Origin of the sequence: Streptomyces sp. NPDC058195 (assembly GCF_042883525.1) — a bacterium.
In the GTDB taxonomy this organism is placed as follows: domain Bacteria; phylum Actinomycetota; class Actinomycetes; order Streptomycetales; family Streptomycetaceae; genus Streptomyces.
In genome coordinates this window covers 1-112,527 of record NZ_JBHVVM010000017.1, presented here as the reverse complement: position 1 = coordinate 112,527, position 112,527 = coordinate 1, and the positions used below count along the sequence as shown (strand labels likewise).

The following is a 112,527-nucleotide window of genomic DNA, read 5'->3' as shown; positions in this document are numbered from 1 at the left end:
AGAACATGATGCGTTCGCGTCTCGCCGCCCGGTCCACCCGCCTCATCCTGGCCGCCGCGGCCGTGACGGCCCTCGCCGCCACCACCACCGCCTGCGACCCCGAGGACAACGCGGACGCCATCGGTTCCACGGCCCCCTCCGCCGTCTCCTCCGCCGACAAGGAAGGGAGCGGCGGTTCCTCCGGCGACAGCTCCTCGGCCCAGGGAACCGACTCCGGCGGCTCCGCCTCCAAGTCCGGTTCCGCCAACGGCGAGAAGAGCGGCTACGGACAGTCCTGCGGCACCAACGACCTTGATTTCACGGTCACATGGGAGGCCCAGCCCCTCAGCCACTACCTCGTCACCGCCAAGGCCAAGTCCGGCATCACCTGCTACCTCGACGTGAACACCCCCAGCGTCTCCTTCGGCTCCAACGCCGACGGTGTCGCCTCCCCCGTCGGGCAGGGCGGCGAAGACCCGATCAAGCTCTCCGGCTCCGCCGTCGCGTACGCCGGGATCAACCCCAAGACCACCGAGGGTGAGGGCGGCACGGAGTTCGACCGCGTCATCATCGCCACCACCGAGAACGACCCCGACCCGGCCGAGGTCGAGCTCCCCGACATGGCGACCGTGGACAAGCCCATCGTCACGAACTGGTCCACCAAGCGCGGCGAGACCATCCCGCGCGTCATCTGATCAACCAGCCGCCGGGGCCCGCGACAGGGAGGCCCGTACGCCCGTCGTCCGCCCGGCCTCTACTTCTCCTTTCCGTCCTGCCCGGTGAGGCGGATGCGTACCGTTCCCGCGTCCAGGTCCACGCGGACGGGCGGCTCCTCCGCCGGTCTGACGTTCTTGCGGACACGTTCCTGTTCCATGGCACGCTTCGCGGCCTGCGCACCGGGATCTATCCCCTGGAGGAAGTCGGCGCCGATGGACGACAGCCCCTTCCGCTTGCGCCAGTAGATCCACCCGCGCCGCTCCATCCATAACAGGACGCGGTCCGCGAGGAACAGGGCCACGGCCAGCCCGACGGCCACCCCGGAGATCTGCACCACCATGTTCGCCATGTCCGGCCAACTCACCAGGAACCCTCAGCGTTCCCGCGTGCGGCCGGCTTCGGCGCCAGCGGTGTGCACGGTGTGTCACGGTGCCGCTTCCGGGCCCCGTCAGTTTCCCTGGAGGAGGCGGCGGCCCAGTGGGGTCGCCGCGTGGCGGACCCGTTTGCCGTCGCGGCGGCTGACCACCAGGCCGCCCTCGCGGAGCACCGCGAGCTGCTGGCTGACGCTGGGCAGGGAGAAGCCGGTCGCCTCGGCGAGTTCGGAGGTGGAGGCGGAGGGACGCACCGCCGTCTCGTACAGGAGCGCGGCACGGGCCGGGCCCATCAGCCGGGTCAGGGAGGCCGCCGAGGCGGCGGACGTGGCGGCCGTGTGGTCGATCGGATGGATGAGCACCGGCAGCAGCCCCTCGTCCACCAGCGTGACCGGATCGCGCCAGCAGAAGTACGACGGGACCAGGAGCAGCCCTCTCCCCCCGAGGTGGAGATCCCGTTCGACCGGGTAGCGCGCGGTCAGCACGGGCGGCTCCCAGACCGCCATCGGCCGCAGGCTCTCCAGCAGCGCCCGCGTTCCGCCGTGAGCCAGGGCCCGGGTACGCAGGGCGGTGTCGGCGGCGATCGCGGCGCCCATGCGGTTCCAGGTCGGTGCGATGAACTCCCGGTGATACGCGTGCAGTTGCGTACCGAGGTCGGTCAGGTACCCGGTGTCTCCCCGGGCCAGCTCCGCGCCCGCCCACGGGCTTCCGCCGCTTGCCGACAGCAGGGTCAGTTCCTCGCGCAGCCGGCGCTTCGGTGTGGCGAGGACACGTTCGACACCGGAGTGCAGACCGTAGGTGCCGAGGTCGTCGGAGTCCTCCTCGACGGGTGGGGTGAGGAAGTCCGGGAAGTAGGCGGCGCGCGGCATGAGGGTGCGTAATTTCGTGGCCGCCTCGCGGGCCGTACCGCCCCGGCGGAGCAGACGGCCCGCCGACTGACGCCACTCGCCGAACGCGAGCGTGCCCTCACGGTGCTGGAGGCAGCAGATGCTGCAGACGATCTCCCAGAGCGGGTCCGGCCGGCGCGCGATGCGCACGTTCTCCAGGTCTCTGCCGGTGAAGTGGATACGCAGCACGGTTTCCCCCCGAGGTCACCAACGTTCGGCAAAGTTCGGTATCAAGCCTGGTATTCACCGCACCGCGGGCAAGTCGGCTCGACGAAAACGGTCCGCACACTGCCCGAAAGGGCAACGGAAGACCGCCTCCGGGGCAGATCCCCGAAGGCGGTCGGCGCGGCGGCGGATCCGCTCGTCAGCGGGCGACCGCCTTGGTGGCCGCGCTGGTGGCGCTGCCGTTGGCGTGGCCGGTGCGACGGGCCGTCACCTTGACCGTGATCTTCTTGCCGCGCTGGGCGGACTTGAGGGTCAGCGAGGACTTGGTGGCGCCGGAGATCGCCTTGCCGCTGGCGTACCACTGGTAGGCGTACGACGTCGGGGCGGGCGACCAGGTGCCGTGGGCGGCCTTGAGGACGCGGCCGACCTTCGCGGTGCCCGAGACGGTGGGCTTCTTGGTGGCCGTGGGCGCGCTGCCGGTGGCGACCTTCACCCCGGCCGTGTTCACCACTCCGTCCGCGTAGCCGTTGAGGCGGGCCGTGACCGTGAGGCTGAGCCGCTTGCCCAGCAGTGAGGCCGGGACGGTGTAGGTGGCGGAGGTCGCGCCGGAGACCGGCTTGCCGTCCACGTTCCACCGGTAGGCGACCGAGGTGGGCGGCAGGGCCCACGTGCCGTTCGCGGCGGTCAGCTTGGCGCCCACCTTCACGGTGCCCTTGATCGCCGGGGCGGCCACACAGCCGAGCGGATCGCCCTTGCCGACGGTGAGCGTCGCCGAGGAGGCCGCGACGTCCGCCGTGCCGGTGCGGTGGGCGGTGACGGTGACGCCGACCTTCTTCCCGTACAGGGTGACCGGGACCGCGTACGAGGAGCGGGTCGCGCCGCTGATCGGCTTTCCGTCCCCGTACCACTGGTAGCTGTAGGACGTCGGGGCGGGCGTCCAGGTGCCGGGGGCCGCGGTGAGGACCTGCTCGACGCGGGCGGCCGTTCCGATGCCGGGGGGTGCCGTGTTGCGGAGCGGGGGCGGGGCGACGGTGAAGGCGAGCGTGCCGTACTCGCCGCCGGAGGGGCTGAGGAGGGTCGCGGTCCAGGCGCCCTCGGGCGCGCCGGTCAGGTCCAGCTCGGCGGTGAGGGTACGGCGGTCGGGCGAGACGGCGAGGGTGGTGCCGGTGATCTCGCGGGTGCCGTTGCGCAGGACGACGCGGGAGTTCAGGTGCAGGGCGGTGCCGGTGAGCGTGACGGTGGTCTTCCCGCTGGTGACACCGGTGTTCGGGGAGATCCGGGTGAAGGTGATCCGCTCCATGCCGCAGAGCCCCGAGCAGACCGCCGCGGCCTTGTACGAGGTCGTCGGCGCCTTCTCCGGCAGGGAGAGCACCAGGATGCTCGGGGTCTGCTCGCGGGAGTAGCTCTCGATCACCCGGCACTCGTGGCCCTTGGTGACGGAGTACGAGCAGCCGTTGTCGAGGCTCGGGTCGTAGAGCGCGGGCACGGCCGTGTCGGCCGCTCCGGCCGTGTCGCTGATGTCCATCGTGAAGCGGTCGCTGTACACGGTGGGCAGCGCGGCGCACACCGTGCTGTGCTGTTCGTCGAGGGTGCCGGTGACCGGGCCGTAGCCGTACGCCACGCTCTGCGCCCGGTCGCACGCGGCGGCCGGGCCGTCCGCGCCCGCGATGCGCACGGCGTCGAAGCGGTAGGTGTCGGCGGTCTGCTTGGCGGGCGGGACGGAGACCACGGCCCGGTAGCTCGTGGAGCCGGTGACGGCGCACGCCTGGCCGGTCTCGCACCGGCCGCCGCCGGTCCCGTCGTCGCCGTACACCGCGACGTTCGCGGTGCCCAGGGCGTCACGGGCGTTGATGTGCAGGACGTCCCGGGCGTCGGCGGTGGTGACCTGGCGGCAGCGCAGCTCGCCGGGGGCGCCGAGGGTGCCCTCGGCGGAGGCACCGCCGGGCTCGGTGGCCGGGTTCGCGGCGCAGCCCTCGGCACTCGCGGTGATGTCGCGGCGGGTCACGACGTACTCGGCGGGGGTGTCGCGGCCGGTGACCAGGACGGTGTGGGCGACACCGGGGGTGAGCGCGCACGCGGTCCAGAAGGAGGTGGCGGGGGTGTAGCTGGAACAGCTCTCCTTGCCCTGGGTGTCCACGACGACGAACTGGGCGGAGGAAGCGGTGCCGGGGGCGGCCTGGAGCTGGACGATCTCGGTGGCGCTGTGGTCGGCGGCCGGGATGGTCAGGCAGTCGACGAAGGCGCCGTTGCCGGTGGTGGCGCGGGCGGTGCGCGACGTGGCGGTGAAGTCGCCCGCCGGGAGGACCTGGCAGCCGTCGGCCGTGTCGGTGCGGTGCAGCGACAGCGTGTACGGGCCGGTCGGCTTCGCGGTGCCGTCGTTGACGATCAGGGCGCGGAAGGGGCCCTTGCCGGTGAGTCCGCAGGTGCCGTTCCCGTAGCCGGACGGCTGGTAGCAGAGCTCGACGCTGTCCGCGTCGACCAGGGTCACGGCCGGGTGCGGGGCGCCGTTGTAGAGGGGCTCCAGCGCGGCGAACTGCGCACCGGCGGGGAGCGGCAGGGACAGGCAGTCGGTCTCACCGGCGGCGGCGAACGAGCCGCGGTACACGCCGAGTCCGGCCGGTTCGCAGCCGGTGGTGGCGGAGCGGTCGATGACCAGGCTCGCGGACTCGGTGCGCACGGTGTACTCGCCCGCGGCCGGGAGGGTGCAGGTGATCCAGTACTCGCAGACGGCCGTACCGGTCGCGTCCTCGACGCGGAGCGGGGTGCGGTAGCCGTCGTCCCGGACGGCGTACGCGTCGTAGCGCCCGGCGGCGGGAGCGGTGAAGGTACGGCAGTAGCTGGCCGGATCGGCCGCGGTCGGGGCCGCGTTGTACCCGTTCAGCGGCGGGTGGGCGCAGTCGGCTCCGGCTTCCTGCGCGGTGGCGGCCCCGGCTTCCTGGGCGGTGGCGGCTCCGGTGGGCACGAGCAGTGAGACCAGGACGGACAGTGCGAGCAGAAGCGCGGAGCGGGCGGCGTACCGCCCGGATCTCGCGCGCGTACGCAGGCGTGTGCGTGAGTGAGTGAGCATGTCCGTTCCCCCCGGAGCGGTGACACACCGGCGAGTTCAAGCCGTATGTGAGTCATGTGTGAAGACGAGCGCACATGATGATCGCACAGGTGTCACGGCTGGTCACCGGGGTTTCCGAGGCATCTTTCGCGCACGGACACGAAGGTGGGTTCAGGACTTTCAGGCCCTTCGGGTCCGCCGGGTCCGTCAGGCGGTGCCGGTCCGTCAGGCGGCGCGGTTCCGACCTCCTCCGTGCCGAGGCCGAGGCCGAGGGCGGCGAGGCCGCGGCCGGGCTCCGCCCACCGGCCCGAGCCGGGGCCGTTCCGGAGCCTGCCCGCCGTCCGCTCCTCGGCCATGCGGCCCGACGGCCGCGCGAGGACCGGGCGAGGACCGGGCGAGGAACCTCGCGGTCATGTCGTCGCACCGCCCTATCCTGACCGAATGGTCACTCCTCCCTCTCCCGAACTCGTCATATTCGACTGCGACGGCGTGCTCGTCGACAGCGAGCCGCTCGCCGTCCGTATCCAGGTCGAGGTGGGAGCCGAGCTGGGCTGGCCGCTGACGGCGCAGGAGGTCATCGAGAAGTTCGTCGGGCGGTCCGACAAGTCGGTCGGCGAACTGGTCGAGGCCCGCCTGCCGGGCAGGTCCGCCGCCTGGCAGCAGCGCTTCAAGGACCTCCACCGCGCCGCCGTCGACGCCGAGCTCGTCGCGGTGGACGGCATCCACGAGGCGCTGGCCGGCATCACGCTCCCCACCTGCGTGGCGTCGAGCGGCAGCCACGAGAAGATGCGCCACACCCTCGGCCGTACGGGGCTCCACGACCGCTTCGAGGGCCGCATCTTCTCCGCGACCGAGGTCGCCCACGGCAAACCGGCCCCCGACCTCTTCCTCCACGCGGCCGACCGGATGGGCGTCTCCCCGGCCGCCTGCGTCGTCGTCGAGGACAGCACGTACGGGGTCCAGGCGGCCCGTTCGGCGGGGATGCGCGCGTTCGGCTACGCGGGCGGCCTCACCCCGGCCCACTGGCTGGAGGGCCCGGACACCGTCGTCTTCGACGACATGCGCAAGCTCCCGTCCCTCCTCGCCGGACTGCGGCCGTGAGGATGCGAAGCGGACGGGGTCCTGGCTCCTCCGCCACGCGGTGCTCACCGCCTGGGCGGTCGTGCTCCTGCTCCTCGGGGGAGGCTGCCTCGCCGGGCTCGCCGAGCAGCGCGAGCGGATCGACCGCGCGGAGATTCCCGGCGTAGGGACCGGTGAGGGCGGCGCGCGGAGGGAACCACACGCCGACGGACCCTTCGAGGTGTCCAACATCCCCCGCCGCCTCTTCGCCTTCGGCCCGTCCGAACCGGTTCGAGCCCATAGAGCACGAACGGCCCCGCACGGTCTCCGGCCGGGGCCACGGCACGGACTCCAGATGCTTCAGCGAACCGGTCCGGTGACCCGCCCGGACGGATTCCGCACCGTGTGCCCCAGCCCGTACGGTGGCGCCATGAGCGATCAGCCGAAGGCACCCGTCACGCCCGTCCCCGCCCATGAACCTCCTTACTACGCAGCGGTCTTCACCACCGTGCGCACCCAGGAACAGGACGGCTACCGCGAGACCAACGCCCGCATGGAGGAGCTGGTGAAGGACATCCCCGGGTACCTGGGGATGGACCACGCGCAGACCCCCGGCGGGCTGGGCATCACCGTCGGCTACTTCCGTGACGCCGACGCCCTCGCGGAATGGCGTTCCCACACCGAACACCGCATGGCCCAGCGGCGCGGACGGGACGAGTGGTACCGGAACTACACCCTGCACGTGGCCAAGGTGGAACGGAGCCACACGTTCGTCCGGCCGCCCGAGAACTGACCCCGCGCAGGTCAGAGGTACTCCGCGTACGCGTCCAGGGTGCGCAGGACCTCCGGCTCCGCTGCCGGGGGAAGCTGGAGGACGACTTCCTCGATGCCCAGGTCCGCGTAGTGGGACAGCTTGCCGGGGGTCGGCAGGACGGCGTACGGGACGACCTGGAGGTGGTGCGGGTCGCGGCCAGCGGCCTCCCAGGCCGTGCGGAGCTTCGGGAGGGCGTCGGTCAGGCCCCCGCCGCCGATCGGGAGCCAGCCGTCGGTGAACTCCGCGATGTGCGCGAAGAGCTTCGGTCCCGCCGCACCGCCGAGCAGGGTGCGCGGGCCGTTGACCGGGCCGCGCGGCGGCTGAACGGGCTTGGGGTAGGCGTCACTTGCCCGTACGGAGCCGAACTCGCCCTCGTACGCGGTGGGCCGGTCCGCCCACAGGGCGCGCATCAGGGCGAGGCGGTCGCGGACCAGTTCACGGCGGGCGGGCCACTGGACGCCGTGGTCCGCGGCCTCCTCCACGTTCCAGCCGTAGCCGACGCCCAGCGTGAAGCGGCCGTCCGATACGTGGTCGAGGGTGGCGATCTGCTTGGCCAGGGCGATCGGGTCGTGCTGGGCGACGAGGGTGATGCCGGTGCCCAGCGTGAGGCGTTCTGTCACGGCGGCGGCCTGGGCCAGGGCGACGAAGGGGTCCAGCGTGCGGCCGTACTCGGCCGGGAGTTCGCCGCCCATCGGGTACGGGGAGTCCCTGCTCACCGGGATATGGGTGTGCTCGGGCAGGTAGAGGCCGCCGAAGCCGCGCTGTTCGAGCGCGCGGGCGAGCCGCAGCGGGGTGATCGTCCGGTCGGTGAGGAAGATGGTCGTGCCGATCCGCATGTGAGGACACCTCCGTCGTGAACCGGCGAACCGGTGTTGGTGAGCCGGTGAGCGCTGAGCGGTAAGCGGTGCGCGGTGAGCCGTTGGTCCAGTGGTCTGGTGGTCCGGTGTGTCCGAGGACCCCGTGGCCCCAACGTATGCCGTGCGCCGTGCAAAAGGGGAAGCTGTGAGAGGGTCGCCCGGTGGAATCTTCGCGAGGCGACGTACTGCGTGGGCAGTTCGACCTGACCTGGGCGCTCTTCGAGTACCACCTGGAGCGGCTGGTTCCCGACGACATGCTGTGGGAACCGGCCGCGCTGTGCTGGACCGTGCGTCGGCAGCCCGACGGGAGGTGGCTGCCGGACTGGGCGGACACCGAGCCCGAGCCCGTGCCCGTGCCGACGATCGGCTGGCTGAGCTGGCACATCGGCTGGTGGTGGGACGCGACGGTCGAGCACGCGCAGGGCCGTCTTCCCCGGGACCGTCGCGATGTGACGTGGCCCGGTGACGCCCGTGGTGCCGTCGCGTGGCTGCGGGAGCTGCGCGGGAAGTGGCTGGGCGTCCTGGACGGGCTCACCGACGCGGACCTCGACTCCCCCGCCCCGTTTCCCCGGCAGGACGACCCGGAGTACACCGTCGCCGACATGGCGGCCTGGGTGAACTCCGAGCTGATGAAGAACGTGGCCGAGATCGGGCAGCTCAGGCTCCTGCGTGCCGCCACCACGCGGTAGCGGCGGCGGCACGCGGGGCCCGGGCGGGATCAGCGCCTGAGCGTGAAGGTGAAGTCGCCGGAGAGCCTGCCGGTCAGACGGCCCGCCGAGACGAGCTTCCCCGCCTCGATCAGCCGCTCCGCCTCGGCCCGGGACAGACCGCAGCCCTCGGCGATCAGCCGGACCGGCCGGACGGGTATCCGTGCCGCGAACCGGACCGACACATCGATCGCCTCGCGCCGCGCACCGATCGGCCCGCCGGTGTCGAGGCGCCAGGCACCGCCCCAGTCGAGAGCGATGTGGTTACGGCGCAACAGGGCGGAGTCCTGGAGGAGTTCGGCCGCCAGGGTGGCGTCGTTGCCGTGCATCCGGTCCAGCAGTCCGGGCCGCACGGAGCGGACGTTCGTCCGCTCCAGGACCGTGAGCTTCGTGGTCTCCCCGCAGGAGGTGCAGAGCGCGAGGAGCCAGGCGTCGATGAGCTTGTGGTTCGCGTTGACCCGGAACTTGCCGTGCGTCCGGAATCGGCCGGACGCGCAGATGTGGCAACGGCGCAGGACGAGCGGCAGGCAGGTGGGCATGACCACCCAGTTTTCGAGCACAGGAATACACCGGTTTCAGTGAGAAATCCGTAGCAAAAAGGAGCGCGACGCCTCAGCGCGACGCGCGACAGATCAGCTCTCGGGGGGTCTCACACGGTGTACAACGGAACGCCCTTTGTCTCGACAACTGCTATGGGCAGCAGGGTAGTTACGAGCGCGGCGCCGTTCCATCGATTTTCGGGGCGGGCCCGCGTCCGGTGACGGGGACGGACCCGGCCCCGGTGACGGGGACGGACGCGGGAACACGGGCCCGCGCCCGGCGGGAGGGGGTGGTGAGTACGGCGAGGCAGGCGAGGACGAGGACGACGCCCGCCCAGCCGGGGGCGGGCAGCACCTCGCCCACGACCAGCACCGCGAGCACCGCCGCCACGGCGGGCTCCAGCAGGGACAGGGTCGTCGCCGTGCTGACCGGAATCCGGGCGAGGCCGTAGCCGAACAGGACGTAGCCGGTGAACATCGGGACCACGGCCATGTAGAGACCGACGCCCGCGTTGGTCCAGGAGGCCGTCAACGGCGCTCCGGTGGCCGCCAGGACCGGCAGGAGCATCAGCCCGCCGAGGCCGAACACCGCGCCCATGGCCGCGCGCGCGGGAACGTTCCGGGTGATCAGACGGTGCGCGGCCCAGGCGTACCCGGCGTAGGTGACGCCCGCGACCAGGCCGAGGGCCACGCCCAGGACGGTCCGCCCGGCAGAGCCCGTACCGGCGGGTCCGCCGTGGACCGCCTCGGCCGCGCAGAGCAGGGCCGTACCGGCCAGGCCCAGGGCGGCGCCCGCCAGCCAGCGCCGGGACAGCCGACGGCCGTCGGCCAGCCGCTCGATCAGCGCCGAGGCGGGCGGGGCCGAGCCGATGGACACAACCGTCCCTGCCGCGACCCCGGCCAGGTGCATCGAGGTGTAGAACGCCAGCGGGTACAGGGCCACCCCCACACCGCCGACGAGTACGGTCGGCCACCGCGCCGCCAGCCGGTGCCGGGACCGTACGATGCCGCGCCCCGCCATCGCCGCCTGGAGCAGTCCGCCCAGGCCCATCGCGGCGGCGCCGATCGCCAGCGGGCCCACCCCGGGCGCGAGGGTGGCCGCGGTGCCGGTGGTGCCCCAGAGCACGGAGGCCAGCAGCACGGCGAGGACGCCCGCCCCGGCCCCGGCGGTCCTTGCCGCCCCCACAGCACTCGCCCCTGCCCCGTACCCCCGGTCACAGGGCCGCCATCAGGGACGATGCCAGCTCCCGGGCATGCCGGACACGGGTGGAGTCACCCTCCAGGCCCGCGCGGACCACGGCACCCTCCAGCAGGAACGCCAGGTGCTCCGCCGTGCTCCGGGCCCGCTCCTCCTGTCCGGGCAGCAGCTCCCGCAGGTGCGCGGCGAGCAGTCCCTCGACCTCTTCCTTGTGCGCGCGGACGACCGCACGGCCCGGGTGCCCGGCGGGCAGTTCGGCGGCGGCGTTCAGCAGCCCGCAGCCCCGGAAGCCCTGCTCGTAGGCCAGTTCGGCGTGGTCGGCGTACGCGTCGAAGACGGCCAGCACCGCCGCCGGTCCGGGGGCGGCGGCGGTCAGCCGCCGCTCGTAGAGGCCCAGCCACTCCTCGTGCCGGGCCATGAGGTACGCGCGGACGAGATCGGCCTTGGAGCCGAAGTTGTTGTAGAGGCTCATCTTCGCGACCCCGGCCTCGGCCGTGATCGTGTCGATCCCCGTCGCCGTCACCCCGTCCGCGTAGAAGCGGCGTGCGGCGGCGTCGAGGATCCGGCCGCGCGCCGCTCCGCGCCGCCGCTTCACCGGCCGCTGCCCGTCCGTCGTCGGCTCGCCCACGCCGTCCGCCTCCCTGCCATCACTGATTAGGTAGACCAGTCTACCTAATCATCAGTGAGCGACGGCCTCCGTACGGGGCGGGCCGACGCCGAGGCGACGGGCGCAGATCCGGTTCTGCGCCACCGCCAGCCCCGCGACCGCCGCCCCGAGCACCAGCCACCCCACCGGACCGGCGGCCATCACCACCCCCGTGAGCAGGGGCGGCCCGGCGGACTTCTGGACGGACTGCGCCATTCCGGCCACGCCCAGATACGCGGCGCGGGCGTCCTCCGGCGCGAGCAGCACCGCCAGCTCCCAGGAACTCACCGAGCGCATCAGTTCCGCCAGCGTCACCAGCAGCGCCGCCGCGAGCAGCACCACCGCGGCCACCCACGCCCCGCCCCGGGTGGCCAGGGCCATGAACACGCAGCAGACCAGCATCAGCCCCCCGTACAGCAGCAGCGCCCGGGTCGCCCGGCGCGGGCCCTCGGCGCGCTTCGACACGCTCAGCTGGAGCACCACGACCAGCACGGTGTTGAGGACGAGGAAGACCGGGACCAGGGCGTGCGGCGCGGAGGTGCGGTTCACCAGCCACAGCGGCAGGCCGACGCCGAGGACCGAGTCGTCGAGGTTCATCGGGATGTCCAGCAGGACGAAGCGGAGGTAGCCCCGGTCCCGCCACGGACCCGGACGGCGCCCGGAGCCGGAGGCGGGCCCTCCCGCGGGACCGGCCGGGGCTCCGGGCACCGGACCCCGCGCCGGTTCGGCGGTACGCCACACCAGTGCGGCGGCGACGGCGAAGGAGAGCGCGTTGCCCAGGATCAGGGCACGGTACGCGTCGGTGGTGCCCACCGCGAGACCGAGGGCGGCGACCCCGGCGCCGACGCCGTAGCCCGCGTTGGCGGCACTGCGCGACAGCGCCTGGTAGGCCACGCGCCGCTCACCGGCCACCCGGGTGGCGAAGAGCATCTCCAGGGTCTTCGCGGCCCTGTCTCCCAGGTACGTCACCGCGACGACCGGCAGCAGCGCCCCGAAGCCCGCACAGGCCAGGACCAGGCCGAGGGTCACCAGCCGGAGCAGATGGCAGCCGATCAGCAGCATGCGCACGGGGAGGCGGCCGGCCAGCCATCCGGCCAGCGGCGATCCGACGATGCCCGCGACTCCGGCGGCGCCCAGCAGGACGCCGGTCTGCTGGGCGCTCAGATGCGTGACGAAGGTGAGGTAGAGGACCGAGGACGCGGCCCACAGCCCGGAGCCGGTCCGGTCCACCGCCAGGGCGAGCAGCATGATCCGGGCGTCACGGCCGCCCGGCGGATGACGCAGCTGGGCCAGCAGGCCCGGCCCGCCACCACTCCCGCGCACCGGCCTGCCGCCTTCGCCGCCCGCCTCGCTCCCGCCGCCTCGCCCCATGCCGCACCCCCGGAGATCTGGAACCCCGGGAAGCCTGCCCGGCAAACAGTCTCGATGTCAAGATAATCGATGCCGAGATACTTGATGGCGAGATACCTGCGCTGCGGTGCGGGGACGGGTGCGGCACAGTGGAAGGGACCACCGGCGGGGGCGGCCGGAGGAGGTGTCGGATGGACAGGACCGGCAACGGCGGACCGGCGGGCCCGGCCCCCTGCTTCGTCGTACAGATCCACCAGGCGCGGCGGATGCACTTCGACTTCCGGCTGGAGGTCGGGGGCGTACTGAAGTCCTGGGCCGTACCGCGCGGCCCCTCGGAGAACCCCCGGGTGCGGCGGCTGGCCGTGCCGACCCAGGACCACCCGTTGGAGTACCGCACCTTCGAGGGCGTGATCGCCCGGGGCGAGTACGGCGGCGGCACGGTCATCGTCTGGGACCAGGGCACCTACCGGCCGCTCAGCCACGACCGGTGGGGCGAGCCCGTGCCGTTCGAACAGTCCCTGGAGGACGGGCACGCGACCTTCTGGCTCGACGGGACCAAGCTGCACGGCGAATTCGCCCTCACCCGCTTCAAGGGCGGCGACGGGCCCTCCGTCCCCGGCGAGGAGGTATGGCTGCTGATCAAGGCCAAGGACGGCCGGGCCACCCACGCCGGACCGGACACCCCCGACCCCTACCGCGCCCGCTCGGCCCGTACGGGGCGGACCCTGGCCCAGGTCGCGGCCGAGGAGGGCGGCGGCGCGCCCTCCTGACCACGACCAGGACCACGACCGGGGCCGGGCTCAAGCCATCAGCTCACACCATCGGCTCGGATCATCGGCTCGGATCATCGGCTCGGATCATCGGCTCGGGTCATCGACATGAGTCATCGACTCGGGCCACCAGCCCATGCCGTCGGCCCACGCCATCAGCCCACGCCGTCAGTTCCGGTCAGCGGACCGGCCCAGCATCTCCTCGATCAGGTCGGCGGCCCGCTGCGTGCCGCCCTCCGCGCGGGCGTCGGCCTTCAGCCGCGCCGAGCGGCGGGCCACCTCCGGGTCGGCGTCGAGCTCCAGGAGGGCCGTACGCAGGGCCTCGGCGGTGGCCTCCTCGGTGTCGATGCGGCGGGCCACGCCCAGCTCGACCAGCCGGTCGGCGTTGGTGGGCTGGTCGGCGGACTGGGGCACCGCGATCATCGGCACACCGGTGAACAGCCCCTCACTGCTGCCGCCCATCCCCGCGTGGGTGACGAAGGCGTCGGCCTGCTCCAGGATCGCGAGCTGCGGCACCCAGGAGTGCACCTCGACATTGGCCGGAATCTCACCAAGATCCGCCGGGTCGGTGTACTTCCCGATCTGGAGCACCACGTGCCAGCCCGGAAGGCCGCCGAACGCGGCCAGACACCGGCGGTAGAACGCGGGCAGCCGGGTGTACGCCGAGCCCATCGAGACCAGCAGGACCTTCTCCGCACCGGCCGGACGCGTCCAGGTACCGTCCTGCACCCGCGTGCCGAAGCAGGGGCCGACGAAGGTGACCGTGCTGGTGTCGACCCGGTCCCCGTGGGGCTGCATCGCCTTCGGGATGGTCGCCAGGGTGTTCTCGGGCCGGCCGCAGAAGACCTCCATCCGGGTGGTCGCCGCCCCGCACTCGGCCAGCCATCGGTCGAACCTCGCCCGGTACGCGTCGGCGCCCGGCAGCGCCCAGATGTGCGCCGCGACCTCCTCCTCGTAGCCGTGCCAGGCCACGTAGGTGGGGGACAGCTGCATGAAGGGGCGGTTCTGCCGCTCGGCGAGGGCGCGGGCGGCGAAGGCGCCGATGTCGTACAGGTACAGGTCGGCGGGGTCGGGGTCGTAGGCGGCCCGCAACCGCGGGAGGGCCTGGACCGAGTCGTCGAGGAAGAGGCCCATCGCCCCGATGGGGTCCTCGGGCCAGTCGTTGTCGGCGACCGGGAGGACGGAGTCGCAGGGGACGAACTCCGCGCCGGTGGCCTCGATCAGCCCGGCGACCGCCGGGGAGTTGGCGTACGTCACCCGGTGGCCCCGGGCGACCAGCTCGCGGATGACTTCGAGGCTCGGCAGGACATGGCTGACGGCCGGGATGCCGATCATCGCGATATGGGCACGGCGACGGGACGTGCGTGACATGAGGATCACTCATTTCAGATCTGTGGTGGAGGACGGCATGACAGCCCGGTGCGTCGGCCGCGCGGGTCGAAAACACCGCGGGCGCGCACTCGGGCCGGGCGGGGGACGTGCCCCGCCTGGTGTCAGCCGTAGATCTGATACATGAAGAACATGCCGGAACCGTAACCCGGTCCCGGGGCGTGCGCACCGGATTAATTCCGGCCACGCGCGCCCCGTCTCCGCAGGGGGCCGCTCAGTCCTCGACGACCAGCGAGGGCGTCTCGCGGGTCAGGACCTCGCCGCGGAAGAACGCCGGGCTGCGGCGCTGCATCACCAGCATCAGCACCACCCCGAGCAGCAGCAGCCCGACACCGATGACGAAGACCGAGCCGACCCCGAAGACCGAGGAGCCGGAGCCGTAGGCCGGGTTCCACATGTCGTAGAGGGTCTTGCCGAAGACCGCGGTGAGCAGGAGGCCGCCGACCCCCGGGAACAGGCCCTTGAAGATCAGGTCGCGGAAGGAGCGGGTCAGGTCGGCACGGAAGAACCAGACGCAGCCGAAGGCGGTCAGCGCGTAGTAGAAGCAGATCATGAGGCCGAGCGCGTAGATCGTGTCGACCAGGACGTGCTCGCTGACCAGGGTCATGACCGTGTAGAAGGCGCCGGTCGCGACGCCCGCCGTGATGGTGGCCTTGCCGGGGGTGCGGAACCTCGGGTGGACGCGGGCGTACGAGGCGGGCAGGGCCTCGTACGTGGACATCGCGAGCACCGTACGGGCCACCGGGATGAAGGTGGTCTGCAGGCTCGCGGCGGCCGAGGCGAGCACCGCGACGAACAGCAGGACGCCCAGGCCAGGGCCCATGATCGGGCCCGCGAGCGCGGCGAAGACGTTGTCCGAGGTGGCGGAGTTGGCCAGGCCCAGGCCGGAGGTGCCGGAGCCGACGGCCATCTGCGCGGCGACCGCGGTCGCCAGGTAGGAGCCGACGAGCACGACCATCGCGATCAGCGCGGCCCGCCCGGGGGTCTTCTCGCTGCCGGTGGTCTCCTCGTTGGCGGTCAGACAGGCGTCCCAGCCCCAGAACATGAAGATCGACAGGGACAGTCCGGCGGTGAACGTGGCGAAGGACTTCACGGCGAACGGGTTCAGCCAGGACCAGGAGAAGTCCATCGAGGTGGCGAACGCGCCGCTGTTCGCCTTCTGCAGCGCCATCACCACGAACAGCGCGAGCACCACGAGCTGGAGCGCCACCAGGGCGTACTGAAGACCCTTGGTGGCCGTCATCCCCCGGTAGCTGACCGCCGTGGCGACCGCGATCAGGGCCAGGCAGGTCACGATGTGGACGGCCTTGTTGTCGTCCAGGGCGGCGATCGCGTCACTGTTGGTGACCTCGCCCGCGAGCAGCCAGAAGAACGAGGTGGCGACGCCCGCCAGGTTCGACAGGACGATGATCGTCGCGATCACCAGACCCCAGCCGCACATCCAGCCGAGCTTCGGCCCGAACGCCTTCACCGTCCAGGTGAAGGAGGTGCCGCAGTCCGGCATGGCCTTGTTCAGCTCGCGGTACGCGAAGGCGACGAGCAGCATCGGCAGGAAGCCCGCGAGGAAGACGGCGGGCATCTGCAGGCCGACCTCGCCCGCGGTGGAACCGAGGGTGGAGGTGAGGCAGTAGACGGGAGCGACGGTGGAGATGCCGATCACCGCACTGCCCATCAGCCCGACGGAGTTGCCGCCGAGCCCCTTGCCCCGCACGCCCCCATCGGCCGGAGCGTCGCCGCCCCGCGCCGTGTCTCCGGCCCGTGGCCGCACGTCCAGCTCAGTCATGAAAAGGACGGTAAACCCTGCGATTTCCACATTTTGTGGGTGAGACTCCGCCGTCTCATCCTTGAATATAAGGCAACAACTCAGGGCCCCAGGATTTAATTGAAGGGTACACGCGACGCTTGCCTTCTGATGCAAGGTCAAGTGGAGATCGCGACGCCGTACGATTACCGCAGCAGTGTCCGATTTGCCCTGTTCCAAAATTTCCCGTGACGTCCGGCACGCCCCCCGGCCTTCCGCCCGGCCGGGGGGGGCGCCCCGCCTCAGCCCGGCCAGACGATCGACTGAAGTTCGCTGTACGCGTGCAGGGCGTACGAGCCGACGTCGCGGCCCACACCGCTCCGCTTGAAGCCGCCGAACGGGGCCTCCATGTTGCGTCCGATGGTGTTCACGCCGACCCCTCCGGCGCGCAGGCGCCGGGCCACCCGGAAGGCGCGGGCCACGTCCGAGGACCAGACGTAGTCGATCAGCCCGTAGTCGCTGTCGTTGGCCAGCGCGACGGCCTCCTCCTCGTCGTCGAAGGGGACGACCACGACGACCGGGCCGAAGATCTCCTCGCGGACCACCCGCATGTCGTTGGTGCAGTCGGCGAGGAGGGTCGGGGCGACATGGAATCCGGGCCCGGCCGGGCGCTCGCCGCCGGTGACGACCCGCGCCCCTTCCTTCCGGCCCAGCTCGATGTACGACTCGACGCGGTCGCGGTGCGCCGCGGAGATCAACGGGCCGACGACCGTGCCGCGGGCCGCCGGGTCGCCCACCTTCAGGTGCCCGGCGTAGGCGGCGAGCTTCGCGAGCAGGGCGTCGTGGACGCCGCGCTGCACGAGCACCCGGGTCGGGGCGGTGCAGATCTGGCCGCTGTAGAAGGAGAACGTGGTGCCGATGCCGGCCGCCGCCGCGTCCAGGTCCGCGTCCTCCAGCACGACCGCGGCACCCTTGCCGCCCAGCTCCATCAGCTGCCGCTTCATGGACCGCCCGCACACCTCGGCGATCCGCTGCCCGACGGCGGTGGAGCCGGTGAAGCTCACCATGTCGACGTCCGGGGAGTCGACCGCGGCCTCGCCCGCCTCGGGGCCGGAGGCGGTCACGACGTTGACGACCCCGGGCGGGGCGCCCGCCGCCTCCAGCGCCTCGGCCATCCGGTAGACGGAGAGCGGGTCCTGCGGGGCGGGCTTCACCACCACCGTGTTGCCCATGGCCAGCGCGGGCGCCACCTTGCCCGCCGGGTTGGCCCAGGGGTTGTTGTACGAGGTGATGCAGGAGACGACGCCGACCGGCTGGCGTACCGCGATCGCCCCGAAGACGCCCGCCCGGCCCATCGGCCCGGCCTCGTTGATCTGCGGGGCCACCGCCTCCTCGACCGGCTCCAGCGCCCCCTTCGCGTACCGGCGGAACCGGGCGGCGCCCACCGCGACCTGCATGCCCCGGGCGGTCCCGGTGGTGGCGCCGCTCTCCGCGCGGGCGAGGGCGGCGTTGCCGTCCAGGTCGCGCAGGATCAGACCGGCCGCCCGGTCCAGGATCTCGGCCCGCTCCTCGGGGCGGGTGCGCGACCAGGTGGCGAAGGCCTCCCGGGCGGCGGCGGCAGCCGCGTGCACCTGGGCGCGGCTCGCCTCGGGGGCGAGGCCGACGACCTGCTCGGTGGCCGGGTCGATCACCTCGTAGTGGCCGTGCTCGGGCTCTGTCCACCGCCCGCCGATGAAGAGCCGCCTCTTCCCGTCGTCCGTACCGCTCATGCGGTGCTCACCGTCCGGGTGTCGCGGCCGGAGCGGAGCACCGTACCGGGGACCGCGCCGGTCACCTTGTCGTCGCGCAGCGTCTCCACCCCGTTGACCCGCACCGAGACGATGCCGATCGCCCTGGAGTCCAGGCGCGGGGAGTCCCCGGGCAGGTCGTGGACGAGGGTGGCGGGCCCGGCGTCGATGCGTTCCGGGTCGAAGAGGACGAGGTCGGCGTGGAAGCCCTCCTCGATCCGGCCGCGCTCACGGAGCCCGAACAGCCGGGCGGGGTCGTCGGTGAGCATCCGCACGGCCCGCTCCAGCGGGACCAGCTTCCGCCCGCGCAGACAGTCGCCGAGGAAACGGGTGGTGTACGGGGCGCCGCACATCCGGTCCAGGTGCGCGCCCGCGTCGGAGCCCCCGAGCATGACGTCCTCGTGCTCCCAGGTCTCGCGGCGCAGCGCCCAGGAGGCCGGGTCGTTGTCGGTGGGCATCGGCCACAGCACCGTACGCAGCTCGTCGGCGGCGCAGATCTCGACGAGGCAGTGGAAGGGGTCCTGGCCGCGTTCGGCGGCGATGTCGCGTACGACGCGGCCGGTCAGGCCCTCGTTGGCGGCGCTGTAGGTGTCGCCGATGACGTACCGGGCGAAGTCGGCGAGGCGGCGGAAGACCCCGGCCTCCTTGCTCCCGGCGCGGCGCAGCATCTCGGCCCGGGTCTCCGGGTCACGCAGCCGCTCGATGCGCTCGGGGACGGGCAGGGCCAGGATCTCGCCCCAGCCGGGTATCAGGTTCAGGGCGCAGAAGGTGCCGAGCGACATGTTCATCGGGGTGAGGATCGGCATGGTGAGCGCGACGATCCGGCCACCGGCCCGGCGGGCCCGTTCGCTGGGCACCAGCTGGCGCGGCACGCGCTCGGGGACGGCGGCGTCGATGGTGAGGACGTTCCAGTTCAGCGGGCGTCCGGCGGTGGCGGTCATGTCGACCAGCAGCTCGATCTCCTCGTCGGAGAACTGGTCGAGGCAGCCCGCCACGATCGCTTCGAGCTGGGTGCCCTCGTGCTCGCCGACCGCCCGGGAGAGGGCGAGGAGCTCCTCGGGCCCGGCGTGCCGGGAGGCGACGGGCTGGCCGTCGCCGTCGGAGTGGGTGGAGGACTGGGTGGTGGACAGGCCCCAGGCGCCCGCGTCCATCGCGTCGTGGAAGAGCGCGAGCATGGTGTGGAGCTGGGCGGGAGTGGGCTGCCCGCCGACCGCGTCGGCGCCCATGACGTGGCGGCGCAGGGCGCAGTGCCCGACCATGAATCCGGCGTTGACCGCGATCCGTCCTTCAAGCGCGTCGAGGTACTCGCGGAAGCTGGACCAGCTCCATTCGACGCCTTCCTCCAGCGCCTTGAGGGCCATGCCCTCCACCCGGGCCATCATCCGGCGGGTGTAGTCGGCGTCCTCGGGGCGGTCCGGGTGGAGCGGGGCGAGGGTGAAGCCGCAGTTGCCCCCGGCGACGGTGGTGACGCCGTGGTTCATCGACGGGGTGGCGTACGGATCCCAGAAGAGCTGGGCGTCGTAGTGGGTGTGCGGATCGACGAAACCGGGGGCGAGCACGAGTCCGGTGGCGTCCTCGCTGGTCACGGCCTCCTCGGTGAGTGTGCCCGGCTCGGCGATGACGGCGATACGGCCGTCCCGGATGCCGAGGTCGGCACGGTACGAGGGCCCGCCGGTGCCGTCCACGACGGTCGCTCCGCGGATGAGGTGGTCGAGCATGGACGGGCTTCCCTTCTGCTGCTGCGGGTCCTGCGGATTCCGGAACGGGCAGGAATGACGGGCGGGGCGGGGTAACGGGCGGGGCGGGGGTGTTGCGGCCGGGGTGCGCACGGCCGCGGTACGCACCCCGGCCCCACGGAGCGGCGGTCCGGGAAGACGCCGCTGGTCAAGGACGTACGGCTGTCGTGCGTCGCTACGCCGCGTCGCGGAACCGGGTCGTGCGGTGCACCGGGTCCGTGTCGATCTCCGGGATCACGTGCTCACCGATCAGCCGGATCGAGTTCAGGGTGTCCTCCCGGCTGATCCCGATCGGCAGCCCGAAGCTCAGCTGGTCCGCGCCCGCCTGCTCCCACCGCTTGCACTGCCGCAGCACCTCGTCCGGGTCGCCGCAGATCATCAGCTCCTCGGCGATCAGCAGCTCGATGATCTCCTCGGTGTACTCCGGGAGCAGTTCGGGCCACTCGGGGATGCCCTCGGGGCGGGGGAAGGTGTCGTGGTAGCGGAAGAGCAGCGACTGGAGGTAGTTCAGCCCGCCGCCCACCGCGATCTCGACGGCCTTGGCGTGCGTCTCGGCGCAGATCGCCGTGGAGGTGACCATGACGTTGTCGTTGACGAAGTCCCCGACGGGTTCGGCCTCCTTCACCGCGTTCTTGTAGGAGTCGACGACCCACTCCATGTCGGAGACCTTCTGCACGCTGAAGCCCAGCACGCCGAGCCCCTTCTTCCCCGCCATCGCGTACGAGGAGGGCGAGCCGGCCGCGTACCACATCGCCGGGTGCGACTTCCCGTACGGCTTGGGCAGGATCTTGCGCGGGGGCAGTGACCAGTGCTTGCCCTGGAAGCCCACGTACTCGTCCTGGAGCCACATCTTCGGGAACTCGGCGATGGTCTCCTCCCAGAGCTCCTTGGTGTGGTTCATGTCGGTGATGCCCGGCATGAACCCGAGGATCTCGTGGCTCCCGGCCCCGCGCCCGGAGCCGAACTCGAAGCGGCCCTCGGAGAGGTGGTCGAGCATGGCGACCTTCTCGGCCACCTTCACCGGGTGGTTGACCGGAGCGAGCGGGTTGAAGATGCCCGAGCCGAGGTGGATGCGCTCGGTGGCGTGGGCGAGGTACCCCAGGTACACGTCGTTGGCGGAGATGTGCGAGTACTCCTCCAGGAAGTGGTGCTCGGAGGCCCAGGCGTACTTGAAGCCGGACTTGTCCGCCTGGATGACGTACTCGGTCTCCTCGATCAGCGCCTTGTGCTCCGCCTCCGGGTCGACCTTGGCCCGCGCGGCAGGCACGTACCCCTGTACAAAGAGTCCGAATTCCAAGGGAGTTCACCGTCCTCAATTGTTTCTGACACTTCGTCAGATCGTGATGCGTCCGACTGTTCCACCGGCATCGGTACCCGTCAATACCTGACGCCCCGTCAGATCGAGCTCAGAACAGGCTGACTCCCGCCAGCCAGCCGCCGTCGATGACGAAGGGCTGTCCGGTGATGTACGAGGAGTCCTCCGAGGTCAGGAAGAGCGCCAGGGCCGCCACCTCCTCCGGCCGCCCGATCCGGCCCAGCGGCACGAGCTTGCGGTACAGCTCGGCCACCGCCTCCTTGGACTCCTCCGGGTCGGCGGACGGGTCCAGCGCGGCCGGATTGGTCATCGCGGTGTCCACCGCCCCGGGGCAGACGGCGTTGACCCGGATCCCCTTCGGCGCCAGCTCCATCGCCGCCACCCGGGTCAGCCCGAGCACGGCGTGCTTGGTGGCGGCGTACGCGCCCACGTAGGCCATCCCGGTCAGTCCGGTGTACGAGGCGGTGTTGACGATGGTCCCGCCGCCCGCCTCCGCGATCCGGGGGGCCACGTTCCTGATCCCGAGGAACGCCCCCACCTGGTTCACCTGCACCACCTGCTGGAACTCCGCCAGCGGCGTGTCCACCAGCTCGTTGAACCGCAGAATGCCCGCGTTGTTGACCAGCCCGTCGATCTTCCCGTACGCCTCCTGCGCGACGGCCACCGCGGCCTGCCAGTCCTCCTCCCGGCTCACGTCCAGGTGGACGAAGCGGGCGGCCTCCTTGCCCAGCTCGCCCCGCAGCTCCTCGGCCAGCGCCTCGCCCTGTTCGTCGAGCACATCGGCGATCACCACCCTGGCCCCCTCGGCGGCGAACAGCCGCGCCTCCTGCTCGCCCTGCCCGCGCGCCGCGCCGCTGATGACCACGACCCGCCCGTCCAGCTTGCCCATGACCAGCCCTCCTACCTTTCGATATGGGGTGCGACCTCGGCGGAGAACGCCGCCATCTGGTCGGTGAGTTCACTACGGCTCCGGCTGCGGAACCGCACCTGGATCTGGTGGACGCCCATCGCGGCGTAGGCCCGCAGCGACTCGGCGAGGACCTCCGGCTTCCCGGTGAGCGTGCGCCGCCCGACGGACCAGTCCGGCTCACCGATGTACAGCGGCTCGGTGATCGCGCCGATGACGATCGGCTCCTCGACCCCGGTGGCCTCCCGCAGCGCCTTCAGCCGGGCGATCTGGGCGGGCAGCTTCTCCCTCGGGTCGCCCTGCGGCAGCCAGCCGTCGCCCCGTACGGCCGCCCGGCGCACGGCGGCGGGCGAGGAGCCGCCCACCCAGACCGGGACCTGCCCCTGAGCCGGACGCGGCAGCTGCCCGAGTCCGGAGAAGGCGAACCGCTCCCCCGCGAACTCCGGGTACTCCTCGGGTCCGAGCGCCGCCTTCAGCGCGTCGACGGCCTCGTCGAGCACCCGGCCCCGCCCTGCGAAGTCCGCCCCGAGCGCCTCGAACTCCTCCTTCACGTGCCCGGCCCCGACCCCGAGGATCAGCCGCCCGCCGCTGAGGTGGTCGAGGGTGGCGTACTGCTTGGCGGTCGCCAGCGGGTGCCGCAGCCCGACCACCGCGACATGGCTCATCAGCAGGACCCGCTCGGTGACCCCGGCGAGGAAGGCGAGCGTGGCGACCGGGTCGTACCAGACGGTGCCCATGACTCCGGCGAGCCGTCGTGGGATCGCGACGTGGTCACAGCTCGCCACGTAGGCGAAGCCGGTACGGTCGGCGGTCCGGGCGATCTCGGCGAGATCGGCCGCCCCGGCCGCCGCCTCCCACCCCTCGGCGTAGATGGTGCTCTGCGACTGAATGGGCAGCTGCATCCCGTACGACAGCGGCCCGGCGGGCGATATCGGCACCGTACGGCCTCCTCCCGAGTGAATCTGACGCACCGTCATACGACGGGCGCGGGGCCATCGTCGTACCTGATGCCACATCAGACAAGAGGTGGGGCGGGGAAGCCCGACCACGCCGGGACGGGCCGCACCCCCTCCGGCCGGGCCGCGCCGCCGCGACCGCGCGAGGGGTGGCGAACGGGGTCTCGGGGGCGGCGTCACGGCCGGCTGGGTCCGGCCGGGCGGGCGACGTCGCGCCCGACGGGGCCCGCCGGGCGGACGGCGTCACGGCCGGAAGATCCCCCCGTCCGGACCACGTCACAGCCGACAGACCCCCGTCCGGACAACGCCGCACCAGGCAGGCCCACCCCTCCGGACCACGTCACGCCCGGCAGGCCCGCCCCTCCAGGCCGCGCCGCCCCGGCCCGGACCGGCTGTGCGGAGCGCCGCGCCCGCACGCGCGAGCCGCACCGCGAGCCGCACGCGCGAACCGTGCCACCCAGGCCGCGGCAGGATCCGCGACAAGCCGGGGCCGCTCCGGCGGCACGAACGCCGGAGGACACTTCCGGAGCACTTCCGGAGCACTTCCGGAGCACTTCCGGGCGCCTCCGGGGCGCCGCCGGGAGCGGCGGGCGAGCGTGGCGGCCCGTCCTCCCCGGACCACGCGCGGACGGGGCGCGGCGCGCACGACCCGGCCGCGGCCACCAGCGATCACCACACATTCCGCACGTATAGTCATCACGCGGCCACTCTGTGTTCGTCCTGGCGTGCGCGTGGCGGTGCCGGAGCCGCGCGGTCCCGGGCCGGAGGCGACGGCCACCCCCTGCACCACCCGCCCGCCCCCGACCCCCGCCGTACCCCGCCACGCTCCGCCGCAGGGGCCCGCACGCGTCCGTGCCCGGGGAACCGGGGTGCCCTCGCCCCGGCATCACAGGCCGCCGCTTTGTTGAGGAGGATCATGACCGACGACGAGGAAGCCCTTCCCCTGCACCGGCTGCCGGTCGAGCCCCCCGGCCCGCCCCGGCGCACGGCCCTGCCCGACTCCAGCCCCGCCTGGCACTTCACCCGCTACGACGACGTCCGCCAGGTGCTGGCCGACGCCCGGTTCGTCCGCGCCGTCCTGCCCGCCGCAGCCGCCTCGCCGCTCTCCGACACCACCGATGCCATGGCCAAGCAGGACGGCTCCGCGCACACCCGGCTGCGCCACACCGCCAAGGGCGTCTTCACCCCCCACGCGATCGACCACCTCGCACCGCAGATCGCCGAGGTCGCCGACCGGCTGGTCGACGGCCTCGCGCACCACGGCCCGCCCGCGGACCTCGTCGGCCACTACACCCGACCCCTCCCCATCGCCGTCATGAACAAGCTGCTGGGAATCCACGACCTCGACGACACCCGGCTGCTGCACTGGACCGAACGCGCCTTCCCCGACGCCTCGGTCACACGGGACGAAACGGCGCAGGCCGCCCGGGAGTTCACCGAGTTCACCACCCGCCTCATGGCCGACCGCCGACGCTCCCCCGGACCGGACCTGATCAGCACCCTTGTACAGGCCGCCGACCGCGAAGGCGGCATCCCCGAGCCCTCTCTCGTCAACCTCGTGACCACCCTCGTCGTGGCCGGTTACGACACCACCATGACCATGCTGGGCAACAGCCTCCTCTGCCTCCTGAGCGAACACCCTCAGGACTGGGCCCGCCTGGGCTCCGACGAGGCGGCAGCAGGACTGCTGGCCGAGCGCCTGGCCCACCTGATCCCGCTCAACGACCCCGGCAAGCGCACCAACCCGCTACGCGCCACCGAGGACCTGGAGATCGCCGGGACCACCGTCCGGGCGGGAGAGCTCGTCACCCTCGACCGCGGCGCGGCCAACCGCGACCCCGCGGCCTTCCCCGGCGACCCCTTCGCCGACCTGTTCGCCCCGCTGGAGCACCCCACCCTCGCCTTCGGCGGAGGACACCACTACTGCCTGGGCGTCTCCCTGGCCCGCGCGGAACTCCGCCTCGCCCTTCACCGGCTGGCCGCCCGGCTGCCCACCCTGCGCCTGGCCATGCCGGCCGACGCCGTCGAATGGCGCAGGAGCGCCCTCACCCGGAGCCCTCTGCGCCTTCCCGTGACCTGGTAGCCGCCGGGTCGCGCGAGTCGCGGTAGAGGAAGTCGCCCTCGACCTCGATCCGGGTCGGGGGCTTGCTCCCGTCGTAGAAGTTCACGTCGTCGCACTCCCCCGTCCAGCGCAGCCGGAGGCGGTCGCCGTCGCGCGAGACGACGGTGATCCGGTTGGCGCGCAGTGGTTCGTGCTCGAAGTAGTAGAGGAGGGACAGGGCCGAATCCTCGCCCTCGGGCACGCCGGGCATGAGGAACGTACGTCCCACCAGCCGGTCGATGTCCGCCTCGGCCTCCGCCATCCCGACACCCACTTCGGCGGACGGGACCATGCCCGCCTCCGCCGTGTCCGCGCAGCGCCGCGCGCCCTCCGGATCCGCCAGCGCCTCGAACCACACCGTCACGCCCCGGCCTGCGCCCTCGCCGCCAGCGCCGCCCTCGTCCGAACGGAGCACGCGCACCACGGCCTCCCCGAGGCGGTACACCTCATCGCCGTTGAACCGGTGCAGCACAAAACGCCCACCGGCCTCCGCGCCGTCGCCCCGGGACTCTCCCGTCACACCCACTCCTCGTCTCCGCCGCTCTGCCCGGCCGGGCTGCTTGACCGGCCGGAAGGCAAGATGCCCGGCCCAGGCCCGCAGGGTCTCCGCCGTTCCCCGCACCGCCCAGTCGCCCGCGGTCCGTCCCCCGTACCCCGTACCCCCGGAAGTCCGGCGCCGACCGGCGCCTGCCCGTCCAGCGGCTCGGCATCGGCCGCACCCCCGGGGACGTCCCTGACGGCCGTGGCCAGCGGGGCCGTGGCCACATGGCCGGTCTCACCATGGCACCCGGCACTGACATCGACGGCATGGGGCGGCCTGAGAACGGGCACGGCATCCGCCTCGGGCCGGTCCGCGTGCCCGGCCTCGAAGCTGTCCCCGCCGCCGACGCCGCGGTACGCCGCGCGACTCCCCGCACACCCTGGACGCGCTGCTGGACCTGGACGGCGGGGTGAAGCCGGAGATGACGGCCACCGGCAACGCCGCTTACTCCAGCGTCGCGTTGGTGGAGGAACAGCTCGGCTCACTCGGCCCGGTCCTGTGCGAGGGGACGCACCGTCACGTCCTACTCCTCCGGATCCCAGGCGCTGAGCTGGTCGAAGAGACGCCGGTCGCCGTCGAGCCTCAGGGAGTCGAACGGGATACGGCCGTGCAGGATGAGGACCAGCTCGTCAGCCGTGCCCCGGACGGAGGCACTGACCACGTCCGGGTCCTGGCCGGCAGCGGTGGCCGACAGGGTGCCGGGCGCGGGCAGAGGGGTGGTCCGTGCGCCGTCGGCGGAGAGCGAGAGGCGCCAGGAGCGTCCCTCGGAGGCGTGGAAGTCGATGGCAGCGGGCACGTGCGGCCAGGCACTCGTCGTCGCGACGCAGGTGGACAGGAACTCGTCGACACCGTCGAGTGCCACCTCGGCCGACAGCGGCTGCGGGGCCCCCACGGTGATCTGGGCGTCGTAGGTGTGCACCGCGATCTGCTGGAGCTGGTGCCGCGCTACGGCACCGGAGGTCTGCGGCGACTGCGACGTCTCCCACCACGTCCAGCAACCACGGTCCGGACCGGCCTCGCGCAGTGCGTCCAGCAGCTGCTCCATGGACTCCGCCAACCAGGCCAGCAGGGCCTCGCGCTCCCGAGGCGCAGCGGGGGCGCCCTCCGCTGCGGACTTGGCCGGAGCAGGCCCCGCGGCGACGGTGGCGGCCCAGGAGCGGCGCCCCTCGCCGATGTGCTGCGCCAGATCGAACAGCGTCCACTCGGGGCAGGTCGGCACCTGTGCGTCGAGGCTCGGCGCGGAGGCGACCGCGGCGCGGAAGGCGGTCGACCGTTCGTCGATCAGTCGCAGCAGAGCGGGGAACTCAAGTGTCGTTGTCACCGGGACTCTCTACCACCGCCTTCCCGCACGTGGACAGCGATTTTCACGGCCGCCGCAGGCGGACCCGCGCCCCCATGGAGAACGACGAGGGAAGCCCTCATCACTGACGCTGCGTCACCTCCCGTCAGCGCTCTCCGTGTTCAGCCGCAAGAGACCCCGGAGTGATCGCGTTTCGCAGGTCGCCGTCCGCGAAAGTCCTCTCGGAACCCGCACGTTGCGCGAGGCGCTTCCGAGGGAATTCCCGGCTGGACGTCACGCCCGATCAGGCCGCATGGGCGTCCTGCTGCCGTCGACGGGCCGCTCCGCGTCCGCCGCCCCCCGCGCATCCCGCTGCCGCCTACAGCGGCACGATGACGAGGGCGGTGTCGTCGGCGAGGCCCGTCGACGGCAGCAGATCCACCAGTACGGCATCGGCGAGAGTTTCGGCCCCGGCTCCGCGGTGGCGGGTCAGGGAGGCCGCGAGCCGGGCGAGACCGGTGTCGATGTCCTCGTCCCGGCGCTCGATCAGGCCATCGGTGTACAGCACGAGAAACGAGCGCTCGGTGAAGGGCACCGTGGCCTGCGACCAGGGGCCCTGGACGAGGCGGGCGCCGAGCGGCGGATCGGTGGCCCGGTCCAGGAACTCCACGGAGCCGTCGCTCCGCAGCAGGGCCGGTGGCAGGTGCCCGGCACTGCTGTAGGTGATCTGGTGGGTGCTCCAGTCGATGAGCGCGCTGGCCACCGTCGTGTTCTCGGCCCCTACGACGGAGTCGGCGTACAGCTCCAGGATCTCCAGGGCGCGGGCGGGACCGCCGCAGGAGCGCGAGGCGGCGCTGAGCGCGCTGCGCAGCTGCCCCATGACGGTGGCCGCGAACAGTCCGTGACCGACCACGTCGCCCACGGCGACCCCGAGGCGGTCGCCCGGCAGGTCCACCAGGTCGTACCAGTCGCCGCCCACCTCCAGGGCGCGGACGGCGGGCCGGTAGCGCACGGCCACCGGGTGATGCCCGATGGCGCGCGGTGCGGGCAGCATCGCTTCCTGCAGGCTCAGCGCGACCGCGCGGGCCCGGATCAGTTCGGTGACATCCGCCACCCGGTGCAGCAGCATCGCGACCCGCCCCTCCGCGTCGGGGACAGGGATGTTGGTGATGCTCCAGAAGCGCGCTTCCACCGTCCGGGGCCGGACCACGGTGTCCGTCGGGTCGAACCGCTGCAACTCCATGGTCTCGGTCCTGCCGGTCCTCGCGACCCGGCGCAGGGACTCCCCGATATTGCGCGCCACGACCGCGTTGGGATGGTTCGGTGTGTCGGCGTAGTCGTCGGGCATGTAGTGGCCGATCACGCGCTCGCGACTGCGGTCGACCACGCGCAGCCACTCCTCGTTGACGTCCGCGAAGAACAACTCCGGGGTCAGAAGAGCCACCGCCCCCGGAAGTGCCTGGAACACCGCCAGGTAATCGATCTCTGGTTGCTTCATGGCTGTCCCGCCCGGACGCAGTGAGGGGCCCCCTTACACCATGTCGGATTTACGCGGCATCCGCCTCTGAATGGCATGTAAACGGGCGGATCGGGCGGTCCGGCCGGAGAACAGCGGCGGCGCCCGCCTCCCGAGTGGCGGGGGCGGGCGCCGCTGTGGTTCTCCGCACGGAGCCCGGCGCAAGGCCCGGGGACCGCGTGGAGCGGGTCAGGCGCGGGAGACGCGCCAGTCGGCAACGTTGCCGGTGCGGTTGTAGTAGGCGTTGGTGCACACGTCGTACTTACCGCCAGCGGGGCCGAGGCCGTTGGTCTCCAGGAAGCCGCCGTTGCCCGCGTAGGTGTTCCACAGGTGGACGGTGTCACCGATGTGGACGGAGGTGTCCTGCGGGGTGGAGGTCTGGGCGAAGATCCGCCACTCGGCGGTGCCCGTGCCGCGGTCGTCGCTCTTGGCGGTGAGGACGTCGAACTTGGCACCGGCCTTCTTCTGGTCCGCGGAGGCGTGCCCGTTGGTGTCCAGATAGCTTCCGGCGCTATAGAGGTTACGCAGGGTGATCAGGTCGCCGCTGGCCACCATCGTGCCGGTGGCCTTGCCCTCGGCAGAGGCGATCTCCCACGTCCCGGTACCCGCGCCGCGGGTCGGGCTGTCCGCGGTGGAGACCCCGTAGACGGCGCCGTTCGCGGAGCTGCCGCCGTTGGTGTCGAGGTAGCCGCCGCCCCAGGTGTTGTACGCGTTCTGCAGGTGGATCTTGTCGCCGTACTTCAGTGCCTCAGCCATGAAATCTTCTCAGTCCGTGAGCGGTGGTCGTGGTGGAGCCGCCGTCCATGGAGCGGGCGGCGGCTCCACCAGGCTTCAGGGCGCCAGGCCGTGGCCGGGCCGGAACACCGGCCCGGCCACACGATCGAGTGGCGATCCCCTGTTTCACCCGTTACCGGAGCCCCGTAGCGGTCAGCATGTCCGCCCGCCCCAGATCCCGGCGGCCCCCTTCCTCTCGATTCCCGACTCCCGCCTCCCGCCGCCGCACGGCTCCGCAGGTCCACAGATCCGCAGATCCACAGATCCGCAGGTCACATACGATCGCCGAATGGATAACGCGCGCTTTCTGGACCTCCTGGAAAATCTGTGCCGCCGTCCTGCCATGTTCACCGGCGAGCGCACGGTGGAATCCGTCTCGGTCTTCCTGACCGGCTATTTCATCGGCGTTTCGCACGCCGCCCCCGAGGAACCGGGGCTCCCGATGGACTCGGGGTGGAGCCGGTGGATCGAGACGCGGTACGACGTCTTCCATCCCGCTTGGCCCTGGAGGCGGATTCTGCTGCACCACCATGCCGACGACCAGGGGGTGTTTGAGGTTCTTCCCTCCCTGTACGGGCAGTTCCTGGCCGAGCGGGACGCGTGCGGCACCGACGGAATCGAAGCGCGTCACCAGGACCGGTTCAAGGGCCGGTCTCCGGTACCCGCGCACACGCACACCGTGGATCCGCGCTGATCCAGGCCCGGTCGGCGCGCACGTAGGGCGCGATCAGGCGCCGGTGCCGTGGTCGGCGTCACCCTCCGGGTCGTCGCCGCCCGTTGCCGCGGATTCCGGGGGCGCGGACTCCGGGGGCGCCGACGCGGGGGGCACGGGCGCCGGGGGCACGGCGTCCTCGTCCTCGTCGTCCTCGTCGGCCTGTTCGTCGGGGGCCGCCTGGACGCCGACGGCCTGGGAGGACGAGACGTGCTGGTCGATCGCGCCTCCGCCGCCGTCGTGGTCGCTGCCCGCCGTGCCCTTGCTGAAGGGGCCCAGCACGTTCAGGGTCCGGTCCACCTCCAGCCAGGAGTCGGCGTTGGAGTTGTCGATGGTGATCAGGGAGGGCCCGTGGTGGGTCTCCATCCCTCCGTCCGGGGCGTCCGCCCAGGCGGTGCCGGTGGCGGCCTGGCAGAGGGCGGTGAGGGTGACCAGGAGAGCGGCGCGCGGCATGAAGGGAAGGGGCGTTCGTGGCATGGGGGGGGTGTCCTTCTCGTGCGGCCGTACGGTCCCCGCCCGATGCGCGGGGCGGGGACCGTACGGAGTCTGCGGGCGGGCGGCGTGGGGCTCAGACGGCCGCGGGAGCCGGGTGGTGGCGGCTGATGTTGCGTTCCAGCAGCTCCGTCGAGCGCCGCACCCCGATCCCCTCCGAGGGCACGAACTCCGGAAGACGCCCGTCGGCCACCTTCAGCTCCGTCAGCGCGGAGTCGATCGCGGCGTGCGCGGCGAACAGGCACGGGGTGCTGTAGATCGCCACCTGACAGCCCAGATCGGTCAGTTCGGAGAGCGAGAGCCGGGGCGACTTGCCGCCCGCGATCTGGTTGAACAGCAGCGGTTTGTCCCCGACCACCTCACGGATGCGCTTGATCCACTCGGCGCTGCGCACCCCGTCGACCAGCACCACATCGGCGTCCGTCGCCGCCAGCGCCTCGGCCCTGCGCAGGATGTCCGACTCCTCCGTGGCGTCCGTGCGGGCCACGACCACCAGATCGCGCCTGCTCCTCAGCACCAGGTCGAGCTTCTCCAGGTACTCCTCCAGCGGCAGCACCTGCTTGCCGTCCGCGTGGCCGCAGCGCCGCGGGCGCTTCTGGTCCTCCAGGATGATCCCGGAGGCGCCGATCCGCTCCAGGCGCTGCACCACATGGCAGGCGACCTCGGGATCGACGTAGCCGTCGTCGATGTCCACCAGCAGGTGGTGGGCCGGGAAGGCCAGCCGCAGCCGCTCCACGAAGGCCACCATGTCCGGCCAGGCGATGAACCCGATGTCCGGCAGCCCGTAGTGCGAGGCCGCGAAGCCGAATCCGGACACGAAGAACCCGTCGTAGTGGCGGGCCACCACCGAGGCCGAATACATGTCGTAGATACCGATGAGCGGGGTCGTTCCCGGGGCCCGGACTTCTTCCCGCAGCGCAGTTCCGTAACGCACGGCGTCTCCTTGCCGATGAGTCGTCGACACACCGGGCCGACGGCCCGGTGTATCCGTGGGGGGTGAAAAGGGGTTGAGAGGTTCTTTCGCCGCCCCGGATGCCGTTGACGTGGGCTCCTGCGGCGCGCGGACGCAGGGAAGGGGCGCGGCGGTGCGCCCGTGCCGTACGGGACGCCGCGCCGCCCTCCTGCGAAGGCCCGTATATCTATACCGACGTGACCGTCTCTTTACCTTGGGACACGCCGCGTTTGACCTTGCGTACGAAACCGCCGGGCGCACGCCGGGGCGCACGTAAATCCGTGCGCGGAACCCGTACGAGGCAAGGGAGTTCCGGGAAGGAATTTCTTCGGATCATCCGCAACAACGCCCCCTCGACGCGCACCGAATTCCTTATGAATGGGCGGTGTTGGGCCATCACGGGGATTCCGCACGGGGACGTCCCGGCCGGACACTCCGTGGTCGAACTGTTCGAGCGGACTCTTTACATAACCTTCCGGCCGCTCCGCGTACGGCCCGATGCGCACGGCCGCCCCGGGGACGACGGGCGCGCACCGACCCGGGGACGACGGGCGCGCACCGACCCGGGGCGACGGCCGCGCACCGTTCCACCGACCCGGGACGACGGGCGCGCACCGTTCCGCCGCCCCGGGGCGGCCGTGGTCAGCTCGCCGGACCCGGGGCACCGCTCACTTCCGGTACAGCGCCTCGATCTCCGCCTCGAAGTCGCGGGCGATCGCGGCACGCTTCATCTTCAGAGAGGGGGTCAGGTGGCCGCCCTCCTCGGTGAAGTCGACCGGCAGGACCGCGAATTTACGGATCGACTCCGCGCGCGAGACCAGCTGGTTGGCCTCGTCGACGGCGCGTTGCAGGGTGGTGCGCAGTTCGTCGTCGTCGACCAGTTCCCGGATCGGGACGTCCTGCTTCTTCGTCATCCGGCGCCAGTGCGCGAGCCCGTCCGGCTCCAGGGTGATCAGTGCGGTGACGAAGGAGCGGTTGTCGCCGACCACCATGCACTGGCTGATCAGGGGGTGGGCGCGCAGCCAGTCCTCCAGCGGGGCCGGAGTGACGTTCTTGCCGCCGGAGGTGATGATGATGTCCTTCTTGCGGCCGGTGATCGTGAGATAGCCGTCGTCGTCGAGGGCGCCCAGGTCTCCCGTGGCGAACCAGCCGCCCTCCCGCGCGGGCACGGACCGGCCCCGCTCCCCGTCCCAGTACCCCTGGAACACCTGGCCGCCGCTGAGCATCACCTCGCCGTCGTCCGCGATCCGTACGGCGGTACCGGGCAGCGGCCAGCCGACGGTGCCCAGGCGTGGCCTGAGCGGCGGGGTGACGGTGGCGGCGGCGGTGGTCTCGGTGAGGCCGTAGCCCTCGTAGATCTCGATGCCCGCGCCCGCGTAGAACGCCGCGAGGCGGTGGCCCAGCGGGGAGCCGCCGCAGATCGCGTACCGGACGTGGCCGCCGAGCGCGGCCCGGATGCGGCGGTAGACCAGCGGGTCGTACAGGGCGCGGGCGGCCCGCAGACCGATCCCCGGGCCGGGCCCGGTGCCGTGCTCGGCGGCCTCGACGGCCTCCCCGTACCGCCGGGCGATCCGGGCGGCCCGGTCGAAGGACGCGGCGCGGCCCATCTTCTCGGCGGTGGCCCGGCCGGTGTTGTACACCTTCTCCAGCACGTACGGGATGGCCAGCAGGAACGACGGCCGGAAGCCGGCCAGGTCGTCGAGCAGGTCCTCGGTCCTGATGGACGGGGCGTGGCCGAGGCGGACCCGGGCCCGCAGGCAGCCGATCGCGACCATGCGCCCGAAGACGTGCGAGAGCGGCAGGAAGAGCAGGGTGGAGGCGGGGTACTTGCTGACCGACTTGAACACCGGGTGGAGCAGTTCGATCGCGTTGTCCACCTCGGCGAAGAAGTTGCCGTGGCTGAGGACGCAGCCCTTGGGGCGGCCGGTGGTGCCGGAGGTGTAGATGAGCGTCGCGGGGGTCTCCGGAGCCAGCGCGGCGCGGCGGGCGGTGACTTCGGCGTCGGGGACGTCGCGGCCCGCCGTCCGCAGACGGCCGAGGGCGCCCGTGTCGAACTGCCAGAGGTGGGCGAGCCCGTCGAGCTGCTTGCGTTCCTGGCTGACCAGGCGGGCCTGCTCCGTGGTCTCGACGGCACACGCCGCGGCGCCGGAGTCCTGGAGGATCCAGCGGGCCTGGAGGGCGGAGGAGGTCGGGTAGATCGGCACGGTGACGAGCCCGGCCGCCCAGGCAGCGAAGTCCAGCAGCGTCCACTCGTACGTCGTGCGGGCCATGATCGCGATCCGGGCGCCGGGGCCGAGCCCTTCCGCGATCAGGCCCTTGGCGACGGCCTGGACCTCCTCGGCGAACTCCGCGCTCGTCACGTCCTGCCACGTGCCGTCCGGCTGCTTGCGGCTGAGTACGGCCTCGGCGGGGGCCTCGCGGGCGTTGTCGAACGGGATCTCGGCGAGCGAGCCGCGGCGGACCTGCGGGGCGGCGGGCGGTACGGAGGCCTGCCGGACCGCGCCGTCCGGGCCCCGGGTGAGCACGGGTTCGACGAGGACGGGTCCGGCGGCGGGCGTAACGCCCGCGGAGGCGGATGCGGAGGCGGATGCGGTGGGTGGCGTGGACACGTGCGGCTCCTCGGCGTGGTGGCGGGCGGTGGCGCCGGATGCCTCCGGCGGCCGGTGCTGTGCTGTACGTGCGATGCGTACGGCAGGTGTTCCGCGCGCGGTGGTGCGCTACGCGCTCCGCGCGCGGCGCCGTACACGCGATACGGGCTCTGCGTGTTCCGAGCGCGGCCGTTGCTCTGCGCGCTCCGGGGTCAGGGGTCAGGGGCGTTCGAGGATGGCCGTGACGCCCTGGCCGCCCGCCGCGCAGATCGAGATCAGGCCCCGCGACGGCGCGTCCCGCTCCGCCAGCAGCTTCGCCAGCGTGGCGACGATCCGGGCGCCGGTCGCGGCGAACGGGTGGCCGGTGGCGAGTGAGGAGCCGACGACGTTGAGCCGGGCCCGGTCGACCGGGGCCAGCCCCTGCTTCTCCCAGGCCGCCAGGGTGGCCAGCACCTGCGAGGCGAAGGCCTCGTGGATCTCGAACAGGTCGAAGTCCTCGATGGCCAGACCGGCGCGCTCCAGCAGGCGCGGCACGGCGTACGCCGGAGCCATCAACAACCCGTCCTCGCCGTGCACATGATCGACCGCGGCCGTCTCGTACAAGGAGAGGTAGGCGAGCGGTTCCAGGCCGTGCTCGTGGGCCCACTCCTCGCTCGCCAGCAGCACGGTCGCGGCCCCGTCGGTGAGTGGGGTCGAATTGCCCGCGGTCATCGTGGCGTCGGGGTGAGCGGTGCCGAACACCGGCTTCAGCGTGGCGAGTTTCTCCGCCGTGGAGCCGGGGCGCAGGTTCTGGTCGCGCTCCAGCCCTTGGAACGGCACCACCAGATCGTCCAGGAAGCCGCGCTCGTACGCCGCCGCGAGCCGCTGGTGGCTGGTGGCTGCGAGCAGGTCCTGGTCCTCCCTGCCGATCCCCCACCGGCGGGCGGTGATCGCCGCGTGCTCGCCCATCGAAAGACCCGTACGGGGCTCCGCGTTGCGCGGGATCTCCGGGACGAGGTGGCGGGGGCGCACCCCGGCGAGTGCCTTGATCCGGGCGCCTGCCGACGTCGCCCGGCGGGCGGCCAGCAGCAGCCGGCGCAGTTCGTCGTTGACGCCGAGGGGCGCGTCGCTGGCGGTGTCGGCGCCGCCCGCGACCGCCGAGTCGACCGCCCCCAGCATGATCTTGTTCGCGGCGGCGATCACCGCCTGGAGCCCGGTCCCGCACGCCTGCTGGACGTCGTACGCGGGGGTGCGCGGGTCGAGTGCCGAGCCGAGGACGGTCTCCCGGGCGAGGTTGAAGTCCCGGCTGTGCTTGAGCACCGCGCCCGCGACGAACTCGCCGACCCGCTGCCCCCGGAGCCCGAAGCGCTCGACCAGACCGTCCAGCGCGGCCGTGAGCAACTGCTGGTTGGAGACCTGCGCGTAGGGGCCGTCGGAGCGCGCGAACGGGACGCGGCTGCCGCCGATGACCGCGACCCTGCGGGGCTGCGGGAGTGCGAGGGGGATCATCTCGACCATCTCCTGACTCTTGAGTAACCTTACTCCAGAGTAAATCTACGACCGCGCAGGGAGTCTGGACAATGGCTGACCGCTATCTGCACTTCACCGGCACAGCACCCGGCCGGTTCCTGACCCGGCGGCTCGGGCTGCCGCGGCCCGCCGCGCTGCGCCGCTGGTCGCCCGGGACGCCGACGCTGGACGGCCCGCTGCTCCACCTCACCGCCGGGGACTCCGCGGTGACCGGACGGCTGGGCGCGCTCCTCGCGGCGACCGGTCTCGACGTGGCGGAACCCGGCGCCCCCGCCCCCGGCCCCGGCACCTCCGGACGCCCCGCCGGGATCGTGCTGGACGCGACGGGAGTCGTCACCCCGGACGGGCTCGCCCGGGTCCACGCGGCGCTGCATCCGGTGATCCGCTCCCTCGCCCCGGGCGGGCGCGTCGTGGTGCTGGGGGTGCGCCCGTCGGCCGACGACCACCACCAGGCCGCCGCCCAGCAGGCGCTGGAGGGCTTCGTACGCTCCCTGGGCAAGGAGATCGGCAGGGGCGCCACCGTACAGCTGCTCCGGATCGCCCCGGAAGGTGTCGACGCGGCCGAATCCACCCTGCGCTTCCTGCTCTCGCCCCGGTCCGCGTACGTCAGCGGCCAGGTGATCGAGCTGACCGCCGCCGTCCCCGGGCCCGTCGCCGACTGGGCGTCCCCGCTCGCCGGGCGCACCGCGCTGGTCACCGGCGCGGCGCGCGGCATCGGCGCCTCGGTCGCCTCGGTGCTGGCCCGGGACGGCGCCCAGGTGTTCTGCCTGGACGTCCCGGCCGCGCACGACGAGCTGGCCGCCACCGCCGAGCGGCTCGGCGCCACGGCGCTGCCGCTGGACATCACCGCCGACGATGCCGCGGAGCGGATCGCCGACGCGGTCCCCGGCGGCCTCGACGTACTCGTCCACAACGCGGGCATCACCCGCGACCGCCGCCTCGCGAACATGCCCGCCGACCGCTGGGCCCCGGTCATCGACGTGAACCTCGGCTCCGTGCTGCGCACCACGGACGCCCTGCTGGAGGCGGGCACCCTCCACCGCGGCGGCCGGATCGTCGCCACCGCGTCCATCGCCGGGATCGCGGGCAACAACGGCCAGACGAACTACGCGGCGAGCAAGGCGGGCGTCATCGGGCTGGTCCGCTCCCTGGCCCCGCGCGCCGCCGCCGACCACGGCATCACGGTCAACGCGGTGGCACCCGGTTTCATCGAGACGAAGATGACCGCGGCCGTGCCGCTCTTCATCCGGGAGGCGGGCCGCCGGATGAACTCCCTCGCCCAGGGCGGCCTCCCGGTCGACGTCGCCGAGACGACCGCCTGGTTCGCCCAGCCCGGCTCGGCGGCCGTCAACGGCCAGGTCGTGCGGGTCTGCGGCCAGAGCCTGCTGGGGGCGTGACCCCGTGCCGCAGCTGAACGCGACCCTCGCACGGGCGGCCGTCACCTCGTTGTTCAAGAAGGCCGGTGCCCCCGGCGCCGTGCTCCCCGCCGACCGGGCCGTCCGGGCGGCCTCGCCGGTCCCGCCCGGCCCGCTCGCCGCGTACCGCGAGGTCTGCGGCTTCACCGGCTCCGGCGCCCTGCCGCTCACCTATCCGCATGTGCTGGGCTTTCCGCTCACCCTGGGGCTGATGGCGGCCCGGCCCTTCCCCCTGCCGGTGCTCGGGCTCGTCCACACCTGGATCGAGATCACCCGCCACCACCCCGTGCACCCCGCCGACGCACTCGAACTCACCGTGTACGCGCAGGAGCTGACCCCGCACCGGCGCGGCACCGAGGTCACGATGGCCACCGAGGCGCGGCGGGCGGGCACGCTCGTCTGGGAGTCCCGCAGCGGCTACCTCTCCCGGCACGCCCGGAGCGCCCCGGCCCAGGACGCTCCCTTGGCCCCCTCCCCCGCCGCGGAGCTTCCCGCCGTCGCCGAATGGCGGCTCCCCGGCGATCTGGGACGGCGGTACGGTGCCGCCTCCGGCGACCGCAACCCCATCCACCTGTACCCGCTGACCGCCCGGCTCTTCGGCTTCCCCCGGCCCATCGCCCACGGCATGTGGACCGTCGCCCGCTGCCTGGCCCAGACCCCGTACCCGGAGCGGGTCCACCACGTACGGGCCGACTTCCGGGCCCCGGTCCTGCTGCCCGCCGCCGTCACCTACGCGGCCGACGACACCGGCTTCCAGCTGCGCGGCACCACCGGCCGCGTCCACCTCACCGGGCGGATGCGGCGCGCTCCCGGTCCGGGGACGCCGGAGGCTGCCAGGAACGGCCGTTCATAAGGTTCTCCAGGCCCGCCCAGGAGAAGTTCATCAGGGTGGCCGCGGCCTCCTTCGCCGAGACGCCCGGGGTCTCGTTGGCCCAGCCGGCGAGCGACTCCGCGGCCCCCACCAGCGCCTGCGCGAGCCCCGCCACATCGCGGTCGGGCAGCGCGGGGTCGCGGTGCGCCTCGCGGGCCGCGGCCCCGATCAGCTCCGTCACGAACGCGACGATCTCGTCGCGCATCGCCGCCACCTCGTCGGCGAACGGCTCCCCGTGGGTACGCGCCTGGCGGTGCAGCACCGCCCAGCCGTCCGGGTGCTCGGCCGTGTGCGTGAAGAACGCCCGCAGCCCGGACCAGAGCTGCCGATCCGCCGGAAGGCCCGGCTCCGCACCCGCCCGTACCGCGTCGACCAGCGCTTTCGCCTCGCGTCTGATGCAGGCGGTGAAGAGTTCCTCCTTGGAGTGGAGGTAGAGGTAGACGAGCGGCTTGGAGACCCCCGCCAGCTCGGCGATCTCGTCCATCGACGCGGCCCGGTACCCGCGCTGCCCGAACGTCCGCACAGCGGCGTCCATCATCTGCCGCTCGCGCACGGCCCGCGGCATCCGCTTGTTCTTCACCGCACCCACGTCGACTTCCTTCCGCCCCCGGCGTACCGCTCTCCCCCGGTAAGGGTACGAGGACGCCCCCGGTCCGTGCTCGCGGACCGGGGGCGCGCCCCGTGCTTCGTACGCGTGGTGTGTGCCGTACGCGTGAGGTGCGGACCGGCTACGCGGAGACCGGCACCCGCTCCGGTTCGGCGTCGCGGACCTCGGCGTCGCGGACCTCGGCGTCGCGCGCCTCGCCGTCGACCGGGGAGGAGGTGGCCGAGTTGTACGCGTCGTGGTCGAGGATCTTCTCGCGGGCCGCGACGATGACCGGGACCAGCGCCTGGCCCGCCACGTTGGTGGCCGTACGCATCATGTCGAGGATCGGGTCGATGGCCATCAGCAGGCCGACACCCTCCAGCGGGAGGCCCAGCGTCGACAGCGTGAGGGTCAGCATGACCGTCGCGCCGGTGAGACCGGCGGTGGCCGCCGAACCGATCACCGAGACGAAGGCGATCAGGATGTAGTCGCCGACCCCGAGCTGCACATCGAAGATCTGCGCGATGAAGATCGCCGCCAGCGCCGGGTAGATCGCGGCGCAGCCGTCCATCTTGGTGGTGGCGCCGAACGGGACCGAGAAGGAGGCGTACTCCTTCGGGACACCGAGGCGCTCGGTGACCTTCTGGGTGACCGGCATGGTGCCGACCGAGGAGCGGGAGACGAAGGCCAGCTGGATGGCCGGCCAGGCGCCCCTGAAGAACTGCACCGGACTGAGCTTGGCGACGGTCGCCAGGAGCAGCGGGTAGACGCCGAACATCACCAGGGCGCAGCCGATGTAGATGTCGGCGGTGAACGTGGCGTACTTGCCGATCAGGTCCCAGCCGTAGTCGGCGATCGCGTAGCCGATGAGGCCGACGGTGCCGATCGGGGCGAGGCGGATGACCCACCACAGGGCCTTCTGGAGCAGCTCCAGCACGGACTCGCTGAGGGAGAGGATCGGCTGGGCCTTCTCGCCGAGCTGAAGGGCGGCGATCCCGGCGACGGCGGCCATGAAGACGATCTGGAGCACGTTCAGCTCGGTGAACGGCGTGATCACGTTGTCCGGGATGATGCCGGTCAGGAAGTCGAGCCAGGAGCCCGCGTGCTCCGGCAGCTTGCCGTCCTTCGGCGTGAGGCCGGTGCCCGAGCCCGGGTTGGTGACCAGGCCGATCGCGAGGCCGATGGCGACCGCGATCAGCGAGGTGATCATGAACCAGAGGAGGGTGCGGGTGGCCAGCCGGGCGGCGTTGTTGACCTTGCGCAGGTTGGTGATCGACACCAGGATCGCGAAGAAGACCAGCGGCGCGACGGCCAGCTTCAGCAGCTGGACGAAGATGTGGCCGACCTTGTCGAGCGTGGTGTACAGCCAGCCGATGTCGTAGCTGCGGGCCAGCCAGCCCAGGACGACACCGAGGACGAGACCGGCGACTATCTGGGCCCAGAACGGGACCTTGGGAAGACGGAAACCGGAGCCGGACGGACGGTCGGCAGCGGTCGGCGCGGGATTCGCGGACACGGACATACTCCAGATGTGACGCATCGGGGCGCACGGAGGCAGGGAAGCGGGGACGGGGTGCGGCGCCCGCGTCAGGGGCGGCGCCGCTGCATGATGCCGTTCAGACAGCGCGGCAACAGACCGCGGACATACAGCGGCAGAGGTCGACGTGCAGGCGCTCCACGAGCGGGACGCTCGTGGCGTGTCGAGGGCGCACTGCTGTCTTCATGCCCAACACGTTAACACTTGAACTTTGGGAACCTCAAAGGTCTTCTTTGACTCTTCCCTCTTCGCGCCCGCCCCATGCCCGGCCCCGAACCCGTCCGAATCAGCCCGGAACGACACAAACCCCGGTACCGGAGCGGGTGCTCTGGTACCGGGGTTCCGTGGAAACCGCGGGGCGGGCCGTGGGGGTGTGAGGAAACTTACCCGTCCCTCACACCGCTCCCGCGGCCACCGGGAGGTCAGGAGGTGACGTGGTCCTCGCGGTTGCGGTTGGCCTCCAGGCGCCGCTTGGCGTGGTCGACCTTGGTGACGATCTGCTCGGACATCTCGTCGCGCTGCTTGCGCAGCAGTACGTAGCTGAGCGGCGCGGACAGGACCAGGGCGAGCAGAATCACCCAGACGATATTGGAGCCGTTCGTCCCGGCGGGCAGCAGACCGAAGTGGACGGCCACGGCCGCGACGACGAAGCAGCCGACGAAGATGCTGAGGCGCATCGCGGTGTACCGAATCGTCGCGCTCGGCTTGGCAGCGGACACAAGTGGCCCCTCTCTCGGCGGATGACGTCCTGGATCCTGCCCGACCAGTGAAGCATGCCCCGGAATCGATCAGTTCGGAGGGCTCCGCCAAAGGAGGTCCCGGCCGGGCCGGACGTCAGACCGTACCCAGCGGCAGCAGCATGATGATGTCGTCGCGGTCGTCCCCGTCCGCGACCCGGATCGCGTCGGGCACCCGCCCGACCTCCTTGTAGCCGCAGGAGCCGTAGAAGCGGTCGGCGCCGGTGCCGCCCCGGCAGGTGAGCCGGATCGCCTCGATGCCGTCGATGCCGCGGGCCGCGGCCGCCGCGGCGTCCATCAGCTCGCGCCCGTACCCCTTGCCCTGGTGGCGGGGGTGGACCATCACCGTGTACAGCCAGAGCCAGTGGGCCATCAGCCGGTGGGCGTTGAGGGCGAGGAAGGCGGTGGCGGCGACGGCCCCGTCCGCGTCGCGGCCGACCAGCAGACGGGTGCGGCCCGCGTCCATCGCGGCCAGGTGACGGGCGAGCTCGGGCCGGATGTCGTCGGCCGTGACGGGCGGCACGAAGCCCACCGCGCCGCCCGCGTTGGAGACATCCGCCCACAGCGCGACGATGCCCTCGCGCAGCGCGGTGTCGACCTTCGGATCCAGCTCGAACGTAAGAGTCATAGGTGGAGTTTAACTATTACATCCACAGAGCCCAAGCCCTGTCCGAAACGCGAGAAAGCCCTGGCCGGAAGGCGAATTCCAGAGGCCAGGGCTTCCCGCGCGGGATGCTTCGAGGTCAGACGCGCATCGGCTGCGGCGACTCGCGCCGCCCGGCGTCCGGGCCCGGGTACTCGCGGATGATCTCGTAGCGCGTGTTGCGCTCGACCGGCCGGAAGCCCGCGTCGCGGATCAGGTCCAGCAGATCGTCGCGGCCGAGCTTGTTCGGCGTACCGAAGTTGTCCGCGTCGTGGGTGATCTTGTACTCGACGACCGAGCCGTCCATGTCGTCCGCACCGTGCTGGAGCGCGAGCTGGGCGGTCTGCACGCCGTGCATCACCCAGAAGACCTTGACGTGCGGCACGTTGTCGAAGAGCAGCCGCGAGACCGCGAAGGTCTTCAGCGCCTCGGCGCCGGTCGCCATCGTCGTCCGCGCCTGGAGCTTGTTGCGGACCTTGCCGTCCTTCATGTCCACGAAGTCGTGCTGGTAGCGCAGCGGGATGAAGACCTGGAAGCCGCCGGTCTCGTCCTGGAGCTCACGCAGCCGCAGCACGTGGTCGACGCGGTGCCGGGGCTCCTCGATGTGCCCGTACAGCATGGTCGCCGGGGTCTTGAGCCCCTTCTCGTGCGCCAGGCGGTGGATGCGGGACCAGTCCTCCCAGTGGGTGTCGTGGTCCACGATGTGCTGGCGGACCTCCCAGTCGAAGATCTCCGCGCCACCGCCGGTCAGCGACTCCAGACCGGCCTCGATCAGCTCGTCGAGGATCTCGGAGGCGGAGAGCCCGGAGATCGTCTCGAAGTGGTGGATCTCGGTGGCCGTGAACGCCTTGAGGGAGACCTGCGGCAGGGCCTCCTTCAGCGCGCTGAGCGAACGCGGGTAGTACCGCCACGGCAGGGTGGGGTGCAGCCCGTTGACGATGTGCAGCTCGGTGAGGCTCTCGCCCTCCATCGCCTTCGCGAGACGGACGGCCTCCTCGATGCGCATGGTGTACGCGTCCTTCTCGCCCGGCTTGCGCTGGAACGAGCAGTAGGCGCACGACGCGGTGCACACATTGGTCATGTTGAGGTGCCGGTTGACGTTGAAGTGCACGACGTCACCGTTCAGCCGGGTACGCACCTGGTGCGCGAGGCCGCCGAGCCACGCCAGGTCATCCGACTCGTAGAGCGCGATGCCGTCCTCACGGGTCAGGCGCTCACCCGCGCGGACCTTCTCCTCCAGCTCGCGCTTGAGCCCGACGTCCATGCGGCTGCCTCCCAGTTGTCGACGTACTGTGCGTGGTCCCGGTGCTGGCCGATACCGGGTGAAACCCCCGGCCACCCGGGGGCTCCACCACGGTACGCCTACGACTGCTCGGGCAGTTCGCCGACCCGGTTCTCCCACTTGGTGGAGAGCACGATCGTGGTACGCGTGCGCGAGACGCCCCTCGTACCGCTGAGGCGGCGGATGGTGCGCTCCAGGCCGTCCACGTCCCCGACACGCACCTTGAGCATGTACGAGTCGTCGCCCGCGATGAACCAGGCGTCCTCGATCTCCGCGAGGTCCTTCAGCCGCCGCGCCACGTCCTCGTGGTCCGCCGCGTCGGAGAGCGAGATTCCGATCAGGGCCGTGACCCCGAGCCCCAGGGACGCGGCGTCGACGGTGGCGCGGTAGCCGGTGATGACACCGGCGGATTCCAGCCGGTTGATGCGGTCGGTGACGCTGGGCCCGGAGAGCCCGACGAGCCGCCCCAGCTCGGCGTACGAGGCCCTGCCGTTCTCCCGGAGTGCCTGGATGAGCTGCCTGTCCACCGCGTCCATATGACTGAAACCTTCCATTGTTCAGCAGTATCGCGAGTCTGTGTGTAGAATCTAAGGCATGCAGGCCCCACAGCCTGCAAATCTTCCCGATTTTCCGCAGAAACACTTTCGAATCTTCAGGAGTGAGTAGACCGTGTACACGATCGAGATGGCCTACGCCCGGATGCGCGAGCTTCAGGACCTGGCCAACCGCTCGCGTGCCCACCAGCCCGCCGCCGCGCACCGGGTCGACCGGACCCGCAAGCCGCGCGCCATGAAGAAGCGCTGATCACCGGCCCGGCTGGTACGGAATCAGGCTCAGCACCGAGCTCAGCCACGGGAGCCGCCACCGAGCTCCCCCTCCCACCGGCGGTACAGGCCGTGCGGCACTCCTGCCGCGTCCAGTACCCGCCCGGCGACGAAGTCCACCAGATCCTGGATGTGCGTCGCCCCCGCGTAGAACGCCGGAGAGGCGGGCAGCACCACGGCGCCCGCCTCGTCCAGGCTCACCAGATGCTTCAGCGTCTGCCCGTTCAGCGGTGTCTCGCGCACCGCGACCACCAGCTTCCGCCGCTCCTTGAGCGTCACGCTCGCCGCCCTCTGGAGCAGGTCCTTCGAGAGCCCGAGCGCCACTCCGGCCACACAGGCTGTCGAGGCCGGGACGATCAGCATCCCCTTCGCCGGGTACGAGCCCGAGGACGGCCCGGCCGCGAGATCACCGGCCGCCCAGTGCCGGACGCCCGCGACGTCCACGTCGAAGGTGTGCGGCTTCCCGTCGGCGCCGCGCGCCAGCCAGCTGCGCAGATCCTCCCGCCAGTGCCCGTCGCGGAACGCGATCCCGGTCTCGTCCAGCAGCGTCAGCCGGGAGGCCCGGCTCACCACCAGATCGACGCTCTCCCCCGCGGCCAGCAGACCGCGCAGCACCGCGGCGGCGAACGGGGTGCCCGAAGCTCCCGAAACCCCGACAATCCAAGGCCGTCGCTGCTGTTGGCTCACTGATGTCCCGGAATCCACACGCCTGAGCCTATCCGGCTGCCCGGAACCGGAACCGTGGACGGTGCCCCGGGCGTTCCCGGGGGTGGGGACGGGGACGCCCAGGACCGGCGGGAACGCCCAGGCGACGGGAACGACCCGGCGACGGGAACGACAGCGGAACGACAGGGGGCCACGATGACCGCACTCCCGGAGCACAGGGCGCCGGAGCGGCCCGTCGGCGAGCGGGCGAAGGCCGCGGCGCGGCTGATGGCGGCCTGGGTGGCGCTCCTCTGGCTGCTCGAAGCCGTCGACACGATGACCGGCCACGCGCTGGACGGCTTCGGGATCGAGCCGCGCCGGGCCACCGAGCTGCTGGACGTCGTCCCCGCGTCCTTCATCCACTTCGGCTTCGGCCATGTCGCGTCCAACAGCGTCCCGCTGCTGGTCTTCGGCTTCCTCGCCGCGCTCGGCGGCATCCGCCGGTTCACCGCCGTGGCCGCGACGATCATCGTGGTCGACGGCCTCGGGGTCTGGCTGGTCTCGCCGGAGCACTCCACCACAGCGGGCGCGTCCGGGCTGGTCTTCGGCCTCTTCGGCTATCTGCTCGTACGCGGTTTCGTGGACCGCAGAGTCCTCGACATGGCCGCCGGACTGGTCGTCGGCGCGGTCTGGGGCTCGTCGATCCTGCTGGGGCTCTCCCCCGCCAACACCGCGGTCAGCTGGCAGGGCCATCTGTTCGGCCTGATGGCGGGCACAGCGGCGGCGTTCGTCTTCCGCCGCCGCTGACCCCCTGCGGGCCGAAGGCTCCGCTCAGACCGCCAGGCCCCGCACCAGCAGGTCCAGCAGCGCGCAGGCGAAGAGCGCTATCCCGATGAAGCCGTTGACCGAGAAGAACGCCCGGTTCAGCCGGGACAGATCGTGCGGGCGCACCACCCGGTGCTCGTACACGAAGGCGACGGCCACGATCGCCATGCCGATCCAGTAGAACAGCCCCGCCCCGGTGGCCAGCCCGAACCAGACCAGCAGCCCGGTCGTGATCACATGGCAGACCCGGGCGCCCCACAGCGCGGCCGGAATGCCGAACCGGGCCGGAACCGAACGCACCCCGTGCGCCCGGTCCGCCTGGACGTCCTGGCAGGCGAAGATCAGGTCGAAGCCGCCGATCCAGACACCGACCGCGAGCCCGAGGATCACCGCGTCCCACGACCAGCTCCCGGTGACCGCCAGCCAGGCGCCGACCGGCCCTATCGCCTGGGCGAGCCCGAGGATCGCGTGCGGGTAGTGGGTGAACCGCTTCCCGTACGGATAGACCACCATCGGCACCACCGCGAGCGGCGCCAGCGCCAGGCAGAGCGGGTTCAGCAGCGCCGCCGCGCCCAGGAAGAAGACGACCGCGACGAGCGCCCCCGTCCACGCCGACCGCACCGAGACCGCACCGGTGACCAGTTCCCGGCCCGCGGTGCGCGGGTTACGGGCGTCGATCTCCCGGTCGATGATCCGGTTGGCGGCCATCGCGAACGTCCGCAGCCCCACCATCGCGACGGTGACCAGCAGCAGCGTGACCCAGTGGATCGACGCGTCGTCCAGGAACATCGCGGTCAGCGCGGCGATGTACGCGAAGGGCAGCGCGAAGACCGAGTGCTCGATCATCACCAGCCGCAGGAACGCCTTGACCTTGCTGTTCGGCCGTACGGGCCCGGAGCCCAGGGCTGCTTCGGCGGCGCTCACAGTCCGTATTCCTTCCACCGGCGGTCGACCTTCGCCGCCGTCTCGCGGTCGGACTCGACCATCTCCGGCCAGCCTCCGTCCCGGGTGTAGCCCTCCTCGGGCCACTTCCGCGTCGCGTCGATGCCCGCCTTGCCGCCCCAGAACTGCTGGTAGGAGGCGTGGTCGAGGTGATCGACGGGGCCCTCGGTGACCGTCAGGTCCCGCGCGTAGTCCGTGTTGCCGAGCGCCCGCCAGGCCACCTCGTGCAGATCATGGACGTCGCAGTCGGAGTCCACCACCACGATCAGCTTGGTCAGCGACATCATGTGCGCGCCCCAGATCGCGCTCATCACCTTCTGGGCGTGCTTCGGGTACTTCTTGTCGATCGAGACGATCGCGCAGTTGTGGAAGCCGCCCGCCTCCGGCAGGTGGTAGTCCACGATGTCCGGCACGATGATCTTGAGGAGCGGCAGGAAGAACCGCTCGGTGGCCCGCCCCAGCGGCCCGTCCTCGGTCGGCGGACGGCCCACCACGATCGACTGGAGCAGCGGACGCCGCCGCATGGTCACGCAGTCGATGGTCAGCGCGGGGAACGGTTCCTGCGGGGTGTAGAAACCGGTGTGGTCGCCGAACGGCCCCTCAGGCAGCGTCTTCCCGGGCTCCAGCCACCCCTCCAGGACGACCTCCGCCTGCGCGGGCACCTGGAGCGGCACGGTCTTGCAGTCGACCATCTCGATCCGCTTGCCCTGGATGAACCCGGCGAAGAGGTACTCGTCGATGTCCCCCGGCAGCGGCGCGGTCGAGGCGTACGTCACCGAGGGCGGTGCGCCGAACGCGATGGCGACCGGCAGCCGTTCCCCGCGCCGGGCGGCGACCTGGTAGTGGTTGCGGCTGTCCTTGTGGATCTGCCAGTGCATGCCGATGGTGCGGCGGTCGTGGCGCTGGAGCCGGTACAGCCCCAGGTTGCGGATGCCGCTCTCCGGGTCCTTGGTGTGGGTGAGCCCCAGGTTGAAGAAGGAGCCGCCGTCCTCGGGCCAGGTGAAGAGCGCGGGGAGCCGGTCCAGGTCCACGTCGTCGCCGGTGAGGACGACCTCCTGGACGGGCGCGCTCTCCTGCTTCACCTTCTTCGGCGGCACGTGCACCATCGAGCCGAGCTTCCCGAAGGCCTCCCGCACCCCGACGAATCCGTGCGGCAGCTCCGGCCGGAGCAGCCCGCCGATCTTGTCGCTGATGTCGGCGTACGACGTCAGCCCGAGCGCCTTGAGCAGCCGCCGGTCGGTCCCGAAGACGTTCATGGCCAGGGGCATCGAGGACCCCTTGACATTCTCGAAGAGCAGCGCGGGGCCACCCGCCTTGTTGACCCGGTCGACGATCTCGCCGACCTCCAGATACGGGTCGACCTCGGCCTTGATGCGCTTGAGATCGCCCTCACGCTCCAGGGCCCGGAGGAGGGAACGAAGATCGTCGTAAGCCATGCCGTCCAGTTTGTCATCACCGCCGACGATCACCCCGGGTACCCCACCGACACCGCCCCGGGAGCCCGCCCCGCGCTCCCGGGGCTCCCGGCCCGGCGGCGCACCGGACCCGGCCCCGGTGCGTCGCCGTACGGTTCCGCTCCGTTCGCCGCTGCATGTCAGGGGCACCGGCTACTCTGGCCCCACACCGGGGCGGGACATGCCCCGCCAACTCTCCGCAGGGGGACCTTTCACCATGTTCCGGGCCCTGATCTATCTCCTGCCGCTGGCGCTGACGATCTACGCCTTCATCGACTGCCTGAACACCCCTGAGGACGAGGCCAAGCACCTGCCGAAGATCGCCTGGGTCTTCATCATCCTGCTGTTCTGGATCGTCGGCCCGATCGTCTGGCTGGCCGCCGGCAAGATGCGCAACGCTCCCGCCGGGGGCCGCACGCCCTCCGAGTGGCACCGCAACCACCGCTCGCAGTGGGTCGCGCCGGACGACAACCCGGAGTTCCTCCAGGGGCTGCGCGAGGAGAACAAGAAGGACGAGTCGCTGCTCAAGGACTGGGAGGCGGATCTGCGCCGCCGCGAGGAGGAGTTGAAGCGCCGGGAGAACGGCGACAGCCCGAGCCCTTCCGGCGAGTAGCCCGCCACCCTTTCGCGATGACGGGACAGCCCTTGGCCCGCCGCCCTTCCCCGGCGCACAGCCGCTCGCCCCTCTGGTGAGCAGACCCCCGCTCCGTCCTCCAGGGGGCGTCCGCCCGATCAGGGCCGGACGCCCCCTTTCGCATGTCGCCCGAAATCTGCTACTCCTCGTCAACTCCTCACCTATACCCTCGGGTTGACGATGTGACAGATTCAGTGGGTCGTCGGCGCTGGGGGTGCTGTGGAGAGAGAGCTGTACGGGCGCGAGGCGGTCTTCGGTGACGACGGCCTCGCGGCACGACTGACCGGCCTCACCCCGTACCGTCTCGCCCGCGCCGACTACGAGCACCACGACGACCCGCCGGCCGTGGTGTTCACCGGCGGCCGGGGCATGGGCAAGACCGCCGTCCTCAAGCAGCTGCGCCATCTGTACCGCGAGGTCACCCCGGTCGCCCTGGTCGACTGCGAGGCGGTCACGGCCCCCGCGGACCCGGGCCCCGGCTGGTCCCCGGTCACCGGGGCGCTGCCCGAGCTGGCCGTCCAGCTGAGCACCCGGGTGCGCGCGGCGCGGCCGGTGCGGTTCCCCCGGCTGAGCCTCGGGCTGGTGGCCGTCGCCTCCATCTCCTGGACCCGCGAGGACGAGACCCGGGCCCGCCGCGACCTCCAGTCGCTCGGCCCGATGCTGGCGACCGTCGACGGACGCGGCGCCGCGGCGACCGGCTGGGTCACCAAGGTGCTGACCAAGCTGGCCGCCAGCGCCTTCGACACGGTGGCGCCGATGGCCGGAATGATCGCTGAGGCCACCGTCGAAACGGTCCTTGAAGTAACGTTCAGCCGCTTTCAGCGCCGCTCCGCCGACTGGTACGGCGGCTACCCGCACGCCGGGGGCAACGGCCGGGCCGGGCTGCGGCAGCTGGCCGTCGACTTCGAGCGCGGCGGCGACCTGCGCCGCCGGGCCGAGGACCACCTGGTGCTCGCCCTGGCCGAGGACCTGGTCGCGGCCTACGGCGGCCTGTCCGTGGGCGCCCGCCGGGGCCGCCCGGTCCTGCTCGTCGACAACGCGCACACCGCCCTGGGCCGACAGCTGCTGGAGCCCCTGCTGCGGCGGCGGGCCGCCGGAGGGCGCGACCGGATCGCGGTGTTCGCCTCCTCCCGGGCCCGGGAGCACGAAGGGCTGAGCCACGCGGCGCGGCGCAGGCTCCCCGAGGTGGCACACGGCTCGCACTGGACCCGGGGCACCGGAGTGACCTCCGGCATCCTGGCCGTGGAGCTGAACCCGCTCGACCCGGAGCAGGCACGCGCCGCCTTCGACCGGCACGACCCCCGGGGCCGCACCCCGGCCGGGCTGGCCCGCGGAGTGCACCGGCTGACCGGAGGGCGCCCCCTGGCCGTGGAACTGCTGGCCCTGGCGGCGGGCCAGGCCCCCGAGCCCGCCTCGCTGGTGCCCGGCTCGCTGCTGGACACCGTGGTGGAGGTACGCGAGGACCGGGCACCCGCCCGGGTCGCCGACGAGCTGCTCGCCCGGCTGCTGCCGGGCCCCGCGCCACGCCTGGACCAGCTCGCCGTACTGGCCGCCGCGCACGACGAGGACTCCGCCCGGCTGCTCGCGGAGAACCGGCTGGGCCGGGGCGCGCCGGACGGCGATGTGGCCCTGCGGATGCGCGACGCGCTGCGGGCCGACGGCTGGCCGGTCGGGACCGGCCACTTCGTCGCCGATCCGCTGCTGCGGGCCCTGCTCCTGCACCGGCTGCGCTTCCAGGACGACGACCACCCCTCTCACGGCGTGTGGCAGGCGGTGCACGTCACGCTGCGCGGGGCGTACGCCCCGAGCGGGCGCCGTCCGAACGTCCCGCGCCTGCTGCACCAGAAGCTGGTGCTGGGCGACGCGGAGGCGTGCGTGGCCCATCTGCGGCTGCGGTTCGACGAACCGGACGTACGGGGCTGGCTCGGCTCGCTGTGCTTCCTCGTCTCGGCGCCGTACCCGCGTCCCCGGGGGTTCACCGGCTCCGATCCCCGGCGCGCGGTCGCGCTCGGCCGGGCCGACAACGCACCGCCCCAGGGGCTCGAACCGTCGGCCGCGGAGCTGCACACCCGGCTGCGCCGACTGCTGCACGGCCTCTGGCTGCTGTCCGATCCGCTGGCTCTGCCGGACGACGAGGTGATCGACAAGATGGCACACGAATTACGGCAGCTCTCCGGCCGCCATCCGACCGGTAACAGCGTGCTGTGGGACGCGGCCACCCACTGGCCCCGCGACATCCGGGCCTGGCGCCCGCCGTCCATGCCGCCGGGAGGCCCGGATGCGTAACCCGCTGCGCTACCGCCTCTGGTACACCGCCCGGCAGAAGGTCGTCACCTCGGTGGTGGCCGGCGCCCTGGCCGTCACGGGCGGCTGGTACGGATTCGGCAGGATCACCGCCCCCGAGGACCGCTCCTGCGCGAAGGGCGTCGAGCGGCCCGCGGGCAGCGACGAGTGCGTCGGGGTCGCCGACGGCGGGACCTACGACTTCGGCCGGTCCCAGCTCACCGACGTCGTGGCGGCCATCGCCCGGGAGAACGCCACCCTGAAGCCCGGCCAGTACGCCACGGTCGCCCTGCTCCTCCCACTGACCTCGACGGACGGGGCGATGCGGACGAAGATGCAGCACGAGCTCCAGGGCGCGTTCGCCTCGCAGTACCGGGCCAACCGGCTCTCCAACGAGCAGGTCCCCAAGATCCGGCTGGTCCTCGCCAACAGCGGGAAGAACAACCTGCTGTGGCGCCCGGCCGTGGACCGGCTGAAGAGGATGACCGGCGCCCCGGACCACCTGCGGGCCGTGTCCGGCGTCGCCACCAGCAGTACGCAGATCAAGGCGGCGGTACGGGAGCTGACCGCCGCGCACATCGCGGTCGTCGGCACCACCATCACCGCCGACGACATCGCCAACGGACCGAAGAACGACCCCTTCCCCGGACTGGCCCGGGTCTCCCCCACCAACCGGGACGAGGCCGACGCCCTGGCCCACTTCGGCCGGGTCAAGGCGGAGAAGGCGCTGCTGGTCCAGGACACCCGGACCGGCGACCACTACACCGACACCCTGCGCACCGCCTTCACCCGGCTGGTCCGGGGAACCCGCTACCAGCCGCAGCTGTTCACCTCGCGCGGCGACCCCAACGACGAGGGCAACACGGCCAACACGTTCCGCGACATCACCCATCTGATCTGCGACACCAAGGACGCGGACACGGTGTTCTTCGCCGGACGCCACACCCAGCTGCGGCAGTTCATCAACGCGCTCGGCGGCCGCGGCTGCCAGGACCGCCCCTTCACGATCCTGACCGGCGACGAGGGCTCGTACCTGGGCAACGACAAGAAGCTCGACCGCAACGCGCTGCGTCAGAAGGTCACCGTCCGCTACGCCTCACTGGCCCATCCCGACGCCTGGGCCACGGCGCCCGGGAAGGGGAAGGCGACGAGAGGGGGCTCCCCGCAGGACTACCAGGAGTTCCTGGACCTGCTGGCCACCGTCGCGAAGGCCCCGGTCGGGCCGATCGGACCGACCGGGCACAAGGACCTCACCGACGGCCAGATCATCGTCGCCCACGACGCGATGACGCTGGTGGTGCAGGCCGTCCGGCGGGCGAGTCCGGGTGGCCGGCTGCCGGAGCTCGCGGACGTGGGCGAGCAGTGGTCGCGGGTGAACGGCTCGCTGAAGGTGTCGGGGGCCAGCGGCTGGATCTGCCTGGACAACCACGGCAACCCGCACAACAAGGCCGTCCCCGTGGTGGAGCTGGCGCCCGAGGACGCCCGGCAGCGCTTCGTGGCGCTCGCCTGGCCCCGGGGGGCGCCACCGGACGCCACGTGCCTGCCCCCCGCGTAGGGAGCCGGGCCCCGGCTCAGCGCTCGGCCGCGTACTCCTCGCGGAGTCCGGCCCAGCGCACCGGGGTCCACTTCGACCAGTCGGCCGGGTAGCCGTCGAGCGCGTCCGCCAGATAGCGGAAGTGGTCGTGCCAGCTCGCCAGCCGGTCCAGGCGGAGTGCGTCGTCACCGTGGAACTCATGGGTGAAGCGGAGCAGGACGTGGTCACCTCGCGGCGGCTCCAGATGGAAGCGGATGCGGCCGGAACGCCCCTCGAAGCTGTACTCGGCGACCCGCTCGACGTCCCAGGCGGTGACCGTGCCGGAGACGGCCGCGGCCTGGCCGGGGCGGTCGGGGGTGAGCCGGTGCAGCGTGATCGCGCCGCCGACCCGGGGTTCGAAGGGGGCGGCGGAGGCCAGCCAGCCCGGCAGGCCCCCGGAACTGGCAACGGCTGCCCACACCCGCGGAACGGGGTGGGGCAGCCGGAGCGTGAACCTCAGGACGTGCTGGTCGCCGTGGGTCTCGCTGGTGCCGGGCTCGATGACGGGGGTGGCATCGGTCATGGTTCCAGCGTGACCCGGCGGTGCGTGATCCGCACCCGTGCGGGGGCGGGTCAGACCCCGGCGTAGGAGTGCTTGCCGGTGACGAAGATGTTCACGCCGTAGTAGTTGAAGAGCCAGCAGCCGAAGGCGATCAGCGCCAGGTAGGCGGCCTTGCGGCCCTTCCAGCCGGCCGTGGCACGGGCGTGCAGGTAGCAGGCGTACGCGACCCAGGTGATGAAGGACCAGACCTCCTTGGGATCCCAGCCCCAGTAGCGGCCCCAGGCGTCACCGGCCCAGATGGCGCCCGCGATGATCGTGAACGTCCACAGCGGGAAGACGGCCGCGTTGATCCGGTACGAGAACTTGTCGAGCGAGGCGGCGGCAGGCAGCCGCGACAGCACCGAGTGGGCGAACGAACCGGGCTCCCCGCCGCGCGCGAGCTTGCTCTCGTAGCTGTCGCGGAACAGGTAGAGCAGGGTGCCGACCGCGCCGATGTAGAAGACGGCACCGCAGAGGATGGCGGTGGAGACGTGGATCCACAGCCAGTACGAGTGCAGCGCGGGCACCAGCTGGTCACTGTCGGTGTAGAGCCAGGTCGTCGCGATGCCGAGGTCCAGCAGGACGGTGGTGACCAGCGCCAGCCCCATCCAGCGGACGTTCTTCTTCAGCGCGAGCAGGACCAGGTACGTACCGACCGCCGCCGTGGAGAACGTGATCGAGAACTCGTACATGTTGCCCCAGGGGGCACGCTGCACGGAGAGCGCGCGGGTGAGCACCCCGGCGGCCTGCACCAGGAAGGCGAGCACGGTCATGGAGACCGCCATCCGCCCGTACAGGTCGCCCTTGAACGTGCCACCGGCCGCGCCGGGCCCGTCCGGCACGTCGCGGGAGCCGGCCGCCGCGCGCGTCACGATCTTCGGACGGTCCAGTACGGCGGTCCCGCCGCCCTTCTGCCCGGCCTTCACCCGCACCTGGACGGCCGCGGTCTTCGCCTCGGCCCCGGTCAGCGCGGCGGCGGTGCGGCCCACCTTGCTGCGGCTGCCGAACACCCACTCCGCGATGTGCGCGAAGAAGGCCAGGGTGTAGACGGCCATCGACGAATAGATCAGCACATTGCTGGTGTGCGCCAGGTTCTCGTTGGTAGCGGCGGCGAGATTCACTTCTCAGCCCCTTCGGCAGGTTCTACGGAGGATTCTTCAGACTCTTCGGAGCCGGAATCGGAATCGGGGGATGGGTCGGGTACGGCGGGTGCCGAGTCGAGGAGCGCGACCGCGAGGTCGGCCAGTTCCTCGGGAAGTCTGGCGGACTCGCTGCGGCCGAGCCCCGCCATCTCCACAACCGTGACACCGTCCGCGCCGGTCACCGCCCGCACCCAGACCCGGCGCCGCTGGATGAACAGCGAACCCGCGAGCCCGGCGATCGCGGCGACGGCCCCGGCGAGCGCCCAGCCACTGGCCGGCTGCTCCGAGATCTGGAAGCTGGCCCACTCGTCGACGCCTTCGAAGGTGATGGAGCCCGCGCCGCCGGGGAGCTTCATCGTCTCGCCGACCAGCAGCCGCTGCTTGAGCTGCTTGCCGTCGGCGTCCTTGAACTCCGTCATCTTGGACTTGTCGAGCTGGTACACGTTCTGCGCCAGCCCGGAGTCCACGCCGAGGCTGCCGTGGAAGCCGTTGAGGGCGAGCACGGGGAAGTCCGCGGCCGGGAACTGCGAGAACATCGTGCCCTTGCCGTTGCCCGCGAAGGTCGGCACGAAGAACGCCTGGAAGCCCAGCTGGGTCTTCTTGCCGTTCTTGTCGCGGTACCCGTCCATCACCTTGATCGCGCCGGACGAGGTGACGTTGCTGTCCATGGGCAGCAACGGCACCGCGTTGCGGTAGACCTCCTTGCCGGAGGCGTCCTTGACCGAGACGACGGGGGCGTAGCCGTGCGCGTTCAGGTAGACCTTGGTGCCGTCGATCTCCAGCGGCTCGTTGACCCGGATGACGGTCTTCTTCGGCTTGCCGTACGCGCCCTCCTCGTACGTCACATGGGCCTCGTAGGTCCTGGGCGTACCACGCTGGGGGCCGTTGCGCTCGTAGGTGCCGACGAACTTGTCGAGCGTGAAGCTGAACGGGACGAGGGAGTCCTCGTCGAAGAGCGAGCCGGACTTGAAGTCGTCGTACTGGGGCTTCGTGTTGGCGAAGCCGTCGCCCTGCACGATCAGTTTGGCGCCCTCGGACTTGAAGAGCTGCCCGTACGCGAAGGCCACCAGCATCACGATCAGGGCGATGTGGAAGACCAGGTTCCCGGCCTCGCGCAGATAACCCTTCTCCGCGGCGACCGCCTCGCCCACGGTGTGCGCCCGGTAGCGCCGCTTCCGCATCATCCCGAGGGCGGCCTCGCGCACCTCCTCGGGCCCGGCCGCGGTGCGCCAGGTGGTGTACGCGGGCAGCCGGGTCAGCCGCTTGGGGGCGCCCGGCGGGCGTCCGCGCAGCTGGCCGATGAACTGGCCGGTGCGCGGAACGATGCAGCCGATGAGCGAGATGAACAGCAGGATGTAGATCGCGGAGAACCACACCGAGCTGTAGACGTCGAAGAACTGGAGCTTCTCGTAGAGCGGCGAGACGGTGGTGTGGAGCTTCTTGAAGTTCTCCACCTTCAGCTGGTCCACGCTGTTCTGCGGGATCAGAGATCCGGGGATGGCGCCGAGCGACAGCAGGAAGAGCAGGATCAGCGCCACCCGCATCGAGGTGAGCTGCCGCCAGAACCAGCGGACCCAGCCGATGACGCCCATCGCGGGCAGGGCGGCCGGGCTCTCCTCGCTGGGGGCCGTGGAGAGCTGGGAGCCGGCGGCGGCGAGCTCGGGAGCGTCCTCCTCGTTGTTCCGCTGCTCGCGCCCGGGGGCGGAGGGGTTGGACGTGGTGTTGCTCATGGAACTCAGATCCCCACCGTGAAGCCACTGGACCAGCTCTGTACCTGCTGCATCATCGTGTCCCATACACCGGTGAGCAGCAGCAGACCGGTCACGATCATCATGCCTCCGCCGATCCGCATGACCCAGGCGTAGTGCTTCTTGACCCACCCGAACGCGCCGAGCGCCCGGCGGAAGGCGACGGCGGCGAGGACGAAGGGGATACCGAGACCGAGGCAGTACGCGACGGTCAGTATCGCCCCGCGCCCGGCGGTGCCCTGGTCCATCGCGAGGATGCTCACCGAGCTGAGTGTCGGCCCCAGGCACGGGGTCCAGCCGATCCCGAAGAGGGCGCCCAGCAACGGGGCGCCCGCCAGGCCGGTCACCGGCCGTTTGTGGATGCGGAACTCACGCTGGGTCATCCAGGGCATCAGCCCCATGAAGAACACGCCCATCAGGATCATCAGCGCGCCGAGGATCTTGGTGAGGATGTCGCCGTGTTCCAGGAGGGTCTGGCCGAAGAAGCCGAAGAGCGCGCCGCCGGAGACGAACACGGCGGTGAAGCCGAGCACGAAGAGCGAGGCGCCCGCGACCATCCGCCCGCGCCGGGCCTGCGCCAGGTCGGTGCCGCTGACGCCGGTGACGTAGCTGAGGTAGCCGGGTACGAGCGGCAGCACGCACGGCGAGAAGAACGAGACCAGTCCGCCGAGCACGGCGACGGGCAGGGCGACGAGCAGCGCCCCGTTCAGGACGGTCTGGTTCTCGCCCGTGAGCGCGGCAAGGGTGTGCACGGGATCACTTCTCCGCGATCAGCGGGTCGATCATCTTGTGCAGCCCGTCGGCGTCGAGCGCGACCAGCGAGCGCGCGGCGATCTTCCCGTCGCGGTCCAGGACCACGGTCGAGGGGATGGCCTGCGGCCGGAGCGTGCCCTTGGGGAAGCGGAGCAGGAGCTTGCCGACCGGGTCGTAGATGCTCGGGTAGGTGACGCCGTAGTCCTTCTCGAAGCTGATCGCGGGGCCCTTCTGGGGGTCGCGCGTGTTGATCCCGACGAACTGGACGTCCTTGTCGGCGGTCTCCTTGGCGACCCGGGAGAAGTACTGCGCCTCCAGGCGGCAGGGCCCGCACCAGGAGCCCCACATGTTCAGCACGACGACCTTGCCCTTGTAGTCGGCCACGTCGAGCTGCTTGCCGTCGAGGGTCTCGCCGTCGAGCTTCGGGGCGTCCTTGCGGTCAGCCTTGGCCACGGTCGAGACGCCGCCGGTTCCGGTGACGAAGTTCGTGTTCCCGCCGCCTCCGGCCTTCGCGCCGTCCCCGCCGCACGCCGTCAGCGTGAGGGCGAGGGCGGCGACCGCTGCGGGGGCGGCGAGCAGGGTGAAGCGGCGTCGGGGTGCGCGGCCATGGCTCATGTGAAAAGTTTCGCATGGCGCTTTCGATGATCTCGGGCACCCCCCTCAGTGCCCGTAAAGCCCGTTGTCAGGCTTTTTTAAAGAAGGTGTTCCAGCCGCCCGCGGGCCCCTGACCGACCTCCAGCGTACGGAGCTTGTCGAGCACCTGGGGAGTCTGCACGTCGAGCCAGTCGACGAACTGACGGAAGGAGACCAGGCGCACATCCGGCTTCCCGGCGATTTTCTTCAGCACTTCTTCCACGGCGTCCATATAGATACCGCCGTTCCACTCCTCGAAGTGGTTTCCGATGAAGAAGGGAGCGCGATTCGACTGGTACGCGCGATTGAATCCGGCGAGATAGGACTGGGCGGCCTGTTCGCGCCAGCCGGGGTAGCGCGACGGCATTCCCTTGGTCGTGTTCCGCGACTGGTTGGCGAGGATGTTGTAGTCCATCGACAGGACCTCGAAGCTGTGCCCCGGGAACGGCATGCCCTGGAGCGGCAGGTCCCAGACGCCGTCCCGCTTCCTGGGCCAGACCTGGGTGCCGCCCGGTGAGCTGGCGTCGTAGCGCCAGCCGAGGCGGCGTGCGGTGGGCAGCAGATTCTCCTGCCCGAGCAGGCAGGGGGCCCGGCCGCCGATCAGTTCCTTGCGGTAGTCGAAGGGCAGCGGTTCAAGATCGGTCCAGCCGGTATTCGTGCGCCACTCGGTGACGAAGGAGACCGCCTGGTCGATTTCGCTCTGCCACTGGGCGGAGGACCAGTTCGCCACCGATCCTGAACCGCCGCAGAAATGCCCGTTGAAATGGGTGCCGATCTCGTGTCCGTCGAGCCAGGCCTGGCGGACGTTCTTCAGCGTCGCCTTGATGTGTTCATCAGTGAGATATCCGATGTCGGAAGCGCCGACGGGGTTGTTCGGCGGCCGGTACATGGACTTCTTCGACTCGGGCAGCAGATAGAGCCCGGACAGGAAGAAGGTCATCGCCGCCTCGTGCTGCCGGGCGAGTTCCAGAAAACGCGGGAAGAGCCCGTTGCCGACCTCGCCCGCCCCGTCCCAGGAGAAGACCACGAACTGCGGGGGTGTCTGGCCGGGTTCGAGCGGGACCGGCTTCGCGGGCTGGTGCGGCTGCTTCCCGGTGTCGGCGGTGGAACCGTCGCCGATCTTCCGTACGTCCTTCTTCGCGGGGCCGGTGCCCCGCGTGGCCCCGTCCGCGCTCTTCTCCCCCGTGCCCCCCGAACGGTCGGCGCCCGAGGAACCGAAGGTGCCGCACCCCGCCACCCCGACGGCTGCGGCGGCCCCGAGACCCGCCCCGAGCAGCCCCCTTCGGCTGATGTCACGCATAACTACCCCATTTGCGGTCGTTTTTCCTCAAGTCCATACAAACTGGCAAAGTATGAGATGAGGAAAGCGACGCAGGGGTTCCGTGAGCTAGCACATGATTCTCACCAGGGCCAGACTCCAGACGCGCTCGAACGTACGACCCCGTAGGGGATGAGAGGTGGTGGCGGCACGTCAACCGCCGCACGGGCAGCCGGAAAAAGGCGATCGCCGGGCGGAGGGAGGAACCCCGTCCGTCCGGCGATCGCCGACTGCGTGCCCAAAGGCCACCCGTGCCGGGCCCATGCCGGGCCCATGCCGGGCCCGTACCGGGATTACGCGCCGAAGGCCTTCGACTTGCCCTTCACCGGCTTCGCCCCGGCCAGCAGATGGACCGGGACCAGATCGCGCGCCGGCTCCGTGTACCCGACCGACACGATCTTGTCGCCCCGGTAGGTGAAGCTGGTCAGCGAGGCCAGGGTGCACTGCCGCTTGCGCGGGTCGTGCCAGAGCCGCCGCCGCTCGACGAAGCTCCGTACGATCCAGATCGGCAGCTGGTGGCTGACGCAGACCGCCTCGTGGCCGCGAGCGGCGTCGCGCGCCGTGTCCAGCGCGCCCATCATCCGCACGACCTGCTCGACGTACGGCTCGCCCCAGGACGGCCGGAACGGGTTGGTCAGGTGCTTCCAGTTGTCCGGCTTGCGCAGCGCGCCGTCGCCGACGCCGAAGGACTTGCCCTCGAAGACGTTGGCCGCCTCGATCAGCCGCTCGTCGGTGGCCAGCTCCAGGTCGTGCGTCCTGGCGATCGGCGTGGCCGTCTCCTGGGCGCGCTCCAGCGGGGAGGCGACGACATGGGTGATGTCGCGGCCCGCCAGGTGCTCGGCGACCCGGTCGGCCATCTGGCGGCCGAGCTCGGAGAGGTGGTAGCCGGGGCGGCGCCCGTAGAGCACGCCCTCCGGATTGTGCACCTCGCCGTGGCGCATCAGATGGACGACGGTGATGTCCGCGCCGTCCTTGTCCTTGCGGCCCGCGCCCTCGGCGGGACCGGCGTTCTCGCTCATGCGGTGGCCTCCGATGCGGCGCGGGCGGCGGCGGGCAGGGCTGCGGCGATCCGCTCCACGGCCCGCGTGTCGTGGGCGGTGGAGACGAACCAGGACTCGAAGGCGGAGGGCGGCAGGTAGACGCCCTGCGCGAGCATCGAGTGGAAGAAGGCGGTGAAGCGGAAAGCTTCCTGCTGCTTCGCGTCGTCGTAGTCGCGCACCGGGCGGTCGGTGAAGAAGACGGAGAACATGTTGCTCGCCGCCTGCACGGTGTGCGCCACGCCCTCCTTGGTCAGCGCCTCGCCGACCAGTGCGCGGATCTCCGCGGAGACCGCGTCGACCTTGGCGTACGCCGCGTCGTCGAGCAGTCGCAGCTGGGCGAGACCGGCGGCGGTGGCGACCGGGTTCCCGGAGAGGGTGCCCGCCTGGTAGACGGGACCGGCCGGGGCGAGGTGCGCCATCACGTCCGCGCGCCCGCCGAACGCCGCGGCCGGGAAGCCGCCGCCCATGACCTTGCCGAAGGTCATCAGGTCGGGCCGGACCCCGTCGACGCCGAACCAGCCGGCCTTCGAGGTACGGAAGCCGGTCATGACCTCGTCCGAGATGTACAGCGCGCCGTTGGCCGCGCACAGCTCCTTGAGCCCGACGTTGAACCCGTCCAGCGGCGGCACGACGCCCATGTTGCCCGGCGAGGCCTCGGTGATCACACAGGCGATCTCGCCGGGGTGCGCGGCGAACGCCTCACGGACCGCTTCCAGGTCGTTGTACGGCAGCACGATCGTGTCACCGGCCTGGGCACCGGTGACCCCCGGCGTGTCCGGGAGGCCGAAGGTGGCGACCCCGGACCCGGCGGCGGCCAGCAGCGCGTCCACATGGCCGTGGTAGCACCCGGCGAACTTCACCACCTTGGCCCGGCCGGTGAAACCGCGGGCGAGACGGATCGCCGACATGGTCGCCTCGGTGCCGGACGACACCAGCCGCACCTGCTCCACCGGCTCGATCCGGGCCACGATCTCCTCGGCGAGCGCGACCTCGCCCTCACCGGGCGTACCGAACGAGGTGCCGCGGGCCACGGCCTCCTGGACCGCGGCGATGACCTCCGGGTGGGAGTGGCCGAGGATCATCGGCCCCCACGAGCACACGAGGTCGACGTACTCACGTCCGTCGGCGTCGGTGAGGTACGGACCGCTGCCGGACACCATGAAGCGGGGCGTACCGCCCACGGCCCGGAAGGCACGTACGGGAGAGTTCACGCCGCCGGGCGTCACGAGGGACGCGCGGTCGAAAAGCGTCTGCGAAACTGGGGCGTCATAGGGAAAGCTCACACAAGCCATGGTGTCAGAGCCACGGACGGACTCGCGGACAGGTGTTTCACCGCACGTCCGTGGGGGAGGTCACTGACACGATGATCGGGTTGCGCGGCGGGGGCTTGGCTCCTAAGTAGTAGTCGGGTGGATGAGATATGCATCGCGGTGGCGGAGTGGGCGAGGGGACCGGCGACCCGGGGTCCGAGCCTGCCCGGCGGGGTCGGCACCGGCGTGAGGCGGGGCGCGAGAAGGGCGTACGGGCCGGGGGTACGCAGGGTGGCGAGTCCGGGATCGGGAGTGGTGGCCGGATGGGGGTGACCTACAAGTACTTCGGCGCGCCGGACGGGGCGACCGCGGCGCGCGTGCCCATTTCGATGCGGCCCGAGGAGCTGGGCGGCGACGAGCTGGGCATGGGCGGCATGTTCACCAAGATCAAGCCGGAGACGGTCGCGGCCATGGTCCTGACCGGCATACAGGGCATACCGCTCCACAAGGTGCCCCCGCTCGAACTGGTCGTGCTGCACCCCGACTACGCGGTGGTCAAGCTTCCGATGACGGTGGTCGACCCGCTGCGCGGCGTCGGCGAGGAGTCGGTGGGCGCGGCGGCCTTCATCTGGTCCACGGTCCCGGACCGCGGCGGCCCGCGCGACGCGTTCAACGTCTACCGGCTGCTCCACGAGTGGCAGGACTTCTCCCACCGCCTGCACGACGCGGGCCATCAGGCGTACTGCCTGGTGTGGCCGTGATCCGGCCCCGCCCGGCGCGGCGGGACCGGGGCTTCCGGGCATGACGAAGGCGGCGCGGGCCATGTGTGCCCGCGCCGCCTTCGTGCGTACGTCAGTGGTGCGTACGCCAGTCGCGCGTATGTCAGTGGTGCGTATGTCAGTGGTGCGTACGCCGGTGACATGCGCGCCAGTGGCGCGTACGGCCGTGGCGCGTACGGCCGTGGCGCGTACGGCCGTGGATCAGGCGGCCGTGGATCAGGCGGCGGTACCGGCGGCCTCGGCCACCTTGGCGATGACCTCGGCGATCGCCGTGGTGACCTCGGCGTCGTCGGCGGGGTGGGTCTCGGCGAAGCGGGTCACGGAGCCGGGGATGGACAGCTTGACCTCCTCCAGGACCACGGCACCGGCGATGCCGGCCGACTTGCGGGCGTCGTCCTGCGCCCAGACGCCGCCGTACTGGCCGAAGGCGGTGCCGACCACGGCGACCGGCTTGCCGGAGAGCGCACCGGCACCGAACGGGCGGGACAGCCAGTCGATGGCGTTCTTCAGGACGGCGGGCATGGTGCCGTTGTACTCGGGCGAGAACAGCAGGAAGGCGTCGACGCCCGCCGCCACCTCACGCAGCCGCGCCGCGGCGGCCGGAACGCTGCCCTCGACGTCAATGTCCTCGTTGTAGAAGGGCACGTCGGCCAGGCCCTCGAAGATCGAGATCTCGGCGCCCGAGGGGGCGTGCTTGGCAGCGGCCTCAGCCAGCTGACGGTTGTGCGAACCGGCGCGAAGGCTGCCGACGAGCGCGAGGATGCGTACGGACATGAGGAACTCCCGGGGCGGAGTAGTAGCTACCATTCGATGAACTCAATCAAGCGGACCGAGGTCCGTTTAAAGTTGTACCACCCAAACGGACCGTGGTCCACTTACCCCCGTCTGGCGTTACGCTGACCCCATGACCGGCCCCGTTGAGCCTCTGCCGCAGCTGCCCGACCCCGCCCGACCGGACGGACCGGGCGAAACCCGGAAGAACCTCCTGCTCGCTCCGACCGAGGAGCCCCCGCTGCGGGCCGACGCGGCACGCAACCGCACCCTCCTGCTCGACGCCGCCTCCCGGCTGCTGTCCGGCTGCGGAGCGGCGGAACTGACCATGGATTCGGTGGCCGCCGAGGCGGGCGTGGGCAAGGGGACGGTCTTCCGGCGCTTCGGCGACCGGGCCGGCCTCCTGATCGCCCTTCTGGACCACCGGGAGAAGCAGTTCCAGGCCGCCTTCCTCTCCGGCCCGCCCCCGCTGGGCCCCGGCGCCCCCGCGACTCAGCGGCTGCACGCCTTCGGCCCCGCCGTACTGCGCCACGAGTGCGACCACCACCCGCTGATCCTGGCCAGCCGGACCGACCCGCTGCGCACCTACGCCGTCCCGGCGTACCTCCTGCGCGTCAACCACGTCGCGATACTGCTGCGGCAGGCGCAGGCGCCCGGCAGTCCGGAGCTGCTCGCCCACACCCTGCTCGGCTCCATCGAGACGGCGCTCGTCCACCACTTCACGGTCGAGCGGGGCATGCCGCTGGAGCGCCTGGAGGACGGCTGGCACCACCTGGTCGACCGGCTCACGGCGCCGGCGTAGCCGGAGACCGCGGGGCGGCGGCACAGGAGTTACGGGGCGGAGCCACGGAAGTCCCACCTTCAAGAACGGGGGCGCGGAAGCCTCACCTTCGGGACGAAAGCCCGATACCGCCCTGGTCCGACTTGATACATGCTGGAGGGACATCGACAGTTCCCGACCCCCGGGGGTCCGATGCCCGCCCAGACGCCCACCGACGCGATGGTGACCGACCTGGTCGCCGACGCCACCGCCGCGCCGTCCATGCACAACGCCCAGCCCTGGCGGTTCCGCTACGGGCGCGGCAGCGGCACGCTCGACCTGCGTGCCGACTTCGAGCGGCGGCTGCCGCAGGCCGATCCCGCCAACCGCGCCCTGCACGTGGGCTGCGGCGCCGCGCTGCTGAACCTGCGGGTTTCCGCCGCCCACCACGGCCTGACCGCGGCCACCACCCTGCTGCCGGAACCCGCGGACCCGGTGCTGCTCGCCTCCGTACGCCTGTCCGCGCGCCCGGCGGACGACGGCGCCCTGGGTGGTGATTCCGGCGGTGGTTCCGACGCTGTTTCCGCCGGTGATTCCGGCGCTGTTTCCGGCGCTGTTTCCGGCGCTGTTTCCGGCGGGCCAGGGGGTACGGGGCTCCAGGCGCTGTACCCGGCGATCGCGAAGCGGCACACCAGCCGCTACCCCTTCGACGAGCAGCCGGTGCCCGACGACGTCCGTGCCCGCCTCGTCGCCGCGGCCCGCGCCGAGGGCGCGGAGCTCGTCTTCCTCGCCGAGCCCCATCTGGAGACCGTGCTCGACCTGATCCGGGACGCCGAGGGCTACGACCGGGGCGACCCCGCGCGGGAGGCCGAGCAGGAGCACTGGGCCCGGTTCTCGAAGACCGACGCGCCGGTCGACGGCATCCCCGACTACGCCTTCGGCCCCCGCGACGCCACCGAGCGGGCGACCAACCGCGACTTCGCGGGTGGCAGACCCATGCCCGGACGCGCCCGCGTCCGGTTCGAACGCAACCCCCAGCTGGCCCTGCTGACCACGGCGGACGACCGTCCTGCGGACTGGCTCCGGGCCGGTCAGGCACTGGAACGGGTCCTGCTCGCCGCCACGCTGGAAGAGGTGTCCACCTCCTTCGCCAACCAGCCCATGGAATGGCCGGATCTGCGCTGGGTCCTGCGCGACCCCGTCCACGGCTCGGGAAACCCCCAGATGATCATCCGCCTGGGGTACGGGCCCACCGGCCCGCGCACCCCGCGCCGCGCTCTGGAACAGGTGCTGACGTTCGAGCCGTAGACCGGTGCCGGGCCGTGCCCCCGGGCCTTGTCCCGGACCGGTCCCGGGTCCTGGGGCCGTGCCGCGTGACCGCCGCCTAGGATCGCCGCCATGGCAGCTCCCCGACGCGACACCCGGGGCATCGTCGACGCCCCCGAGCTCTTCACCCAGGTGCGCTTCCGCCGCCGCGAACCCGCCGCCGAGCTGCGGCCGTACTTGGAGCACTACTGGCTGATGGACTGGGACCTGTCCGAGCCGTACGCCTCCCATCTGGTGCCGCACCCGTCCGTGAACCTGGTCTTCCAGCGGTACGCCGACGGCCCGGCCGCCACCGACGGGGCGGGGGACGCGGGGACCGCGGGACACACGGGGTTCGCGGAGGTCTCGGGCATCGGGCTGGGGCTCTTCACCCAGAAGCTGGCGGGCCGGGGGCGGGTCTGCGGGGTCCAGTTCCGGCCCGGCGGGTTCCGGCCGTTCGCGCCGGGACGACCGGTCGCGGAGTGGACGGGGCGTCGGCTCCCCGTCCACGACGTGTTCGCCCCGCCCGCCCCCGCGTCGGCGGTCCTGGACCCGGCGGAGGAGGACGCGCGGGTGGCGGCACTCGACCGGTACCTGCTGGCGCTCGGCCCGCGGCCGGACCCGCAGGCCGAACGGGCGATGGCCCTGGTGGAACTGGTCCGTACGGACCGGACGGTGCGCCGCGTCGACGAGCTGGCCCGCGCCGAGGGACTCTCGCCCCGCTCACTCCAGCGGCTCTTCGCCGCGTACGTGGGCGTCGGCCCCAAGTGGGTGATCCTCCGCTACCGCATCCACGAAGCGCTGGAGCGCGCCGAATCGGAGCGGCGGGTCGACTGGGCGGCGCTCGCAGCCGAGCTGGGTTACAGCGACCAGGCGCATCTGATCAGGGACTTCACGTCCACGGTGGGCGCACCGCCGACCGCCTTCGCCGCACGCTGACCGCGCCCTCTCCCGACACCGCTCGTGTCCGTCGCTCCTCAAACGGGTTGACGGCCGCGTACCGCCTGCAGAATATTTCTCTGCGTCACACAGCTTATTCACTGAAGAAGACACATGCGTACCGCAGAAGGAGTTCGTCCCATGCACACCCTGGTCACCGGATGCCGCGGCCGTATCGGCTCCGCCCTCGTCCCGCTGCTGCGCCGCGACGGTCACACCGTGCGCGCGGCCTCCCGCACCCCCGAGGGCCTCTCCGCGACGGCCGCCGCCCTGCCCGCGGACATCCCGGTCGTCGCCTGCGACCTCTCCGACCCGGCCACCTTCGAGGCCGCTCTCGACGGTGTCGACTCCGTGTTCCTGTACGCCGAGCCGTCCGGCATCGACGCCTTCCTCGCCGCGGCCGGGGCCGCCGGGGTCGGCCACATCGCGCTGCTCTCCTCCAGCTCCGTCCTCGCGCCCGACCCGGCGCGAAATCCGATCGCCGCCTCCCACCACGCGGTGGAGCAGGCCCTGACCGCCTCGCCGGTCACCACGACCCTGCTCCGCCCCGGCGCCTTCGCCAGCAACGCGTACCAGTGGGCGGAGTCGGTACGGGCCCACGGCTCCGTCGACCTCCCGTACCCCGGCAGCCACAGCAGCCCCATCGACAGCAGGGACATCGCCGAGGCCGCCCTCGCCGTCCTCACCGAGCCGCGGCTGCGCGGCGTGGCGTACCACCTGACCGGCCCCGCGTCGCTCACCGCCACCGAGCAGGTCGGCCTGCTGGCGGCGGCGGCCGGGCGCCCCATAGCCGTCAACGCCGTGACCCCCGAGGACTGGAAGAAGGCCGTGTCCGCGTTCCTGCCCGAGGCGTTCGCCGACGCGCTCCTCGCGTACACGGCCGCCACGGACGGCATCCCGGCCGAGGTGACCGACGACATCGAGAGGCTGACCGGCCACCCCGCCCGCACCTTCGCCGCCTGGGCCGAGGAGCACGCCGCCGCCTTCCGGCCCTGAGCGCAAACCCCTGGCCCGCCCGGACCGGCCGATGACATCCTGGCCGGGTGAACGGACCGGAGATCCACCTCGAAGTCGCCCCTGAGCTGCGGCTCTTCGTCGCACACGAACGCCGCCGAGGGCGCACGGCCGTGACGACCGACGGCTGCTCCACCCTCGGCCATGTCGTGGAGTCGCTCGGCATCCCGCTCACCGAGGCCGGGCAGATCCTGGTCGACGGCAGGCCCACACCCGTCTCGCACATCCCGGCTGCGGGCGAGCTGGTCGAGGTGCGGGCCGTGGAGCGCCCCCAGCGCGTCCCGGGCGCCCCGCTGCGCTTCCTGCTCGACGTCCATCTCGGCACGCTGGCCCGGCGGCTGCGGCTGCTGGGCATCGACGCGGCGTACGAGAGCGAGGACATCGGCGATCCGGCGCTGGCCGTCCGGTCGGCGCAGGAGCGGCGGGTGCTGCTCTCGCGGGACCGCGGACTGCTGCACCGGCGGGAGATCTGGGCCGGGGCGTATGTCTACAGCGACCGGCCAGATGAGCAACTGCGCGACGTGCTCGGACGGTTCGCGCCGCACCTCGCCCCGTGGACCAGGTGCACCGCCTGCAACGGCGCGCTGAAGTCGGCCGACAAGGACTCGGTCAGCGGCCACCTGGAGCACGGCACGCGGAGCTCGTACGACGTCTTCGCGCAGTGCACGGAGTGCGAGCGGGTGTACTGGCGGGGCGCCCACCACTCCCGCCTGGAGGCGATCGTCACGCAGGCGCTCGCCGAATTCGGCCCCGGCCCGTCCTGAGGCAAAGAGGTGTGAGCGCCGGGGCGCTTGTGGACCGAACGACCTCGGGACAGGCGGCGGGGCCGGGCGGCGGCGTCAGGCCGGGCCCGGGTCACCCTTCGCTCCGCCGCCCTCACGGAGGGCCTCGACCTGGCGTGCGCTCAGCTCGACCGTCCGCCGCATGTGGGTGATGAGCAGGGCCAGTTCCTCGTCGTCGTACGCGTCGAACATGGCCGCCCACGCGCCGTTCAGCCGCCCCCACACCGCGCCGATCTCCGCCATCCGCTCCGGTACGAGTGTGACGAGCACCCGGCGGCGGTCGACGGTGTCCCGCGCGCGCGTGACGTAACCGCCCCGCTCCAGGCGGTCGACCAGCCGGGTCGCCGACCCCGTGGTCAGCCCGGTCAGCTCCGCGATCCGGCCCGTGGTGACCGGCACCGCCTCCAGGCCGAGCAGGTTGAGGCACTGGAGGTCGGTCGGATGGAGCCGCAGGTAGTCCGCGACGGCCTGGTTGAAGAGCGCGTACGCGGCCATGTAGCGGCGCGACTCGACGGTCAGCTCGGCCATCAGCGCACCGCGTCCGGTCTGGGGCTTCTGCGGCATGCCCGAATTCTACGAAGGGGAAGAGGGGAAGGCCGCCGCCCGTGGCGCCCGGCCACGGTGTCGCGGCATCACAGCACCCGCCACAGCACCCCGTCACGGCGCCCCGCCGCCACGTCGCACCGCCCCGTCGCGACCTCACGACATCGAACGACATCGAACGGCATCACGGCTCGCGGCATGACCGCGCACGGCTCACGGCACCTACCGCCCACGGCACTACCGCCCACGGCGCCTCGGCTCACGGCGCCTCGGCTCACGGCGCCTCGGCGGTGAGGTAGCGCTGGATCGTGGGCGCGAGCCAGGCGATCACCTCCTCGCGCGACATCTCGACGGCGGGAGCGAGGCGCAGCACGTACCGCGTGAGCGCCATCCCCAGTATTTGCGAGGCGACGAGCGCCGCGCGGTGGTCCGCCTCGGCCGGAACGGGGCAGACCCCGGTCGTGACCGCACCGATCTGCTCGGCGAAGATCGCTCTCATCCGCTCCGCGCCCGCCTCGTTGGTGGCCCCGACGCGGAGCATGGCCGTGAGCACGTCGTCCCCCTCCCAGCGGTCCAGGAAATGGCCGACAAGGACGGCGCCGACGTGCTTGGCGGGCAGTGACCCCAGCGGAGGCAGCCGCAGCTCGATCGCGGAGGCCGCGACGAACAGCGCCTCCTTGTTCCCGAAGTAGCGCATGACCATCGACGGGTCGATGTTCGCGTCCCGGGCGATGGCCCGGATGGTGGCGCGCTCGTATCCGTCCGCGGCGAACCGCTCGCGCGCGGCCCGAAGGATCGCGGCCTTGGTGGCGTCCGAGCGCCGGGGCGCGGTGGCGGGTTTCGTCATGCCAACAAATGTAGGCCAACAACCGTTGACACGCCAGCGGCCACAGCTCTACCGTTGATGCCAACAGGTGTTGACCAACACATGTTGGCACGCGGCTCCGGCCGACACCCGGAGCTGGCACCCGCAGCCGATGTACGGGCCCAGGAGGCAGTCATGACCACCACCCCGAGCACCGCACCCGACACCACCGGCGTGATCGTCGTGGGCGCAGGCCCCACCGGCCTGCTGCTCGCGGGGGATCTCGCCGCCCAGGGCATCTCCGTCACGCTCCTGGAGCGCCGCCCGCGCCGGACGGACAACCTGACGCGCGCCTTCGGCGTACACGCCCGCACGCTCGAACTGCTCGACAGCCGGGGCCTGGCCGACGAGCTGATCGGCACGGGCACCACGCGCGCCTCCCTCCGCTTCTTCGGCGCGCTCTCGCTCGACCTCGGGCGGCTGCGCACCCGTTTCCCCTACGTGCTGATCACCCCGCAGTACGAGGTGGAGCATGTGCTGGAGCGCCGGGCCCGCGAGGCGGGCGTCCACTTCCGGTACGGGACGGAGCTGACCGGCCTCCGGCAGCACCCGTCCCAGGATTCCGTCACGGCCGAGCTGCGTGAGGCCGATGGCGGCCGACCGTCCCTCACCGCGCGCTATCTCGTCGGCACCGACGGAATGCGCAGTGCCGTGCGCCGGGAGCTCGGGCTTCCTTTCCCCGGCAAATCCGTGATCCGGTCGATGGCCCTCGCCGATGTCCGGCTCACCGAGGAACCGCCCGACCTCCTCACGGTCAACGGCGCGGGGGACGCCTTCGCCCTCGTCGCCCCCTTCGGCGACGGCTGGTACCGCGTGATGGCGTGGAGCCGCACCCACCAGGCCGCCGACAGCGAGCCGATCGACCTCGAAGAGGTGCGCGCGATCACCCGACGCGCCATCGGTACGGACTACGGCATGCACGACGCCCGCTGGGTCTCCCGCTTCCACAGCGACGAACGCCAGGTGCCGTCGTACCGGACCGGCCGGGTCTTCCTCGCCGGGGACGCCGCCCATGTCCACTCCCCCGCGGGTGGCCAGGGCATGAACACCGGCCTTCAGGACGCCGCCAACCTCTCCTGGAAGCTCGCCGCCGTGCTGCGGGGCCGGACCACCGACCCGGAGGCCCTCCTCGACAGCTATCACGCCGAACGGCACCCGGTCGGCACGACCGTGCTCCGCAGCAGCGGCGCGCTCGTCCGCCTCGCCATGGCCCGCACCCCGCTTCAGCGCGCCGTCAGAACCGTCGCCGCCAGGGCGCTGTCCCGGTGCCGGCCCGCCGCCGACAAGGCCATCGGCATGATCTCCGGCATCACGATCGCCTACCGGGCCCCGCTCGGAGCGCACCCCCTCACCGGGAAGCGCGCCCCGGACCTGAGCCTGCGGGAGGGCCGCCTGTACGAGCTGCTGCGCGAGGGTTCCTTCGTCCTGGTCGCCCCCGCCGGTACCGACGCCCCGGCAGCGTCACCGACCCCGCTGGTGCACGCCCACTGGCGCGACGGGCGCACCACCACCCTGCTCGTCCGCCCCGACGGTTACATCGGGTGGGCCAGCGACCGCCCCGACCCGGCGGGGCTGCGGGCCGCCATCACGCGATGAGCCCGCGCCGGGAACTGGTCGGCGGGGGCCGGAGCCCCGGGGGCGGAGCCAGAGGCCGGGGGCCGGGGGCAGAGGCCGGAGCCAGGGGCCGGGGGCACGGTGAGCCCCGGAGTCCGGGAAGCGCGCCGCTCCCGCGCACGGGACCGGACGGGCTCGCGCGACGGGGACCGAATCCGCCCGTACCGGGGCGGGGAGCGCCGCGCCGGGCCCGTGAAACGCTGACTCCATGACCGTGACCCGATCCGTCGCCCTCTTCGTCGTCGCCGCGCTCTTCGAGATCGGAGGCGCCTGGCTGGTCTGGCAAGGCGTGCGCGAACACCGGGGGTGGATCTGGATCGGGGCAGGAGTCCTGGCACTGGGCGCGTACGGCTTCGTCGCCACGCTCCAGCCGGACGGCGAGTTCGGCCGCATCCTGGCCGCGTACGGCGGTGTCTTCGTGGCCGGTTCGATCGCCTGGGGCATGGCCGCCGACGGCTACCGCCCCGACCGGTGGGACGTGACCGGCGCGCTGATCTGCCTGGCGGGCATGGCAGTGATCATGTACGCCCCGCGCAACCACTAGGGGGAGCGGGCACCTGCGTGCGCCGCGGGCAAGTGTCAGCCCCCGGCCCGGCCGAAAGAGGGTACGCCCCGAGGGGCCCGCGACCGGACCCTGCCTATCCTGGGCCCGTACCGACCAGCAGCCCGAGGAGTCCCGTCATGGCCGCCACCCCGATCGCCGTCGTCACCGGAGCGAGCAGCGGCATCGGTGCCGCGACCGCCCGGCAGCTGGCCGCGGCCGGATACCGCGTCGTGCTGACCGCGCGCCGCGAGGACCGCATCGAGGCGCTCGCCGCCGAGCTCAACGAAGCGGGGCACCAGGCGACGGCCTACGCGCTGGACGTGACGGACCGCGCCGCGGTGGACGAGTTCGCCACGGCGTTCCGTACGCTCGCGGTGCTCGTCAACAACGCGGGCGGCGCGCTCGGGGCCGACCCGGTGGCGACCGGCGACCCCGCCGACTGGCGTCAGATGTACGAGACCAATGTCATCGGCACGCTCAACGTCACCCAGGCCCTGCTGCCCGCCCTCACCGCGAGCGGCGACGGCACGGTCGTGATCCTCTCGTCCACCGCGGGCCTCGGCACGTACGAGGGCGGCGGCGGATACGTGGCGGCCAAGCACGGGGAGCACGTCCTGGCCGAGACGCTCCGCCTGGAGATCGTCGGCACCCCGGTCCGTGTCATCGAGGTCGCCCCCGGCATGGTCAGGACCGAGGAGTTCGCCACCACCCGCTTCCGCGGCGACACCGAGAAGGCCGCCAAGGTGTACGCGGGCGTCGACGCCCCGCTCACCGCCGACGACGTGGCCGACACCATCACCTGGGCCGTCACCCGGCCCAGCCACGTCAACATCGACCTCCTGGTGGTCCGCCCCCGCGCCCAGGCCTCCAACTCCAAGGTCCACCGATCCGCCTGACCGCAGCACGGGCAGCACGGGCAGCACAGGCAGCACAGGCAGCACAGGCAGCACAGGCAGCACAGGCAGCACAGGCAGCACGAACAACGCCAGCAGCGCAAGCAACGCGAACACCGCGGGCAACACCGGCGGAAACAGCGGGAAGGGCCCCGGACACACCACCCGTGGTCCGGAGCCCTTCCGTTCATCCGTGCGCGAAGAGGCTCCGCCTCAGCCCTTCACGCACACGATCTGCTTGAGCTTGGCGACGACCTCCACCAGGTCCCGCTGCTGCTCGATGACCTGCTCGATCGGCTTGTACGCCGCCGGGATCTCGTCCACGACGCCGGAGTCCTTGCGGCACTCCACGCCCCGCGTCTGGTCCTCCAGGTCCTGCGTGGAGAAGCGCCGCTTCGCCGCGTTCCGGCTCATCCGCCGCCCGGCGCCGTGCGAGGCCGAGTTGAACGACTTCGCGTTCCCGAGGCCCTTCACGATGTACGAACCGGTGCCCATCGAGCCCGGGATGATCCCGTAGTCCCCGGAACCGGCGCGGATCGCGCCCTTCCGCGTGACCAGCAGGTCCATGCCGTCGTACCGCTCCTCCGACACGTAGTTGTGGTGGCAGGAGATGACCGGCTCGAAGGTGACCTTCGCCTTCTTGAACTCCTTGCGGACGACGTTCTGGAAGAGCGCCATCATGATCGCCCGGTTGTGCTTCGCGTACTCCTGCGCCCAGAAAAGGTCGTTCCGGTACGCCTCCATCTGCGGGGTGTCCGCGATGAACACGGCGAGGTCGCGGTCGATCAGATCCTGGTTGTGCGGCAGCTTCTGCGCCTGGCCGATGTGGAAGTCGGCCAGTTCCTTGCCGATGTTCCGCGACCCGGAGTGCAGCATCAGCCAGACCGAACCCGACTCGTCGAGACAGAATTCGATGAAGTGGTTGCCCGATCCGAGCGTCCCCATCTGCTTCGTGGCACGTTCCTGACGGAACTGCACCGCTTCGGCGACACCGCTAAACCGTGTCCAGAAGTCGTCCCAGCCGGGCGCCCGGAAGCCGTACAGCTGGTCCGGCTCCACGGCGTCGGCGTGCATCCCGCGGCCCACCGGAATGGCCTGCTCGATCTTCGACCGGAGCCGGGACAGGTCGCCCGGCAGGTCGTTGGCCGTCAGCGAGGTCTTCACCGCGGACATTCCGCAGCCGATGTCCACCCCGACCGCCGCCGGGCAGACCGCACCGTGCATCGCGATCACCGAACCGACCGTCGCCCCCTTGCCGAAGTGGACGTCCGGCATGACCGCGAGGCCCTTGATCCACGGCAGCGTCGCCACATTGCGCAGCTGCTGCATCGCGGCGTCCTCGACCGTGGCCGGATCCGCCCACATACGGATCGGAACCTTCGCCCCCGGCATCTCTACATACGACATAGTTCCTCGATTCCCCCGAAAAGTCTGATAGCGCAAATCCGGTGCCAAGGTCGGCAAATGAGTCGGCCAACCGGCATCCACGGCGGCGCGTGCGATACACATTGTGTCCATCGGCCGCCATCGGGCGGCAACCGTTTTTCGCACGAAGGGAGCCCAGAACCGTGCGACGAATGGCCTACGCGACCGGCACCGCACTGCTGGCAGCGCTCGTCGTCGGCTGCAGCGCCGACACCGGAGCCGACGGTTCCGCGGCCGACGGCAAGTCCGGCGAGACCACCGTCGCCGCCGCGGCCCCCGGCAAGTACCGCACCCTCCCGGAGGCCTGCCGCGCCGTCACGACCTCCACGCTGAAGGACCTGCTCCCGGGCACCGACGAACTCCCCGAGGAACAGCAGAGGAAGGTGTACGAAGGCACCGCCGCCGTCACCTACAACACCGAACGCCGGGTCGGCTGCAACTGGAAGTCCGACGCCTCCGCCTCCTCGCACACCCTGTCCGTCGACTTCGAACGGGTCGTGTCCTACGACCTCACGGTGAGCGACGACGATCGCGCCCGCGAGGTGTACGCGGAGAAGGTGACCGCCGCTGGCCTGCCCTCCGCCTCCGCGAGCCCCGACAGCGCGGGCACCGGCGACACGGACGGCGACGCGAAGGGCGCGGACAAGTCGGCACATCCGGATGACCCGGACTCCGGATCGGGCCCCTCCTCGCACGCCCTGGCCACCTCCGCCTCGGCCTCCGCGACCGCCTCCGCGGACGAGACGGGCGAAACAGATGAGACGGGCGAGACCAGCGGGACCGGCGGGACCGCGGAAGAAGGGGACGGGAGCGACGAGGACCTCCAGCCCCGGCTCCTCGACGACCTCGGCGACAGCGCGTTCCTGAACGACCTGCTCACCCGCTCCGGCTCCACCGCCCAGCACCGCACGGTGAGCGTGGTATTTCGCACATCGAACGTCATCGTGACCGTCGAGTACACCGAGCAGCCGGGCGTCTCCACCGTCGTCCCCGACAGCAAGGAACTGCAGGAGAAGGCCCAGGCGCTGGCCCGGAACCTGGTCGAGAAGTTCAGCGAATGACCCCGCCCCCGGCGCCCCGGCATCCGCCGGACCCGGCCGCCGGGCCCCCGGCCGGGGCACCACCCGGCCCCCGTCCGTCGTACCGTGGCCCTTCGGACCACCCGCCCGGCCGTCCCGACGGCTGCCCGTCCCGAGGAACGGCCGTCCCGACGGCCGCCCGTCCTGATGGCCGCCCGGCGGCCCGCCCGCCGCGTCACCCCAGTGAAGGAACCATGCACCGTTCAGCTCCGCGACTCGCCCGCATACTCGCCTGCGCCGCCGTTCCGGTGATGCTCGTCGTCGCCGGCTGCTCGTCGGACTCCGACGACAAGGAGAAGGAGGGGACGGGTTCGTCCGCTTCCGCGTCGTCGGGCGCGAGCGAGAAGCCTGAGCCGACCGTCGCACCCGCCAAGTTCGCCTCGCTGCCCGACCCGTGCAAGTCGATCACCAAGAAGACGATCACTTCCCTGGTTCCCTCGGCGAAGACCAAGAACGGCACCGCCGCCGCCTCCAGCGACACCGCGTACCGCGCCGGATGCTCATGGAACGGCCTGGACGACAACGGCGTGAAGGGCTCCCAGTACCGCTGGCTCGACGTCGCCTTCACCCGCTTCGACTCCGATCAGGCCCTCGGCAGCGGCGCCGACCGGGCCCAGCAGGACTTCACCAAGCAGGTCACCAAGACCAAGGCGGCCGAGGGCGCCGAGAAGATCGTCGAGAAGGCCGTCAGCGGCATCGGCGAACAGGCCTCCCTGATCACCTACGACCTCACCAAGACGAAGGAAGACTTCGAGTACGCGACGGCCGTGACCCGGACCGGGAACGTCGTCATCACCCTCACCTACAACGGTGCCGGGTACGCGGGCGCGAAGACCCCCTCCGCCGCCGACATCGCGAAGGGCGCCGAGAAGGCCGCCAAGGAAGCGGTGGCCGCCGTCGCCCAGGGAACCGGTGCGGACAAGCCGAGCGGCAAGGCCACGGACAAGGCCGACGATCCCAAGAAGTCCGGCAGCGGCTCCTCGCTCGACAAGACCGACGACACGAAGTCGGACAGCAAGCCGACCGACAAGAAGACCTCCGCCCGCAAGACGACCGTCAAGACGACCAGCTAAAGCATTTCGCCCGCGTGGCGAAGCCCGGCACTCCCCCCGAGTGCCGGGCTTCGCCCCTCCCCGCGCAAGGCGCCGCACCCCCCGTGTGCCAGGCTGTGCCCGCCGGAAGTCGCAGCAGGACGCCGGAAACCGCAGCAGGACGCCGGAGCGGGCGTCGGGAGAGGGGAACGCGGGTGGCCGCGACGCAGCTGACACGCACCCACCGCATACTCATCGGTCTCGTGGTCGCCGGTGCGGTGCTGATCGCCGCGATCGGGTTCGCGGGATCGTACGCGGCGGTGCGTGAGCTCGCCGAGAAGAAGGGGTTCGGCGACTTCTCGCTCGTCTTCCCGATCGGCATCGACGCGGGTATCTGCGTCCTGCTCGCACTGGACCTGCTGCTGACCTGGATGCGCATCCCGTTCCCGCTGCTGCGCCAGACCGCCTGGATGCTGACCGCCGCGACCATCGCCTTCAACGGCGCCGCGGCCTGGCCCGACCCGCTCGGCGTCGGCATGCACGCCGTCATCCCGGTGCTCTTCGTGGTCTCCGTCGAAGCCGCCCGCCACGCGGTGGGCCGGATCGCCGACATCACCGCCGACAAGCACATGGAGGGCGTCCGCCTCACCCGCTGGCTGCTCTCCCCCCTACCGACCTTCCGGCTCTGGCGCCGGATGAAACTCTGGGAACTCCGTTCCTACGAACAGGTCATCAAGCTCGAACAGGACCGGCTGGTCTACCAGGCCCGCCTCCAGGCCCGCTTCGGCCGCAACTGGCGCCGCAAGGCCCCCGTCGAGTCCCTGATGCCGCTGCGCCTGGCGAAGTACGGGGTGCCCCTGGCCGACACCGCTGCGGCGGGCCTCGCCGCCGCGGGCGTCGAACCGGCCCTGCTCCCCCCGGCCCCGGTCCTGCCCCAAGCGGCCACACAGGCAGCGCAAGCCACCCCCATCGCACCCATCGCACCGGCCACACCCGTCGCACCAGCCGCACCCGTCGCACCGGCCGCCCCCCAGCCCGAGTTGCCGTACGTCCCCGAGCAGCACGAGCCCCAGCCCGGCCAAGCCCAGCCCCACGAACCCCAGCCCCACGAACTCCAGGAACCGCACGGGCCCCAGGACCCCCCGGCACCCCAGCAAGGCCCCGGTTCCCACGAGAGCCCCTGGTTCACGACGGCGCGCGTGCCGCACGAGGCGTACGCGGGCGGCTACGACCCGGCGCGCAGCGAGGGCCTGGACACGGCCCCGGTCCTGGTCCCCTCGGGCCCCGGCGGCCGGACCCGCCCCCTGGGCAACGTGGGCACCATCGGCTCCACACCCGGCCCCCGCGCGGAGGAGCACCAGCCCCAGGCCGGCCAGCAGCCCCAGAGCCCCCGGGAAAGCCCGCAGCAGGCCCAGCGTCCGCGAGACCTCCCGCACCCGCAGGAACCCCAGGCGGAGACTCACGACCAGGACCCCGCCGAGTGGGCCCAGGAAGACGCTGAGTTCGCCCGGATCGCGTACGAGGTGTTCGCCGCGTACGTGAAGCAGCACAACGACTACCCGAGCGTCGAGGCCCTGGACATACACGTCGCGGACAGCCACAACGTCCAGCACCCGCGCAGCACCGCGCTGATCCGCCGCCTGATGCCGGAGTTCAAGAACCGCCACCACTCCGAACTCGAAGCGGAGCACATCGCCTAGCCCCGGCCAGCCGGAGCACGACGGAGGGCCGTCACCCCGATCACCGGGTGACGGCCCTCCGTGCCGTACGTGGCGGAGTTACGCGCCCAGCAGCGTGCGCACCCGGTCCGCGCCCACTGCCAGCAGCAGCGTCGGCAGCCGCGGCCCGGTGTCACGGCCGACCAGCAGCCGGTACAGCAGCGCGAAGAACGACCGCTGCGCGGCCTTCAGCTCCGGCGTCGGCTTGGCGTCCGGCTCCAGGCCCTCCAGCACCTTCGGCACGCCGTAGACGAGCGTGGTGAGCCCGTCCAGCGACCAGTGCGTGTCCAGTCCCTCCAGCAGCAGCCGCAGCGACTGGCTGCCCTGCTCGTCCAGCGAACCGAGCAGATCCTTGTCCGGCTCGGCGCGCACGATCGTGCGGGCGTCGGCCGGAACCTGGGTGGTGATCCAGTTCTCCGCCCGGTCCAGCCGCGGCCGTGCCTCGTCCAGCGAGGTGAGGGGGTTCTCCGGGTCCAGCTCGCTCAGGATGCGCAGCGTCTGCTCGTCGTGCCCGCCCGTGATGTCCACGACCGAGGCGAGCGTGCGGTACGGCAGCGGGCGCGGCGTGCGCGGCAGCTCACCGGCGGCCGTGCCCACGGCACGCGCGTACGCGGCGGCGTCGGCGGGCAGCACCGAGCCGTCGGCGACCTTGCGGGTCAGCGAGTCCCACTCGTCGTAGAGCCGCTGGATCTCCTGGTCGAACGCGATCTTGAAGGACTGGTTCGGCCTGCGCCGGGCGTACAGCCAGCGCAGCAGCGGCGCCTCCATGATCTTCAGCGCGTCGGCCGGGGTCGGCACGCCGCCCTTGCTGGAGGACATCTTCGCCATGCCGGAGATCCCGACGAACGCGTACATCGGGCCGATCGGCTGCACGCCGTCGAACACCTCGCGGACGATCTGGCCGCCGACGACGAACGACGAGCCCGGCGACGAGTGGTCCACGCCGCTCGGCTCGAAGATCACGCCCTCGTACGCCCAGCGCATCGGCCAGTCGACCTTCCAGACCAGCTTGCCGCGGTTGAACTCGCTCAGCCGGACCGTCTCGGCGAAGCCGCAGGCCGTGCAGGTGTAGTTCAGCTCGGTGCTGTCGTCGTCGTACGACGTGACGGTGGTGAGGTCCTTCTCGCAGTTGCCGCAGTACGGCTTGTACGGGAAGTAACCGGCCGAACCGCCGCTGCCGTCGTCCTCGCTCGCCGCGCCGGAGCCCGCCTCGGCCTCCAGCTCGGCCTCGTCGACCTTCTTCTGCTGCTGCGGCTTCTTGCCGCCCTTGGCGCCCTTCGCGCCTTCCCCGGCCGGGTCCTTCTTCGTCCGGTACCGGTCGAGGACGGCGTCGATGTCGGCGCGGTGCCTCATCGCGTGCAGGATCTGCTCGCGGTAGACGCCGGCCGTGTACTGCTCCGTCTGGCTGATGCCCTCGCAGTCGACACCCAGCTCGTCCAGCGAGGCCGCCATGGCGGCCTTGAAGTGCTCGGCCCAGTTCGGATGCGGGGAACCGGCGGGGGCGGGCACCGAGGTCAGCGGCTTGCCGATGTGCTCGGCCCAGGACTCGTCGACCCCGGGTACGCCGTTCGGCACCTTGCGGTAGCGGTCGTAGTCGTCCCAGGAGATCAGGTGCCGGACCGTGTGGCCGCGGCGGCGGATCTCGTCGGCGACCAGGTGCGGGGTCATGACCTCGCGGAGGTTGCCCAGGTGGATCGGGCCCGACGGGGAGAGGCCGGACGCGACGACGACCGGTTTGCCAGGCGCACGACGCTCCGATTCGGCGATGACCTCGTCCGCGAAACGGGAGACCCAGTCGGTCTCGGTGCTGCTCTGACTCTGAGCCACGGTCTGCACGTCCTTCTCTCTTGTAGGGGCTCCGCCATTCTCCCAGGTCCGCCCGGGAGCGCGAAAACGGCTTTACCGCCCGTGGAATACTGGTTGTGATCCCTTGTACTCCTACGGAAACGGCAGCCCGTCCCATGCCTGAGCACGGCTCGGTCAATTCCCTCGCTTCCACGCTCCAGCAGCAGCTGGCGGACGCCCTCACGGCAGCACTGCCGGACGCGGGCACCGCGGACCCGCTGCTGCGACGAAGCGACCGGGCCGACTTCCAGGCCAACGGCATCCTGGCCCTCGCCAAGAAGCTCAAGGGCAACCCCCGCGAGCTGGCCTCCAAGGTCACGGCCGAGATCCCGTCCGACGGCCTGATCAAGGAGATCGAGGTCTCCGGCCCCGGCTTCCTGAACATCACGCTCAGTGACCGGGCGATCATCGAGACCCTCGCCGCGCGCGCCGCCGACGCGGACCGGCTCGGCGTGCCGCACAACAGCGCCGCGGGCACCACCGTCATCGACTACGCCCAGCCCAACGTGGCCAAGGAGATGCACGTCGGCCACCTGCGGTCCGCCGTGATCGGCGACGCGATGGCGCAGATCCTGGAGTTCACCGGCGAGTCCGTGGTCCGCAGGCACCACATCGGCGACTGGGGCACCCAGTTCGGCATGCTCATCCAGTACCTGATCGAGCACCCGGGCGAGCTGTCCCACCGGGGCACCGACGGCGAGGCGGACGGCGAGGCCGCCATGTCCTCGCTGAACCGGCTCTACAAGGCGTCCCGGGCGCTCTTCGACGCCGACGAGGCGTTCAAGGCCCGCTCCCGGGACCGGGTCGTCGCGCTCCAGGCCGGTGACGAGGAGACCCTCGCCCTGTGGCAGCGCTTCGTCGACGAGTCGAAAATCTACTTCTACTCGGTCTTCAACAAGCTCGACATGGAGATCAGCGACCCCGACATCGTCGGTGAGTCCGGCTACAACGACATGCTGGAGGAGACCACCCGCCTGCTGGAGGAGTCGGGCGTCGCCGTCCGCTCCGAGGGTGCGCTCTGCGTCTTCTTCGACGACGTGAAGGGCCCGGACGGCAACCCCGTGCCGCTGATCGTCAAGAAGTCGAACGGCGGCTACGGCTACGCGGCCACCGACCTCTCCGCGATCCGCGACCGGGTCCAGAACCTCAAGGCGACCACCCTGCTGTACGTGGTCGACGCCCGGCAGGCCCTGCACTTCAAGATGGTCTTCGAGACCGCCCGCCGGGCCGGCTGGCTGAACGACGACGTCACGGCCGTGCAGCTCGCCTTCGGCACCGTGCTCGGCAAGGACGGCAAGCCGTTCAAGACCCGTGAGGGCGAGACGGTCAAGCTGGAGGACCTGCTGGACGAGGCGATCGAGCGCGCCTCCACCGTCGTCCGCGAGAAGGCCAGGGACCTCACCGAGGACGAGATCACCGAGCGCGCCACGCAGGTCGGCATCGGCGCGGTCAAGTACGCGGACCTCTCCACCTCCGCCGCCCGCGACTACAAGTTCGACCTGGACCAGATGGTCTCGCTCACCGGCGACACCAGCGTGTACATCCAGTACGCGCACGCCCGGTCCCGCTCCATCAAGCGCAAGGCGGGCGAGCTGAGGTCCCAGCCCCACCCGGAGCTGGAGCTGGCCCCGGCCGAGCGCGCCCTGTCCCTGCACCTGGACCAGTTCGCCGAGGTCGTGGCCGAGGTCGCCGCCGCGTACGAGCCGCACAAGCTGGCCTCGTACCTCTACCAGCTGTCCTCGCTGTTCACGACGTTCTACGACCAGTGCCCGGTCCTCAAGGCCGAGGTCCCCGGCGATGTCGCCGAGAACCGTCTCTTCCTCTCGGACCTCACCGCCCGCACCCTCCACCAGGGCATGAAGCTGCTCGGCATCCGGACCCCCGAGCGCCTCTGACCGCACCCGCGTGCGCACCGGCCCGGTGGCGTGGACCGGGGAGGGACCTCAGTCCCACTCCTTGGCCACCCACTGGGCCGTGTCGTACCGGTACATGTACGTCGGCCGCGCCTGGATGCTGCTGGTACGGAACGGCTTCCCGCCGTCGTCGATGCGGAGCATCCCCGTCCGGCCGCCGCTGCTCCACTCCAGCTCCAGATACCAGCTGACGTCGTGCCCCTCCACGTGGGCCTGGAGGTCGAAGACCTCCACATCGGTGGAGGACACCCGGAACGGGAAGTGCTTCGGTGGCAGCCGCTCGTCCCCCCGCTGACCCGCGACCGGTCTGAGCACCGGCCCGTCGTCGTCGAGGTCGATGTCGAAGGACTGCGGGATGACGCCGCTCCCGCAGCCCTCGCCCATCGAGTACGCCGACCACGCCAGCGGCGCCTTCCGGGACAGTGTCCGCACATGGATGCCGTTCACCACGACGGCCTGCTTGGACCTTCCCTGCACGGTGATTTCGAGCTGCATGCTGCCGCCGTCCACTCCGCCCAGCGCCCTGGCCCAGCCCCGCGTGCTCTGCGGCGAGGGCGGCGGAGGCACGTCGTCCGGTTTCTGGTCCAGGACGTAGTGCTGTCCGCAGGGCTCCTCCCAGTTGTACGAGCTGATCGTGGCGGTCGGCGGTACGCCCACGGCCGCCGGACCGTTCCCCTTGCCGCGCCCGGCCGACGCGGACGGGGTACCGCCCGACGCCGGTGACGAGGCACCGGCCGCACCGGAGGGGGAGGCGCTGGACGACTTCTCCGGCCGGTGCGGCGGGGCGGTGACGCTCGCGGCGGTCTCCTCGGGCTCGTCCCCGTCCCTGGCGTCCACGGCGGCGGCGTTGGTGAGCTCGTCGGCGCTCCCGGAGGACAGCTTGCTGACCACGATCGAGGTGGGCACGGTCAGCGCGACGACAGCGGCGGCGGCGAGCAGCACCCGCGTCCGCCGGGACGCCGGGAACCTCGTGCGCGGCGGCTCCGAAACCGCGTCCCCGGTCACGTCCAACGGATCGGACGCGGACTCGGACGCGGACTCGGACGCGGACTTGGACTTGGACTTGGACACCGACTCGGATGCGGATGCGGACGCGGGGTCCGAGGCGGACGCGGGGCCCGGGGCGGGCTCTGACGCGGCCCCGGTCTCCGCTGCCGCGGACGCCGCCGCGACCGGGGCCACGACCGGCGCCGGGGTCACCTCCGCGACCGGCTCCGACGCGGCCGGACGCCGCCGCGCCGCGTCCGCCACGATCCACCGCCGGTGCAGCTCCACCAGCTCCTCCGGCGACGCCCCGCACAACCGGGCCAGCCGCTCCACCGGGGCGTAGTCGTTCGGCACCGCCTCCCCGTTGCAGTACCGGTGCAGGGTCGACGTACTGACGTGCAGTCTCCCGGCCAGAACCCCGTAGCTGCGCCCCGAACGGTCCTTCAGTTCCTTCAGCAGAGCCGCGAATTCCCCGGCCTCCGGCGTCGCCACTTCGGCGTTCCCCCTCCTGGTCCGTCCCAGAACACCGTTCCAGGGACGTGGAATCTGCCCAGGTCACAGTACGCGCAGCCGTTCCAGCGTCCCCAATGGTCCGTTCGGCGTTGCGGCCGGAATCCGCCGCCCCGCAATCTGATGACACACCGCAGCGACCACCGGGACAACGCAGTGCGCATCAACTTCCGCATCGAGCTCATCGATGCCGTGGCCATCGGCGTGGTGATCGTGTCCACCGCGATCGTCATGGTCCTGATCTGCCACAACTGACCGAACAGCAACCACACCTACACACGGGGAGCACCACCGCCATGCGCAAGCACCTCCGCACCACCACCCTCGCCGCGACCGCCCTCCTGGCCGCCCTCTCCCTCACCGCCTGCAACGCCGACGACACCGTGGACAACGGCAAGAAGGCAGGGGCGTCCGTCCCGGCGGCGGCCGACGGCGGCTCCACCGCGCCGGACACCGGCAAGGACACCGCCCAGGGCGCCGAGGACGGCAAGGACACCTCCAACACCCCCGCCGAGAAGACCTCTTCCAAGAGCAGCGCGGGCGGCAGCAGCGCCGGCAAGGGCAGCGGCAGCGGCAGCGGCAAGTCCGTCACCTGCACCGGCGCCAACACCAAGGTCACCGTCACCCAGGTGAGCCGCCCCATCAACCACCTGCTGCTCACCGCCACCAACACCGGCTCCACGCCCTGCTACGCGTACTACGCACCGGCCCTGCGCTTCGACGACGCCCAGTCCGCGTTCCCGGTGCTCCAGGACAGCAAGCCGCAGGCCGTGACGACGCTCGCGCCGGGCCAGTCCGCGTACGCCGCGATCGGCTTGGCCGGTGAGCCCGACGGCCAGGAGCAGCACCCGTCCGACCACCTCACGGTCTACTTCATGGGCAGGGACAACCAGGGCTCCGTCGGCTCGCCCGCCGAACTGACCCTCCCGGCGGGCACCACCTGGGCCGACAACGGCTTCGTCACCTACTGGCAGGCCGACATGGCCGACGCCCTCACCTACTGACCGCGGGAGAGCGGCGGCACGCGAGGCCCGGCGCCCGCCACACACGGGCGCTAGCATCGAGCCCATGGCCATGTTCGTGCACCTGACAGCCTCCGCGAACGCGGAACGCGTCCGCCGCTCCGGGGTACGGGCCGCCAGCCACGGCCGCGACACGGACCGGTCGCGGGGCGTCTACTGCTTCTCCGTGCTCCCGTCGTACACCCTCACCCACCAGTGGTTGCGCGAGCTGTCCCGGCGCAGCGGCCCGCGGGGGCTCGTCGCTGTGCACATCCGGCTGCCGGACGACGAACCCGTCACCGCGGGCCGCTACTACCAGGACCCCACGCACGTCACGGCCGCCGAGGCCGTACGCCGGATCGCCGCCCTGCGCGACCCGCGCGGCTGGGAGGTGTTCGTCCCCCGGGCGGTCACCAGGGGCGAGGTGCACCGCGTCCGCACGGTCAGGCAGGTCACCGGCTGGCGGTACGCCCCCGACGCGCACGGCACGGCCCCCTGCACCTGCTTCGGCTGCCGGGTGCGGGGCGAATACGGATCGCGGCGCCTGCGGCAGCGCCGCCCGCATCCCCTCGACGGCCCGCCGCCCGCCGCCGCGGTCCTCCTCCGGCAGATCGCCGCGGCGGGCGACCCCGGCGACCCGGAACAGCTCGTCCAGGCCCTCCACTGGTTCGGCCTGCGCCGACGCGGCCCGGTCGACCAGCTGGCCCGCCTCGCGGACCACCCGGACCCGGAGGTCCGCAGGGCCCTTGTCTGGGCCATCGCGAAGTGGAGGAGCCCGGCGGCCGTGGAGCTCCTCGGCCGCCTCGCCCAGGACCCGGACTGGACGGTCCGGGACGCCGCCGAGTACAACGCGCCCGAGCCCCGGTCCTGAGCGACGCCCGTGCGACCCGCACAGATCTCTTGTGGGTCCGCTCACCACCGCCCCCGGAGGCCGTCGGCCGACCCTGCGCGCGCCGCGCACTCGGCCCCGGCCGGGAGGACGGTGCGACGGCGCTGGACGAGGTCGCCGCCCCCGCGCCCCGGCCCGACGGCACCCCGGCCCGTACCGCGTTCGTCACCGCGTTCGTCACCGCCCGCGCCCGGCCGTAACGGGTCCGCCCCTCCCGGGCCGGGGCCTCCAGACCACCCGTCAGCCGCGCCGGACGGCGTCCGGGGTACGCGGCGCGCGGCGCATGACCCACACCGCCGGGCCGCCGCCCGGAAGCCGGGCCTCCCCGAGCACGGTGAAGCCGAAGTGCTCGTAGAACGGCAGGTTGGACTCCTTGGACGACTCCAGGTAGACGGGCAGGCCCGCCGCGTCCGCCCTGGCCAGCCCGGACCGCAGCAGGGCCGCACCGTGGCCCTGGCCCCGGGCGGCCGGGTCGGCGCCGAGCACCGCCAGGTACCAGTGCGGCTCCTTCGGCCCGTGCCCGGCCGCCACCGCGACGGCCTCGCGGAACAGTCCGGCCCGGTCGCCGAGGATGCCCTCCAGCTCTCCCAGGGTCTCCGCGTCCGGAACCGCCTTGTCCTGCCCCTCCGGTGACACCCAGAAGGACACACCCGCGTCAGTGCGCTCGCAGACCCCGTACGGGCCGTACTGGCGGGTGAAGATCGTGGCGAAGTACCGCGCCATGCCCTGGGCCCGGGACGCTTCGTCGGGGAAGAACCAGGTCATCATCGGGTCGTCGTCGAAGGCGCGTGCCAGGACATCGGCGATCTGCCCGGCGTCGTCGAGCCCGGCCGTCCGCAATGTGTTCTGTATCGACATACGGGCCATTCTGCACCGCCTCCTTCCGGGTGATCCGCCTCCTCCTCCCCATTGGTCTTGACCAATATTTCAATGTATGAAAAGCATGGGCAAAGCCGTCACGGACGGCTGTACGACCACCTTCGCGGGAGAACGAACCCCATGCGCATATCCGCAACCGCCGTAGCCGCCACGCTCGGTGGAGCCCTTGTCCTCGGCCTGACCGTGGCTCCGGCCGCCCAGGCCGCCCCGGCCGACTCGTCCTCGTGCACCACCGACGCCTTCTCGGTCGCCGGCAAGTACGGCGAGTTCGTCCTCGGCGACGACGCCCACACCCCCGACGCCGAGGGCGCGGTGGCCGTCGGCGGCAACGCCGACTTCCGGGGCGGCTTCAGCGTCGCCAACGAGCTCTCCGCCGCCGAGGTCGACGCCCTGCCGGGCCGCGCCTCCCTGGTCGTCCGCGGCGACCTGCGCAACGACAAGTCCGTCACCGCCGTGATGAAGGGCAACGCGGTCGTCGGCGGCGAGATCCGCGACCGCGCCCTCGAAATGCACGCGGGCAGCGTCAGCAAGAACGCCGGACTCATCGACTTCGACGCCGAGTTCGGCAAGCTCCGCGCCTACTCCACCGCCCTGGGCGCCGAGGCCGCCATCGACACGACCCGCGTGTCGGCCGACGGCAACCGCCTCACCCTGGAGGGCACCGACTCCTCCCGCAACATCTTCCAGGTGACCACCGCCCAGCTGGAGAAGGCCAAGGAGGTCTTCCTCAAGGTCCCCGCGGGCGCCACCAGCATCGTCAACGTCAGCGGACGCGACTACGACATGGCCCAGGCCGGAACCACCGGCTTCTTCCTCTCCGGCGGCCAGGACTTCGTCCTCGACGACAAGCTCCAGAGCGCCTCCGGCGGCAAGGTCCGCGCCCGCCTCCTGTGGAACTTCCCCGAGGCCCGCACCATCACCAAGCACAGCAGCGCCGCCTGGCCCGGCAGTGTCCTCGCCCCCAACGCCCACCTGGAGCTGGGCAGCGGCGCCCCGGTCAACGGCTCGGTCTGGGTCGCCTCGCTGCGCGGCACCGGCGGCGCCGAGACCCACCACTTCCCGTTCAGCGGCTGCCTCCCCGGGACCGGCGAACCCACGCCGCCCACCACCCCGAGCACCACCCCCTCGACCACGCCGCCGGGCACGTCGACGCCGTCCGCCCCGGCGACCCCGCCCGCGAGCGGCACCCCGTCCGCGGGCACGTCCAGCCCCGCGGTGCCGGGCACCCCGGCGCCCTCGGACAGCGCCCCGGGCGGCAAGGCGGAAGGCGACCTCGCCTCCACCGGCAGCAGCGGCACGATCCCGCTGGCCGTCGGCACCGTCGTCGTCCTGGCCGCGGGTGCGGGCCTGACCATCGCCGCCCGCCGCCGCTCGAAGCGCGCCTGATCCCGGGCCGTCCGGGGGCGTGGCGGGACGGGTGACCCGCCCCGCCACGCCCCGCCCCCGGGCGGCCGATCCGGTTGTCAGTGGGGCCCCGTACGCTCAGTGACATGGCGACCCTTCCCAACCCGCTCGCGTCCCCGGCCACTTCGGGACTCCGGCTCCCGCCCGGTTCGCTGGTCGACACCACGACCGACGGCACCTGGCACGAACCCCTGCTCTGGTACGCGGACCAGCCCGCGGCCCACGGCGCCTGGCGCGAACTGCGCGCGGCGGGGCGTCCCGTGGGCCTCCTCCCAGTCCTGATCGACGGCGGACGGCGCGAGGAATGGCCCGCCGACTGGGACCTGGCGCCGCAGGACACGTCGTATCCCGGTGACCACGACGCCGCGGAGGTCCTCGCCGAGTACTGGCAGAGCAACGCCCCCGAGGAGATCGACACCGCACAGAGCGACTGGCCCGGTCTCGCCCCCGTCCCCGCCGCCGAGGGGCCCGACGCCCCCGACGACCTGGCCGCGGCCATCGCCGAGGAGTGCGTCGGCCCGGACGGCTGGTACGCCGGATCGCGCGCCGCGCTCGTCCCGGCCCGCCGCAGCGCGGACATCCCGGCGGCCATCGGCTGGACCGGCCCGCTCAACTTCGAGGAGGACACGGCCCGGCTCAGCGCCGTGCTCCGCTCCTGGGAGGACCGCTTCGGCATCCGTGTCGTCGTGCTGGGCTTCGACACCTTGACGGTCTCGGTCTCCCGCCCGCCCACCACCCTCGACGAAGCACGGGCCGTCGCCGCCGAGCACTACGCCTTCTGCCCGGACAACATCGACCAGAACCCGCCGTACGACCTCGACGCCTACGCCCAGAAGTCCGTGCTCGGCCAGGAGATATGGGCGTTCTGGTGGGACTGAGTACGACGACTCATGCGACGTCCACGACCACCGGGTTGACTCGCACACATGCCCGAAGATGTCACTGACGCTTACGCCATCCGCCCGTCGCGCGCCTGGGTCGCACCGCTGATCTCCTCGTTCGCGACGCTCCCGCTCGCGCTGCTCGTCCTGTTCTTCGGCGGGCTCTCCCCCATGGCCTGCGACTCCTGCTCGGACGCCGCGTCCGACCGCTTCGACAGCAGCTTCGGACCCGCCTGGACCGTACTGTGCTGCGTTCTGGTGCTGGCCGTGGCCGTGCTGGTGGCGAGCTGGGTGTACGCCTTCCGCACACCGCCGGCGGGGGTGCTCCTCGCCGCGCTCGCCCCCTGCACGGTGTTCGTCGCCTGGGTCGCGTTCACGGCCATGGTCAACTGGCCCTGACCACCGCACGACACCTCACGACACCGCACGGCACTGACAACCGAGAGGCTCCGCCATGGCCCGGACGGCCGACGAACTCGCCCGCCTCCTCGCCCGGTTCCACGCCCTGCCCGCCGACGACGACCGCAGACAGGCGATCGTCGCCGAGCTGGACGGCGACCCGGGCGCGGAACCCTTCCTCATCACCGTCGTCGCCGACCCCCAGGAGTACGACCTCGCCCGCGTCGAGGCCGCCACCCTCCTGCGCCTGTGGCCCCCGGCCGACCCCGCGGCCCGCCACGCCGCGGGCCGGGCCCTGCTGGCGGCGCTGGACGACCCGGAGGAGGACCTCGTCCGCCAGTACGCCGCCATGGCCCTCGGCCCCTACGCCGACGATCCGGCGGTCCACCGGGCCCTGACCACCGCCGCCGACACGGACGACGACCCCCTCGTACGCGCTTCCGCCCGCGCCGCCCTCAAGGAGGCGGGCACCGGCAGGATCCCGTAGCGAAGGGCCCTGGCATCGCGGCGTGCTCGCGCACGACCGGCTCGGCACCGAACCACCGCCGCAGGGCGGTCACCGGCACGGACCAGCGGCACCCGAGGCCCGGCCGCCGCCCCGGGAAACAGAGGGCTGCCCATTCCCCGTCCCGCTCCCATATCGCCACGCCCTCATACCTGAGAGCCAGACGGGAAGACGGCTCCCAGGTGTGAGGCCGGCCAGCTGATGCGCCCCGTAACGTCACGTCCGGAGGAACACCGGGATGAACGCCGGGGTGGCTGACGCCCGGCCCGCCGGTCCGCACCGTCCCCCGTGACCGCGGTCACGGCCGCGGTCGCGGCGGGGCCACCCCCTGAATAAACCAGGACAATAATGACCACATGGTCAGGGCTGAGCAGGCGACGGTGCGCGGAGCGCTGAACACCGCACGAAAGGAACTGTGCACATCGGTCCCGCAGCCCATGCCGCCCATGGGCGGGCCGAGGCCGCTGAGGTGGCTGCCGCACCTCGCGGTCGCCGCGGTGGCGGTGTTCGCGTCCGTCTCCGCCACCGAGGACATGTCGATGAGGCCCGTCGGGATGGTCCACGCGGCACTGCTGGTGGTGGCGTTGCGCTGGCCGCTTCCGGCCTGGTGGCTGTCGCTGCTGATGCTGCCGGTGTTCTCGCTGTACCCGCCCTTCGGGCCGTACACGGGATGGGCATGGGCCGTGCACGGCGGGCTGTTGTTCCTGGTCGCGCTGCGCAACCGGCCGCGGGTGATGGTCGAGACCGTGGCACTGAGCGCCGCGCTGCTGCTGGGACTCCAGCTGGCGGACGGCGGGATCGGGCCCTGGAAGTTCACGGTGATTATGCTGGTGGTGCTGGCCCTCGTCATGGCGGCCGCCACCGGCGTACGCCGGACACGGGAGGTCCGCGCCCGGCTCGCGGAGCAGGAGGCGGCCCTCGCGCAGGAGCGGGCGCACCGCACCGTGCTGGAGGAACGCGCCCGCATCGCACGCGAGTTGCACGACGTGGTCGCCCACCACATGTCCGTCATCTCCATCCAGGCCGATGCCGCCCCGTACCGGGTCGCGAACCCGCCCGGGGAGCTGGTGGCAGCGCTGGCCGACATCCGCGCGGGAGCACTGGAGGGACTGGCCGAACTGCGCAGCCTCCTCGGAGTGCTGCGCTCCGAGGACCGTACCGACGGCAACGCCCCCAAGGCTCCGCAGCCCACCCTGGAACGGCTCGACGACCTGCTCGCGGGCGTGCGGGCGGCGGGGCTCGACGTGCGGGCGGTGACCTCCGGGACACGCCGCCCGCTGCCCGACGGCGTGGAACTGTCGGCCTACCGCATCGTGCAGGAGGCACTCAGCAACGCACTGCGCCACGCCCCCGGCGCCACGGCCCGTGTCGAACTGACCTACACCTCCACCGCGCTCGGCCTGCGGATCCTCAACGGCCCCGGACGCCGGGCCGCCCAGCCCTCACCAGGAGCCGGACACGGCATCCTGGGCATGCGTGAACGTGCCGCGATGCTCGGCGGAGAACTCTCCGCGGGCGCGACACCCGACGGTGGCTACGAGGTCACCGCGCTGCTGCCGGTGCCCGCGGCCCCGGCCGCCCGGACGGACAAGGAACAGACCGCATGACGATCCGCGTGTTGATCGCCGACGACCAGGCGATGGTCCGCGAGGCCTTCTCGGTGCTTCTCGACGCCCAGCCCGGCATCGAGGTGATCGCGACCGCTTCGGACGGCCTGGAAGCCGTGGCCAAGGCCGAGGAGCTCCGCCCCGACGTGATCGTCATGGACATCCGGATGCCCGGACTGAACGGCATCGACGCCACCCGCGAGATCACCCAGCAGACCGGCCTGTCCGCCAAGATCCTGGTCCTGACCACCTTCGACCTGGACGAGTACGTGTACGAGGCGCTGCGGGCAGGCGCCAGCGGTTTCCTCCTCAAGGACGCCTCGGGCGTCCAGCTGGCCGAAGCCGTACGCGTCGTGGCCGCCGGGGACGCCCTGCTGTCCCCCGAGATCACCAAGCGGCTCATCAAGGAGTTCTCCCTGCTGAGCGGCTCGCCGAAGCCACCCGCCCAGGTGCGGATCGACGTACTCACCAACCGCGAGACCGAGGTGCTGGCGCTGGTCGCCCAAGGACTGTCCAACGCGGAGATCGCCGGGGAACTCGTCGTCGCCGAGCAGACCGTCAAGACGCACATGGGCAGCATCCTGCAGAAGCTCCAGCTGCGGGACCGCACCCAGGCGGCGGTCTTCGCCTACGAGACGGGCCTGGCCGTTCCCGGGCGCACCAATCTGTGATCCCGCGGCGGTGGAAAGGGGCGGGCCCCGGCCTCTTCGGCGGACCCCCTACCTGAGAGCCATGCCGGGGAATGGCTCCGCGGTGTGAGGCCCGAGCGGGTATCCGATTTCTACGCTTTCCGTGTGAGTCGGTTCTCGTCGCCCCGTACGTGGTCCTGAGGACGTCGCGGCTCGCACCACGTCCCGCAGGCGGCACACCCCCGCCCCACGCGCCATCACAGGAGTGCGCCATGACCACACGCCGAAGCCCCGCCACACCGACCGGCCGGCCGATACCCGGCCCGCTGGTCCGGATCCTTCGGGGCGGCTGCGCCGTCCTGGCCTCGTTCCTCGGCTTCCTGGTTCTCGCCATCGTCCTCGGCGCGTACGTTCCGGCCATCCCCAAGGCAGGGGTGATCGGTCCGGTCCTGGGCGGGCAGTACCCCTTCCACATCGCCCTGACAGCCCTTGCCGCGGCCGCCCTCGCCGCACTGGCCTGGCGCGGCGGCCTGGTGCGCTGGGGACGCGCGGTCACCGTGATCACAACGGCTTGCACCGTGGGGGCGCTGGCCATCGGCGGACTCCAGTTCCGGGCCGCCCAGAACGCGGGGGCCGACGTCTCCCTGGGCCAGGCGTTCACCGAACTCACCTACCCGGCGGTGAAGCCGGACGCGACCGAGACGTACGCGAGCCCCGAAGGCAAGCCGCTGAAGGTGGACGCGTACCTCCCCGGGAAGACCCCGGGCGGGAAGGTCCCGGCCGTCGTGCTCGCCCACGCAGGCGGCTTCCACACCTTCGACAAGAGCGACCTGCGCGGCACCGGCCGCTGGCTCGCCGACCACGGCGTCGCCGTCTTCGCGGTCGACTACCGCCTCGCCAGCCCCGACCGCCCCACCTGGAACAAGGCCCCCCAGGACCTCGTCTCCGCCCTGGGCTGGGTACAGAAGAACGCCGGCAAGTACGGCGTCGACGACTCGCGGATCTCGCTCGGCGGCATGTCGGCGGGCGGCACCCTGGCGATGAACACGGCCTACCGGCTCCACAACGGCACCATCGAGGCCCCCGACGGCACCGCCGCCCCCAAGCCCCCGGCCTCCGTGATCGGCTTCTATCCCGGCACCGACGTCACTGAGATGTGGACGCAGGACGTGGCCGGAACCCGCGAGGCGGCGGAGATGTACACCGGCGGTACGCCGCAGCAGTACCCGGACCGCTACCGCGAGGTGTCCCCGACCTCCGACATCCGCGCCGGTCTGCCCCGCACCCTGCTCGTGGTCGGCGACCGCGACCGCAGCGCCCGCCCCGAAACCGTCACCGCCTTCGGGGACGCGCTCAAGGAGAGGGGCGTCCCCACCGAGGTCAGGGAGCTGCCCTTCGCCGAGCACGCCTTCGACGACGCGTACGGCAGCCTCACCTCCCAGACCAGCCGTCAGATCCTGCTCGACTTCCTCGTCGAGGACGCTCGCTGACCACGCCGTCGGCGACGGCGCCTGGTGCACCGGCGCCGTCGCCGGCCTCTCGCCCGGCACCCGTCCCCGTCCGCCGGGCCCCTCGTCGTTCAACGCCCTTCCCGGTCGAGGCCGGCGACCTCGCGTACGGACTCGGCGATGGCCCGGAACTCCTTCTTGAGGATCGCGCCGTGGTCGCTGGCGACCTTCGCGCCGATCCGGATGTTCGGGTTGCGGGCGGTCACCCCGCCGAGGCTGGCGCGTATCCGCTCCTGCTCGTCGCCCCGGCTCCCGAGAGACGTACCCGAGGCGACGACATACCGCACCGGGACGGTGATGCCGTCCAGCACGGGGCCCAGCTCGCGCTCGCGGGAGATTCTGCCGATCTCAATGTTGCTCTCCGCCTGCTGCCCGGCGGTCATCCGCGGGGCCAGGCCCGTCGGGCGCAACAGCGGCAGGAACCAGCCCATCCGACGGAACATCTTCCTGATGCGCCGCTCCATGGCCTCGTCGAGCCAGTCGTACGGGAACGCGCCGTCGACCAGGACCGCACCCAGCGCGCGCTCCGGATTGCGAGCCGTCCAGTGCGCCCCGACGAACGCGCCGTAGGACCAGCCCGCCACCAGCGCCCGGTCCACTCCCCGGGCCTCCAGAACGGCATCGACATCGCGGACGGCCGCCTCGAAGGAGTAGTCCGCCGAGCGCTTCGACCTCCTGCCGCGCGCCCGCTCGTCGTAGGTGATGTGCCGCCATTGCGTTCCCAGTTCGGCGAGGACCGGCCGCCAGTAGCCCTGGGTGGCGAACTGGCCGTTGAGGTAGATCACGGGGATTCCGGGGCCACCGGTGTCGGTGACGGCCAGGGCCGTGTCGTCGACCGGCACCATGCCGGTCCACCGCGTGCTGTTCGCGGGCGTGGCGTTGTGCGTCATGGGTCTCCCTGGTCATGGGGCGCGCGTCGTGTCGGCGGGTCTCGCCCGCCGCCCTTCCACGGCGTCAGCCCGTCTGCGGCGTACGGCCCTGTGTGGGGTGTGCGGCCCTTGCGCGGCGTCAGCTCATGTGCGGCGTGGGGCTCTGCGTGTGGTGTGCGGCGCCTTGCGCGGCGTCAGCTCGTCTGCGGCGTACGGCCCTTGGGGGCCGCATGGTCAGAGGCTGCGGGCGGTGATGTCGCCGCGCGAGGTGGTGGCACGGACGTCGAGTCCGATGGTGCCGTCGTTCCGCAGGGCGTTGTCGACGCGGCCGTGGTCCGTACCGGCGTCCAGGGCGGCCGAGACGCCCGCGGCGACGCCGACCGAGATGTCGCCGGACCGGGTGTGGAGCACGACCGTGCCGCGTACGGCCTCGGCGACCTTGATGCCGCCCCGCGCGGTTCTGATCTCCGCGGAGCCGCCCAGCCGGCCGACCTCGACGTCGCCGTCGGTCACGGTGAGGCGGAGGCTCGCCGCCTCGTCGATCTTGATCCGGCGGTACGCGCCCTCGAAGGCGACGTCCCCGAGGCGGCCGACGCCGCGGAGCTCGGCGCTGTCGGCCCGGCCCTCGACGCAGGACCCGGCGGGCAGCCGGACGGTGATCTCCACGGCCCCGGAGGGACCGGAGAGCCGGCCTGCGGGGACACCGGCCGCGATCCGCAGGACGCCGTCGGCGTACGAGACCTCGGTCCGCTCGGCGGCCTTGGTGTCGCGGCTCCTGGAGGCGTCGGCGGGCAGGACCTCGACGGTGGTGTCGGCGCGGTCCGCGGCGATGAACCGGACGCTCCCGGCGGGGATGTCCAGGACGGCGGAGACCGGGGCGGGAGTCTCGAACTTCTGCATCGTGCTCTCCTGTGCTCGATTCGTTTCCAACAACAGAAACGCTACGTTGCTTTCCACATCGCAACAACAACCTCGTTGCACAGAATGGCCATTAGCGCAGGTAGAAGCAGTGCAATCATTGCAACGAGCCTGGACGTCAACGCAACGAACACCACTCAGGCCGTTGCAATGAAGAGAGGGTGAACGCTATGGTCACGGAGTCAGGACCACCCCGAGGCCACCGAGGAGACCGTGATGCCGGGAGGCAGACTCACCCAGCAGGAACGCCAGCAGATCGCACGGGGACTGGCCGACAGCCTCCCCTACGCCGAGATCGCCCGCCGCCTCGACCGCCCGACCTCGACGGTCACGCGCGAGGTGATGCGCAACGGAGGCCCCGCCGCCTACCGCGCCGACCTGGCCCACCGCGCCACCGAGCACCGCGCGCACCGGCGCAGGACCAACGCCGCCCGGGGGCCGGGGTCCGCTCACCAGCCGGACGGCCGTGACACCGAGGCCGTGGCCGCGTACGAGGAGGCGTTCACCACCGTCCTCATGACCTCGGGCCTGAACAGGATGGCGGCCCGGGTGCTGACCTGCCTGTACACCACCGACGCGGGTAGTCTCACCGCGTCCGAGCTCGTCCAGCGCCTCCAGGTCAGTCCCGCGTCCGTCTCCAAGGCGATCACCTTCCTGGAAGCCCAGAGCCTCGTCCGGCGCGAGCGCGACGAACACCGCCGCCGCGACCGCTACGTCGTCGACGACGATCTCTTCTACCAGGCGACGATCGCCAGCGCGCGGGCCAACGACCAGCTCGTCGAGACCGCACGCCGGGGTGCGGCCGTCCTCGGCTCCGGCACTCCCGCCGCGGCCCGCCTGGAGAACATCGCCCGCTTCCTCGACTTCATCAGCGAGAGCATCACCCGCGCCGCCGAACAGGCCCGCGAGGTACTCCGCACCGCCCCCGCCCCGTCTCCGGCCGACGCCCCCGCCACGCGCCCGGACCAGCGGAACCAGACGGACTGATCCAGACCGCACGAGCACAAGCACAAGCACGAACAGCGGTACGAACACGGCCACAAGGCCGCCCCGGCACTCCCGCGCCGCTGCGGCCCGAGGAATTCGGCTCTCCCCGCGGCTTGCGCCGCCTCAGCCCCGGGCCGGCCGCCGCGCGACCGCCGCCGCCCGGCAAGTCCGTTCCCGGCCAGGAGATATGGACGTTCCGGCGGGACGGAACACGGCCCCACGCACCTCCTTCGTGTGCGGGTGGTGCGCGGCGTTCACGCCCTGCTCATAACGGAGTTCGGCGGATCGAAGCAAGGCGACCCGGGCATGCCTCCCATAAGTGGACACATCAATCCCGTCTCGATACCTTCGAATGAGAGACGTTATAGGCGCGCGATCGCAGCAGCGCGACACACGTCGGCGTCCGGAAGCCGGAACGCACCGGCCTTCTCCAGGTGTTCAGCACACACCACACAGCGCGGATACCGCTCCCTGGCTCAGAACGCGTTCGTCCGCGTCGGGTCGGGTCCGAGGCGTCATCCGCATCATCCGCACGTATTCCATCTCGAAGAAAGGGGATAGCTATGCGTGCACGGAACATCATCGCTCTGGCGAGCCCCCTCGTCGCAGCAGCCATGGTCCTCTCGCCCGTCGCGATGTCCACGGCATCGGCCGTCGCCGCGGACACTCCGGCGACGACAGCCTCCGCGACCACGCGTCTGCCCACGGACGACGCAGCCGACGGCAAGCTCAAGGGCGCGCGGGACGGCAAGCTCGACGGCCTCACCAACAAGTGCGACTACCGCCACTCGTACGCCCCGGCCCTGACGACCCCGGCGTACGCGGACGCGTACTCGCTCGCCTACCGGATCGGCTACGACAACTACTGCAGCGGTGACACCACCACCACCACGCCACCCGCGCCAGCAGCCACCGACGCCGCCGACGGCAAGCTCAAGGGCGCGCGGGACGGCAAGCTCGACGGTCTCACCAACAAGTGCGACTACCGCCACTCGTACGCCCCGGCCAAGACGACCCCGGAGTACACGGACGCGTACTCGCTCGCCTACCGGATCGGCTACGACAGCTACTGCTGACCGAGCGGAGGTACAGGTCGGCGACATATCCGCGGATCAGTGGCTACGGCCGACGCTGGCCGGTCACCGTCACTGGTCCGCTCACCCGTCCCCCGCGCCCGCGCGTTCCACCGGAGCGCACGGCGGACAGCCCACGGACCGGCGTGACGCGCGCCGGGCCCGGCCCCACGCGCGCCGACGCGGCGGCGACCAGGGCGGACGACGGCCACCCCACCCCACCGCACACCACGCGAAGAGCCGGACCGGCGACGGTTCAGCGTCCGGCGCTGAGCCGCTGCGCGGCCTCCGTCGCCCAGTACGTCAGGATCATCTGCGCGCCCGCGCGCCGGATGCCCAGCAGGCTCTCCATGATCGCCGCGTCGCGGTCGATCCAGCCCTTCTCGGCGGCGGCCTCGACCATCGCGTACTCACCGCTGATCTGGTACGCGGCGACCGGCACATCCACCGCGTCGGCGACCTTCGCGAGGATGTCGAGGTACGGACCGGCCGGCTTGACCATGACCATGTCCGCGCCCTCCTCCAGGTCGAGCGCCAGCTCCCGCAGCGACTCCCGGGAGTTCGCCGGGTCCTGCTGGTACGTCTTGCGGTCGCCCGTCAGCGAGGAGCCCACCGCCTCACGGAACGGCCCGTAGAACGCCGAGGCGTACTTCACCGTGTACGCGAGGATCGACACGTCCTCGTGGCCCGTCTGGTCCAGCGCGTCCCGGATGACACCGACCTGGCCGTCCATCATGCCGCTCGGCCCCACCACATGGGCACCCGCGTCGGCCTGGACCTGGGCCATCTCCGCGTACCGCTCCAGCGTCGCGTCGTTGTCGACGCGGCCGTCGCCGGTCAGCACACCGCAGTGCCCGTGGTCCGTGAACTCGTCCAGACACAGGTCGGACATCACGACGAGGTCGTCACCGACCTCCTCGCGCACCGCCCGCAGCGCCACCTGGAGAATGCCGTCCGGGTCGGTGCCCGCCGTGCCCCGGGCGTCCTTCTTCTCGTCCGCCGGAACGCCGAACAGCATGATCCCGGAGACCCCCGCCGACACCGCGTCCACCGCGGCCTTCCGCAAGGTGTCCAGCGTGTGCTGCTGCACGCCGGGCATGGTCGAGATCGCGACCGGGGCGTCGATGCCCTCACGCACGAACGCGGGCAGGATCAGATGCGCCGCGTCGAGCCGCGTCTCGGCGACCATCCGCCGCATCGTCGAGGTCGTCCGCAGCCGCCGGGGGCGGGAGCCGGGGAAGTTTCCATAGACCGTCATGCTTCGAGACTAGACCCGTACACATCACTGGTTTACCGACACCCCTGCCGGAAAAACCGCGCGAAAAGGGCGGAGGCCCGGCCGCCGAAGCAACCGGGCCTTCCTCACACCTCACCACGGCCTGTCCGTCGCACACCCTCAGGTCGTCGTGCGCCGCCGACGCGCCCCGGGGCGCCGCTCGCTCGGCCGCGTCACCGGGTCACCGGCCTCCTTCGCCGCCTCCCGGCGCCGCGCGCCGAACTCGGACAGCGCCTCGGCCAGCTTGTGCACCGAAGGCTCCGGCGAGAGGACGTCGACCCGCAGCCCGTGCTCCTCCGCGGTCTTCGCCGTCGCCGGACCGATACACGCGATCACCGTCACGTTGTGCGGCTTGCCCGCGATCCCGACCAGGTTGCGCACCGTCGACGAGGAGGTGAAGAGCACCGCGTCGAAACCGCCGCCCTTGATCGCCTCACGGGTGTCGGCCGGCGGCGGCGACGCGCGGACCGTGCGGTACGCGGTCACGTCGTCGACCTCCCAGCCCAGCTCGATCAGCCCGGCCACCAGCGTCTCGGTCGCGATGTCGGCACGCGGCAGGAAGACCCGGTCGATCGGGTCGAAGACCGGGTCGTACGGCGGCCAGTCCTCCAGCAGACCGGCGGCGGACTGCTCACCGGACGGCACCAGGTCCGGCTTCACACCGAAGTCGACGAGCGCGGCGGCGGTCTGCTCGCCGACGGCCGCGACCTTGATCCCGGCGAAGGCACGGGCGTCGAGCCCGTACTCCTCGAACTTCTCCCGGACGGCCTTCACCGCGTTGACGCTGGTGAAGGCGATCCACTCGTAGCGGCCCGTCACCAGTCCCTTGACCGCGCGCTCCATCTGCTGGGGCGTACGGGGAGGCTCCACGGCGATCGTCGGAACCTCGTGCGGCACGGCGCCGTACGAACGCAGCTGGTCGGAGAGCGACGCCGCCTGTTCCTTCGTCCGCGGCACCAGCACCTTCCAGCCGAACAGCGGCTTGGACTCGAACCACGAGAGCTGGTCACGCTGGGCGGCGGAGCTGCGCTCACCGACCACGGCTATGACGGGCCGGTGGCCCTCAGGCGACGGCAGCACCTTCGCCTGCTTCAGCACCTGCGCGATCGTCCCGAGCGTCGCCGTCCAGGTCCGCTGGCGGGTCGTCGTCCCCGCGACCGTCACGGTCAGCGGGGTGTCGGGCTTGCGGCCCGCCGACACCAGCTCACCGGCGGCCGCGGCCACCGAGTCGAGCGTCGTCGAGACGACGGCCGTGGCATCGCTCGCCCCGACCTCGGTCCAGCACCGGTCGGACGCCGTACGGGCGTCGACGAACCGGACGTCCGCGCCCTGCCCGTCCCGCAGCGGCACACCCGCGTACGCGGGCACACCCACCACGTTCGCGACCCCCGGCACCACCTCGAAGGGGATGCCCGCGGCGGCGCAGGCGAGCATCTCGGCACCCGCGTTCCCGTCGAGCCCCGGGTCGCCGACGACGGCACGGACGACCCGCCTGCCGCCCTTCACCGCCTCCATGACAAGATTGACCGCATCCCTGAGGACGGGGACGCCGGCGGCTGCTGACTGCGCGTCAACAACCGTCAGCTCGGGCGTGCTTACGCCTGCCCGCGCATGGCAGCGAACGACGCCGAGGACGTCCGGCTCGGCGACAAGGACGTCCGCGCTCGCAAGCGCCTCGACGGCGCGCAGCGTCAGCAGTCCCGGGTCGCCGGGACCGGCGCCGAGGAAGGTGACGTGCCCTTGTGCGGACAGGGCCGGAAAGTCGGATGCGGCGGGGCCGGTGGGGCTCAAAGTGCTCGCTCCCCCATAAGACCGGCCGCACCCTTGGCAAGCATCTCGGCCGCGAGCTCGCGACCGAGCGCCGCCGCGTCGTCCTGCGACGTGGGCACGGGACCGGTGGTGGACAGCTGCACCAGCGAGGAACCGTCGGTGGAACCGACGACTCCGCGCAGGCGCAGTTCGTTGACAGCCTGTCCGTCGACCTGGAGGTCGGCCAGCGCACCCACAGGTGCGGAGCAGCCGGCCTCCAGGGCGGCGAGCAGGGCACGCTCCGCGGTCACGGCGGCCCGGGTGTACGGGTCGTCGAGCTCGGCGAGCGCGGCGGCGAGGTCGGCGCTGCTCGCAGCGCACTCGATCGCCAGTGCTCCCTGGCCGGGAGCGGGCAGGACGGTGTCGACCGACAGGAAGTCGGTCGCCTCACCGATCCGGCCGAGGCGGCTGAGCCCGGCCGCGGCGAGTACCACCGCGTCCAGCTCACCGCTCCGGACAAATCCGATACGCGTATCGACGTTGCCCCGGATCGGCACGGTCTCGATACCGAGCCCATGACCGCGGGCGTACGCGTTGAGCTGCGCCATGCGGCGCGGCGAACCGGTGCCGATGCGGGCACCGGACGGCAGCTGCGCGAGGGTCAGCCCGTCCCGCGCCACCAGCACGTCGCGCGGGTCCTCGCGCACCGGCACCGCGGCCAGCAGCAGGCCCTCGGGCTGGGCGGTCGGCAGGTCCTTCAGCGAGTGGACGGCGAAGTCCACCTCACCGCGCAGCAGTGCCTCGCGCAGCGCGGCGACGAACACGCCAGTGCCGCCGATCTGCGCCAGGTGCTCACGCGAGATGTCGCCGTACGTGGTGATCTCGACGAGCTCGACGGCGCGGCCGGTCACCTCGCGAACCGCTTCCGCGACATGGCCGGACTGCGCCATGGCGAGCTTGCTGCGGCGGGTACCCAGCCTCAGCGGCTTGTCGGCCGCCGTGCCCAGGAGTGAGTTGTCGGTCATGACCGCCCTCGATTCGGGTCGTTCAGGTCTGCCCGGGAGACGGCGGCGACCGTCTGCGGGTCAAGGTCGAAGAGTTCCCTCAGCGCGTCGGCGTACCCGGCACCGCCGGGCTCGCTGGCGAGCTGCTTGACCCGCACGGTGGGCGCGTGCAGGAGCTTGTCGACGACACGGCGCACGGTCTGCGTGATCTCCGCGCGCTGCTTCTCGTCCAGGTCGGGGAGGCGTCCGTCGAGCCGCGCGATCTCGCCCGCGACCACTCCGGCGGCCATCGTGCGCAGCGCGACGACGGTCGGGGTGATGTGGGCGGCGCGCTGGGCGGCGCCGAAGGCGGCGACCTCGTCGGAGACGATGGTGCGCACCTGGTCCACGTCGGCGGCCATCGGGGCGTCCGCCGACGCCTCGGCGAGCGACTCGATGTCGACGAGGCGCACTCCGTCGAGCCGGGCCGCCTCGCCGTCGATGTCGCGCGGCATGGCGAGGTCCAGCAGGGCCAGGCGCACGGGGCCGGTGCCCTGGACGGGCACGGTGGCCCGGCGGACGGCCTGGCGGACCGTTCCGGCAGTGCCGTTCTCGACCCAGGCGGCGTGCCGGTCGATGTCGGCGGGGGCGGGCACCACAGGTGCGGCGGGGGTCTCGACGGCCTCCGCCTCCAGGCCGAGCGCCCCGGCGACGGCCCCGGCGGTCAGCACGAGGCCGGTCGCGCCGGTGCAGGACACCACGATGTCGGCACGTGTCAGTTCGCCGCAGACCTCGGCCATCTCCACGGCACGGGCGGCCACGCCGGTGCCCCCGGGCTGGGCCAGGATCTCGACGAGCCGGTCCGCGCGGGCCCGGGTCCGGTTGGCGACGACGATCTCCGCGACACCGGTACGGGCCAGGGTGGCGGCGGCGAGCGAGGACATCGAGCCCGCGCCGATCACCAGGGCGCGCTTGCCCCCGGCCCAGTCGGTGACCTCCGCACCGGCCGCGAGCTGTTCGAGGCCAAAGGTGACGAGCGACTGCCCGGCCCGGTCGATCCCGGTCTCGCTGTGCGCCCGCTTGCCGACCCGCAGCGCCTGCTGGAAGAGATCGTTCAGCAGCCGGCCCGCGGTGTGCAGCTCCTGCCCCACCGCCAGCGCGTCCTTGATCTGGCCGAGGATCTGGCCCTCGCCGACCACCATCGAGTCCAGCCCGCACGCCACCGAGAAGAGGTGGTGGACGGCCCGGTCCTCGTAGTGCACGTAGAGGTACGGCGTGAGCTCGTCCAGGCCGACGCCGCTGTGCCGGGCGAGCAGCGTGGACAGCTCGGCGACGCCCGCGTGGAACTTGTCCACGTCGGCGTAGAGCTCGATCCGGTTGCAGGTGGCGAGCACGGCGGCCTCGACCGCGGGCTCCGCGGCCAGGGTGTCCTGAAGGAGCTTGTCCCGGGTCTCAGCGGACAGCGAGGCACGCTCCAGCACGGAGACCGGGGCGCTGCGGTGACTCAGTCCTACGACGAGAAGACTCATGCCGGCATCACCGCAGGCATGTCCCCGTCAGGTCCCTTGCGGTCGGTGGCGGTGGCGCGCGCCGGGGGCGCGGCCGGGTCGGCGGCGCTGCCAGAGGTGTCCTCGACCGACTTGCGCTGCTCGTGGAAGGCGAGGATCTGGAGCTCGATGGAGAGGTCGACCTTGCGCACGTCCACACCGTCGGGCACGGACAGCACGGTCGGCGCGAAGTTCAGGATGGAGGTGACGCCCGCGGCGACGAGCCGGTCGCAGACCTGCTGCGCGGCACCGGCCGGGGTCGAGATGACACCGATCGACACACCGTTGTCGCCGACGATCTGCTCCAGGTCGTCGGCGTGCTGCACGGGGATACCGGCGACCGGCGTCCCGGCCATCGCGGGATCGGCGTCGATCAGCGCGGCGACCCGGAACCCGCGGGAGGCGAAACCGCCGTAGTTGGCGAGCGCGGCGCCGAGGTTACCGATGCCGACGATCACGACCGGCCAGTCCTGGGTGAGCCCGAGTTCGCGGGAGATCTGGTACACGAGATACTCGACGTCGTACCCGACACCGCGCGTCCCGTACGAACCGAGGTAGCTGAAGTCCTTGCGCAGCTTGGCGGAGTTGACCCCGGCCGCCGCGGCGAGTTCCTCGGACGAGACGGTGGGTACCGAGCGCTCGGAGAGCGCGGTCAACGCGCGAAGATACAGCGGAAGACGGGCGACGGTGGCCTCGGGAATTCCTCGGCTACGGGTCGCCGGTCGGTGAGTTCGGCCAGTTGCCACGGTGCTCCTGCGGGATGAGCGGGGCTGCAGGCGGCCGTATTTCCCATGACCGCCCCGTCGAATGCAGGCTATGTCTTTGTGAACACGTGCACAAAGATAGTGTCCGTTTTGTCCGGTCAAAGTGACCGGGGTCACGCACATTCGTCGCGCGATCCCGGAACCAGGGATCGCATCAGCCTGTTGCAGGCCCGAAGGGGGCAAAGCGGAACACACTCCTCATCACCACTCCCCCGAGAGCACTCAAAACGCCCATGATGGTAACCGGCTTCGCTCAGGAGCGCAGCGCCCCGCGCAACCGCGCCGCGTCCACCCGCCAGAACGTGTGCTGCTCACCGTCCACCAGTACCACCGGAATCTGCTCCCAGTACTCCCGGTACAGCCGCTCGTCCTGGGTGATGTCCTTCTCCTCCCAGGACGCCCCGGTCTCCTCGCACACCTCCCGCACCACCCGCCTCGCGTCGTCGCAGAGATGACACCCGGGCTTCCCCACCAGGGTCACCACCCGTTCCGCGGGCTTCTTCTTCGTACGTCGCAGCAGGGCACTCATACCCTCATTCTGCGCCGCGCCCCGGGGCGGTGCGGGCCCGCCCCGCCCGCTGCGGCCCGCCCCGGCCCGTACGCCCCGGATCACCCGTTCGACGAACCCGCGGTCAAGAGTTCACGCCGTGGCATACCGGCAGCTCGGGAAGGGCACGAACGACTGGCTATGCTCACCGCATGGCCGCTTTTGGATGGCTCACCCCCCGTAGGCGCCCCGCGACAGCACGGAGTGTGCTGGCCGGCGAGGCGGCAGCCGAGGCAGCGCGCAAGACCTCTCTCTCCGACGACCGGCCCGACAGCGCCGCGGAGGCCGAAGAGTCCGAGGAGACCCCGTTCCCCGTCGTCGGCGACGACCGGGCCGCCGCCTTCTTCGACCTGGACAACACCGTCATGCAGGGCGCGGCGATCTTCCACTTCGGCCGCGGCCTGTACAAGCGGAAGTTCTTCCAGCGCCGCGAGCTGGCCCGGTTCGCCTGGCAGCAGGCGTGGTTCCGGCTCGCCGGCGTCGAGGACCCCGGCCACATGCAGGACGCCCGTGACAGCGCCCTGTCCATCGTCAAGGGGCACCGCGTCTCCGAACTGATGTCCATCGGCGAGGAGATCTACGACGAGTACATGGCCGACCGCATCTGGCCCGGCACCCGCGCCCTCGCCCAGGCCCACCTCGACGCGGGCCAGCGCGTCTGGCTGGTCACCGCGGCCCCGGTCGAGACCGCCACGATCATCGCCCGCCGGCTCGGCCTGACCGGCGCGCTCGGCACCGTCGCCGAATCCGTCGGCGGCGTCTACACCGGCCGCCTCGTGGGCGAACCGCTGCACGGCCCCGCGAAGGCCGAGGCGGTCCGCGCCCTGGCCGCCGCCGAGGGCCTGGACCTCGACCGCTGTGCCGCGTACAGCGACTCGCACAACGACATCCCGATGCTCTCCCTGGTCGGACACCCGTACGCGATCAACCCCGACGCCAAGCTCCGCAAATACGCCCGCTCCCGCGACTGGCGGCTGCGCGACTACCGCACCGGCCGCAAGGCGGCCCGGGTCGGCATCCCGGCCGCCGCCGGGGTCGGCGCGATCGCGGGCGGCACCGCGGCCGCCGTCGCCCTGCACCGCCGCCGCCGCTGACCGGCCGCCGGCCCGCACAACCGCCCGGCACTCTTTACCCACCGGCCCCGCCGGCCAGTCGTCCTGCTCGCACACGGCCACAACCCGTCGCCCCGACAGGCAGATCTCGAAGTAATTCGATCAATAAGCGATCACGAACTGCTGCTCGATAGGTCGTTTAGTCGCCACAGAAGCGACGTAATCGATGATTTGAGCAACTGGGCGTAGCGCTGCCTGTACGAAGCGTTATTCTCCTCAGACGCATTCCGGAACCTCCCACTCACTACGACGAGTGACGGTTTCACACTGAACGTGATGGAAGCTCTGCCTCTGGGAGTCCCGTGTACCCACACGTCGGGGTTGACGCCTCGGGCCTGGCTACGCTGCGCGCAACGGTCGCCGACCGCTTGCGCGGCTTCGTCCCCACCGCGTACGCCGTACCCGCATTCGCCACCCCTGCACCTGCCGGCCCCTGCTACGCCCTGGCCGAACGGAGTGCGGCGGTCGGAAGACGCGGCAACCGCGGCTCGACGACCACCTCCACCGTCCGCCGGCCCACCGCCGACAGCGACAGCGCCCGCATGATGGACCTCGTCGAGCGCGCCCAGGCCGGCGAGGCCGACGCCTTCGGCCGCCTCTACGACCAGTACAGCGACACCGTCTACCGCTACATCTACTACCGCGTGGGCGGCAAGGCGACCGCGGAGGACCTCACCAGCGAGACCTTCCTGCGCGCCCTGCGCCGCATCTCCACCTTCACCTGGCAGGGCCGCGACTTCGGTGCCTGGCTCGTCACCATCGCCCGCAACCTGGTCGCCGACCACTTCAAGTCCAGCCGCTTCCGGCTGGAAGTGACCACCGGCGAAATGCTCGACGCCAACGAGGTCGAACGCAGCCCCGAGGACTCCGTCCTGGAGTCCCTCTCCAACGCCGCGCTCCTCCAGGCCGTACGACGGCTCAACCCCCAGCAGCAGGAATGCGTCACCCTGCGCTTCCTCCAGGGCCTCTCGGTCGCCGAGACAGCCCGGGTCATGGGCAAGAACGAAGGTGCGATCAAGACCCTCCAGTACCGCGCCGTACGCACCCTGGCCCGGCTCCTCCCGGACGATGCCCGCTGAACCGCCGCACCGACCGCCGCCCCGACCGCACCCGCGGCCCCGCCCTCAACTCCCGCCCGAAGCACGTTCCGCGACACTTCCGTCACACACTGGTCCGATCATCCTTAGTGCGTAACCCAAGTGCCGCGCCCATCGTTGTGCCAGTTGCAGGCCCCCTGTCGTCACCCCATGTCCGCCGACACTCACTCAATCGTGTGGAAGCGCTCAAGGTGTGCAACCTTCCGTACCCCCAGGGGAGTCGACCGTCATGACGAGAGGAGGTGCCGCCAGTGATCGCAAACGTTTCGGCACACCGGCGGGCGAACGCCTTCGCCCAGGCCCTGGAGGAGCAGTCGCTCCGCGGTGCGGCGGCCGAACAGCCCGAGGATCCGGCTGGGCAGGCCGACCACGGACCGCTGTTGGCCCTGGCGAACGGCCTCGGTGAGGTACCGCGGCCGGAGTTGGACCCCGAAGTCAAAGTGGCGCAGCGAGCCCAGCTCGTCGCCGCCATGGAAGCCATGCTCACCGAGGGCGGCGCATCCGCGGGCCCTACGGTGCCCGAGCAGCGTGCCAAGGGAGCGCACCGGGCCTCCCCGCTCCGGAAGTTGCGTCCGCGTTCACGCTGGACGAAGGGCCTCGCGGCCGGCGGCCTCACCGTCGGTGTGGCGGCGGGAGCCTTCGGCGGAGTAGCCGCCGCCAGTTCCGACGCCCTGCCGGGTGACTCGCTCTACGGGCTCAAGCGCGGCATGGAGGACATCCATCTCGGCATGGCCAGCGGTGACTCCGACCGCGGCGAGGTCTACCTCGACCAGGCATCGACCAGGCTCAGCGAAGCCCGACGTCTGCTGGAGCGCGCCCGCTCCGGCGCTCTGGACCACGAACAGCTCGGCGAAGTCCGGCGCACGCTCAACGGCATGACGCACGACGCCAGCGAGGGCCACCGCCTGCTCCACTCCGCCTATCAGCGGAACGGGGCCATCGGCCCCATCCAGACCCTGGACTCCTTCTCCCGCTCCCACCGGGAGACCTGGAGCAGCCTCCGCGACCGGCTCCCCGTACAGCTCACGGACGTCGGCGATCAGGTCAGCTCGGTCTTCGACGCCATAGACGAAGAGGTCGGTCCGCTCCAGTCGCTGTTCCCCCGCCCCCCGGACAGCGGTGGCGCCCGGCAGTCCGGCACCGCCGAGCGCGACACCGGGCCCACGCGCACCGCTCCCTCGCCACCCGCCGCTCCCGAAGCCCCGCAGGACCACCCCGGCGCCGATACCTCGCCCCGCCCCTCGGGGTCCGACAGCTCCCCGGCCGAGGGCGGCCTGATCGGCGGCACCACCGGCGGGCTCCTCGGCCATCCCCCGTCCCAGGGCGCCGCCCCCTCCGCCGAGGACCGGTCCGGCAACCCGCCCGCCCCGGACATCACCCTCCCGCCGCTCCTCCCCGGCCTCCTCCCCGGCCTGGGCCTCCACGGCGAGGAGGCGAGCGACTAGCCCGCCGGGCGGTACGTGCAGGGGGCGGGTTCCGGTGGAACCCGCCCCCTCCCCGTACCGGCACGAGTCCGCTCAGAAGAACACCGACCGCCGCCGCACCAGCAGCCGGTACAGCGTGTGCTGGATCTGCTCCCGCACCTGATCCGTCAGGTTGAACATCAGCATCGGGTCCTCCGCCGCCTCCACCGGATAGCCGCTGGTGGAGATCGGCTCTCCGAACTGGATCGTCCACTTCGTCGGCAGCGGCACCGCCCCGAGCGGCCCCAGCCAGGGAAACGTCGGCGTGATCGGGAAGTACGGAAAGCCCAGCAGCCGCGCCAGCGTCTTCGAGTTGCCGACCATCGGGTAGATCTCCTCCGCCCCCACGATCGAGCACGGCACGATCGGCACCCCGGCCCGCAACGCCGTGGACACGAAACCGCCCCGCCCGAAGCGCTGGAGCTTGTACCGCTCCCCGAACGGCTTGCCGATGCCCTTGAACCCCTCCGGCATCACCCCCACCACCTCGCCCCGCCGCAGCAGCCGCTCCGCGTCCTCCGCGCAGGCCAGCGTGTGCCCGGCCTTACGGGCCAGCTCGTTGACCACCGGCAGCATGAACACCAGGTCCGCGGCGAGCAGCCGCAGATGGCGCCCCGCCGGATGGTTGTCGTGCACGGCGACCTGGAGCATCAGCCCGTCCAGGGGCAGCGTCCCCGAATGGTTGGACACGATCAGCGCCCCGCCCTCCGCGGGAATGTTCTCGATGCCCTTCACCTCGACCCGGAAGTACTTCTCGTACACCGGCCGGAGCATCGACATCAGGACCTGGTCGGTGAGCTCCTCGTCGTAACCGAACTCGTCGACGTCGTACTCACCGGTGACGCGCCGCCGCAGGAACGCCAGCCCGCCGGCGATCCGCCGGTCCCAGCCGCCCCGCTCCCCGCCTTCCGGCTCGCCGGACCGCGCCTCCTGCTCCACCGGCTCCCGCCGGGGCTCGGGGGCGTCCTGCTGCCCCGGGAGGGCGCTCACGGGCGCCGTGCCCGCCGCGGGCCCCCGCCCGGCAGCGGAGGACCGGCGCCGGGCCGGACGCGCCGCACCACCCGCCCGCGAACGGTCGTCGTCGAACGGAATGACCTTGGCATCCGCCATCGTCGGTGCGCTCCTCTATCTGACGCCGGGGGACGGCGCGCTGTCGCCGGTCCCGATGATCCCCGAAACCTCGCCGGCCGCCCCCGCGAACGGCAGCGCGGCCAGCCGGTCGACCGCACCGCCCACCACCTCGGGCGGCAGCAGCCCCGGCCCCTGGCCACGGACGAACTCCGCGAACGTCTCCGCGGTACTGAACCGGGGGCGAAAGCCCAGCGTCTCGCGCATCTGAACCGTCGAGACCACCCGGCCGTGGGTGAGCAGCCGGATCTGCTCCGGCGAGAAGTCCGTCATCCCGACCCTGCGCAGCGCCTGACCGACCCAGGTCACCGCGGGCAGCAGCAACGGCGCCGTCGGCCGCCCCAGCCGCCGCGAGCACTGCGAGAGCAGCAGCACCCCGTCCCCGGCGATGTTGAACGTCCCGCTGTTCAGCGTCCCGCGCCCCGGCTCCCCCGCCGCCACACCCAGGACGTCGACGACATCGTCCTCGTGCACGAACTGGAGCCTCGGGTCGTACCCGAACACCGTCGGCAGCACCGGCAGCGACAGATAGTCCGCGAGCGGCGTATCGGCCCGCGGCCCCAGGATGTTCGCGAACCGGAGCACACACACGGCCACGTCCGGCCGCCGCCGCGCGAACCCCCGTACGTATCCCTCGACCTCCACCACGTCCTTGGCGAAGCCACCGCTGGGCAGGGACTTGGGCGGGGTGGTCTCCGTGAAGACCGCCGGATCGCGCGGCGCCGAGCCGTACACGTTCGTACTGGACTTGACCACCAGCCGCCGCACGCTCGGCGACTTCTGGCAGGCGCCGAGCAGCTGCATGGTGCCGATGACGTTGGTCTCCTTGACCGTCGTCCGGCCGCCCGTACCGACCACCTTGGCCGAGACGTCCAGATGCACCACCGTGTCCACCGCGTGCTCGGCGAGCACCCGCGCGATCGCGGGCTGCCGGATGTCCGCCCGTACGAACACCGCGTCGCCCAGCGGGTGCCCCGGCACGACCGCGTCCACCGCGACCACCCGGTCCACCCCCGGGTCGCGCTGGACGCGCCGCACGAAGCGGCCTCCCAGCTGCCGGGCCGCTCCCGTGACCAGCACGACCTTCCCCAAGATCAGCGCCTTCCGTCGAAAGGAATCCCTGGCCGTCACCGTAGCGGGTGAAACGCACCGCAGCCCTTCCACCGGACCGGTGGAAGGGCTGCGGGAAACACGAACTGCGTTCGCCTACTTCTTGTTGCGACGCTGAACGCGCGTGCGCTTGAGCAGCTTGCGGTGCTTCTTCTTGGCCATCCGCTTGCGCCGCTTCTTGATAACAGAGCCCACGACTACCCTCGCTCACTTCTCTTCACTGGTGCGGGGCGTCTGGGCCCACACGACCTACGTCGGCCTAGCCTACCCGCCAGCGCGTGAGGGGCGTAATCCGAGGGGAACCTCAGGCGGACTCCACCCCCACGAAGGACTCGCGGAGATACTCGTGAACCGCTTGCTCCGGCACCCGGAAGGACCTGCCCACCCGGATCGCCGGCAGATGCCCGCTGTGCACCAAGCGGTACACGGTCATCTTCGACACTCTCATGACCGAGGCGACTTCCGCCACAGTCAGGAACTTGACCTCGTTGAGAGGCCTCTCGCTGTCAGCAGCCATGACTCACCTGTACCTTCCGCACGAGACGCGCACCGGCTTCCCCTCCGGTGACTCTTCGTCGTTGTGCGCTCACTGCCCAGGTTAGGGGCGGGTGATGCGAGTGGGGAAGAGGGGAGACGATCGGCCGCCTACCGTGACAGAAACGCTCGATTGAGTACATACCGAGTGAGCGGCCGATAGAACGCCGACGGCACCGCGTCATCCACCGGAACGGCCACCGCCACCCGCCCCTCGGCCTCCCCGACGAACAGCGCGGGGTCGTCCGTGTCCGCCAGCCCGATCGCCTCAACGCCCAGCTGACCTGCCCCGCAGACCCAGCCGTGGTCCCCGACGACCAGCTCCGGAAGCAATCCGCGCTCCTCCGCGGCCGCCGCCAGGACGACCCGGACCGGCAAGGGTGAATGGGTGTGTGCGCCGGTGTCACCCTCGCCCTCCCGCGCGCCGGGCTCACGCACCATCGCGACTCCCCGTACGTAGTCGAGGCTGCACGTACGTACGCCGAACCGGGTCGTTATGTCGATACATCGGCCCTGCGCCGGTGTGAGGACGCGACATCCCGCCGCCGACATCGCGTCTGCCAGCGCTGCGTAGAAACCGAGCAGCCGATGCGGATGCCCCGTGCCGAACAGCACCGGCGCCCGCCGTTCCGCCGCGCACGACAGCCGGTCCGCGAAGGCGTCCAGACCCGCCAGCGTCCGCTCCGGGTCGATCACATCCGGCCCCACAACATGGCCCGGATCGTCCGAGACCCCGCATTTCTCGGCCATCAGCCGCAACAGATCGGCCTCCGCCCAGCCCTCTGCGGGAACCAGACCGAGCGTCACCCGCGGATCCCCGGCCGCGAAGAGCCGGTAGCTCCGCAGACTCGTCTCCCGCGCGGTGGCCACGGGCCCGGCCAGCCGGGCCGCCAGCAGATGCGCACGCAGCGCTCCGGTGCTCAACACCCCACGATGCTCCCCCACCCGCCCGGACGGGGGGCCGGAAGCCGATGACTCCCCACCGTTGGCGCAACCATTACGCGCCACCGCGCACGAGCCCCCGCGCACACGGCGGCCGCAGAAGCCGGGCCCAGGACCTCCGCGCTCCCGGCGCACGTCGTTCGCGCCCCCGGCTCAGGACTCCCGCGGCCCTCCGCGGCCCCGGCTCAGGTCAGTAGCCCCCGCAGGGGGAACGCCGCCCGCCGCGCCGCCAGCACCGCCTGGTCCAGCCGGTCCGCCGGGTCGTACCCCTCCTCCCACGGCTTCCAGGAGGGCGTCCGCCCGTCCGTCATCCGGGCAGGCCCCAACTGCCGGGTCCGCGCGTACACCTCGTCCCGCCACGACGACGGAATCATCGACTCCGGCTCCACCGGGGCGTGCGCGGCGATGCCCACCAGATGCGTCCAGGACCGCGGCACCACGTCGACCACCGCGTACCCGCCCCCGCCGAGCGCCAGCCATCGCCCGCCCTCCGCATGCGCGTGGGCCAGGTCGTGACAGGCCGCCATCACCGCGCGCTGCGCGTCCAGCGACACCGCGAGATGCGCGAGCGGGTCCTCGAAATGCGTATCGGCGCCGTGCTGGCTCACCAGCACCTGTGGCCGGAAATCCGCCAGCAGCTCCGGGACCACCGCGTGAAAGGCCCGCAGCCACCCCGCGTCCCCGGTACCGGCGGGCAGCGCCACGTTCACCGCGCCGCCCTCGCCCGCCCCGGAGCCGGTCTCCTCCGGCCAGCCGGTGTGCGGGAAGAGCGTCCGAGGGTGCTCGTGCAGCGAGACGGTCAGGACCCTCGGGTCCTCCCAGAACGCCGCCTGCACCCCGTCCCCGTGATGCACGTCCACATCGACGTACGCGATCCGCTCGGCGCCCAGCTCCAGCATCCGCGCGATGGCGAGTGCCGGGTCGTTGTAGATGCAGAACCCGGCCGCACCGCCCGGCATCGCGTGGTGCAGCCCGCCCGTGAAGTTCACCGCGTGCGCGGTGTCCCCCCGCCACACCGCTTCGGCCGCCGCCACCGACTGACCGGCGATCAGCGCCGAGACCTCGTGTATCCCGGCGAACGCCGGGTCGTCCACCGTCCCGAGCCCGTAGCGCTGGTCGGCCCGCTTCGGATCGGCCGAGGCGGCCCGCACCGCGGCCACGTAGTCCTCGCGGTGCACCAGCCGCAGCGTGGAGTCCCCTGCGGGCCTGCCCGCCACCACGTCCACCGCGCCGTCCAGCCCGTACGCCCGCACCAGCCCCATGGTCAGGGCCAGCCGGACGGGGTCCATCGGGTGACTCTCCCCGAAGTCGTATCCCGTAACTGCGTCATCCCACATCAGCTGTGCGCGGCCGCTCATGCCCGCCACCGTATCGGGCGGGCTGCGCACCGAACGACTTGGCGTACACCAGCGTCGCGAGCACCAGCACCATCGGTACGAGCATCGCGCCCCGGTAGCTCCAGGCGTCCCCGATCGCGCCGACCAGCGGCGATCCCACCAGGAAGCCCACGTAGTTGAAGACGTTCAGCCGGGCGATGGCGGTGTCGCTCGCCCCGGGGAACATCCGCCCACCGGCGGCGAAGGTCTGCGGAACGATCACGCACAGCCCGAGCCCCAGCAGGGTGAACCCGAACATCCCGGTCCACGCCCCACCGGCCGTCGCCACCACGACGAACCCGGCCGCCGCCAGCACGCTCCCGCTCCGCACCACGGTCACGGCCCCGAACCTCCGCACCCCCAGGTCCCCGACGGCCCGCCCCAGCAGCGTCGTCACCATGTAGACGTTGTACGGCAGGGTCGACAGCTGCTCCGAGCTCCCCAGGACGTCCTGGAGGTACTTCGCGCTCCAGTTGGAGACCGTGGAGTCCCCGATGTACGCGAAGCTCATCACGAGGCAGAGCGGCATGAGCAGTCTGAAGGAGACCGGCCCGGCCCCCTTGCCCTGGTCCTGCGGCCCCTTCTCCGAGGAAGCGCCGTCGGCGTACCAGCGGCTCCCGACGAACGCGGCGGGCAGCAGCACGACGACCGCGGGGAGGTAGGAGACCAGCAGCGAGAGATCCCAGTGCGCCCCGGCCCATGCCATGGACGCCCCGGCGATCCCGCCCAGGCTGTACGCGGCGTGGAAGCCGAGCATGATCGACCGGCCGTAGGCCCGCTGGAGGCTGACCCCCATCATGTTCATGGAGGCGTCGAGCGCACCGACGGCGAGCCCGAACGCCGCGAGCGCCAGCGCCGCTTCCCACAGCGTGTTCCCGGCCCCGGCCCCGAGCAGCGCGAGCATCACGACGGGCTGGGCCCATCGCAGAACGATCCTGGGCCGTACCCGTACGACGACCTTCTCGGTGACCACACTGCCCACCCCGGCCAGGATGGGCACCGCCGCCAGGAACACGGGCAGCAGCCCGTCGGATATCCCGTACCGGTCCTGAATGGCGGGGATCCGCGTCACCAGCAGAGCGAAGGTGACTCCCTGGACGAAGAAGCTCAACGTGAGGGAGGCCCTGCCGTGCCGCAAACCTGCGTTTGTCATGGCCGCGAGCGTAGGGCCAGTCTCTACCCGTGGGTAGATGGATCACGCGAGCAATTCGCGGAGTTGGCTCATGTCGGAGAAGTACCCGGTCACCCCGGCGAGCCGGTCCGCCGGCATCATCGACGTGAACCCGTACACGTCCATGCCCGCGGCCCTGGCCGCCTCCACTCCGAGCGGGCTGTCCTCGATGACGACGCACCGCTCGGGGGCGACGCCCATCCGCTCGGCGGCCAGCAGGAACAGGTCAGGCGCCGGCTTTCCCCGCCCGACGTCCTCCGAGCTGAAGATCCACTCTTCCTCGAACCACTGGTCGAGCCCGGTCCTGCGGTGTCCGGCCCGGATCCGCTGATGGCTCCCGGAAGAGGCGACACAGTACGGAACGCCGTCGGCGACCAGCTTCCCCAGTACGTCCTCGACGCCTTCGACCGGCTCCAGCTCCTGCTCGAACGCGGCGAAGAGCCGCTCGTGGAACGCGGCGTCGAAGTCCGGGGGCAGTTTCTCCCCGGTCCGCTCCTCGACGAGGTCGTGCACCCGGTGCATCGCGGCCCCCATGTAGTCCCGGAGGCACTCCTGGTACGACGTGGGGTGGCCGAGCTCCGTCAGGTACTGGGCCAGGATGGTGTTGGAGATCGGCTCGCTGTCCACGAGCACACCGTCGTTGTCGAAGATGACCAGTTCGTAGCGCATGGATCGAGCCTAGACGTTCGGGAACGCGAAAAAGCCCCGTGTCCTGACGGACACGGGGCTTTCCCGAAAAGGAGTTCGGCGGCGTCCTACTCTCCCACAGGGTCCCCCCTGCAGTAC

108 protein-coding genes are annotated in these 112,527 nt (G+C 71.7%); 44 read left to right on the top strand and 64 right to left on the bottom strand.

Going from position 1 to position 112,527, the window contains the following annotated elements; translation table 11 throughout:
* The first annotated feature begins 8 nt into the window (after positions 1-8).
* Entirely contained in the window at positions 9-674 is a 666-nt protein-coding gene (locus tag ACFVWY_RS21925) for a hypothetical protein (protein WP_389875060.1), read from the top strand.
* 59 nt (positions 675-733) lie between these two features.
* Here ACFVWY_RS21925 and ACFVWY_RS21920 read toward each other — a convergent pair whose 3' ends face one another.
* The 3 genes from ACFVWY_RS21920 to ACFVWY_RS21910 all read right to left on the bottom strand — a co-directional run bounded on the left by ACFVWY_RS21920 (position 734) and on the right by ACFVWY_RS21910 (position 5,186).
* The gene (locus ACFVWY_RS21920) at positions 734-1,060 is read right to left on the bottom strand and encodes a hypothetical protein (protein WP_389874944.1); all 327 of its coding nucleotides are present in this window, start codon (positions 1,058-1,060) and stop codon (positions 734-736) included.
* 84 nt (positions 1,061-1,144) lie between these two features.
* Entirely contained in the window at positions 1,145-2,143 is a 999-nt protein-coding gene (locus ACFVWY_RS21915; protein ID WP_389874942.1) for an ArsR/SmtB family transcription factor, read from the bottom strand.
* Positions 2,144-2,318: 175 nt separating this feature from the next.
* Positions 2,319-5,186 (bottom strand): hypothetical protein, encoded by a 2,868-nt coding sequence (locus ACFVWY_RS21910; RefSeq protein WP_389874940.1) that lies wholly within the window; start codon positions 5,184-5,186, stop codon positions 2,319-2,321.
* A 420-nt stretch (positions 5,187-5,606) separates the two neighbouring features.
* On the opposite strand from ACFVWY_RS21910, the gene ACFVWY_RS21905 reads away from it, so the two are divergent.
* Together ACFVWY_RS21905 and ACFVWY_RS21900 are read left to right on the top strand one after the other, a co-directional pair.
* On the top strand, positions 5,607-6,266 hold the full coding sequence (locus tag ACFVWY_RS21905) for an HAD family hydrolase (RefSeq protein ID WP_389874938.1): 660 nt from the start codon (positions 5,607-5,609) through the stop codon (positions 6,264-6,266).
* 388 nt (positions 6,267-6,654) lie between these two features.
* The gene (locus tag ACFVWY_RS21900; protein WP_389874936.1) at positions 6,655-7,017 is read left to right on the top strand and encodes an antibiotic biosynthesis monooxygenase family protein; all 363 of its coding nucleotides are present in this window, start codon (positions 6,655-6,657) and stop codon (positions 7,015-7,017) included.
* 11 nt (positions 7,018-7,028) lie between these two features.
* On the opposite strand, the gene ACFVWY_RS21895 is transcribed toward ACFVWY_RS21900, so the two are convergent.
* Positions 7,029-7,874, bottom strand: a complete 846-nt coding sequence (locus tag ACFVWY_RS21895) for an LLM class F420-dependent oxidoreductase (protein ID WP_389874933.1) — start codon at positions 7,872-7,874, stop codon at positions 7,029-7,031.
* Between the two features lie 182 nt (positions 7,875-8,056).
* Between ACFVWY_RS21895 and ACFVWY_RS21890 the strand changes: the two genes are divergently transcribed.
* Positions 8,057-8,584 carry a DinB family protein gene (locus ACFVWY_RS21890; RefSeq protein ID WP_389874931.1) on the top strand — a complete coding sequence of 176 codons (528 nt, stop codon included), beginning with the start codon at positions 8,057-8,059 and terminating at the stop codon, positions 8,582-8,584.
* A gap of 29 nt (positions 8,585-8,613) precedes the next feature.
* Here the strand turns inward: ACFVWY_RS21890 and ACFVWY_RS21885 are convergent, their stop codons facing one another.
* The 4 genes from ACFVWY_RS21885 to ACFVWY_RS21870 form a co-directional block, all read right to left on the bottom strand.
* Positions 8,614-9,141: a DUF1062 domain-containing protein gene (locus ACFVWY_RS21885; RefSeq protein ID WP_389874929.1), complete on the bottom strand. Its 528-nt coding sequence runs from the start codon at positions 9,139-9,141 to the stop codon at positions 8,614-8,616.
* A 169-nt stretch (positions 9,142-9,310) separates the two neighbouring features.
* Positions 9,311-10,327 carry a DMT family transporter gene (locus ACFVWY_RS21880; protein WP_389874926.1) on the bottom strand — a complete coding sequence of 339 codons (1,017 nt, stop codon included), beginning with the start codon at positions 10,325-10,327 and terminating at the stop codon, positions 9,311-9,313.
* 28 nt (positions 10,328-10,355) lie between these two features.
* Positions 10,356-10,967 carry a TetR/AcrR family transcriptional regulator gene (locus tag ACFVWY_RS21875; RefSeq protein WP_389874923.1) on the bottom strand — a complete coding sequence of 204 codons (612 nt, stop codon included), beginning with the start codon at positions 10,965-10,967 and terminating at the stop codon, positions 10,356-10,358.
* Between the two features lie 51 nt (positions 10,968-11,018).
* Positions 11,019-12,308, bottom strand: coding sequence for an MFS transporter (locus ACFVWY_RS21870; protein ID WP_389874920.1), 1,290 nt, complete (start codon positions 12,306-12,308; stop codon positions 11,019-11,021).
* 218 nt (positions 12,309-12,526) lie between these two features.
* On the opposite strand from ACFVWY_RS21870, the gene ACFVWY_RS21865 reads away from it, so the two are divergent.
* Positions 12,527-13,105, top strand: coding sequence for a DNA polymerase ligase N-terminal domain-containing protein (locus ACFVWY_RS21865; RefSeq protein ID WP_389874918.1), 579 nt, complete (start codon positions 12,527-12,529; stop codon positions 13,103-13,105).
* Positions 13,106-13,273: 168 nt separating this feature from the next.
* Here ACFVWY_RS21865 and ACFVWY_RS21860 read toward each other — a convergent pair whose 3' ends face one another.
* The 7 genes from ACFVWY_RS21860 to ACFVWY_RS21830 all read right to left on the bottom strand — a co-directional run bounded on the left by ACFVWY_RS21860 (position 13,274) and on the right by ACFVWY_RS21830 (position 22,918).
* A complete protein-coding gene (locus tag ACFVWY_RS21860; RefSeq protein ID WP_389874915.1) occupies positions 13,274-14,476 on the bottom strand; it encodes a macrolide family glycosyltransferase in 1,203 nt (400 codons plus the stop codon).
* A gap of 232 nt (positions 14,477-14,708) precedes the next feature.
* Positions 14,709-16,277, bottom strand: coding sequence for an APC family permease (locus ACFVWY_RS21855; RefSeq protein WP_389874912.1), 1,569 nt, complete (start codon positions 16,275-16,277; stop codon positions 14,709-14,711).
* Positions 16,278-16,537: 260 nt separating this feature from the next.
* Positions 16,538-18,004 (bottom strand): aldehyde dehydrogenase family protein, encoded by a 1,467-nt coding sequence (locus ACFVWY_RS21850; protein ID WP_389874909.1) that lies wholly within the window; start codon positions 18,002-18,004, stop codon positions 16,538-16,540.
* Positions 18,001-19,740: an amidohydrolase family protein gene (locus tag ACFVWY_RS21845; protein WP_389874906.1), complete on the bottom strand. Its 1,740-nt coding sequence runs from the start codon at positions 19,738-19,740 to the stop codon at positions 18,001-18,003. Before ACFVWY_RS21845 ends, ACFVWY_RS21850 begins: the two co-directional genes overlap by 4 nt.
* 193 nt (positions 19,741-19,933) lie before the next feature.
* A complete protein-coding gene (locus ACFVWY_RS21840) occupies positions 19,934-21,055 on the bottom strand; it encodes an LLM class flavin-dependent oxidoreductase (RefSeq protein WP_389874904.1) in 1,122 nt (373 codons plus the stop codon).
* Between the two features lie 109 nt (positions 21,056-21,164).
* Positions 21,165-21,962: an SDR family NAD(P)-dependent oxidoreductase gene (locus tag ACFVWY_RS21835; RefSeq protein ID WP_389874901.1), complete on the bottom strand. Its 798-nt coding sequence runs from the start codon at positions 21,960-21,962 to the stop codon at positions 21,165-21,167.
* A gap of 11 nt (positions 21,963-21,973) precedes the next feature.
* Positions 21,974-22,918 carry an LLM class F420-dependent oxidoreductase gene (locus ACFVWY_RS21830; RefSeq protein WP_389874898.1) on the bottom strand — a complete coding sequence of 315 codons (945 nt, stop codon included), beginning with the start codon at positions 22,916-22,918 and terminating at the stop codon, positions 21,974-21,976.
* 934 nt (positions 22,919-23,852) lie between these two features.
* Between ACFVWY_RS21830 and ACFVWY_RS21825 the strand changes: the two genes are divergently transcribed.
* Positions 23,853-25,019, top strand: a complete 1,167-nt coding sequence (locus tag ACFVWY_RS21825) for a cytochrome P450 (RefSeq protein WP_389874896.1) — start codon at positions 23,853-23,855, stop codon at positions 25,017-25,019.
* Here ACFVWY_RS21825 and ACFVWY_RS21820 read toward each other — a convergent pair.
* Positions 24,982-25,557 carry a hypothetical protein gene (locus ACFVWY_RS21820; protein ID WP_389874893.1) on the bottom strand — a complete coding sequence of 192 codons (576 nt, stop codon included), beginning with the start codon at positions 25,555-25,557 and terminating at the stop codon, positions 24,982-24,984. The genes ACFVWY_RS21825 and ACFVWY_RS21820 overlap by 38 nt on opposite strands.
* The gene (locus tag ACFVWY_RS21815; RefSeq protein ID WP_389874891.1) at positions 25,554-25,868 is read right to left on the bottom strand and encodes a DUF6368 family protein; all 315 of its coding nucleotides are present in this window, start codon (positions 25,866-25,868) and stop codon (positions 25,554-25,556) included. Before ACFVWY_RS21815 ends, ACFVWY_RS21820 begins: the two co-directional genes overlap by 4 nt.
* Between ACFVWY_RS21815 and ACFVWY_RS21810 the strand changes: the two genes are divergently transcribed.
* Positions 25,818-25,991, top strand: coding sequence for a hypothetical protein (locus ACFVWY_RS21810; RefSeq protein WP_389875069.1), 174 nt, complete (start codon positions 25,818-25,820; stop codon positions 25,989-25,991). The genes ACFVWY_RS21815 and ACFVWY_RS21810 overlap by 51 nt on opposite strands.
* A gap of 110 nt (positions 25,992-26,101) precedes the next feature.
* Here ACFVWY_RS21810 and ACFVWY_RS21805 read toward each other — a convergent pair whose 3' ends face one another.
* From ACFVWY_RS21805 to ACFVWY_RS21795, 3 genes are all read right to left on the bottom strand, one after another.
* Positions 26,102-26,899 carry a maleylpyruvate isomerase N-terminal domain-containing protein gene (locus ACFVWY_RS21805; RefSeq protein ID WP_389874888.1) on the bottom strand — a complete coding sequence of 266 codons (798 nt, stop codon included), beginning with the start codon at positions 26,897-26,899 and terminating at the stop codon, positions 26,102-26,104.
* A 337-nt stretch (positions 26,900-27,236) separates the two neighbouring features.
* Positions 27,237-28,355, bottom strand: coding sequence for a PP2C family protein-serine/threonine phosphatase (locus ACFVWY_RS21800; protein WP_389874885.1), 1,119 nt, complete (start codon positions 28,353-28,355; stop codon positions 27,237-27,239).
* Positions 28,356-28,562: 207 nt separating this feature from the next.
* Complete coding sequence (locus ACFVWY_RS21795) at positions 28,563-29,129, bottom strand: hypothetical protein (RefSeq protein ID WP_389874882.1); 567 nt, start codon at positions 29,127-29,129, stop codon at positions 28,563-28,565.
* Positions 29,130-29,436: 307 nt separating this feature from the next.
* Here ACFVWY_RS21795 and ACFVWY_RS21790 point away from each other — a divergent pair, with 307 nt between their 5' ends.
* Positions 29,437-29,841, top strand: a complete 405-nt coding sequence (locus tag ACFVWY_RS21790; protein WP_389874879.1) for a hypothetical protein — start codon at positions 29,437-29,439, stop codon at positions 29,839-29,841.
* A gap of 33 nt (positions 29,842-29,874) precedes the next feature.
* On the opposite strand, the gene ACFVWY_RS21785 is transcribed toward ACFVWY_RS21790, so the two are convergent.
* The 4 genes from ACFVWY_RS21785 to ACFVWY_RS21770 form a co-directional block, all read right to left on the bottom strand.
* Positions 29,875-30,336, bottom strand: coding sequence for a hypothetical protein (locus tag ACFVWY_RS21785; RefSeq protein ID WP_389874877.1), 462 nt, complete (start codon positions 30,334-30,336; stop codon positions 29,875-29,877).
* Between the two features lie 91 nt (positions 30,337-30,427).
* Positions 30,428-31,285 (bottom strand): oxaloacetate decarboxylase, encoded by an 858-nt coding sequence (locus ACFVWY_RS21780; RefSeq protein ID WP_389874874.1) that lies wholly within the window; start codon positions 31,283-31,285, stop codon positions 30,428-30,430.
* Positions 31,286-31,971: 686 nt separating this feature from the next.
* Positions 31,972-33,912, bottom strand: a complete 1,941-nt coding sequence (locus ACFVWY_RS21775) for an AMP-dependent synthetase/ligase (protein WP_389874872.1) — start codon at positions 33,910-33,912, stop codon at positions 31,972-31,974.
* Positions 33,913-34,110: 198 nt separating this feature from the next.
* Complete coding sequence (locus ACFVWY_RS21770; RefSeq protein ID WP_389874869.1) at positions 34,111-35,388, bottom strand: acetyl-CoA C-acetyltransferase; 1,278 nt, start codon at positions 35,386-35,388, stop codon at positions 34,111-34,113.
* 62 nt (positions 35,389-35,450) lie between these two features.
* Between ACFVWY_RS21770 and ACFVWY_RS21765 the strand changes: the two genes are divergently transcribed.
* Both ACFVWY_RS21765 and ACFVWY_RS21760 read left to right on the top strand, forming a co-directional pair.
* Positions 35,451-36,797, top strand: coding sequence for a 3-oxoacyl-ACP reductase (locus ACFVWY_RS21765; RefSeq protein ID WP_389874866.1), 1,347 nt, complete (start codon positions 35,451-35,453; stop codon positions 36,795-36,797).
* 4 nt (positions 36,798-36,801) lie between these two features.
* Positions 36,802-37,668: a MaoC/PaaZ C-terminal domain-containing protein gene (locus ACFVWY_RS21760; RefSeq protein ID WP_389874863.1), complete on the top strand. Its 867-nt coding sequence runs from the start codon at positions 36,802-36,804 to the stop codon at positions 37,666-37,668.
* On the opposite strand, the gene ACFVWY_RS21755 is transcribed toward ACFVWY_RS21760, so the two are convergent.
* From ACFVWY_RS21755 to ACFVWY_RS21730, 6 genes are all read right to left on the bottom strand, one after another.
* The gene (locus ACFVWY_RS21755; RefSeq protein ID WP_389875058.1) at positions 37,601-38,251 is read right to left on the bottom strand and encodes a TetR/AcrR family transcriptional regulator; all 651 of its coding nucleotides are present in this window, start codon (positions 38,249-38,251) and stop codon (positions 37,601-37,603) included. The two genes, ACFVWY_RS21760 and ACFVWY_RS21755, sit on opposite strands and share 68 nt — an antisense overlap.
* Before the next feature lie 163 nt (positions 38,252-38,414).
* Positions 38,415-39,788: a dicarboxylate/amino acid:cation symporter gene (locus ACFVWY_RS21750; protein ID WP_389874860.1), complete on the bottom strand. Its 1,374-nt coding sequence runs from the start codon at positions 39,786-39,788 to the stop codon at positions 38,415-38,417.
* Between the two features lie 443 nt (positions 39,789-40,231).
* Complete coding sequence (locus ACFVWY_RS21745) at positions 40,232-40,486, bottom strand: DUF4229 domain-containing protein (RefSeq protein WP_389875055.1); 255 nt, start codon at positions 40,484-40,486, stop codon at positions 40,232-40,234.
* Positions 40,487-40,643: 157 nt separating this feature from the next.
* Complete coding sequence (locus ACFVWY_RS21740; RefSeq protein ID WP_389874858.1) at positions 40,644-41,174, bottom strand: GNAT family N-acetyltransferase; 531 nt, start codon at positions 41,172-41,174, stop codon at positions 40,644-40,646.
* A gap of 115 nt (positions 41,175-41,289) precedes the next feature.
* On the bottom strand, positions 41,290-42,453 hold the full coding sequence (mqnE, locus tag ACFVWY_RS21735; protein WP_389874856.1) for an aminofutalosine synthase MqnE: 1,164 nt from the start codon (positions 42,451-42,453) through the stop codon (positions 41,290-41,292).
* Positions 42,454-42,551: 98 nt separating this feature from the next.
* A complete protein-coding gene (locus tag ACFVWY_RS21730) occupies positions 42,552-43,007 on the bottom strand; it encodes an Lrp/AsnC family transcriptional regulator (protein WP_389874853.1) in 456 nt (151 codons plus the stop codon).
* Positions 43,008-43,140: 133 nt separating this feature from the next.
* Between ACFVWY_RS21730 and ACFVWY_RS21725 the strand changes: the two genes are divergently transcribed.
* Positions 43,141-43,275 carry a hypothetical protein gene (locus tag ACFVWY_RS21725; RefSeq protein WP_256260259.1) on the top strand — a complete coding sequence of 45 codons (135 nt, stop codon included), beginning with the start codon at positions 43,141-43,143 and terminating at the stop codon, positions 43,273-43,275.
* 41 nt (positions 43,276-43,316) lie between these two features.
* Here ACFVWY_RS21725 and ACFVWY_RS21720 read toward each other — a convergent pair whose 3' ends face one another.
* The gene (locus tag ACFVWY_RS21720) at positions 43,317-43,982 is read right to left on the bottom strand and encodes a UbiX family flavin prenyltransferase (protein ID WP_389874850.1); all 666 of its coding nucleotides are present in this window, start codon (positions 43,980-43,982) and stop codon (positions 43,317-43,319) included.
* 174 nt (positions 43,983-44,156) lie between these two features.
* Between ACFVWY_RS21720 and ACFVWY_RS21715 the strand changes: the two genes are divergently transcribed.
* Entirely contained in the window at positions 44,157-44,747 is a 591-nt protein-coding gene (locus ACFVWY_RS21715; protein WP_389874847.1) for a rhomboid family intramembrane serine protease, read from the top strand.
* 24 nt (positions 44,748-44,771) lie between these two features.
* On the opposite strand, the gene mqnP is transcribed toward ACFVWY_RS21715, so the two are convergent.
* Together mqnP and ACFVWY_RS21705 are read right to left on the bottom strand one after the other, a co-directional pair.
* A complete protein-coding gene (gene mqnP / locus ACFVWY_RS21710; RefSeq protein ID WP_389874845.1) occupies positions 44,772-45,689 on the bottom strand; it encodes a menaquinone biosynthesis prenyltransferase MqnP in 918 nt (305 codons plus the stop codon).
* Positions 45,686-47,143 carry a menaquinone biosynthesis decarboxylase gene (locus tag ACFVWY_RS21705; protein WP_389874842.1) on the bottom strand — a complete coding sequence of 486 codons (1,458 nt, stop codon included), beginning with the start codon at positions 47,141-47,143 and terminating at the stop codon, positions 45,686-45,688. Before ACFVWY_RS21705 ends, mqnP begins: the two co-directional genes overlap by 4 nt.
* A gap of 235 nt (positions 47,144-47,378) precedes the next feature.
* Here ACFVWY_RS21705 and ACFVWY_RS21700 point away from each other — a divergent pair, with 235 nt between their 5' ends.
* From ACFVWY_RS21700 to ACFVWY_RS21690, 3 genes are all read left to right on the top strand, one after another.
* Positions 47,379-47,774 carry a PLD nuclease N-terminal domain-containing protein gene (locus ACFVWY_RS21700; RefSeq protein ID WP_389874839.1) on the top strand — a complete coding sequence of 132 codons (396 nt, stop codon included), beginning with the start codon at positions 47,379-47,381 and terminating at the stop codon, positions 47,772-47,774.
* A 240-nt stretch (positions 47,775-48,014) separates the two neighbouring features.
* Positions 48,015-50,081 (top strand): hypothetical protein, encoded by a 2,067-nt coding sequence (locus ACFVWY_RS21695; RefSeq protein ID WP_389874836.1) that lies wholly within the window; start codon positions 48,015-48,017, stop codon positions 50,079-50,081.
* Positions 50,074-51,633: an ABC transporter substrate-binding protein gene (locus tag ACFVWY_RS21690; protein ID WP_389874833.1), complete on the top strand. Its 1,560-nt coding sequence runs from the start codon at positions 50,074-50,076 to the stop codon at positions 51,631-51,633. Before ACFVWY_RS21695 ends, ACFVWY_RS21690 begins: the two co-directional genes overlap by 8 nt.
* A 16-nt stretch (positions 51,634-51,649) precedes the next feature.
* On the opposite strand, the gene ACFVWY_RS21685 is transcribed toward ACFVWY_RS21690, so the two are convergent.
* The 8 genes from ACFVWY_RS21685 to hemL all read right to left on the bottom strand — a co-directional run bounded on the left by ACFVWY_RS21685 (position 51,650) and on the right by hemL (position 60,118).
* Complete coding sequence (locus tag ACFVWY_RS21685; RefSeq protein WP_389874831.1) at positions 51,650-52,174, bottom strand: SRPBCC domain-containing protein; 525 nt, start codon at positions 52,172-52,174, stop codon at positions 51,650-51,652.
* A gap of 50 nt (positions 52,175-52,224) precedes the next feature.
* Entirely contained in the window at positions 52,225-53,313 is a 1,089-nt protein-coding gene (gene ccsB / locus ACFVWY_RS21680) for a c-type cytochrome biogenesis protein CcsB (protein ID WP_389874828.1), read from the bottom strand.
* Positions 53,310-55,064 (bottom strand): cytochrome c biogenesis protein ResB, encoded by a 1,755-nt coding sequence (locus tag ACFVWY_RS21675; RefSeq protein ID WP_389874827.1) that lies wholly within the window; start codon positions 55,062-55,064, stop codon positions 53,310-53,312. The genes ccsB and ACFVWY_RS21675 overlap by 4 nt, the downstream gene beginning before the upstream one ends.
* A gap of 5 nt (positions 55,065-55,069) precedes the next feature.
* A complete protein-coding gene (locus ACFVWY_RS21670; RefSeq protein ID WP_389874825.1) occupies positions 55,070-55,834 on the bottom strand; it encodes a cytochrome c biogenesis CcdA family protein in 765 nt (254 codons plus the stop codon).
* 4 nt (positions 55,835-55,838) lie between these two features.
* Positions 55,839-56,450 carry a TlpA family protein disulfide reductase gene (locus ACFVWY_RS21665; protein ID WP_389874823.1) on the bottom strand — a complete coding sequence of 204 codons (612 nt, stop codon included), beginning with the start codon at positions 56,448-56,450 and terminating at the stop codon, positions 55,839-55,841.
* Between the two features lie 67 nt (positions 56,451-56,517).
* Positions 56,518-57,768, bottom strand: coding sequence for a hypothetical protein (locus ACFVWY_RS21660; RefSeq protein ID WP_389874821.1), 1,251 nt, complete (start codon positions 57,766-57,768; stop codon positions 56,518-56,520).
* Between the two features lie 311 nt (positions 57,769-58,079).
* The gene (locus ACFVWY_RS21655) at positions 58,080-58,805 is read right to left on the bottom strand and encodes a histidine phosphatase family protein (protein WP_389874819.1); all 726 of its coding nucleotides are present in this window, start codon (positions 58,803-58,805) and stop codon (positions 58,080-58,082) included.
* On the bottom strand, positions 58,802-60,118 hold the full coding sequence (gene hemL, locus ACFVWY_RS21650) for a glutamate-1-semialdehyde 2,1-aminomutase (protein WP_389874816.1): 1,317 nt from the start codon (positions 60,116-60,118) through the stop codon (positions 58,802-58,804). Before hemL ends, ACFVWY_RS21655 begins: the two co-directional genes overlap by 4 nt.
* Before the next feature lie 128 nt (positions 60,119-60,246).
* On the opposite strand from hemL, the gene ACFVWY_RS21645 reads away from it, so the two are divergent.
* On the top strand, positions 60,247-60,837 hold the full coding sequence (locus tag ACFVWY_RS21645) for a hypothetical protein (protein WP_389874813.1): 591 nt from the start codon (positions 60,247-60,249) through the stop codon (positions 60,835-60,837).
* 234 nt (positions 60,838-61,071) lie between these two features.
* Here the strand turns inward: ACFVWY_RS21645 and ACFVWY_RS21640 are convergent, their stop codons facing one another.
* Positions 61,072-61,629, bottom strand: coding sequence for an NADPH-dependent FMN reductase (locus ACFVWY_RS21640; protein ID WP_389874811.1), 558 nt, complete (start codon positions 61,627-61,629; stop codon positions 61,072-61,074).
* Positions 61,630-61,759: 130 nt separating this feature from the next.
* On the opposite strand from ACFVWY_RS21640, the gene ACFVWY_RS21635 reads away from it, so the two are divergent.
* The 5 genes from ACFVWY_RS21635 (at position 61,760) to ACFVWY_RS21615 (ending at position 66,408) form a co-directional block, all read left to right on the top strand.
* Entirely contained in the window at positions 61,760-62,428 is a 669-nt protein-coding gene (locus ACFVWY_RS21635) for a TetR/AcrR family transcriptional regulator (RefSeq protein ID WP_389874808.1), read from the top strand.
* A 171-nt stretch (positions 62,429-62,599) separates the two neighbouring features.
* Positions 62,600-63,694, top strand: coding sequence for an Acg family FMN-binding oxidoreductase (locus ACFVWY_RS21630; protein WP_389874806.1), 1,095 nt, complete (start codon positions 62,600-62,602; stop codon positions 63,692-63,694).
* 90 nt (positions 63,695-63,784) lie between these two features.
* Positions 63,785-64,630 (top strand): DUF6597 domain-containing transcriptional factor, encoded by an 846-nt coding sequence (locus ACFVWY_RS21625; RefSeq protein WP_389874805.1) that lies wholly within the window; start codon positions 63,785-63,787, stop codon positions 64,628-64,630.
* Positions 64,631-64,771: 141 nt separating this feature from the next.
* Positions 64,772-65,626: an SDR family NAD(P)-dependent oxidoreductase gene (locus tag ACFVWY_RS21620; protein ID WP_389874803.1), complete on the top strand. Its 855-nt coding sequence runs from the start codon at positions 64,772-64,774 to the stop codon at positions 65,624-65,626.
* 47 nt (positions 65,627-65,673) lie between these two features.
* Positions 65,674-66,408 carry a Mut7-C RNAse domain-containing protein gene (locus tag ACFVWY_RS21615; protein WP_389874801.1) on the top strand — a complete coding sequence of 245 codons (735 nt, stop codon included), beginning with the start codon at positions 65,674-65,676 and terminating at the stop codon, positions 66,406-66,408.
* A 75-nt stretch (positions 66,409-66,483) separates the two neighbouring features.
* Here ACFVWY_RS21615 and ACFVWY_RS21610 read toward each other — a convergent pair whose 3' ends face one another.
* A complete protein-coding gene (locus tag ACFVWY_RS21610; protein ID WP_389874799.1) occupies positions 66,484-66,990 on the bottom strand; it encodes a MarR family winged helix-turn-helix transcriptional regulator in 507 nt (168 codons plus the stop codon).
* Between the two features lie 253 nt (positions 66,991-67,243).
* On the bottom strand, positions 67,244-67,816 hold the full coding sequence (locus tag ACFVWY_RS21605) for a TetR family transcriptional regulator (RefSeq protein ID WP_389874798.1): 573 nt from the start codon (positions 67,814-67,816) through the stop codon (positions 67,244-67,246).
* A gap of 153 nt (positions 67,817-67,969) precedes the next feature.
* Here ACFVWY_RS21605 and ACFVWY_RS21600 point away from each other — a divergent pair, with 153 nt between their 5' ends.
* The 3 genes from ACFVWY_RS21600 to ACFVWY_RS21590 all read left to right on the top strand — a co-directional run bounded on the left by ACFVWY_RS21600 (position 67,970) and on the right by ACFVWY_RS21590 (position 70,888).
* A complete protein-coding gene (locus ACFVWY_RS21600; protein ID WP_389874795.1) occupies positions 67,970-69,430 on the top strand; it encodes an FAD-dependent monooxygenase in 1,461 nt (486 codons plus the stop codon).
* A 226-nt stretch (positions 69,431-69,656) separates the two neighbouring features.
* Positions 69,657-69,992, top strand: a complete 336-nt coding sequence (locus ACFVWY_RS21595; RefSeq protein ID WP_389874793.1) for a YnfA family protein — start codon at positions 69,657-69,659, stop codon at positions 69,990-69,992.
* A 137-nt stretch (positions 69,993-70,129) separates the two neighbouring features.
* Positions 70,130-70,888, top strand: a complete 759-nt coding sequence (locus ACFVWY_RS21590; protein ID WP_389874790.1) for an SDR family NAD(P)-dependent oxidoreductase — start codon at positions 70,130-70,132, stop codon at positions 70,886-70,888.
* Positions 70,889-71,098: 210 nt separating this feature from the next.
* Here the strand turns inward: ACFVWY_RS21590 and ACFVWY_RS21585 are convergent, their stop codons facing one another.
* Positions 71,099-72,292 (bottom strand): RtcB family protein, encoded by a 1,194-nt coding sequence (locus ACFVWY_RS21585; protein ID WP_389874788.1) that lies wholly within the window; start codon positions 72,290-72,292, stop codon positions 71,099-71,101.
* A gap of 170 nt (positions 72,293-72,462) precedes the next feature.
* Between ACFVWY_RS21585 and ACFVWY_RS21580 the strand changes: the two genes are divergently transcribed.
* From ACFVWY_RS21580 to ACFVWY_RS21570, 3 genes are all read left to right on the top strand, one after another.
* On the top strand, positions 72,463-73,371 hold the full coding sequence (locus tag ACFVWY_RS21580) for a DUF3558 domain-containing protein (RefSeq protein WP_389874786.1): 909 nt from the start codon (positions 72,463-72,465) through the stop codon (positions 73,369-73,371).
* A gap of 212 nt (positions 73,372-73,583) precedes the next feature.
* Positions 73,584-74,462, top strand: coding sequence for a DUF3558 family protein (locus tag ACFVWY_RS21575; RefSeq protein WP_389874783.1), 879 nt, complete (start codon positions 73,584-73,586; stop codon positions 74,460-74,462).
* A 173-nt stretch (positions 74,463-74,635) separates the two neighbouring features.
* The gene (locus ACFVWY_RS21570) at positions 74,636-76,120 is read left to right on the top strand and encodes a DUF2637 domain-containing protein (protein WP_389874781.1); all 1,485 of its coding nucleotides are present in this window, start codon (positions 74,636-74,638) and stop codon (positions 76,118-76,120) included.
* 78 nt (positions 76,121-76,198) lie between these two features.
* On the opposite strand, the gene lysS is transcribed toward ACFVWY_RS21570, so the two are convergent.
* Positions 76,199-77,974, bottom strand: coding sequence for a lysine--tRNA ligase (gene lysS, locus ACFVWY_RS21565; RefSeq protein ID WP_389874779.1), 1,776 nt, complete (start codon positions 77,972-77,974; stop codon positions 76,199-76,201).
* Between the two features lie 125 nt (positions 77,975-78,099).
* On the opposite strand from lysS, the gene argS reads away from it, so the two are divergent.
* The gene (argS, locus tag ACFVWY_RS21560) at positions 78,100-79,878 is read left to right on the top strand and encodes an arginine--tRNA ligase (protein ID WP_389874776.1); all 1,779 of its coding nucleotides are present in this window, start codon (positions 78,100-78,102) and stop codon (positions 79,876-79,878) included.
* A gap of 48 nt (positions 79,879-79,926) precedes the next feature.
* Here argS and ACFVWY_RS21555 read toward each other — a convergent pair whose 3' ends face one another.
* Positions 79,927-81,375, bottom strand: a complete 1,449-nt coding sequence (locus ACFVWY_RS21555; RefSeq protein WP_389874773.1) for a helix-turn-helix domain-containing protein — start codon at positions 81,373-81,375, stop codon at positions 79,927-79,929.
* Positions 81,376-81,516: 141 nt separating this feature from the next.
* Here ACFVWY_RS21555 and ACFVWY_RS21550 point away from each other — a divergent pair, with 141 nt between their 5' ends.
* The 4 genes from ACFVWY_RS21550 (at position 81,517) to ACFVWY_RS21535 (ending at position 83,483) form a co-directional block, all read left to right on the top strand.
* Positions 81,517-81,648, top strand: coding sequence for a hypothetical protein (locus ACFVWY_RS21550; protein WP_389874771.1), 132 nt, complete (start codon positions 81,517-81,519; stop codon positions 81,646-81,648).
* A gap of 41 nt (positions 81,649-81,689) precedes the next feature.
* Positions 81,690-82,397 (top strand): DUF4232 domain-containing protein, encoded by a 708-nt coding sequence (locus tag ACFVWY_RS21545; protein ID WP_389874769.1) that lies wholly within the window; start codon positions 81,690-81,692, stop codon positions 82,395-82,397.
* 64 nt (positions 82,398-82,461) lie between these two features.
* Entirely contained in the window at positions 82,462-83,265 is an 804-nt protein-coding gene (locus ACFVWY_RS21540) for a HEAT repeat domain-containing protein (RefSeq protein WP_389874767.1), read from the top strand.
* A 29-nt stretch (positions 83,266-83,294) separates the two neighbouring features.
* Positions 83,295-83,483, top strand: coding sequence for a hypothetical protein (locus ACFVWY_RS21535; protein WP_389874764.1), 189 nt, complete (start codon positions 83,295-83,297; stop codon positions 83,481-83,483).
* A 40-nt stretch (positions 83,484-83,523) separates the two neighbouring features.
* Here ACFVWY_RS21535 and ACFVWY_RS21530 read toward each other — a convergent pair whose 3' ends face one another.
* Positions 83,524-84,150 (bottom strand): GNAT family N-acetyltransferase, encoded by a 627-nt coding sequence (locus ACFVWY_RS21530; protein ID WP_389874762.1) that lies wholly within the window; start codon positions 84,148-84,150, stop codon positions 83,524-83,526.
* Positions 84,151-84,282: 132 nt separating this feature from the next.
* On the opposite strand from ACFVWY_RS21530, the gene ACFVWY_RS21525 reads away from it, so the two are divergent.
* The 7 genes from ACFVWY_RS21525 (at position 84,283) to ACFVWY_RS21495 (ending at position 91,077) form a co-directional block, all read left to right on the top strand.
* Entirely contained in the window at positions 84,283-85,548 is a 1,266-nt protein-coding gene (locus tag ACFVWY_RS21525) for a choice-of-anchor A family protein (protein ID WP_389874759.1), read from the top strand.
* A 104-nt stretch (positions 85,549-85,652) separates the two neighbouring features.
* The gene (locus ACFVWY_RS21520) at positions 85,653-86,444 is read left to right on the top strand and encodes a DUF4253 domain-containing protein (RefSeq protein WP_389874757.1); all 792 of its coding nucleotides are present in this window, start codon (positions 85,653-85,655) and stop codon (positions 86,442-86,444) included.
* Positions 86,445-86,492: 48 nt separating this feature from the next.
* A complete protein-coding gene (locus ACFVWY_RS21515) occupies positions 86,493-86,846 on the top strand; it encodes a hypothetical protein (RefSeq protein ID WP_389874754.1) in 354 nt (117 codons plus the stop codon).
* Positions 86,847-86,901: 55 nt separating this feature from the next.
* Entirely contained in the window at positions 86,902-87,333 is a 432-nt protein-coding gene (locus ACFVWY_RS21510; RefSeq protein ID WP_389874752.1) for a hypothetical protein, read from the top strand.
* Between the two features lie 374 nt (positions 87,334-87,707).
* A complete protein-coding gene (locus ACFVWY_RS21505; RefSeq protein ID WP_389874750.1) occupies positions 87,708-88,958 on the top strand; it encodes a sensor histidine kinase in 1,251 nt (416 codons plus the stop codon).
* Positions 88,955-89,629 carry a response regulator gene (locus ACFVWY_RS21500; RefSeq protein ID WP_389874748.1) on the top strand — a complete coding sequence of 225 codons (675 nt, stop codon included), beginning with the start codon at positions 88,955-88,957 and terminating at the stop codon, positions 89,627-89,629. The genes ACFVWY_RS21505 and ACFVWY_RS21500 overlap by 4 nt, the downstream gene beginning before the upstream one ends.
* Before the next feature lie 230 nt (positions 89,630-89,859).
* Positions 89,860-91,077: an alpha/beta hydrolase gene (locus ACFVWY_RS21495; RefSeq protein WP_389874746.1), complete on the top strand. Its 1,218-nt coding sequence runs from the start codon at positions 89,860-89,862 to the stop codon at positions 91,075-91,077.
* A gap of 89 nt (positions 91,078-91,166) precedes the next feature.
* On the opposite strand, the gene ACFVWY_RS21490 is transcribed toward ACFVWY_RS21495, so the two are convergent.
* Positions 91,167-91,985, bottom strand: coding sequence for an alpha/beta fold hydrolase (locus ACFVWY_RS21490; protein WP_389874743.1), 819 nt, complete (start codon positions 91,983-91,985; stop codon positions 91,167-91,169).
* A gap of 213 nt (positions 91,986-92,198) precedes the next feature.
* Complete coding sequence (locus ACFVWY_RS21485) at positions 92,199-92,864, bottom strand: DUF4097 family beta strand repeat-containing protein (RefSeq protein ID WP_389874740.1); 666 nt, start codon at positions 92,862-92,864, stop codon at positions 92,199-92,201.
* Positions 92,865-93,098: 234 nt separating this feature from the next.
* On the opposite strand from ACFVWY_RS21485, the gene ACFVWY_RS21480 reads away from it, so the two are divergent.
* Together ACFVWY_RS21480 and ACFVWY_RS21475 are read left to right on the top strand one after the other, a co-directional pair.
* A complete protein-coding gene (locus ACFVWY_RS21480; protein ID WP_389874738.1) occupies positions 93,099-93,869 on the top strand; it encodes a helix-turn-helix domain-containing protein in 771 nt (256 codons plus the stop codon).
* Between the two features lie 563 nt (positions 93,870-94,432).
* Positions 94,433-94,945, top strand: coding sequence for a hypothetical protein (locus tag ACFVWY_RS21475; protein WP_389874735.1), 513 nt, complete (start codon positions 94,433-94,435; stop codon positions 94,943-94,945).
* Positions 94,946-95,198: 253 nt separating this feature from the next.
* Here the strand turns inward: ACFVWY_RS21475 and hemB are convergent, their stop codons facing one another.
* From hemB to ACFVWY_RS21445, 6 genes are all read right to left on the bottom strand, one after another.
* Positions 95,199-96,200 carry a porphobilinogen synthase gene (hemB, locus tag ACFVWY_RS21470; protein WP_389874733.1) on the bottom strand — a complete coding sequence of 334 codons (1,002 nt, stop codon included), beginning with the start codon at positions 96,198-96,200 and terminating at the stop codon, positions 95,199-95,201.
* Positions 96,201-96,338: 138 nt separating this feature from the next.
* A complete protein-coding gene (locus ACFVWY_RS21465) occupies positions 96,339-98,009 on the bottom strand; it encodes a uroporphyrinogen-III synthase (RefSeq protein WP_389874730.1) in 1,671 nt (556 codons plus the stop codon).
* Complete coding sequence (gene hemC / locus ACFVWY_RS21460) at positions 98,006-98,992, bottom strand: hydroxymethylbilane synthase (RefSeq protein WP_389874727.1); 987 nt, start codon at positions 98,990-98,992, stop codon at positions 98,006-98,008. Before hemC ends, ACFVWY_RS21465 begins: the two co-directional genes overlap by 4 nt.
* Positions 98,989-100,479, bottom strand: coding sequence for a glutamyl-tRNA reductase (locus tag ACFVWY_RS21455; RefSeq protein ID WP_389874724.1), 1,491 nt, complete (start codon positions 100,477-100,479; stop codon positions 98,989-98,991). The genes hemC and ACFVWY_RS21455 overlap by 4 nt, the downstream gene beginning before the upstream one ends.
* A complete protein-coding gene (locus ACFVWY_RS21450) occupies positions 100,476-101,243 on the bottom strand; it encodes a redox-sensing transcriptional repressor Rex (protein WP_389874722.1) in 768 nt (255 codons plus the stop codon). Before ACFVWY_RS21450 ends, ACFVWY_RS21455 begins: the two co-directional genes overlap by 4 nt.
* A 271-nt stretch (positions 101,244-101,514) precedes the next feature.
* On the bottom strand, positions 101,515-101,790 hold the full coding sequence (locus tag ACFVWY_RS21445) for a glutaredoxin family protein (protein WP_389874719.1): 276 nt from the start codon (positions 101,788-101,790) through the stop codon (positions 101,515-101,517).
* A 170-nt stretch (positions 101,791-101,960) separates the two neighbouring features.
* On the opposite strand from ACFVWY_RS21445, the gene ACFVWY_RS21440 reads away from it, so the two are divergent.
* From ACFVWY_RS21440 to ACFVWY_RS21430, 3 genes are all read left to right on the top strand, one after another.
* Positions 101,961-102,902, top strand: a complete 942-nt coding sequence (locus tag ACFVWY_RS21440) for an HAD family hydrolase (protein WP_389874716.1) — start codon at positions 101,961-101,963, stop codon at positions 102,900-102,902.
* Between the two features lie 320 nt (positions 102,903-103,222).
* Positions 103,223-103,999, top strand: coding sequence for an ECF subfamily RNA polymerase sigma factor, BldN family (locus ACFVWY_RS21435; RefSeq protein ID WP_389874713.1), 777 nt, complete (start codon positions 103,223-103,225; stop codon positions 103,997-103,999).
* Positions 104,000-104,268: 269 nt separating this feature from the next.
* The gene (locus ACFVWY_RS21430) at positions 104,269-105,462 is read left to right on the top strand and encodes a DUF5667 domain-containing protein (protein WP_389874711.1); all 1,194 of its coding nucleotides are present in this window, start codon (positions 104,269-104,271) and stop codon (positions 105,460-105,462) included.
* Positions 105,463-105,534: 72 nt separating this feature from the next.
* Here ACFVWY_RS21430 and ACFVWY_RS21425 read toward each other — a convergent pair whose 3' ends face one another.
* The 8 genes from ACFVWY_RS21425 to ACFVWY_RS21390 all read right to left on the bottom strand — a co-directional run bounded on the left by ACFVWY_RS21425 (position 105,535) and on the right by ACFVWY_RS21390 (position 112,410).
* Positions 105,535-106,590: a lysophospholipid acyltransferase family protein gene (locus ACFVWY_RS21425; protein ID WP_389874708.1), complete on the bottom strand. Its 1,056-nt coding sequence runs from the start codon at positions 106,588-106,590 to the stop codon at positions 105,535-105,537.
* A 15-nt stretch (positions 106,591-106,605) separates the two neighbouring features.
* Complete coding sequence (locus ACFVWY_RS21420; protein ID WP_389874705.1) at positions 106,606-107,700, bottom strand: NAD-dependent epimerase/dehydratase family protein; 1,095 nt, start codon at positions 107,698-107,700, stop codon at positions 106,606-106,608.
* 114 nt (positions 107,701-107,814) lie between these two features.
* Positions 107,815-107,913: a 30S ribosomal protein bS22 gene (locus tag ACFVWY_RS21415; protein WP_003948845.1), complete on the bottom strand. Its 99-nt coding sequence runs from the start codon at positions 107,911-107,913 to the stop codon at positions 107,815-107,817.
* Between the two features lie 109 nt (positions 107,914-108,022).
* The gene (locus ACFVWY_RS21410; protein WP_158070919.1) at positions 108,023-108,235 is read right to left on the bottom strand and encodes a helix-turn-helix domain-containing protein; all 213 of its coding nucleotides are present in this window, start codon (positions 108,233-108,235) and stop codon (positions 108,023-108,025) included.
* Between the two features lie 128 nt (positions 108,236-108,363).
* Entirely contained in the window at positions 108,364-109,179 is an 816-nt protein-coding gene (locus tag ACFVWY_RS21405; protein ID WP_389874703.1) for a phosphatase, read from the bottom strand.
* A 200-nt stretch (positions 109,180-109,379) separates the two neighbouring features.
* Complete coding sequence (locus ACFVWY_RS21400; RefSeq protein ID WP_389874701.1) at positions 109,380-110,552, bottom strand: acetoin utilization protein AcuC; 1,173 nt, start codon at positions 110,550-110,552, stop codon at positions 109,380-109,382.
* On the bottom strand, positions 110,521-111,723 hold the full coding sequence (locus tag ACFVWY_RS21395) for an MFS transporter (RefSeq protein WP_389874699.1): 1,203 nt from the start codon (positions 111,721-111,723) through the stop codon (positions 110,521-110,523). The genes ACFVWY_RS21400 and ACFVWY_RS21395 overlap by 32 nt, the downstream gene beginning before the upstream one ends.
* Before the next feature lie 42 nt (positions 111,724-111,765).
* Positions 111,766-112,410, bottom strand: a complete 645-nt coding sequence (locus tag ACFVWY_RS21390) for an HAD family hydrolase (RefSeq protein ID WP_389874696.1) — start codon at positions 112,408-112,410, stop codon at positions 111,766-111,768.
* Between the last annotated feature and the right edge of the window lie 117 nt (positions 112,411-112,527).

Coding starts and splice junctions, on each gene's coding strand:
- ACFVWY_RS21925 (WP_389875060.1), top strand. CDS start 9: ATGCGTTCGCGTCTCGCCGCCCGGTCCACCCGCCTCATCCTGGCCGCC.
- ACFVWY_RS21910 (WP_389874940.1), bottom strand. CDS start 5,186: ATGCTCACTCACTCACGCACACGCCTGCGTACGCGCGCGAGATCCGGG.
- ACFVWY_RS21905 (WP_389874938.1), top strand. CDS start 5,607: ATGGTCACTCCTCCCTCTCCCGAACTCGTCATATTCGACTGCGACGGC.
- ACFVWY_RS21900 (WP_389874936.1), top strand. CDS start 6,655: ATGAGCGATCAGCCGAAGGCACCCGTCACGCCCGTCCCCGCCCATGAA.
- ACFVWY_RS21895 (WP_389874933.1), bottom strand. CDS start 7,874: ATGCGGATCGGCACGACCATCTTCCTCACCGACCGGACGATCACCCCG.
- ACFVWY_RS21885 (WP_389874929.1), bottom strand. CDS start 9,141: ATGCCCACCTGCCTGCCGCTCGTCCTGCGCCGTTGCCACATCTGCGCG.
- ACFVWY_RS21865 (WP_389874918.1), top strand. CDS start 12,527: ATGGACAGGACCGGCAACGGCGGACCGGCGGGCCCGGCCCCCTGCTTC.
- ACFVWY_RS21860 (WP_389874915.1), bottom strand. CDS start 14,476: ATGTCACGCACGTCCCGTCGCCGTGCCCATATCGCGATGATCGGCATC.
- ACFVWY_RS21855 (WP_389874912.1), bottom strand. CDS start 16,277: ATGACTGAGCTGGACGTGCGGCCACGGGCCGGAGACACGGCGCGGGGC.
- ACFVWY_RS21850 (WP_389874909.1), bottom strand. CDS start 18,004: ATGAGCGGTACGGACGACGGGAAGAGGCGGCTCTTCATCGGCGGGCGG.
- ACFVWY_RS21845 (WP_389874906.1), bottom strand. CDS start 19,740: ATGCTCGACCACCTCATCCGCGGAGCGACCGTCGTGGACGGCACCGGC.
- ACFVWY_RS21835 (WP_389874901.1), bottom strand. CDS start 21,962: ATGGGCAAGCTGGACGGGCGGGTCGTGGTCATCAGCGGCGCGGCGCGC.
- ACFVWY_RS21825 (WP_389874896.1), top strand. CDS start 23,853: ATGACCGACGACGAGGAAGCCCTTCCCCTGCACCGGCTGCCGGTCGAG.
- ACFVWY_RS21810 (WP_389875069.1), top strand. CDS start 25,818: ATGGCACCCGGCACTGACATCGACGGCATGGGGCGGCCTGAGAACGGG.
- ACFVWY_RS21800 (WP_389874885.1), bottom strand. CDS start 28,355: ATGAAGCAACCAGAGATCGATTACCTGGCGGTGTTCCAGGCACTTCCG.
- ACFVWY_RS21795 (WP_389874882.1), bottom strand. CDS start 29,129: ATGGCTGAGGCACTGAAGTACGGCGACAAGATCCACCTGCAGAACGCG.
- ACFVWY_RS21790 (WP_389874879.1), top strand. CDS start 29,437: ATGGATAACGCGCGCTTTCTGGACCTCCTGGAAAATCTGTGCCGCCGT.
- ACFVWY_RS21785 (WP_389874877.1), bottom strand. CDS start 30,336: ATGCCACGAACGCCCCTTCCCTTCATGCCGCGCGCCGCTCTCCTGGTC.
- ACFVWY_RS21770 (WP_389874869.1), bottom strand. CDS start 35,388: ATGGTCGAGATGATCCCCCTCGCACTCCCGCAGCCCCGCAGGGTCGCG.
- ACFVWY_RS21765 (WP_389874866.1), top strand. CDS start 35,451: ATGGCTGACCGCTATCTGCACTTCACCGGCACAGCACCCGGCCGGTTC.
- ACFVWY_RS21755 (WP_389875058.1), bottom strand. CDS start 38,251: ATGCCGCGGGCCGTGCGCGAGCGGCAGATGATGGACGCCGCTGTGCGG.
- ACFVWY_RS21745 (WP_389875055.1), bottom strand. CDS start 40,486: ATGCGCCTCAGCATCTTCGTCGGCTGCTTCGTCGTCGCGGCCGTGGCC.
- ACFVWY_RS21740 (WP_389874858.1), bottom strand. CDS start 41,174: ATGACTCTTACGTTCGAGCTGGATCCGAAGGTCGACACCGCGCTGCGC.
- mqnE (WP_389874856.1), bottom strand. CDS start 42,453: ATGGACGTCGGGCTCAAGCGCGAGCTGGAGGAGAAGGTCCGCGCGGGT.
- ACFVWY_RS21730 (WP_389874853.1), bottom strand. CDS start 43,007: ATGGACGCGGTGGACAGGCAGCTCATCCAGGCACTCCGGGAGAACGGC.
- ACFVWY_RS21715 (WP_389874847.1), top strand. CDS start 44,157: ATGACCGCACTCCCGGAGCACAGGGCGCCGGAGCGGCCCGTCGGCGAG.
- ACFVWY_RS21705 (WP_389874842.1), bottom strand. CDS start 47,143: ATGGCTTACGACGATCTTCGTTCCCTCCTCCGGGCCCTGGAGCGTGAG.
- ACFVWY_RS21700 (WP_389874839.1), top strand. CDS start 47,379: ATGTTCCGGGCCCTGATCTATCTCCTGCCGCTGGCGCTGACGATCTAC.
- ACFVWY_RS21690 (WP_389874833.1), top strand. CDS start 50,074: ATGCGTAACCCGCTGCGCTACCGCCTCTGGTACACCGCCCGGCAGAAG.
- ACFVWY_RS21685 (WP_389874831.1), bottom strand. CDS start 52,174: ATGACCGATGCCACCCCCGTCATCGAGCCCGGCACCAGCGAGACCCAC.
- ACFVWY_RS21675 (WP_389874827.1), bottom strand. CDS start 55,064: ATGAGCAACACCACGTCCAACCCCTCCGCCCCCGGGCGCGAGCAGCGG.
- ACFVWY_RS21665 (WP_389874823.1), bottom strand. CDS start 56,450: ATGAGCCATGGCCGCGCACCCCGACGCCGCTTCACCCTGCTCGCCGCC.
- ACFVWY_RS21660 (WP_389874821.1), bottom strand. CDS start 57,768: ATGCGTGACATCAGCCGAAGGGGGCTGCTCGGGGCGGGTCTCGGGGCC.
- ACFVWY_RS21655 (WP_389874819.1), bottom strand. CDS start 58,805: ATGAGCGAGAACGCCGGTCCCGCCGAGGGCGCGGGCCGCAAGGACAAG.
- hemL (WP_389874816.1), bottom strand. CDS start 60,118: ATGGCTTGTGTGAGCTTTCCCTATGACGCCCCAGTTTCGCAGACGCTT.
- ACFVWY_RS21645 (WP_389874813.1), top strand. CDS start 60,247: ATGCATCGCGGTGGCGGAGTGGGCGAGGGGACCGGCGACCCGGGGTCC.
- ACFVWY_RS21640 (WP_389874811.1), bottom strand. CDS start 61,629: ATGTCCGTACGCATCCTCGCGCTCGTCGGCAGCCTTCGCGCCGGTTCG.
- ACFVWY_RS21635 (WP_389874808.1), top strand. CDS start 61,760: ATGACCGGCCCCGTTGAGCCTCTGCCGCAGCTGCCCGACCCCGCCCGA.
- ACFVWY_RS21630 (WP_389874806.1), top strand. CDS start 62,600: ATGCCCGCCCAGACGCCCACCGACGCGATGGTGACCGACCTGGTCGCC.
- ACFVWY_RS21625 (WP_389874805.1), top strand. CDS start 63,785: ATGGCAGCTCCCCGACGCGACACCCGGGGCATCGTCGACGCCCCCGAG.
- ACFVWY_RS21620 (WP_389874803.1), top strand. CDS start 64,772: ATGCACACCCTGGTCACCGGATGCCGCGGCCGTATCGGCTCCGCCCTC.
- ACFVWY_RS21610 (WP_389874799.1), bottom strand. CDS start 66,990: ATGCCGCAGAAGCCCCAGACCGGACGCGGTGCGCTGATGGCCGAGCTG.
- ACFVWY_RS21605 (WP_389874798.1), bottom strand. CDS start 67,816: ATGACGAAACCCGCCACCGCGCCCCGGCGCTCGGACGCCACCAAGGCC.
- ACFVWY_RS21600 (WP_389874795.1), top strand. CDS start 67,970: ATGACCACCACCCCGAGCACCGCACCCGACACCACCGGCGTGATCGTC.
- ACFVWY_RS21595 (WP_389874793.1), top strand. CDS start 69,657: ATGACCGTGACCCGATCCGTCGCCCTCTTCGTCGTCGCCGCGCTCTTC.
- ACFVWY_RS21590 (WP_389874790.1), top strand. CDS start 70,130: ATGGCCGCCACCCCGATCGCCGTCGTCACCGGAGCGAGCAGCGGCATC.
- ACFVWY_RS21585 (WP_389874788.1), bottom strand. CDS start 72,292: ATGTCGTATGTAGAGATGCCGGGGGCGAAGGTTCCGATCCGTATGTGG.
- ACFVWY_RS21580 (WP_389874786.1), top strand. CDS start 72,463: ATGGCCTACGCGACCGGCACCGCACTGCTGGCAGCGCTCGTCGTCGGC.
- ACFVWY_RS21575 (WP_389874783.1), top strand. CDS start 73,584: ATGCACCGTTCAGCTCCGCGACTCGCCCGCATACTCGCCTGCGCCGCC.
- argS (WP_389874776.1), top strand. CDS start 78,100: ATGCCTGAGCACGGCTCGGTCAATTCCCTCGCTTCCACGCTCCAGCAG.
- ACFVWY_RS21550 (WP_389874771.1), top strand. CDS start 81,517: ATGACACACCGCAGCGACCACCGGGACAACGCAGTGCGCATCAACTTC.
- ACFVWY_RS21545 (WP_389874769.1), top strand. CDS start 81,690: ATGCGCAAGCACCTCCGCACCACCACCCTCGCCGCGACCGCCCTCCTG.
- ACFVWY_RS21540 (WP_389874767.1), top strand. CDS start 82,462: ATGGCCATGTTCGTGCACCTGACAGCCTCCGCGAACGCGGAACGCGTC.
- ACFVWY_RS21530 (WP_389874762.1), bottom strand. CDS start 84,150: ATGGCCCGTATGTCGATACAGAACACATTGCGGACGGCCGGGCTCGAC.
- ACFVWY_RS21525 (WP_389874759.1), top strand. CDS start 84,283: ATGCGCATATCCGCAACCGCCGTAGCCGCCACGCTCGGTGGAGCCCTT.
- ACFVWY_RS21520 (WP_389874757.1), top strand. CDS start 85,653: ATGGCGACCCTTCCCAACCCGCTCGCGTCCCCGGCCACTTCGGGACTC.
- ACFVWY_RS21515 (WP_389874754.1), top strand. CDS start 86,493: ATGCCCGAAGATGTCACTGACGCTTACGCCATCCGCCCGTCGCGCGCC.
- ACFVWY_RS21510 (WP_389874752.1), top strand. CDS start 86,902: ATGGCCCGGACGGCCGACGAACTCGCCCGCCTCCTCGCCCGGTTCCAC.
- ACFVWY_RS21505 (WP_389874750.1), top strand. CDS start 87,708: ATGGTCAGGGCTGAGCAGGCGACGGTGCGCGGAGCGCTGAACACCGCA.
- ACFVWY_RS21500 (WP_389874748.1), top strand. CDS start 88,955: ATGACGATCCGCGTGTTGATCGCCGACGACCAGGCGATGGTCCGCGAG.
- ACFVWY_RS21495 (WP_389874746.1), top strand. CDS start 89,860: ATGACCACACGCCGAAGCCCCGCCACACCGACCGGCCGGCCGATACCC.
- ACFVWY_RS21490 (WP_389874743.1), bottom strand. CDS start 91,985: ATGACGCACAACGCCACGCCCGCGAACAGCACGCGGTGGACCGGCATG.
- ACFVWY_RS21485 (WP_389874740.1), bottom strand. CDS start 92,864: ATGCAGAAGTTCGAGACTCCCGCCCCGGTCTCCGCCGTCCTGGACATC.
- ACFVWY_RS21480 (WP_389874738.1), top strand. CDS start 93,099: ATGCCGGGAGGCAGACTCACCCAGCAGGAACGCCAGCAGATCGCACGG.
- ACFVWY_RS21475 (WP_389874735.1), top strand. CDS start 94,433: ATGCGTGCACGGAACATCATCGCTCTGGCGAGCCCCCTCGTCGCAGCA.
- hemB (WP_389874733.1), bottom strand. CDS start 96,200: ATGACGGTCTATGGAAACTTCCCCGGCTCCCGCCCCCGGCGGCTGCGG.
- hemC (WP_389874727.1), bottom strand. CDS start 98,992: ATGACCGACAACTCACTCCTGGGCACGGCGGCCGACAAGCCGCTGAGG.
- ACFVWY_RS21455 (WP_389874724.1), bottom strand. CDS start 100,479: ATGAGTCTTCTCGTCGTAGGACTGAGTCACCGCAGCGCCCCGGTCTCC.
- ACFVWY_RS21445 (WP_389874719.1), bottom strand. CDS start 101,790: ATGAGTGCCCTGCTGCGACGTACGAAGAAGAAGCCCGCGGAACGGGTG.
- ACFVWY_RS21440 (WP_389874716.1), top strand. CDS start 101,961: ATGGCCGCTTTTGGATGGCTCACCCCCCGTAGGCGCCCCGCGACAGCA.
- ACFVWY_RS21425 (WP_389874708.1), bottom strand. CDS start 106,590: ATGGCGGATGCCAAGGTCATTCCGTTCGACGACGACCGTTCGCGGGCG.
- ACFVWY_RS21410 (WP_158070919.1), bottom strand. CDS start 108,235: ATGGCTGCTGACAGCGAGAGGCCTCTCAACGAGGTCAAGTTCCTGACT.
- ACFVWY_RS21400 (WP_389874701.1), bottom strand. CDS start 110,552: ATGAGCGGCCGCGCACAGCTGATGTGGGATGACGCAGTTACGGGATAC.
- ACFVWY_RS21395 (WP_389874699.1), bottom strand. CDS start 111,723: ATGACAAACGCAGGTTTGCGGCACGGCAGGGCCTCCCTCACGTTGAGC.
- ACFVWY_RS21390 (WP_389874696.1), bottom strand. CDS start 112,410: ATGCGCTACGAACTGGTCATCTTCGACAACGACGGTGTGCTCGTGGAC.